This window comes from Tepidamorphus sp. 3E244, assembly GCF_046159835.1.
Classification (GTDB): domain Bacteria; phylum Pseudomonadota; class Alphaproteobacteria; order Rhizobiales; family Tepidamorphaceae; genus JACKJK01.
Window position 1 is genome coordinate 636,695 of record NZ_JBJXCY010000001.1, and the last position, 111,666, is coordinate 748,360.

Annotated in this window: 111 protein-coding genes (2 of these 111 only partly in view); 71 read left to right on the forward strand and 40 right to left on the reverse strand. The window is 64.8% G+C overall.

Annotated features, from left to right (window positions below; all coding sequences use genetic code 11):
* Positions 1–532, forward strand: the final stretch of a protein-coding gene (locus tag ACKTEK_RS02935; RefSeq protein ID WP_409163740.1) for an acetyl-CoA acetyltransferase. Its footprint begins 635 nt before the window's first position; 532 of the gene's 1,167 nt are visible here — the last part of the coding sequence; the start codon falls outside the window, past its left edge; its stop codon occupies positions 530–532.
* A 4-nt stretch (positions 533–536) separates the two neighbouring features.
* Here ACKTEK_RS02935 and ACKTEK_RS02940 read toward each other — a convergent pair whose 3' ends face one another.
* On the reverse strand, positions 537–1,907 hold the full coding sequence (locus ACKTEK_RS02940; RefSeq protein WP_409163741.1) for a TIGR03808 family TAT-translocated repetitive protein: 1,371 nt from the start codon (positions 1,905–1,907) through the stop codon (positions 537–539).
* Between the two features lie 392 nt (positions 1,908–2,299).
* Here ACKTEK_RS02940 and ACKTEK_RS02945 point away from each other — a divergent pair, with 392 nt between their 5' ends.
* The 3 genes from ACKTEK_RS02945 (at position 2,300) to ACKTEK_RS02955 (ending at position 4,166) form a co-directional block, all read left to right on the forward strand.
* The gene (locus tag ACKTEK_RS02945) at positions 2,300–2,902 is read left to right on the forward strand and encodes a superoxide dismutase (protein ID WP_409163742.1); all 603 of its coding nucleotides are present in this window, start codon (positions 2,300–2,302) and stop codon (positions 2,900–2,902) included.
* 165 nt (positions 2,903–3,067) lie between these two features.
* Entirely contained in the window at positions 3,068–3,277 is a 210-nt protein-coding gene (locus tag ACKTEK_RS02950; RefSeq protein WP_409163743.1) for a DUF2892 domain-containing protein, read from the forward strand.
* Between the two features lie 88 nt (positions 3,278–3,365).
* A complete protein-coding gene (locus tag ACKTEK_RS02955) occupies positions 3,366–4,166 on the forward strand; it encodes a pyrroline-5-carboxylate reductase family protein (protein WP_409163744.1) in 801 nt (266 codons plus the stop codon).
* Positions 4,167–4,176: 10 nt separating this feature from the next.
* Here the strand turns inward: ACKTEK_RS02955 and ACKTEK_RS02960 are convergent, their stop codons facing one another.
* Positions 4,177–4,470: a hypothetical protein gene (locus tag ACKTEK_RS02960; RefSeq protein ID WP_409163745.1), complete on the reverse strand. Its 294-nt coding sequence runs from the start codon at positions 4,468–4,470 to the stop codon at positions 4,177–4,179.
* A gap of 39 nt (positions 4,471–4,509) precedes the next feature.
* On the reverse strand, positions 4,510–5,364 hold the full coding sequence (locus ACKTEK_RS02965) for a branched-chain amino acid aminotransferase (protein WP_409163746.1): 855 nt from the start codon (positions 5,362–5,364) through the stop codon (positions 4,510–4,512).
* A 268-nt stretch (positions 5,365–5,632) separates the two neighbouring features.
* On the opposite strand from ACKTEK_RS02965, the gene ACKTEK_RS02970 reads away from it, so the two are divergent.
* Together ACKTEK_RS02970 and ACKTEK_RS02975 are read left to right on the forward strand one after the other, a co-directional pair.
* The gene (locus ACKTEK_RS02970) at positions 5,633–6,082 is read left to right on the forward strand and encodes a c-type cytochrome (RefSeq protein WP_409163747.1); all 450 of its coding nucleotides are present in this window, start codon (positions 5,633–5,635) and stop codon (positions 6,080–6,082) included.
* 44 nt (positions 6,083–6,126) lie between these two features.
* Positions 6,127–7,041, forward strand: a complete 915-nt coding sequence (locus ACKTEK_RS02975) for a cytochrome c (protein ID WP_409163748.1) — start codon at positions 6,127–6,129, stop codon at positions 7,039–7,041.
* Between the two features lie 267 nt (positions 7,042–7,308).
* On the opposite strand, the gene ACKTEK_RS02980 is transcribed toward ACKTEK_RS02975, so the two are convergent.
* Genes ACKTEK_RS02980 through ACKTEK_RS02990 form a run of 3 tightly spaced genes read right to left on the reverse strand, consistent with a single transcriptional unit; the run spans position 7,309 to position 10,621 of the window.
* On the reverse strand, positions 7,309–7,716 hold the full coding sequence (locus tag ACKTEK_RS02980; protein ID WP_409163749.1) for a DUF3429 domain-containing protein: 408 nt from the start codon (positions 7,714–7,716) through the stop codon (positions 7,309–7,311).
* Entirely contained in the window at positions 7,680–9,077 is a 1,398-nt protein-coding gene (locus ACKTEK_RS02985) for a M20/M25/M40 family metallo-hydrolase (RefSeq protein WP_409163750.1), read from the reverse strand. Before ACKTEK_RS02985 ends, ACKTEK_RS02980 begins: the two co-directional genes overlap by 37 nt.
* Before the next feature lie 29 nt (positions 9,078–9,106).
* Positions 9,107–10,621, reverse strand: a complete 1,515-nt coding sequence (locus ACKTEK_RS02990; RefSeq protein WP_409163751.1) for a helicase HerA-like domain-containing protein — start codon at positions 10,619–10,621, stop codon at positions 9,107–9,109.
* A gap of 246 nt (positions 10,622–10,867) precedes the next feature.
* Between ACKTEK_RS02990 and ACKTEK_RS02995 the strand changes: the two genes are divergently transcribed.
* From ACKTEK_RS02995 to ACKTEK_RS03010, 4 genes are read left to right on the forward strand one after another with little or no spacing between them, the layout of a single operon-like run.
* Positions 10,868–11,233, forward strand: a complete 366-nt coding sequence (locus ACKTEK_RS02995; protein WP_409163752.1) for a DUF2267 domain-containing protein — start codon at positions 10,868–10,870, stop codon at positions 11,231–11,233.
* 19 nt (positions 11,234–11,252) lie between these two features.
* Positions 11,253–13,070 carry a methylmalonyl-CoA mutase family protein gene (locus ACKTEK_RS03000; RefSeq protein WP_409163753.1) on the forward strand — a complete coding sequence of 606 codons (1,818 nt, stop codon included), beginning with the start codon at positions 11,253–11,255 and terminating at the stop codon, positions 13,068–13,070.
* A gap of 14 nt (positions 13,071–13,084) precedes the next feature.
* Positions 13,085–15,241, forward strand: coding sequence for a methylmalonyl-CoA mutase (gene scpA / locus ACKTEK_RS03005; protein WP_409163754.1), 2,157 nt, complete (start codon positions 13,085–13,087; stop codon positions 15,239–15,241).
* 11 nt (positions 15,242–15,252) lie between these two features.
* A complete protein-coding gene (locus tag ACKTEK_RS03010) occupies positions 15,253–15,789 on the forward strand; it encodes a hypothetical protein (RefSeq protein WP_409163755.1) in 537 nt (178 codons plus the stop codon).
* Between the two features lie 55 nt (positions 15,790–15,844).
* On the opposite strand, the gene ACKTEK_RS03015 is transcribed toward ACKTEK_RS03010, so the two are convergent.
* Both ACKTEK_RS03015 and ACKTEK_RS03020 read right to left on the reverse strand, forming a co-directional pair.
* On the reverse strand, positions 15,845–16,774 hold the full coding sequence (locus ACKTEK_RS03015; protein ID WP_409163756.1) for a DMT family transporter: 930 nt from the start codon (positions 16,772–16,774) through the stop codon (positions 15,845–15,847).
* A 129-nt stretch (positions 16,775–16,903) separates the two neighbouring features.
* A complete protein-coding gene (locus ACKTEK_RS03020) occupies positions 16,904–17,497 on the reverse strand; it encodes a hypothetical protein (protein WP_409163757.1) in 594 nt (197 codons plus the stop codon).
* A 226-nt stretch (positions 17,498–17,723) separates the two neighbouring features.
* Here ACKTEK_RS03020 and ACKTEK_RS03025 point away from each other — a divergent pair, with 226 nt between their 5' ends.
* From ACKTEK_RS03025 to ACKTEK_RS03040, 4 genes are all read left to right on the forward strand, one after another.
* Positions 17,724–18,200, forward strand: coding sequence for a DUF1131 family protein (locus ACKTEK_RS03025; RefSeq protein WP_409163758.1), 477 nt, complete (start codon positions 17,724–17,726; stop codon positions 18,198–18,200).
* A complete protein-coding gene (gene meaB, locus ACKTEK_RS03030) occupies positions 18,197–19,183 on the forward strand; it encodes a methylmalonyl Co-A mutase-associated GTPase MeaB (protein ID WP_409163759.1) in 987 nt (328 codons plus the stop codon). Before ACKTEK_RS03025 ends, meaB begins: the two co-directional genes overlap by 4 nt.
* A 3-nt stretch (positions 19,184–19,186) precedes the next feature.
* The gene (locus ACKTEK_RS03035; protein WP_409163760.1) at positions 19,187–19,789 is read left to right on the forward strand and encodes a pyroglutamyl-peptidase I; all 603 of its coding nucleotides are present in this window, start codon (positions 19,187–19,189) and stop codon (positions 19,787–19,789) included.
* 101 nt (positions 19,790–19,890) lie between these two features.
* Positions 19,891–21,039, forward strand: coding sequence for an HWE histidine kinase domain-containing protein (locus ACKTEK_RS03040; protein ID WP_409163761.1), 1,149 nt, complete (start codon positions 19,891–19,893; stop codon positions 21,037–21,039).
* A 6-nt stretch (positions 21,040–21,045) separates the two neighbouring features.
* Here ACKTEK_RS03040 and ACKTEK_RS03045 read toward each other — a convergent pair whose 3' ends face one another.
* Positions 21,046–21,450 (reverse strand): hypothetical protein, encoded by a 405-nt coding sequence (locus tag ACKTEK_RS03045; protein WP_409163762.1) that lies wholly within the window; start codon positions 21,448–21,450, stop codon positions 21,046–21,048.
* A gap of 23 nt (positions 21,451–21,473) precedes the next feature.
* Entirely contained in the window at positions 21,474–22,691 is a 1,218-nt protein-coding gene (locus tag ACKTEK_RS03050) for an acyl-CoA dehydrogenase (protein WP_409163763.1), read from the reverse strand.
* Positions 22,692–22,963: 272 nt separating this feature from the next.
* Between ACKTEK_RS03050 and ACKTEK_RS03055 the strand changes: the two genes are divergently transcribed.
* The gene (locus ACKTEK_RS03055; RefSeq protein ID WP_409163764.1) at positions 22,964–23,770 is read left to right on the forward strand and encodes a hypothetical protein; all 807 of its coding nucleotides are present in this window, start codon (positions 22,964–22,966) and stop codon (positions 23,768–23,770) included.
* Between the two features lie 100 nt (positions 23,771–23,870).
* Here the strand turns inward: ACKTEK_RS03055 and msrB are convergent, their stop codons facing one another.
* Positions 23,871–24,290 carry a peptide-methionine (R)-S-oxide reductase MsrB gene (gene msrB / locus ACKTEK_RS03060; RefSeq protein WP_409163765.1) on the reverse strand — a complete coding sequence of 140 codons (420 nt, stop codon included), beginning with the start codon at positions 24,288–24,290 and terminating at the stop codon, positions 23,871–23,873.
* A 247-nt stretch (positions 24,291–24,537) separates the two neighbouring features.
* Here msrB and ACKTEK_RS03065 point away from each other — a divergent pair, with 247 nt between their 5' ends.
* From ACKTEK_RS03065 to ACKTEK_RS03115, 11 genes are all read left to right on the forward strand, one after another.
* On the forward strand, positions 24,538–25,011 hold the full coding sequence (locus ACKTEK_RS03065; RefSeq protein ID WP_409163766.1) for a Na+/H+ antiporter subunit E: 474 nt from the start codon (positions 24,538–24,540) through the stop codon (positions 25,009–25,011).
* A complete protein-coding gene (locus tag ACKTEK_RS03070; RefSeq protein ID WP_409163767.1) occupies positions 25,011–25,292 on the forward strand; it encodes a monovalent cation/H+ antiporter complex subunit F in 282 nt (93 codons plus the stop codon). Before ACKTEK_RS03065 ends, ACKTEK_RS03070 begins: the two co-directional genes overlap by 1 nt.
* Before the next feature lie 5 nt (positions 25,293–25,297).
* The gene (gene mnhG / locus ACKTEK_RS03075; RefSeq protein ID WP_409163768.1) at positions 25,298–25,753 is read left to right on the forward strand and encodes a monovalent cation/H(+) antiporter subunit G; all 456 of its coding nucleotides are present in this window, start codon (positions 25,298–25,300) and stop codon (positions 25,751–25,753) included.
* A 7-nt stretch (positions 25,754–25,760) separates the two neighbouring features.
* A complete protein-coding gene (locus ACKTEK_RS03080; protein ID WP_409163769.1) occupies positions 25,761–26,330 on the forward strand; it encodes a DUF4040 domain-containing protein in 570 nt (189 codons plus the stop codon).
* A complete protein-coding gene (locus tag ACKTEK_RS03085; protein WP_409163770.1) occupies positions 26,327–26,746 on the forward strand; it encodes a Na(+)/H(+) antiporter subunit B in 420 nt (139 codons plus the stop codon). Before ACKTEK_RS03080 ends, ACKTEK_RS03085 begins: the two co-directional genes overlap by 4 nt.
* A 10-nt stretch (positions 26,747–26,756) precedes the next feature.
* Positions 26,757–27,137 carry a cation:proton antiporter subunit C gene (locus ACKTEK_RS03090; RefSeq protein WP_409163771.1) on the forward strand — a complete coding sequence of 127 codons (381 nt, stop codon included), beginning with the start codon at positions 26,757–26,759 and terminating at the stop codon, positions 27,135–27,137.
* Positions 27,134–28,612, forward strand: coding sequence for a monovalent cation/H+ antiporter subunit D family protein (locus ACKTEK_RS03095; protein WP_409163772.1), 1,479 nt, complete (start codon positions 27,134–27,136; stop codon positions 28,610–28,612). Before ACKTEK_RS03090 ends, ACKTEK_RS03095 begins: the two co-directional genes overlap by 4 nt.
* 2 nt (positions 28,613–28,614) lie before the next feature.
* Positions 28,615–30,099, forward strand: a complete 1,485-nt coding sequence (locus ACKTEK_RS03100) for a monovalent cation/H+ antiporter subunit D family protein (protein ID WP_409163773.1) — start codon at positions 28,615–28,617, stop codon at positions 30,097–30,099.
* 15 nt (positions 30,100–30,114) lie between these two features.
* The gene (locus ACKTEK_RS03105) at positions 30,115–30,393 is read left to right on the forward strand and encodes a hypothetical protein (RefSeq protein WP_409163774.1); all 279 of its coding nucleotides are present in this window, start codon (positions 30,115–30,117) and stop codon (positions 30,391–30,393) included.
* A complete protein-coding gene (locus tag ACKTEK_RS03110) occupies positions 30,386–32,071 on the forward strand; it encodes a Na(+)/H(+) antiporter subunit D (protein ID WP_409163775.1) in 1,686 nt (561 codons plus the stop codon). Before ACKTEK_RS03105 ends, ACKTEK_RS03110 begins: the two co-directional genes overlap by 8 nt.
* 357 nt (positions 32,072–32,428) lie before the next feature.
* Positions 32,429–32,851 (forward strand): MucR family transcriptional regulator, encoded by a 423-nt coding sequence (locus ACKTEK_RS03115; protein ID WP_409163776.1) that lies wholly within the window; start codon positions 32,429–32,431, stop codon positions 32,849–32,851.
* Positions 32,852–32,890: 39 nt separating this feature from the next.
* On the opposite strand, the gene ACKTEK_RS03120 is transcribed toward ACKTEK_RS03115, so the two are convergent.
* Positions 32,891–33,193 (reverse strand): hypothetical protein, encoded by a 303-nt coding sequence (locus tag ACKTEK_RS03120; protein ID WP_409163777.1) that lies wholly within the window; start codon positions 33,191–33,193, stop codon positions 32,891–32,893.
* A 388-nt stretch (positions 33,194–33,581) separates the two neighbouring features.
* Here ACKTEK_RS03120 and ACKTEK_RS03125 point away from each other — a divergent pair, with 388 nt between their 5' ends.
* Together ACKTEK_RS03125 and ACKTEK_RS03130 are read left to right on the forward strand one after the other, a co-directional pair.
* Entirely contained in the window at positions 33,582–33,968 is a 387-nt protein-coding gene (locus ACKTEK_RS03125; protein WP_409163778.1) for a helix-turn-helix domain-containing protein, read from the forward strand.
* A 305-nt stretch (positions 33,969–34,273) separates the two neighbouring features.
* Positions 34,274–34,783 (forward strand): DUF6456 domain-containing protein, encoded by a 510-nt coding sequence (locus tag ACKTEK_RS03130; protein ID WP_409163779.1) that lies wholly within the window; start codon positions 34,274–34,276, stop codon positions 34,781–34,783.
* Between the two features lie 4 nt (positions 34,784–34,787).
* Here the strand turns inward: ACKTEK_RS03130 and ACKTEK_RS03135 are convergent, their stop codons facing one another.
* Positions 34,788–35,207, reverse strand: a complete 420-nt coding sequence (locus ACKTEK_RS03135) for a SufE family protein (protein ID WP_409163780.1) — start codon at positions 35,205–35,207, stop codon at positions 34,788–34,790.
* 119 nt (positions 35,208–35,326) lie between these two features.
* On the reverse strand, positions 35,327–35,758 hold the full coding sequence (locus ACKTEK_RS03140) for a DUF5330 domain-containing protein (RefSeq protein WP_409163781.1): 432 nt from the start codon (positions 35,756–35,758) through the stop codon (positions 35,327–35,329).
* A gap of 363 nt (positions 35,759–36,121) precedes the next feature.
* Here ACKTEK_RS03140 and ACKTEK_RS03145 point away from each other — a divergent pair, with 363 nt between their 5' ends.
* Genes ACKTEK_RS03145 through ACKTEK_RS03155 form a run of 3 tightly spaced genes read left to right on the forward strand, consistent with a single transcriptional unit; the run spans position 36,122 to position 39,343 of the window.
* Positions 36,122–37,993 carry an ATP-binding protein gene (locus ACKTEK_RS03145; RefSeq protein ID WP_409163782.1) on the forward strand — a complete coding sequence of 624 codons (1,872 nt, stop codon included), beginning with the start codon at positions 36,122–36,124 and terminating at the stop codon, positions 37,991–37,993.
* Entirely contained in the window at positions 37,993–38,988 is a 996-nt protein-coding gene (locus tag ACKTEK_RS03150) for a peptidoglycan-binding domain-containing protein (RefSeq protein WP_409163783.1), read from the forward strand. The genes ACKTEK_RS03145 and ACKTEK_RS03150 overlap by 1 nt, the downstream gene beginning before the upstream one ends.
* Before the next feature lie 10 nt (positions 38,989–38,998).
* Positions 38,999–39,343 (forward strand): DUF1491 family protein, encoded by a 345-nt coding sequence (locus ACKTEK_RS03155; protein WP_409163784.1) that lies wholly within the window; start codon positions 38,999–39,001, stop codon positions 39,341–39,343.
* 3 nt (positions 39,344–39,346) lie between these two features.
* Here the strand turns inward: ACKTEK_RS03155 and ACKTEK_RS03160 are convergent, their stop codons facing one another.
* The gene (locus ACKTEK_RS03160) at positions 39,347–40,498 is read right to left on the reverse strand and encodes a DUF2336 domain-containing protein (RefSeq protein ID WP_409163785.1); all 1,152 of its coding nucleotides are present in this window, start codon (positions 40,496–40,498) and stop codon (positions 39,347–39,349) included.
* A 177-nt stretch (positions 40,499–40,675) separates the two neighbouring features.
* Between ACKTEK_RS03160 and ACKTEK_RS03165 the strand changes: the two genes are divergently transcribed.
* Entirely contained in the window at positions 40,676–40,867 is a 192-nt protein-coding gene (locus ACKTEK_RS03165; protein WP_409163786.1) for a hypothetical protein, read from the forward strand.
* 38 nt (positions 40,868–40,905) lie between these two features.
* Entirely contained in the window at positions 40,906–41,706 is an 801-nt protein-coding gene (locus ACKTEK_RS03170; RefSeq protein WP_409163787.1) for a hypothetical protein, read from the forward strand.
* Between the two features lie 19 nt (positions 41,707–41,725).
* On the opposite strand, the gene ACKTEK_RS03175 is transcribed toward ACKTEK_RS03170, so the two are convergent.
* The 3 genes from ACKTEK_RS03175 to ACKTEK_RS03185 all read right to left on the reverse strand — a co-directional run bounded on the left by ACKTEK_RS03175 (position 41,726) and on the right by ACKTEK_RS03185 (position 45,124).
* Positions 41,726–42,304 carry a hypothetical protein gene (locus ACKTEK_RS03175; protein WP_409163788.1) on the reverse strand — a complete coding sequence of 193 codons (579 nt, stop codon included), beginning with the start codon at positions 42,302–42,304 and terminating at the stop codon, positions 41,726–41,728.
* Entirely contained in the window at positions 42,301–42,879 is a 579-nt protein-coding gene (locus tag ACKTEK_RS03180; protein WP_409163789.1) for a DUF1214 domain-containing protein, read from the reverse strand. Before ACKTEK_RS03180 ends, ACKTEK_RS03175 begins: the two co-directional genes overlap by 4 nt.
* Before the next feature lie 94 nt (positions 42,880–42,973).
* Positions 42,974–45,124 (reverse strand): transglycosylase domain-containing protein, encoded by a 2,151-nt coding sequence (locus ACKTEK_RS03185; protein WP_409163790.1) that lies wholly within the window; start codon positions 45,122–45,124, stop codon positions 42,974–42,976.
* Positions 45,125–45,312: 188 nt separating this feature from the next.
* Between ACKTEK_RS03185 and ACKTEK_RS03190 the strand changes: the two genes are divergently transcribed.
* Positions 45,313–45,753 carry a YcgN family cysteine cluster protein gene (locus tag ACKTEK_RS03190; protein ID WP_409163791.1) on the forward strand — a complete coding sequence of 147 codons (441 nt, stop codon included), beginning with the start codon at positions 45,313–45,315 and terminating at the stop codon, positions 45,751–45,753.
* A gap of 17 nt (positions 45,754–45,770) precedes the next feature.
* On the opposite strand, the gene ACKTEK_RS03195 is transcribed toward ACKTEK_RS03190, so the two are convergent.
* Both ACKTEK_RS03195 and ACKTEK_RS03200 read right to left on the reverse strand, forming a co-directional pair.
* Positions 45,771–46,142 (reverse strand): hypothetical protein, encoded by a 372-nt coding sequence (locus ACKTEK_RS03195; protein WP_409163792.1) that lies wholly within the window; start codon positions 46,140–46,142, stop codon positions 45,771–45,773.
* 18 nt (positions 46,143–46,160) lie between these two features.
* The gene (locus tag ACKTEK_RS03200) at positions 46,161–46,928 is read right to left on the reverse strand and encodes a hypothetical protein (RefSeq protein ID WP_409163793.1); all 768 of its coding nucleotides are present in this window, start codon (positions 46,926–46,928) and stop codon (positions 46,161–46,163) included.
* A gap of 280 nt (positions 46,929–47,208) precedes the next feature.
* On the opposite strand from ACKTEK_RS03200, the gene ACKTEK_RS03205 reads away from it, so the two are divergent.
* The 17 genes from ACKTEK_RS03205 to ACKTEK_RS03285 all read left to right on the forward strand — a co-directional run bounded on the left by ACKTEK_RS03205 (position 47,209) and on the right by ACKTEK_RS03285 (position 66,603).
* Positions 47,209–47,442 carry a hypothetical protein gene (locus tag ACKTEK_RS03205; RefSeq protein ID WP_409163794.1) on the forward strand — a complete coding sequence of 78 codons (234 nt, stop codon included), beginning with the start codon at positions 47,209–47,211 and terminating at the stop codon, positions 47,440–47,442.
* Between the two features lie 645 nt (positions 47,443–48,087).
* Positions 48,088–48,480, forward strand: coding sequence for a hypothetical protein (locus tag ACKTEK_RS03210; RefSeq protein ID WP_409163795.1), 393 nt, complete (start codon positions 48,088–48,090; stop codon positions 48,478–48,480).
* Entirely contained in the window at positions 48,413–49,495 is a 1,083-nt protein-coding gene (locus ACKTEK_RS03215) for a DNA-packaging protein (protein ID WP_409163796.1), read from the forward strand. The genes ACKTEK_RS03210 and ACKTEK_RS03215 overlap by 68 nt, the downstream gene beginning before the upstream one ends.
* Before the next feature lie 115 nt (positions 49,496–49,610).
* A complete protein-coding gene (locus ACKTEK_RS03220) occupies positions 49,611–49,967 on the forward strand; it encodes a hypothetical protein (RefSeq protein ID WP_409163797.1) in 357 nt (118 codons plus the stop codon).
* 59 nt (positions 49,968–50,026) lie between these two features.
* Positions 50,027–50,689 carry a response regulator transcription factor gene (locus ACKTEK_RS03225; protein WP_409163798.1) on the forward strand — a complete coding sequence of 221 codons (663 nt, stop codon included), beginning with the start codon at positions 50,027–50,029 and terminating at the stop codon, positions 50,687–50,689.
* On the forward strand, positions 50,689–52,065 hold the full coding sequence (locus ACKTEK_RS03230) for an ATP-binding protein (RefSeq protein ID WP_409163799.1): 1,377 nt from the start codon (positions 50,689–50,691) through the stop codon (positions 52,063–52,065). Before ACKTEK_RS03225 ends, ACKTEK_RS03230 begins: the two co-directional genes overlap by 1 nt.
* Positions 52,066–52,241: 176 nt before the next feature.
* Complete coding sequence (locus ACKTEK_RS03235; protein WP_409163800.1) at positions 52,242–52,724, forward strand: RT0821/Lpp0805 family surface protein; 483 nt, start codon at positions 52,242–52,244, stop codon at positions 52,722–52,724.
* 139 nt (positions 52,725–52,863) lie between these two features.
* Positions 52,864–54,273, forward strand: a complete 1,410-nt coding sequence (locus tag ACKTEK_RS03240) for a hypothetical protein (RefSeq protein ID WP_409163801.1) — start codon at positions 52,864–52,866, stop codon at positions 54,271–54,273.
* A gap of 148 nt (positions 54,274–54,421) precedes the next feature.
* Complete coding sequence (gene ccmI, locus ACKTEK_RS03245) at positions 54,422–55,534, forward strand: c-type cytochrome biogenesis protein CcmI (RefSeq protein WP_409163802.1); 1,113 nt, start codon at positions 54,422–54,424, stop codon at positions 55,532–55,534.
* A gap of 46 nt (positions 55,535–55,580) precedes the next feature.
* A complete protein-coding gene (gene ccmE, locus ACKTEK_RS03250) occupies positions 55,581–56,027 on the forward strand; it encodes a cytochrome c maturation protein CcmE (RefSeq protein WP_409163803.1) in 447 nt (148 codons plus the stop codon).
* A 4-nt stretch (positions 56,028–56,031) separates the two neighbouring features.
* Entirely contained in the window at positions 56,032–58,014 is a 1,983-nt protein-coding gene (locus ACKTEK_RS03255; RefSeq protein ID WP_409163804.1) for a heme lyase CcmF/NrfE family subunit, read from the forward strand.
* On the forward strand, positions 58,011–58,517 hold the full coding sequence (locus tag ACKTEK_RS03260) for a cytochrome c-type biogenesis protein CcmH (RefSeq protein WP_409163805.1): 507 nt from the start codon (positions 58,011–58,013) through the stop codon (positions 58,515–58,517). Before ACKTEK_RS03255 ends, ACKTEK_RS03260 begins: the two co-directional genes overlap by 4 nt.
* A 50-nt stretch (positions 58,518–58,567) precedes the next feature.
* Positions 58,568–59,803: an alpha/beta fold hydrolase gene (locus tag ACKTEK_RS03265; protein ID WP_409163806.1), complete on the forward strand. Its 1,236-nt coding sequence runs from the start codon at positions 58,568–58,570 to the stop codon at positions 59,801–59,803.
* 144 nt (positions 59,804–59,947) lie between these two features.
* Positions 59,948–61,456: a Do family serine endopeptidase gene (locus ACKTEK_RS03270; RefSeq protein ID WP_409163807.1), complete on the forward strand. Its 1,509-nt coding sequence runs from the start codon at positions 59,948–59,950 to the stop codon at positions 61,454–61,456.
* 98 nt (positions 61,457–61,554) lie between these two features.
* The gene (locus tag ACKTEK_RS03275) at positions 61,555–62,232 is read left to right on the forward strand and encodes a winged helix-turn-helix domain-containing protein (RefSeq protein WP_409163808.1); all 678 of its coding nucleotides are present in this window, start codon (positions 61,555–61,557) and stop codon (positions 62,230–62,232) included.
* Complete coding sequence (locus ACKTEK_RS03280) at positions 62,229–63,650, forward strand: sensor histidine kinase (RefSeq protein WP_409163809.1); 1,422 nt, start codon at positions 62,229–62,231, stop codon at positions 63,648–63,650. Before ACKTEK_RS03275 ends, ACKTEK_RS03280 begins: the two co-directional genes overlap by 4 nt.
* Positions 63,631–66,603 (forward strand): bifunctional [glutamine synthetase] adenylyltransferase/[glutamine synthetase]-adenylyl-L-tyrosine phosphorylase, encoded by a 2,973-nt coding sequence (locus ACKTEK_RS03285; RefSeq protein WP_409163810.1) that lies wholly within the window; start codon positions 63,631–63,633, stop codon positions 66,601–66,603. Before ACKTEK_RS03280 ends, ACKTEK_RS03285 begins: the two co-directional genes overlap by 20 nt.
* A gap of 24 nt (positions 66,604–66,627) precedes the next feature.
* On the opposite strand, the gene ACKTEK_RS03290 is transcribed toward ACKTEK_RS03285, so the two are convergent.
* Together ACKTEK_RS03290 and pepN are read right to left on the reverse strand one after the other, a co-directional pair.
* The gene (locus tag ACKTEK_RS03290; protein WP_409163811.1) at positions 66,628–68,967 is read right to left on the reverse strand and encodes a PAS domain-containing sensor histidine kinase; all 2,340 of its coding nucleotides are present in this window, start codon (positions 68,965–68,967) and stop codon (positions 66,628–66,630) included.
* 218 nt (positions 68,968–69,185) lie between these two features.
* Entirely contained in the window at positions 69,186–71,840 is a 2,655-nt protein-coding gene (gene pepN / locus ACKTEK_RS03295; RefSeq protein ID WP_409163812.1) for an aminopeptidase N, read from the reverse strand.
* Between the two features lie 202 nt (positions 71,841–72,042).
* Here pepN and ACKTEK_RS03300 point away from each other — a divergent pair, with 202 nt between their 5' ends.
* Positions 72,043–73,029, forward strand: coding sequence for a dihydrodipicolinate synthase family protein (locus ACKTEK_RS03300; protein ID WP_409163813.1), 987 nt, complete (start codon positions 72,043–72,045; stop codon positions 73,027–73,029).
* 4 nt (positions 73,030–73,033) lie between these two features.
* Here the strand turns inward: ACKTEK_RS03300 and ACKTEK_RS03305 are convergent, their stop codons facing one another.
* The 3 genes from ACKTEK_RS03305 to ACKTEK_RS03315 form a co-directional block, all read right to left on the reverse strand.
* Positions 73,034–74,605, reverse strand: coding sequence for a TRAP transporter large permease subunit (locus ACKTEK_RS03305; RefSeq protein WP_409163814.1), 1,572 nt, complete (start codon positions 74,603–74,605; stop codon positions 73,034–73,036).
* Positions 74,602–75,117 (reverse strand): TRAP transporter small permease subunit, encoded by a 516-nt coding sequence (locus tag ACKTEK_RS03310; RefSeq protein WP_409163815.1) that lies wholly within the window; start codon positions 75,115–75,117, stop codon positions 74,602–74,604. The genes ACKTEK_RS03305 and ACKTEK_RS03310 overlap by 4 nt, the downstream gene beginning before the upstream one ends.
* Positions 75,118–75,199: 82 nt before the next feature.
* Positions 75,200–76,030 (reverse strand): alpha/beta hydrolase, encoded by an 831-nt coding sequence (locus ACKTEK_RS03315; RefSeq protein ID WP_409163816.1) that lies wholly within the window; start codon positions 76,028–76,030, stop codon positions 75,200–75,202.
* Between the two features lie 184 nt (positions 76,031–76,214).
* Here ACKTEK_RS03315 and ACKTEK_RS03320 point away from each other — a divergent pair, with 184 nt between their 5' ends.
* From ACKTEK_RS03320 to ACKTEK_RS03340, 5 genes are all read left to right on the forward strand, one after another.
* On the forward strand, positions 76,215–77,357 hold the full coding sequence (locus ACKTEK_RS03320) for an ABC transporter substrate-binding protein (protein ID WP_409163817.1): 1,143 nt from the start codon (positions 76,215–76,217) through the stop codon (positions 77,355–77,357).
* A gap of 79 nt (positions 77,358–77,436) precedes the next feature.
* On the forward strand, positions 77,437–78,357 hold the full coding sequence (locus ACKTEK_RS03325; RefSeq protein WP_409163818.1) for a branched-chain amino acid ABC transporter permease: 921 nt from the start codon (positions 77,437–77,439) through the stop codon (positions 78,355–78,357).
* A 4-nt stretch (positions 78,358–78,361) separates the two neighbouring features.
* Positions 78,362–79,345, forward strand: a complete 984-nt coding sequence (locus tag ACKTEK_RS03330) for a branched-chain amino acid ABC transporter permease (protein ID WP_409163819.1) — start codon at positions 78,362–78,364, stop codon at positions 79,343–79,345.
* Between the two features lie 4 nt (positions 79,346–79,349).
* Positions 79,350–80,102, forward strand: a complete 753-nt coding sequence (locus ACKTEK_RS03335) for an ABC transporter ATP-binding protein (RefSeq protein WP_409164879.1) — start codon at positions 79,350–79,352, stop codon at positions 80,100–80,102.
* Entirely contained in the window at positions 80,102–80,794 is a 693-nt protein-coding gene (locus ACKTEK_RS03340; protein ID WP_409163820.1) for an ABC transporter ATP-binding protein, read from the forward strand. Before ACKTEK_RS03335 ends, ACKTEK_RS03340 begins: the two co-directional genes overlap by 1 nt.
* A gap of 25 nt (positions 80,795–80,819) precedes the next feature.
* On the opposite strand, the gene ACKTEK_RS03345 is transcribed toward ACKTEK_RS03340, so the two are convergent.
* The 3 genes from ACKTEK_RS03345 to ACKTEK_RS03355 form a co-directional block, all read right to left on the reverse strand.
* Complete coding sequence (locus tag ACKTEK_RS03345) at positions 80,820–81,065, reverse strand: DUF1127 domain-containing protein (protein WP_409163821.1); 246 nt, start codon at positions 81,063–81,065, stop codon at positions 80,820–80,822.
* Positions 81,066–81,112: 47 nt separating this feature from the next.
* The gene (locus ACKTEK_RS03350) at positions 81,113–81,376 is read right to left on the reverse strand and encodes a hypothetical protein (RefSeq protein WP_409163822.1); all 264 of its coding nucleotides are present in this window, start codon (positions 81,374–81,376) and stop codon (positions 81,113–81,115) included.
* 71 nt (positions 81,377–81,447) lie between these two features.
* Entirely contained in the window at positions 81,448–81,924 is a 477-nt protein-coding gene (locus tag ACKTEK_RS03355; RefSeq protein ID WP_409163823.1) for an STAS domain-containing protein, read from the reverse strand.
* Positions 81,925–82,231: 307 nt separating this feature from the next.
* Between ACKTEK_RS03355 and ACKTEK_RS03360 the strand changes: the two genes are divergently transcribed.
* The gene (locus tag ACKTEK_RS03360) at positions 82,232–83,734 is read left to right on the forward strand and encodes an alpha/beta fold hydrolase (RefSeq protein WP_409163824.1); all 1,503 of its coding nucleotides are present in this window, start codon (positions 82,232–82,234) and stop codon (positions 83,732–83,734) included.
* Positions 83,735–83,755: 21 nt separating this feature from the next.
* Here ACKTEK_RS03360 and ACKTEK_RS03365 read toward each other — a convergent pair whose 3' ends face one another.
* The 5 genes from ACKTEK_RS03365 to ACKTEK_RS03385 form a co-directional block, all read right to left on the reverse strand.
* On the reverse strand, positions 83,756–85,258 hold the full coding sequence (locus ACKTEK_RS03365; RefSeq protein WP_409163825.1) for an inorganic phosphate transporter: 1,503 nt from the start codon (positions 85,256–85,258) through the stop codon (positions 83,756–83,758).
* 140 nt (positions 85,259–85,398) lie between these two features.
* Positions 85,399–85,893: an NUDIX hydrolase gene (locus ACKTEK_RS03370; protein ID WP_409163826.1), complete on the reverse strand. Its 495-nt coding sequence runs from the start codon at positions 85,891–85,893 to the stop codon at positions 85,399–85,401.
* Between the two features lie 142 nt (positions 85,894–86,035).
* Entirely contained in the window at positions 86,036–86,740 is a 705-nt protein-coding gene (locus ACKTEK_RS03375; protein ID WP_409163827.1) for a dimethylsulfonioproprionate lyase family protein, read from the reverse strand.
* Between the two features lie 15 nt (positions 86,741–86,755).
* A complete protein-coding gene (locus ACKTEK_RS03380; RefSeq protein ID WP_409163828.1) occupies positions 86,756–87,304 on the reverse strand; it encodes an amino acid synthesis family protein in 549 nt (182 codons plus the stop codon).
* A gap of 11 nt (positions 87,305–87,315) precedes the next feature.
* Positions 87,316–88,140, reverse strand: coding sequence for a LuxR C-terminal-related transcriptional regulator (locus ACKTEK_RS03385; protein ID WP_409163829.1), 825 nt, complete (start codon positions 88,138–88,140; stop codon positions 87,316–87,318).
* A gap of 186 nt (positions 88,141–88,326) precedes the next feature.
* Between ACKTEK_RS03385 and ACKTEK_RS03390 the strand changes: the two genes are divergently transcribed.
* Positions 88,327–89,487 carry a CynX/NimT family MFS transporter gene (locus ACKTEK_RS03390; RefSeq protein WP_409163830.1) on the forward strand — a complete coding sequence of 387 codons (1,161 nt, stop codon included), beginning with the start codon at positions 88,327–88,329 and terminating at the stop codon, positions 89,485–89,487.
* A gap of 12 nt (positions 89,488–89,499) precedes the next feature.
* On the opposite strand, the gene ACKTEK_RS03395 is transcribed toward ACKTEK_RS03390, so the two are convergent.
* The 4 genes from ACKTEK_RS03395 to ACKTEK_RS03410 all read right to left on the reverse strand — a co-directional run bounded on the left by ACKTEK_RS03395 (position 89,500) and on the right by ACKTEK_RS03410 (position 93,579).
* Positions 89,500–90,480, reverse strand: coding sequence for an NAD(P)H-quinone oxidoreductase (locus tag ACKTEK_RS03395; protein ID WP_409163831.1), 981 nt, complete (start codon positions 90,478–90,480; stop codon positions 89,500–89,502).
* Between the two features lie 289 nt (positions 90,481–90,769).
* Positions 90,770–91,642 (reverse strand): succinate--CoA ligase subunit alpha, encoded by an 873-nt coding sequence (sucD, locus tag ACKTEK_RS03400; protein WP_409163832.1) that lies wholly within the window; start codon positions 91,640–91,642, stop codon positions 90,770–90,772.
* On the reverse strand, positions 91,642–92,817 hold the full coding sequence (gene sucC / locus ACKTEK_RS03405) for an ADP-forming succinate--CoA ligase subunit beta (protein ID WP_409163833.1): 1,176 nt from the start codon (positions 92,815–92,817) through the stop codon (positions 91,642–91,644). Before sucC ends, sucD begins: the two co-directional genes overlap by 1 nt.
* Positions 92,818–93,039: 222 nt before the next feature.
* Positions 93,040–93,579, reverse strand: coding sequence for a hydrolase (locus ACKTEK_RS03410; protein WP_409163834.1), 540 nt, complete (start codon positions 93,577–93,579; stop codon positions 93,040–93,042).
* Between the two features lie 134 nt (positions 93,580–93,713).
* Here ACKTEK_RS03410 and ACKTEK_RS03415 point away from each other — a divergent pair, with 134 nt between their 5' ends.
* The 12 genes from ACKTEK_RS03415 (at position 93,714) to ACKTEK_RS03470 (ending at position 108,409) form a co-directional block, all read left to right on the forward strand.
* Entirely contained in the window at positions 93,714–94,667 is a 954-nt protein-coding gene (locus ACKTEK_RS03415; RefSeq protein ID WP_409163835.1) for a D-2-hydroxyacid dehydrogenase, read from the forward strand.
* 170 nt (positions 94,668–94,837) lie between these two features.
* Positions 94,838–95,557, forward strand: coding sequence for a GntR family transcriptional regulator (locus ACKTEK_RS03420; protein WP_409163836.1), 720 nt, complete (start codon positions 94,838–94,840; stop codon positions 95,555–95,557).
* Between the two features lie 41 nt (positions 95,558–95,598).
* The gene (gene oxc / locus ACKTEK_RS03425) at positions 95,599–97,359 is read left to right on the forward strand and encodes an oxalyl-CoA decarboxylase (protein ID WP_409163837.1); all 1,761 of its coding nucleotides are present in this window, start codon (positions 95,599–95,601) and stop codon (positions 97,357–97,359) included.
* Between the two features lie 23 nt (positions 97,360–97,382).
* Positions 97,383–98,657 carry a formyl-CoA transferase gene (gene frc, locus ACKTEK_RS03430; protein WP_409163838.1) on the forward strand — a complete coding sequence of 425 codons (1,275 nt, stop codon included), beginning with the start codon at positions 97,383–97,385 and terminating at the stop codon, positions 98,655–98,657.
* 57 nt (positions 98,658–98,714) lie between these two features.
* The gene (locus ACKTEK_RS03435; RefSeq protein WP_409163839.1) at positions 98,715–99,632 is read left to right on the forward strand and encodes a methionyl-tRNA formyltransferase; all 918 of its coding nucleotides are present in this window, start codon (positions 98,715–98,717) and stop codon (positions 99,630–99,632) included.
* Between the two features lie 43 nt (positions 99,633–99,675).
* Positions 99,676–101,343, forward strand: coding sequence for a formate--tetrahydrofolate ligase (locus ACKTEK_RS03440; protein ID WP_409163840.1), 1,668 nt, complete (start codon positions 99,676–99,678; stop codon positions 101,341–101,343).
* 21 nt (positions 101,344–101,364) lie between these two features.
* On the forward strand, positions 101,365–102,219 hold the full coding sequence (locus ACKTEK_RS03445; RefSeq protein ID WP_409163841.1) for a universal stress protein: 855 nt from the start codon (positions 101,365–101,367) through the stop codon (positions 102,217–102,219).
* A 162-nt stretch (positions 102,220–102,381) separates the two neighbouring features.
* Complete coding sequence (locus ACKTEK_RS03450) at positions 102,382–103,374, forward strand: Bug family tripartite tricarboxylate transporter substrate binding protein (protein WP_409163842.1); 993 nt, start codon at positions 102,382–102,384, stop codon at positions 103,372–103,374.
* A gap of 208 nt (positions 103,375–103,582) precedes the next feature.
* The gene (locus tag ACKTEK_RS03455) at positions 103,583–104,065 is read left to right on the forward strand and encodes a tripartite tricarboxylate transporter TctB family protein (RefSeq protein WP_409163843.1); all 483 of its coding nucleotides are present in this window, start codon (positions 103,583–103,585) and stop codon (positions 104,063–104,065) included.
* A gap of 46 nt (positions 104,066–104,111) precedes the next feature.
* The gene (locus ACKTEK_RS03460) at positions 104,112–105,635 is read left to right on the forward strand and encodes a tripartite tricarboxylate transporter permease (protein ID WP_409163844.1); all 1,524 of its coding nucleotides are present in this window, start codon (positions 104,112–104,114) and stop codon (positions 105,633–105,635) included.
* A gap of 183 nt (positions 105,636–105,818) precedes the next feature.
* The gene (locus tag ACKTEK_RS03465; RefSeq protein ID WP_409163845.1) at positions 105,819–106,997 is read left to right on the forward strand and encodes an aminotransferase class V-fold PLP-dependent enzyme; all 1,179 of its coding nucleotides are present in this window, start codon (positions 105,819–105,821) and stop codon (positions 106,995–106,997) included.
* Between the two features lie 197 nt (positions 106,998–107,194).
* Entirely contained in the window at positions 107,195–108,409 is a 1,215-nt protein-coding gene (locus ACKTEK_RS03470; protein WP_409163846.1) for an NAD(P)/FAD-dependent oxidoreductase, read from the forward strand.
* Between the two features lie 18 nt (positions 108,410–108,427).
* Here the strand turns inward: ACKTEK_RS03470 and ACKTEK_RS03475 are convergent, their stop codons facing one another.
* The 3 genes from ACKTEK_RS03475 to ACKTEK_RS03485 form a co-directional block, all read right to left on the reverse strand.
* Positions 108,428–109,189: an ABC transporter permease gene (locus ACKTEK_RS03475; protein WP_409163847.1), complete on the reverse strand. Its 762-nt coding sequence runs from the start codon at positions 109,187–109,189 to the stop codon at positions 108,428–108,430.
* Positions 109,186–110,112 carry an ABC transporter ATP-binding protein gene (locus tag ACKTEK_RS03480; protein ID WP_409163848.1) on the reverse strand — a complete coding sequence of 309 codons (927 nt, stop codon included), beginning with the start codon at positions 110,110–110,112 and terminating at the stop codon, positions 109,186–109,188. The genes ACKTEK_RS03475 and ACKTEK_RS03480 overlap by 4 nt, the downstream gene beginning before the upstream one ends.
* A gap of 154 nt (positions 110,113–110,266) precedes the next feature.
* Positions 110,267–111,666, reverse strand: the 3' portion of a protein-coding gene (locus ACKTEK_RS03485) for an ABC transporter substrate-binding protein (RefSeq protein WP_409163849.1). It continues 178 nt past the right edge of the window; 1,400 of the gene's 1,578 nt are visible here — the last part of the coding sequence; its start codon lies off the right edge, out of view; its stop codon occupies positions 110,267–110,269.

The window sequence follows — 111,666 nt, forward strand, 5'->3', positions numbered from 1 at the left end:
GCTGGTGTCCGATGGGGCCGCAGCGCTCGTGCTGACGGACGTGAACACGGCGCTGCGCATGAACCGCGCGGTCGCCTTCCGCGGCACCGAGCACGTGCAGGATTTCCTGCCCATGTCGAAGCGCGACATCCTGAAGTTCGACGGTTGTGCCAAGGCCTGGCAGGGCGCGCTGAAGAAGGCGGGCGTCACGCTCGACGACCTCTCCTTCGTCGAGACCCACGACTGCTTCACCATCGCCGAACTGATCGAGTACGAGGCCATGGGCCTCGCGCCGGAAGGGCGCGGTGCGGACGTGCTGAAGGAAGGCATCACCCGCAAGGACGGCAGGCTTCCGGTGAACCCTTCGGGCGGCCTCAAGGCCAAGGGTCACCCCATCGGTGCGACGGGCGTTTCCATGCACGTGCTGACGTCGATGCAGCTGACGGGCGAGGCCGGCGACATGCAGCTGAATGCACCGAAGCTCGGCGGCATCTTCAATATGGGCGGGGCAGCGGTCGCCAACTATTGTTCGATCCTGGAGCGCATCCGCTAGGGCGTCAGGAGGCGAGGTTCCCCGACATCGTCAGGTGCGGGTAGTCGTCGGTGCCGGAATCGATCAGGTCGCCGGTGATCGCCTCGTCGTGGTCGAACCCGGCGATTGCCGTCTTCGACTGGCCGCTCAGCACGTTGCCGCGCACCACGGTCGTGCCCGCACCGCGCACCACCGAAACAGCGATGCCGTATTCGCCCCCGCGCACCACGTTGTCGCTGGCGATGACGCCGCGCAGGTATCGCCCGTAGCCGAGCGAGATGCCGATCCACGGCGCGTTCTCCACCACGTTGGCGGAGACGATGGTGTCGGCCTCCACCGCGATGCCGATGCCGTGCGCCTGCGGTTCACCTTCCTTGCGCGCGGTGTCGCGGAAGAGGTCGCGCACCACGTTGCCGGTGACGGTCGCCATGCGCCCGCCCTCGTTGAAGTTGGTGACGGAAATGCCCGTCGACGCGCCTTCCACGATGTTGTCGGCAACCACCGCGCCGGTGAACCCGAATTCCACGAAGATGGCGGTCTCGCCGCTGCGGGTCGTCGCGTTGCCGACGATCTGGCAGTTGGAGCCGGCATTGTCGCGGATCGCCGACAGCGCGCAGTCGGTGATGCGGTTGTTGGCGATGATGACGTTGCCCGCGCGGTAGACGTTGATGCCGTTGCCGTACTGGCCGTTGCCGCCGGACCGGTTGCCGATGCGGGTGATGCGGTTGCCGGTGACGATGGTGCCGTCTTCGCCGGCTTCGCTGCGCCACACGAGGATGCCATTGTCGCCCATGTCGCGCACCTCGTTGCCGGTGATGCTTAGGCCCGCGCTGTCGGTTGCGAAGATCGCGCTGTCGAACCCTTTCTCGAACAGGTTGTCTTCGATCGTCCCGGCGCAGCCCGAAAGTTGCAGCAGGGCGCGTTCGCCCGCCGTGAAGCGGCACCCTGTTATGCGCAACCCGCTGGCCGAGCGAAACTGCACCGCGCCGCCGGGCTCGTCACCGCCCGCCAACTGCCCGTCGAAGGTGATGCCCGCAACGCTCACAGCCTGCGCGCCGGCCGTCGCGATGAGCGGAGCGGCACCGGTCCCCGTCAACACCGTCTGGCCGCGTGCGCCGGCGAGGCTGCTGCCGTTGGGCAGGTTCAGCGCGGAAACCGGATAGACACCCGGCGGCAGGAACAGGGTCGCGCCGGTCGCGGCGGTCTGGGTCAGCGCGGCTGCAATCGCGGGCGCCTGGTCGCGGCCATTGTCGGCAACGATGCCGTAGGACGTCCCGTCTGCCATAGGCCCGGCCAGCGCGCGGTTTCCACCGCCCGCGATGGCAAGCCCGGCACCTGTGAGCGCAGCCAGCGCGCGGCGCCTGGCCAGGTCGGTCTGTGGGGTGTTGCGGCTCATCATTCGCGTCCTTGCGATCTGCGCTGCGGCGCATTCGATTCAACCTATACACGATGGCGCTTTCGCAGGGGCTGTTTCGCGCAAGGGAAATGCTCGAAGCTGTTGCCTCGCGCCTCACCAAGCCTAATTGTCAGCGTGCGGTTGGCGCTCAAACAGCCGCAACCGTTGAGACAGTTTGCGCGTCGACGCGACGAATTGCGTTTTCAAGCCGATTGCAGTCGGTGCGCAGCGACAATAACCTTGTGGCGCGGTGGCAGAACGATCCACCAGGACGCATGGACCGGACCTGCGGCAGGCATTCAGCCCGTGCGCATGGCAACCGGCTGCGGCTGCCACCTTGGCGGCGGGGGCTTTCGCCGATCGCCCGGAACTAGACAGAGGACACTGAGGTCATGGCTTTTGAATTGCCCGATTTGCCGTATGCGTACGACGCGTTGTCGCCGTACATGTCGGCCGAAACACTCGAGTTTCATCACGACAAGCACCACAACACCTACGTGGAGACCGGCAACAAGCTGCTCGAGGAGTCTGACCTCAAGGGCAAGAGCCTCGAAGAGGTCGTGAAGGGCTCGCATGGCAAGAACCAGCCGCTCTTCAACAATGCCGCGCAGCACTACAACCACCTGCACTTCTGGAACTGGATGAAGCCGAATGGCGGCGGTGACTCGCTGCCCGGTTCGCTGGAAAAGGCCGTCACGTCCGATATCGGTTCGTTCGACGAGTTCCGCGGCCAGTTCATCGAGGCCGGCAAGGGTCAGTTCGGCTCCGGCTGGTGCTGGCTCGCCGTCAAGGGCGGCAAGCTCAAGATCATGAAGACGCCGAACGGCGAGAACCCGCTGGTCAACGGCGCGACGCCGATCCTGGGTTGCGACGTGTGGGAGCACTCCTACTACATCGATTACCGCAACCGCCGTCCGGACTACCTCGCGGCCTTCGTCGACCATCTGATCAACTGGGAATATGTCGAGGAACTGTACCGCAAGGCGACTGCCTGACGCGGTTCCCGCCAGATCGAGACATCAAGGCGTCCGGGTTTCCCGGGCGCCTTTTCTTTTCCAGCCCATGCGCGCGACATGATGCGCATCAATTCATATTCGGCTATAAGAATATTATATGTCGTTTGCGCGGAGAGAGCTTCGCGCCGGCCAAGGAGGCTCCACATGACGAACAACATGGGCAATCTGGACCGTCTGGCACGTGCCGCCGTCGGCATCGTGCTGATCGGTTTCGCGATCTTCGGACCCGCCGACATCACGTGGAAGTGGATCGGCTATATCGGAATCATTCCGCTTGTCACGTCGGTCATCGGCTTCTGCCCGGCCTACACGCTTCTTGGCATTTCCACCTGCGAGCAGCGCACCGAGTCGTAGGGGCCGCGCGTTCCGTCCCACCGGTGTCTTCATGTCGAACCGGCCCATGCTAGCCTTCGCAAAATCGGTCGCGAAGGGCAGGTGAGCAATGGCTGGCGAGCAGACAATCGGCATCATCGGTGGAACCGGGCAATTGGGCAGCGCCATTGCGCGCGGATGGCTTTCGTGCGGCGTGGTCGCGCCGGAACACTTGTGGATCGCCAACCGGTCCGGCGAGTCCGGCAGCCTTGCCGATCAGCCCGGCCTCCGGTTCACCTCGGACAATGCGGAACTCGTCGCGGCCTGCGACACGGTGCTGCTCAGCGTTCCTCCCGCGCAGTTTCACGATCTCTCAATAGAAGCGGCAGACACGCTCATCCTGTCGGTGATGGCCGGCGTCACGATTGCCGACATGAAAGAGCGGACAGGCGCACGGCGCGTCATTCGCGGCATGTCGAGCCCCGCTGCCTCCAGGCGGCTGGCCTATTCGCCCTGGTGTGCGGGGGAGGGCGCAACCGCGTCTGACCGGGAGACGGCCGCGATACTATACGGCGCGTGCGGCACCGCCGATGAAGTGAGGGACGAATCCCACATCGACATCTTCACCGCGATCACCGGGCCGGTTCCGGGCTTCGTCGCCTACTTTGCGCGCTGCGTCAGCGAATATGCGACGGCGCGAGGTATCGCGCCGCAGATCGCAGATCGGGCCGTGCGGCAACTGTTCCTGGCTGGCGGCACCATCCTCGCCGAGGACGAGGCAACGGCCGGCGAACACGTGCGCGAGATGATCGATTATGCCGGCACCACCGCTGCCGGCTTGCTTGCCATGGATGCCTCGCTGCTTTCCCAAGCGGTCGCGGACGGTCTCGATGCGGCTGTCGAGCGGACACGCTCCATCGGAAAGGAGTGAGATCGCAGCCTCAAGCCCGGCGGCAGTAGCTGTAGCGCGTCGAGTAGCTGTAGAGCCCTGTCATCGCGTTCAGCCAGGCTTCGCATTCCGCTTGGGAGCCGAAGCAGCGGGTTCCGGACCATGCGCGCGGGAAGCTTCCGCTGGGTGCCGTGCCGCTGTAGGTCCCGGCCCATCGCGCACCGGCCTGCTCGGATGCCGGCGTGCAGCGCACGCCCGCATGGCGCGGGTCGGACTGCGCCGGTGCAGCCAGCGTCGCGGCACCAAGCGCAATGGCTGCGAGCGGCAGGATCATGCGAATCGTCATGGACGGAAAGCTAGGGCCCGAAAGCCCGCGCGCAAAGGCTCAGCCGTGTGCCCAGTCCCAGTAGAGCTGGCGTGCGCGCTCGTAGACCGGGCCTGGCTGCATGTGGTGGTCGTCGATCCGGTTGATCGGGCTGACCTTGAGATAGTTTCCGGTCGAGAACAGTTCGTCCGCTTCCAGCAACTCGCCATAGCCTATGGACCGCTCGTGGACGGAGACGCCGTCCTTGCGCAGCAGCGAGATAACCCGCTGGCGGGTGATGCCGTTGAGAAACGTTCCATTGGGGTAGGGCGTGTGGACCGCGCCATCCTTCACCATCATCAGGTTCGCGGTGGCGAGTTCGGCAACGTTCGATAGCGAGTCCAGCACCACCGCGTTGTTGAAGCCTTTCGCCTGCACCTCGCGCAGCGCGCGGCCCGAATTGGGGTAGAGGCAGGCGGCTTTGGCGTTGACCGGCGCGGTCTCGATCGTCGGGCGGCGGAACGAGCATCTCGTGACCGCGATGGGCTGCGGCTCCGGCATCTCGGCTTCGTACATGCACAGGCAGAACTGGGTGGATTCCGCCAGCGGCGGGACGGAGACGTAGCCGCCTTCCTCGGCCCAGTACATCGGCTTGATGTAGAGCGCGGTTTCGCCGCCGAACTTCGACAGCCCTTCCTGCACAAGCTCGAGGATTTCGCCGGTCTGCATCGTGGCATTCAGCCCGAGCGCGCCAGCAGAATTCTGCACCCGCTCGCAATGGCGGTCGAGGTCCGGCGTCACGCCTTCGAATGCGCGCGCACCGTCGAAGACGCACGATCCGAGCCAAAGCGCATGGGTGCGCGGGCCGACGATGCCGGGATTGCCTTCCAGCCACTCGCCCTTGAACCACGTCCACGTCTTCGTGTGCTGCGCCATCGCGTCTTCTCCCGCACGCGTTTCCCTTGGCGCCTATCCAACGGCTGCACGCTGGCCCGGTCAACCGTCGAGCGCGCAGGGCAGCCGCGACACGCGCGCTTTGCTGCGCCTGCGAACGCGCCATACGAATTTGTGAGTTGCGCCCGCGCGCGAGGTGTCCACGATGGCAGAAGCGACGCAAGTCGCGGGTAGGCTGGCGTGCATGGCGCATGGCGGTCGCCTGCTCATGTGCCGCGCCAATTCGATCACGCAGAGGATAACCCCCACCATGATCCGCAACCTGACCCTTCTCGCCACGGCCGGCATCCTCGCCGGCGGAATTGCCGCCGCCGCTGCAAGCGATGACCCCATCGCCGACCGGCAGATGATGATGAAGAACACGGGCGCTGCCATCGGCACGCTGGCGAAGATGGCGAAGGGCGAGATGGAATTCGACGCGACCGCTGCCAACCTCGCCGTGCGCACCATGAACAACGCGGCCATTGGCTTCGTGCACCTCTTCCCCGAGGATTCCATGGAAGGCGGCGACACCGAGGCCGGACCGAAGATCTGGGAAGACATGGCAGGCTTCGTCGAAAAGGCGCGCGCCATGGAGACGGTCACGGCCGATGCCATCGCGTTCCCGGCGGAGTCGCTGGACGACGTGAAGGAACAGCTCGGCAAGATCGGCGGCACCTGCAAGGCCTGCCACGACGACTACCGCGTGAAGAAGAGCTGACCTGACAGCTTGACAGGCATGGCCGGCACCGGAAGGCTGGCGGAATGAAAACGCTGGTTCGCATGATCGTTCTGCTGGCCCTAATTGGCGCCGGCCTGTTCTGGTATCTCTCCGAGCCGACACGGCTCTCCGCGCTGCCAGCCGACCTCAACGGCTACACGGCGGACGTCGAAAACGGCGAACGCATCTTCTACGCGGGCGGGTGTTCCTCCTGTCACGCAGCGCCTGAGGCCGAGAACAAGACCGAACTGCCCGGCGGGGTCCGCCTCGCCAGCGATTTCGGAACGTTCATCGCGCCCAACATCTCGCCCCACCCGCAGGACGGCATCGGGTCGTGGAGCACGCTCGACTTCATCAATGCTATGCACTATGGCGCGTCGCCCGGCGGCAGCCACTACTACCCGGCCTTCCCCTACACCTCGTACCAGCGGATGCGCCTTGAGGATCTCGTCGACCTGAAGGTCTATCTCGACACGCTGCCGCAGGTCGCGGGCAAGGCCCCCGACCACGAAGTCGGATTCCCCTTCAACGTGCGGCGCGGACTTGGCCTGTGGAAGCTGCTCTACCTGGACGGCGAGCGGTTCGAGCCGGACCCGGATGCCAGCGACGAGATCAATCGCGGTGCCTATCTCGTGACCGGGCCGGGACACTGCGGCGAGTGCCACACCCCGCGTGACTTCATCGGGGGCTTGCGCCGTTCACAGTGGCTGGCCGGCGCGCCGAACCCGGAAGGCAAGGGCATCATCCCCAACATCACCCCGCACGAGCAGGGCATCGGCTCGTGGTTGGCGGAGGATATCGCCTACGCGCTGGAATCGGGCTTCACGCCCGACTACGACACGCTCGGCGGGTCCATGGGGGCCGTGGTCGGCAACACGGCGAAACTGCCGGCGGAAGACCGCGCGGCGATGGCGGCATACCTCAAGTCCATCCCGGCGCTGCCGAACGGATTTCAGTGATCAAAACTTATTTTTATGACGCAGTGATCTTGTGACCGACTTGGTCTGACCACACTGAGCGCAAACGTCCTTATTGCGAGCAAAATCAGTCGTTAGTGCCAACGCTCGCGCGATTGGATTTATTTGCTGCCGTGGGCTGACGTCTGCACCTTCCGACAAGCAATCATCGCAGATTGGATTGGGAGTTCTGCTGACAAGAAAATCATAAATTCTTTCGTGGTTATCCATTTTAGATTTGCCCTGCGGTTTCCATGGCCCTGCAATATCTTAAACCCGCAGGTAGGTCGCAGCCAGGCACAGCACCACGATGGCCGTCAGCAGGTGGCGCAGGTTCATCCACCATGGCGGCGTCAGGCCCCAGCGGCTGAACAGCCAGTCGAGGCCGAGCAGGCCGAGGAAACCGATGACGAGGTTGGCGGAGGCTGCATGTGCCCCGCCGCCGGTGGTGAAGAAGGCCCACAGGGCCGGCAGCACCGACAGGGCATAGGCAAGCGTCGCCCGCCGCCCGTCAGCCTTGGTGGCAAATCCCCAAAGCACGCCGGACATGAAGGCGAGGATCACCGCGCCGTAGAACAGCTGCACATACGGCCCGACGAACCGCCCGCCGCCGCGCGGCGAGTTGCGGATTGCCGGACCGCTCAGCCTTTGGCCAGTTCGTCGATGATCCGCACCCATGAGCGGATGCCCTTGTGGAAGCTCTTGAGGTTGTACTTCTCGTTGGGCGAGTGGATCGCGTCGTCCTCGAGCGCGAAGCCGACGAGAAGCGTGTCCATGCCGAGCGCGCGCTTGAAATCGCCGACGATGGGGATGGAGCCGCCCATGCCGATCAGCACTGCGTCCTTGTCCCACTCGGCTTTCAGTGCCTCGCGTGCTGCGGAAAGGTGCGGGCTGTCGAGCGGCAGCTCCAGCGCCGGCGAGCCGCCGCCGTCTGCGGAGAATTCGACCTTGCAGTCAGCCGGGATCAGCGCGCGCACATGGGCGCGGAAGGCCTCCAGCAGCTTAGCCGGGTCCTGCTCGCCAACGAGGCGGAACGTGAACTTGGCGCTGGCAAGGGACGGGATCACCGTCTTGGAGCCGACGCCGGTATAACCGCCATTGATGCCGTTGACCTCGATGGTCGGCTGCGCCCACAGCAGTTCCAGCGCGCTGCGGCCCTTCTCACCCGACGGGATCGACAGGCCCACGTCGCCGAGGAAGGCTTTCTCGTCGAAGCCGAGGCCGTCCCACTGCGCCCGGATTTCCGGCTCGAGATCCTTCACGCCCTCGTAGAAGCCCGGCACGGTTATACGCCCGTTCTCGTCGTGCAGCGAGGCGATGACCTTGGCCAGCACGCGGATGGGGTTCATGGCCGCGCCGCCATAGTGGCCGGAATGCAGGTCGCGGCTCGGCCCGGTGATGAAAACCTCGTCATGCACCAGCCCGCGCAGTCGGGTGGAGATGGCGGGCGTATCGGCATCCCACATGCCGGTATCGCACACGAGCGCGACATCGGCGTTCAGCTCATCCTTGTTCTCAGCAAAGAACGGGCCGACGCTCTTGGAACCGGACTCTTCCTCGCCTTCCAGCAGGATCGTGACGGGGATCGGCAACTCGCCGTGCACCGCCATGTAGGCGCGCGCCGCCTCGATGAAGGTCATCAGCTGGCCCTTGTCGTCGGACGAGCCGCGCGCGACGATCTGCTTGCCGTTCGCACCTTCCTTCACAACCGGCTCGAACGGTCCGCTCGTCCACTTCTCCAGCGGGTCCGGCGGCTGCACGTCGTAATGGCCGTAGAACAGGATGTGCGGGCCAGCGCCGGTGCCGGGCTTCGGCCCGCCGTGGGCGACCACCATCGGCAGGCCGATGGTCTTGCGGCGCGAGGCATCGAAGCCGATGGAGTTCAGGTCCGCGACGAGATGATCGGCGCAGGCGATGCAATCGTCCGCATAGGCCGGGTCGGTGGAAATCGACGGAATGCGCAGCAGCGAAAACAGCCGCTCCAGCGCGTTGTCGATATCGGCGTCGACTTGGTCGAGGACGGGTTTGGTGTCGGACATGAAGCTCTCCAGGGGGGAATGGATTGGCGCTAGCGCGCCAGCGAACCGAGGATGCCGCGCAACAGCGCCTTGCCGATCTGGCGGCCAACCGAGCTTGCGACAGACCGGCCGGCGGATTTTAGCACCGCTTCGGCAAGGGAATCGCTGCGGCTGGAGCGTGACGAGCGGCTCTTGGTCCGCTTGCTCGCTTCCTTCTCCAGCCGTGCCAGTTCCTTCTCGCGCTCCTCGCGTTCGGCCGCGAGGCGTTCCTCTTCGGCCCGCTTCTTGGCGCGCTCGGCGAGAACCTCGTAGGCGGATTCCCGGTCGACGGGCGTGTCGTACATGCCGCGCACGGGGCTGTCCGACATGATGGCCTCGCGTTCCTTGAAGTCGACCGGGCCGATGCGCGAGGCAGGCGGCCGGATGAGCGTGCGCTGCACGATGGTGGGCACGCCCTTGCCGCCAAGCGTGGAGACGAGCGCTTCACCCACACCAAGCTGGGTGATGGCGTCCGCGGTGTCGAATTCCGGGTTCTGGCGGAAGGTGCTGGCCGCGGTCTTCACGGCCTTCTGCTCGCGCGGAGTATAGGCGCGCAGCGCGTGCTGCACACGGTTGCCAAGCTGGGCCAGCACGCTTTCGGGAATGTCGAGCGGGTTCTGCGTCACGAAGTAGACGCCGACGCCCTTGGAGCGGATCAGCCGGACCACCTGCTCGATCTTGTCCATCAGGATCGGCGGCGCCTCGTCGAACAGCAGGTGCGCCTCGTCGAAGAAGAAGACCAGCTTCGGCTTTTCCGGATCGCCGACCTCGGGCAGTTCCTCGAACAGTTCCGACATCAGGAACAGCAGGAACATCGCGTAGAGGCGCGGACTCTGCATCAGCTTGTCGGCGGCCAGCACGTTGATGAAGCCACGCCCGTCGCGGTCGATGCGCATCAGGTCGCGGATATCGAGCGCCGGCTCGCCGAAGAAGTCTTCACCGCCCTGGTTCTCGAACACCAGCATCTTGCGCTGGATCGCGCCGATGGAGGCCTTGGACACGCTGCCGTACTCGGAGCGGATTTCCTCGGGCCGCTCGACGAGTTCCATCAGCAGCGCCTTAAGGTCCTTCAGGTCGACGAGCAGCAGCCCTTCGTCGTCGGCGATCTTGAAGGCGATGTTGAGCGCGCCTTCCTGCGCTTCCGACAGGTCCAGCATCCGCGACAGGAGCAGCGGCCCCATCTCGGTCACGGTGGTGCGGATCGGGTGGCCTTGCTGGCCGAACAGGTCCCAGAAGATGACCGGCGAGGGACCGTATTCCATCTCGCCAAGGCCGACCTCCTGCGCACGCTTGGTAATGAAGTCCTTCGGCTCGCCGGTTTCGGCAATGCCGGCGAGGTCGCCCTTGGCATCGGCGCAGAAAACCGGAACGCCCTGCGCGGCGAAGCCTTCAGCGAGGATCTGCAGGGTCACCGTTTTGCCGGTGCCGGTCGCACCCGTCACGAGGCCGTGCCGGTTCGCCAGTTTCAGGTCGAGGAACTGCTGTCCCTCCGGGCTTGCCCCGATCAGTACCGAATTGTCCTGCATGTTACCCCTCGTCTGTGCCGCGCCGGCTCGTGCTGCCTGTCCGTTTTCTTATAGGCGGTTCGCCCTACATCGCAATCGAATGGCTTCATACCATTGGCGCAACGCAAGTGCAGTTGCGCGTACTTTGATGTGCATGCGATATAGCCGCTGCATCCGGCGGCTATATTTCGTTCCGTGCATGCGCGAAATTCCTCAAGGCCATCTGTAGTTTAGCTGCGGATGAGGCCAGCCCGGGAGGCGAATTACATGATGCAGGACCTGGTGCAGCGCATCGTCTCGAATGTCGGCGTGACCGAGCAGCAGGCGGAGAAGTCGATCGAGATCATTCTCGGATTTCTCAAGCAGGCCGGACCCCGCGACAAGGTGAACGAGCTCTTCGAGAAACTGCCCGGCTCCGTCGAGGCAGCCGGCGAGGATGCCGGCGGCGGCATGTTCGGCGGCGGCATGATGGCGGCCATGGGTGCCATGGGCCAGATGCAGGCGGCGGGGCTCGGCATGGGCGAAGTGCAGAGCGTGACGCGCGAAGTCGTCGACTATGCGCGCGAACATGCAGGCGACGATCTGGTCAACGAAATCATCCGGTCGATCCCCGGCATCAGCCAGTTCGTGTGAGGACAGCATTGGGGGTGGCATGAGCGAACTCGGTCTCGATCCTGACGGTCTCAGCGAGGCCTTTCCGCAAGCGGGCGAGGACCAGTGGCGCGGACTGGTCGACAAGGCGCTGAAGGGGGCCGACTACGACCGCACGCTCGTCACGCGCACCCGTGACGGCTTCAATATCGCGCCGCTCTATCCCCAGACCGAAATATCGCCTGCGCGCCCGGCGCGCGTAGAAGCCGGCCCCTGGACGCTGGCCCAGCGCATGGACCTGGCAGACGCCAAGGCTGCAGCAGAACAGGGCCTTGCCGACCTCGAAGGCGGTGCCGACGGGCTGGTGCTCGTGGGTGAAGGCGGGCTCGGTGCGCGCGGCTTCGGCGCGGGCACGGACGATCTCGCAACACGCCTCAAAGACATCAACCTCGACATGATCCGTCTGCGCCTCGACGCAGGCATGCAGACCGTGCAACTGGCCCAGGCGCTGGCAAATGAACTCGCCGACCGCGACCTTGGCGGCGCGGTGGCGAATGTCGATGCGGGCCATGATCCGGTTGCGCTCCATGCCGCCACCGGCGCGGGCGCGCCGACGCTGGAGAGCCTTGGCAAGGACCTTGCCGCTCTCGCTGTGCACGGCTTCGGCGGCACCGTCATCACGGCGGATGCCCGCGTGATCCATGATGCCGGTGGCACGCCCGCGCAGGAGCTGGCCTTCGCGCTTGCCGTGCTGGTGGAAAACCTGCGGGCCGCAGAAACGGCGAAACTTTCGGTGCCGGATATGGCGGGCCGCGTCCTCGCGATCATGTCCGCCGACGCTGACATCTTCCTCACCATCGCCAAGCTGCGCGCCATGCGCATCCTGTGGGCACGGGTGAAGGAATCCTCCGGCCTGCCGCCGGTCGCCTTGCGGCTCGAGGCCGAAACCGCTTGGCGCATGATGAGCCGCCGCGACCCTTATGTGAACCTCCTGCGCGCCACCGCAGCCGTCACCGCCGCCGGTCTGGGCGGGGCGGACGGCATCACTGTGCTGCCGCACACGCTGGCGATCGGGCTGCCGGACCGGTTCGCGCGCCGCGTCGCACGCAACATCCAGAACGTGCTGATCGGCGAATCCAACCTCTACCGCGTCGCCGATCCTGCCGGTGGGTCCGGCTATGTCGAGACGCTGACGCTCGATCTCGCCAAGGCTGCTTGGGCCCAGTTCCAGGAAATCGAAGGCGAGGGCGGCATCATCGCGAGTCTCGCGTCCGGCAGGTTTGCAGGCGAGGTCGCGGAAGCCCGCGCCGCGCTGGAGAAGGATATCGCGCGCCGCAAGTTGCCGCTGACGGGAGTCTCCGAGTTCCCGAACCTCAACGAGACGCAGCCGGACGTGCTCAAGCCCGCGCCGAAGGCCGAAAACGCGGGCGCGCTGCCCGCGATGCGCATGTCGCAGCCCTTTGAGGCGCTGCGCGACTGTGCGGACGCGGCGGCATCGCGGCCAACGGCGTTTCTCGCCAATATCGGCACCGTGCCGCAGTTCAATCCGCGCGCCATGTTCACCGCCAATGCGCTGGCCTCCGGCGGTATCGCGGCTGAGGGGGGCGAGGGCGGCACCGATGTTTCCGCTATTGCTGACGCCGCCAAGACATCAGGCACAAAGCTCGCCGTGATCTGCTCCACCGATGCGCTCTATGCCGAACACGCCGCAGACCTTGCCAGGGCGCTGAAGGGTGCCGGTGTGGGCGAGGTATGGCTTGCGGGCCGCCCCGGCGACATGGAAGCCGCGCTGAGCGAAGCGGGCGTGACGCGGTACCTTTTCGCAGGATGTGATATTCTCGACGCGCTGGAAGCCGCGCACACCGCGGTTTCACGGTAGGGAGGGTCAACCAGATGAGCGGACTGCCCGATTTCACCAAGGTCGATTTCGCCGTTCCCGCGAGCGGCGCTGCCCCCGGTGCGGAACCCTGGGAGACCCCGGAAGGCATCGAGATCCCCGGGCGCTTCGACGCGACTGACCGTGACGACCTCGACTTTCTGAATTCCTGGCCCGGCATCGCGCCCTACCTGCGCGGCCCCTACCCGACGATGTATGTCCAGAAGCCATGGACGATTCGCCAGTATGCGGGCTTTTCAACGGCTGAGGACTCCAACGCCTTCTACCGCCGCAACCTCGCCGCCGGTCAGAAGGGCCTGTCCATCGCCTTCGATCTGGCGACACACCGCGGTTACGATTCCGACAATCCGCGCGTCATGGGCGATGTCGGCATGGCGGGCGTCGCCATCGATTCCATCTACGACATGCGCACCCTGTTCGACCGCATCCCGCTCGACGAGATGACGGTCTCCATGACGATGAACGGTGCCGTGCTGCCGGTCATGGCGCTCTACATCGTCGCGGCCGAGGAACAGGGCGTGAAGCCCGAACAGCTCGGCGGGACCATCCAGAACGACATCCTCAAGGAGTTCATGGTCCGCAACACCTACATTTATCCGCCCGAGCAATCGGTGCGGATCATCGCGGACATCTTCGCCTACACCGCGCAGAACATGCCGCGCTTCAACTCCATCTCGATTTCCGGCTACCACATGCAGGAAGCCGGTGCGACGGCGGACCTGGAGCTGGCCTACACGCTGGCCGACGGGCTGGAATACGCGCGAACCGGCGTGAAGGCGGGCCTCGACATCGACCGCTTCGCGCCGCGCCTCTCGTTCTTCTGGGCGATCGGGATGAACTACTTCATGGAAGTCGCCAAGATGCGGGCCGCCCGCATGATCTGGGCGAACCTGATGAAGACGTTCGACCCCAAGGATGCCCGCTCGCTGTCACTGCGCACCCACTGCCAGACATCCGGCTGGAGCTTGACGGCGCAGGATGTGTTCAACAACGTGACCCGCACAGGCATTGAGGCGATGGCCGCAACACACGGCCACACCCAGTCGCTGCACACCAACGCGCTGGACGAGGCGCTGGCCCTGCCGACGGATTTCTCCGCCCGCATTGCCCGCAACACCCAGCTGTTCCTGCAACAGGAATCCGGCACCTGCCGCGTCATCGACCCGTGGGGCGGCTCCTACTTTGTCGAAAAGCTGACCCGTGACCTCGCCGCCAAAGCGATTGCCCATATCGAGGAAGTCGAGGCGATGGGCGGCATGGCCAAGGCGATTGCCGCCGGCCTGCCGAAGCTGAAGATCGAGGAAGCCGCCGCCCGCACGCAGGCGCGCATCGATTCCGGCGAGCAGCCTGTCATCGGCGTGAACCAGTACCGCACTTCCGAGGATGCCGAGATCGAGATCCTCAAGGTCGACAACTCGTCCGTGCGCACACAGCAGGTCGAGAAGCTTGAGCGCCTGCGCGCCGAGCGCAACCAGTCCGAGGTCGACGCGAAGCTCGAGGCGCTGGCCAAGTCCGGCGAAACCGGCGAGGGCAACCTGCTGGCGCTCGCGGTCGAAGCCGCGCGCGCCAAGGCGACCGTCGGCGAGATTTCCGGCGCGCTGGAGCGCGTCTGGGGCCGCCACACCGCAGAGATCAAGGCCATTTCCGGGGTCTACCGCCGCGAGGGACATGCCATGGCAGACCAGATTGCCCGCGTTCAGGATCTTGTCGAACGCTTCGAGGAAGACGAGGGCCGCCGCCCGCGCATCCTCGTGGCCAAGGTCGGCCAGGACGGTCACGACCGGGGCCAGAAGGTGATCGCCTCGGCCTTTGCCGATCTCGGCTTCGACGTGGATATCGGTCCGCTCTTTGCAACGCCCGAGGAAGCCGCACGGCAGGCGATTGAAAACGACGTGCACATCGTCGGCGTCTCCTCGCTCGCCGCTGGCCACCTGACGCTGGTGCCCGCTCTGCGCGACGCGCTTGCCGCCGAGGGCCGCCCGGACATCATGATCGTTGCCGGCGGCGTCATCCCGCCGCAGGACTACGACGCGCTGAAGGAAGCCGGTGCCGCCGCGATCTTCCCGCCCGGCACGGTGATTGCCGAGGCCGCCGAAAATCTCGTCCACGACCTGAACCGGCGCCTGGGTCATTCGCGGGAAGCCGCGGAATAAGAGGGAAATCCATGCGCCCGCTCGTTCATCGCCTTCCGGTTCTGTTCGCTGCGGTTCTCGCGCTGTTTCTTTCGGGCTGCATCCTGTCCGAAGGCCCGCTGTTCGACACGGCAGATGCCGTGACGCCGCTTGAGCCGGGGCGTTACGAAGCCCGCGAACGCGCCGACGACGGCACGTTCAAGCCGACCGGCAAAGCGGTGACGCTGACACTGGCCGGAACCACCTACACCATGAGCGAAGAGGGGCAGGACCCTGTGCCCTTCACGCTGTACGAAGAGGCGGACGGCCTGTTCGTCGCCATGGCCCATGATCCGGACGAGCCGGAAGCGGGCTATGCGCCGCTGCGCATCGAGGGTGGCGAGATCGTCTTCTGGGCTGCGGTCTGCGAAGTCGCCGAGGACAACGGCGTTCTCGCCAACTATCCGCAGATCGAGAATGACGGATTGTCCTGCACCTTGCCGGACAAGGACACGCTGGTGGCTTTCCTGGGCGCGTATGCCGCCACGGCCCAGCCGGACTTCCGCTACGTGCTCGTCAATCGAACCTGACTCGAACGTCACTTGAGCCACTGACTCTGACGTCAGCGCGAGCCTGACTTGCGCGTCAGGGCGCCATCCCGTGCACGCGCGGCTTGCGGCGCACCACCAGCATCAAACCGCTGCCGACGATGATCGCCGCGCCTGCCAAAACCATCAGCCCCGGCACCTCGTTGAAGAAGGCGAAGCCGATGATGACGCTGCCGACCAGTTCCAGGTAGACGAGCGGCGAGAGCAGGGACGCTTCCGCGTTGCGCATCGCGGTGATCGACAGGATGTGCGAGCCGACCGAGATCAGGCCGATGGCGAGGAAGAACGGAAGCTGGTCGAGGTTCGGCCACGACCACGCGTAGATGGCCTGCGGGGTCAGCACCAGCGCGCCGAGAATGCACTGAAAATTGAGCGTGGCTAGCGGGCCGCTGCCGGAAACCGCCTTGCGGGTCGCCACCATGTAGCAGGCAAAGAGGATACCGGCCGCGATCGCCAGCAGCAGGCCGGGCTCGAAGCCGGACGTCGGGTTGACGATCAGCAGCACGCCGAGAAAACCCAGGACAAGCGCCGCGATCTTGCGTCCAGTCAACCGCTCGCCGAGCAGCGGGACGGAGAGCACGGCAGCCGCGATGGGTGCAATGAAGAACGCGCTGATGGCGGTCGCCAGCGGCACCGTCGCGATGGCGACGAAATAGAGCGACATCGCGGAGACGAGGAACACCGTGCGCATGACCTGCGGCAGGTAGCCGCCGCGCGGCAGGGCATCGCGACCCTTCAGGGCGAAGGCGACGGGTGCCAGCAGAAGGCTTGCCACGAGGTAGCGCGCCCAGCTGATGAACAGCGGTGAGAGGTCCGTGCTGAGATGCTTGGCGATGCCGTCCGCGCCGGGGATGAGCAACATCGCGATGGCCATCAGGACAATGGCGAACAACGGGCGCTCGGCGCGTGGTTCGATCACCTGCGCCGGTTCGGTATAGTCCGCATGATCTGGCTTGCGTCTGAACACGTCGCGTCTCGCTCCCGGCGGCAAGTGCCGCGTTGGGTGTCAGGGAGCGGGGATATGGTCACAGGCGCGCCGTTGCCGATACCCTTCGGCCCGCATGGCTCGCATGTGTGTTGCCGGCAATGCGCGGTATCAGAATGGCAGCTGAGGCTTGGGCATCATGCCGCTCATTGCGCTCGGCATGTCCATCACCTCGACGCCCTCGGGCAGTGCGAACTGTTCCGGGTCCTGCGGCGACCGGTCGAGCGATTTCAGCGTTGCCGTGACGCCGCGCCCTTCGGACTTCACCGGGATGCCGTCATCGGTGATGCAGATTTCCATCTTGTGGGACGTCCAGATTTCGCAACTTTCGCCGTTGACTTCGTCCGTGCGCCCGGTGCGCTCGCCTTCCAGCTTGAAGCCTTCGCCGGCATTCACCTTCATGCCCATGCCCGGCATCATGTCGGACCACATGACGGCCTCGCCGGATGTCATGTCGCGCACGATGGTCATGGACTGCGGGCCCATGTTCATGTCGATGCGCATCTTTTTCAGCTCGCTGGAATAGGTCATCCGCGTCGGCTTGCTGGAATCGACCGGCGTACCGGTGATCTCCCACTGCGCGGTGAAATCCGTCTCCGGCGTGGGGGCCGGTTCAGCAGCCGCGCTGAAGGCGGCAAGCGATGCGGCACCGGCAAATGCCAGCGGCGTGATGCGGTGGGTGAAGGCGGTTCGAATGGCGGACATGGGTCCTCGCTCGCTCCTTGCTCTCGTTGCCGCGTGGCGCGGCCTTGACCTTTGACATGGGCCGGGTTCATCACCCTTGCAAGCACCGGTGAGACTGCTATTGCATTGCGCCATGTCCGTTGCCTTCCGAATCCTGCTTCTCGCCTTGTCCGTTTCGCTCACTGCCTGCGCAGGCCAGCGAAACGCGTCCGGAAGCGGCGCGATTTCAACAGCGCCTGCTTCGTCAATGTACACGCTTAGCGCTGGTTCCGCCGGGCCAATCACCGCCTCGACCCCTTACGGCACCAACAGCCTCAAGCAGCTGTTCCCCGGCAGGCGCCAGCAGTCGGTCCAGATCGCCGACGACGAGCGCACGTTCTACGCGGTCGCCATCTTCGAGGACGGCCTCCAGACCATCGCCGTCGAGCCGAATTCCTCGAACTCGGCCATCGCCGCCGTGCATGGGCTTGGGCCGGATGTCGCCGGTCCCAACGGCGAGCGCATCGGCATGACCTTTTCCGAGGTTGGCATGAGTTCCTCGCGCTGCCGCGCCGGCAAGGGCCTGTGGGCCGGCATGCCGATCTGCAAGGCGCGCGGCACCGACAACGTGACCTTCGTCTTCGATCCCGGTCCGGGCAACACCGGCGCGCCGGGCAAGCTGCCCCCGCGCGGCGCCATCGGCCAGTCCAAGCTGACCCGGATCGTTTGGATGCCGGATCGATGAGCCCGCAGCCGCCCGATCCGCAGGAGTTGGCCGCACGGCTTTCCGGCGGTGACAGGTCGGCTCTGGCGCGCGCCATCACGCTCGTTGAATCAACGCGCACCGAACACCGCAAGCTTGCCGCTGAACTTCTGCAGGCCTGCCTGCCGCGTACCGGCAAGGCGATCCGTCTCGGCATCTCCGGTGTGCCGGGCGTCGGCAAGTCAACCACCATTGATCAGCTAGGTGTGGACCTGACGGCGGATGGCCGCAAGGTAGCGGTGCTGGCGGTCGACCCGTCATCGAGCCGCAGCGGCGGTTCGATCCTCGGCGACAAGACGCGCATGTCGCGGCTCTCGATGGACCCGCAGGCCTATGTCCGCCCGTCGCCGTCTGCCGGCACGCTCGGCGGTGTGGCCGCGCGCACCCGCGAAACCATGCTGCTGTGCGAGGCGGCGGGCTTTGACGTGGTGATCGTCGAGACGGTGGGAACCGGCCAATCGGAAACCTCGGTCGCCGACATGGTGGACACTTTCCTCGTGCTGATGCTGCCGGGCGCGGGCGATGAATTGCAGGGCATCAAGAAGGGCATCCTGGAACTCGCCGACATCATCGCCATCAACAAGGCGGAAGGCGAGAACCGCCAGCGCGCCCAGAACGCGGCAGCCGAATACATCGCCGCGCTGAAGATCCTCATGCCCCGCGTCAAGGAATGGCAGCCGCCTGTGCTGACGGTCTCCGGGCTTGCGGGCGAGGGACTCGACAAGCTGTGGTCGGAGGTGGAGCGCCACCGCGACGTGACCCAGGCCGCGGGCGCGTTTGAAAAGACCCGCGCCGACCAGCAGGTGAAATGGCTCTGGACCATGCTGGAGGACCGGATGCTGGGACGCCTGACCCGCGACCGGGACATGAAGGCGAAAATCCGCGAACTGGAAGCCCAGGTGCGCTCCGGCGAAACGGCCGCGACCATGGCGGTGGAATCCATCATGGCGCGGCTGGGCGACTGAGCGATGGCGGCCCACCCGCGCCTCCTCGTCACCGGCTTCGGCGCATTTCCCGGCGCGCCGACGAACCCGACCGAGGCGATGGTGGACGAACTGGACAGGCGTGCCTGGCCGAAGCTACGCGGGGTCGATCTCATCGCCCACGTCCTGCCGGTCGAATACGCGCTGCTCGAGCATTGGCATGAGGCACTCGACGTGGTGCGCCCCGACGCCATCCTGCATTACGGGCTGGCGGCGAGCGCGCAAACGGTGCGCATCGAAACCATCGCCCGCAACAACGCAGCACCCTACCGGCCTGATGCCGCCGGGCGCGGAACGCAACGCGCGATCATGCCCCGCGAACGGCAGGTCTTGCGCGCCTCCGTGCCGGTGGATCGCCTCGTGGAAGCGGTCCGTCCGACAGGGCTTTTCGTGCGCAAGTCGCAGGATGCGGGCGATTATTTATGCAACGCGATCCTGTTTTCCTCGTTGTCATGGTCTCTTCGCAACCGTGGGTCGGTTGCGGGATTTGTCCATGTGCCGTCTTTGCCGGCCGAAACGTTGCAGCCAGTTGCAGACGCTTGTGTGGCAGAGATGTGTGCGTGGTTGGCCCGCCGCACCACCAGGTAATTCTCACCCCCACACAGCAAATTTCATTGCGTGCCCCACGCTTTGACGACATTAGAGGCGGCGCGAGCCATCGAGGCATCGCGTCTCCACAAAGGAAAGTTATGGCGCCCCCCAAGTCGTTTCCCGAAACCGAGCCGCAATTTCACAAGGCCCGGCTGCAGTCGCCCGAACGCCTCGCCGCGCTGCGGGCCAGCGAGTTGATGGATACCGCGCCCAGCGAGATGTTCGACCGTGCCGTGCGCATAGCCACGCGCCTGACCGGCTCTCCGGTTGCGCTGCTTTCGCTGGTCGATGGTCAGCGCCAGTTCTTCAAGGCCCAGACGGGCCTGCCGGACGAGGTTGCCGAGGAACGCCAGACGCCGCTCTCCCACTCCTTCTGCCAGTATGTCGTCACCGCCGACGAGACGCTCGCCGTGGGCGATGCGAGCGAGCACCCGCTCCTGCGCGACAACAGCGCGGTGAAAGATCTCGGCGTGCGGTCCTACATGGGCGTGCCGATCCACAACCATACGGGCGAAACGCTCGGCTCGTTCTGCGCCATCGAGGACACCCCGCGCGAATGGTCCGAGGAAGACCGCGAGGCGCTTGAAGATCTCGCGGCCATCGTTGAGGCGGAAATCGCGCTTCGCCATACGGTCGCCGAGCGCCAGCTTCTGGTGGAAGAACTGAACCACCGCGTGAAGAACATGTTCGCGCTCGTCGCCGGCATGATCCGCATGACGGCGCGCAATTCCGATTCAGCCGAAGACCTGGCCGACGCGCTGAACTCGCGCGTGCGGGCGCTGGCCGACGCTCACGAACTGATCGTGCCGGTCGTCAATTTCGAAGGCCACACGGCCGTCGAGGTCTCGCTGCAGAAGCTGGTGGCGACGCTGATCGAGCCGCATCTGGGCGTCGAGGCCGACCGTGTCGTCATCGACGGACCGCCGATCATGCTCGGCGCGCGCGCCGCGACCAGCATGTCGCTTGCCATCAACGAGTTCGCCACCAACGCGGCCAAGTATGGTGCGCTTTCGGAAAACGCCGGCAAGCTGAAGATTTCCTGGTCGCACGACGGCGAGAATGCCGTTCTCAACTGGAGCGAGGATGGCGGCCCGCAAGTCTCGGAAGATCCCGGCAAGCCCGGCTTCGGCTCCAAGCTGATCGCCATCAGCATCCAGGACCAGCTGAAGGGCAAGCTGGAGACGGAACGCCGCCCGCAAGGCATCCGCCACGTCGTCACGCTGCCGATGGAAACGCTGGAGCGCTGAGGCGCGTCAGCCGAACCGTTCCATCGACCGGCTGAAGACCGGCGCCAGCGCCATGATCGCCAGACCGACGGGGAACAGGCTTCCAGCCGTCAGGTCGTAGGAGGCGAGATAGTCTTCCAGCAGGCGACCGAGGATCACCAGCGAGAACACGCTCTCTATCGCGACAAGCGTTGCGACGCCGAGAACGCCCAACCCGAGAAGCCATGCCGCCGAGCGCCTCTCGCCGAACCGTCGCGCCATCCAGCAACCGATGATCGCGACGGCGCCAGCCACCAGCGGAAATTCGACCTGCTGGCCGAACCTTTCGCCAAGATGCGGGATCAGCACCAGTTCGCGCAGCGCGCCGAACACGAAGCCCGCCGCAAAGCCCAGCACACCGTAGAGCAGGCCAAGTTGAACGAGTCGCGTCATGTCCCGTTCGCCGCGCTATCCGATCAGAAGAACGCCTGAAGGCCCGTCTGCGCGCGCCCGAGAATGAGCGCGTGGATGTCGTGGGTGCCCTCATAGGTGTTCACGGTCTCCAGGTTCGAGACGTGGCGCATCACGTGATAATCTTCCTGGATGCCGTTGCCGCCGTGCATGTCGCGGGCGGTGCGGGCGATATCCAGCGCCTTGCCGCAATTGTTGCGCTTCACGAGGCTGATCATCTCCGGCGCCATGCGGCCTTCGTCCATCAGCCGCCCGACGCGCAGCGAGCCCTGCAGGCCGAGCGTGATTTCCGTCTGCATGTCGGCGAGCTTCTTCTGGACGAGCTGTGTCGCCGCCAGCGGGCGATCGAACTGCTTGCGATCCAGCGTGTATTGCCGCGCGCGGTGCCAGCAGTCTTCCGCTGCACCCATCGCGCCCCACGAAATGCCGTAGCGCGCCCGGTTGAGGCAGCCGAACGGCCCCTTCAGGCCCGAGACATTGGGCAGCAGCGCGCTTTCCGGCACCTCGACATTGTCCATGACGATCTCGCCGGTGATCGAGGCGCGCAGCGAGAGCTTGCCGCCGATCTTCGGAGCGGACAGCCCCTTCATCCCCTTGTCGAGAACGAAGCCGCGAATTTCCCCGTCATGGGCCTCGGACTTCGCCCACACCACGAAAACGTCAGCGATGGGGGCGTTGGAAATCCACATCTTGGACCCGTTCAGCACGTAACCGCCGTCGCTGCGTTTGGCGCGCGTCTTCATGCCGGCAGGGTCGGAGCCGGCATCAGGCTCGGTCAACCCGAAGCAGCCGACGAATTCCCCGCTGGCGAGCTTCGGCAGGTAGGTCTTGCGCTGTGTTTCGTCGCCATAGGCGAAGATCGGATACATCACCAGCGAGGACTGCACGCTCATCATAGAGCGGTAGCCGCTGTCGACCCGCTCCACCTCGCGCGCGACAAGCCCGTAGGCCACGTAGCCCGCATCCGCGCAGCCATATTCTTCCGGAAGCGTCAGGCCGAGCAGGCCGAGCTCGCCCATCTCGTTGAAGATGGAGCGGTCGCTCTTTTCCTCGCGGTAAGCTTCGACGATGCGCGGCAGCAGCTTTTCCTGCGCGTAGTCGCGCGCGGTATCGCGGATGAGGCGTTCTTCCTCGCTCAATTGATCGTCCAGCAGGAACGGGTCTTCCCAGACGAAGCGCGCGGGCTTGTCGGATTTCGGGGCGGACTGTGCGGCGTTGCTCATGTCGGTCCTCACGGCTGGGGGAGGGGATCTGCATCTTTGAGAAGATCAATAGTCCCGCCGGCCGTGGCGGAGCAAGGCCGCGCATGTCCGCATGATAGCTGCGGCCATGGCACGGGCCGGATAGGCAGTCGGCAAACCATGTGTTGCGCGCACGCCACCATGCGTTGCTATATCGCAACGCGCGGGCGCAAGGCGGTTGCCGAAGGGGCAGGTGCCGCCTAAAGCTGACGGACTTGTTGTCTGTTGCGCGATTCCACGGGGGCTGACGCGTCATGAAAAAATTCATTACGGCACTGACCATTGCCGCAGCAGCGACGCTTTCCGTGCCGGCGCTGGCGGCCGATTATCTCGGCAAGAGCGATATCGACTTCTTCTACTTCGAGGTCGAGGGTGGCTACGCCGTCTTCGACGGTGCCGACGATACCGGCGGCGGCTTCACCCTGTCGCCCGATGGCGGTGCCTACGGCACGTTCACTCTCGGCCATGTCTCCATTGATGATGGCATCATCGGCGGCTTTGTCGATCGCGCCGAACTCTGGGTCACCTATGCCGACCAGGGCGACGACGCAAACAGCGGCTACACGACCGAGCGCAACTACTGGGAAATCGGAACTCGCTTCCAGCACTATTTCGACCAGAACGCGCACGACAAGACGATGTGGGGCTTTGAGCCGTTCGTTGGCTTCGTCGATGGTGATTTCGCAAGCCCCATGGCGCTGACGATTGGGTATGACGCCACGATCTATGGTGCGATGCTGTCCTTCGAACACGAGCGCCACATCGCGCCGATGACCATTGCGCATTTCCGCGCTGCGGTGGGTCTCTATGGCGGCTCTTCCGATGCGAATTCTTCGGGCGCGGCCGTGCCGGATGATGATTTCGGCGGTTTCCGCGGCCAGCTTGCAGCCGGCATCACGCAGAAGATTTCCGAGCGCGCCAGCATCGGTGCGGTTGCCCGCCTCGACTACTTCTCCGACATGCCGAAGCTCGATGCGCCGACGGTGCTGACCACGGACGATCAGCTGGGCGTCTATCTCGGCGTGAACGTGAACGTCATCATTGGCGGCACCTACAGGTAACGCCTGCCGACATGTAAAATGAAAAGGCCGGTCTCGCGACCGGCCTTTTTCTTTTGATTGGTCATGCTTCTTTTGATTGGTCCTGACAGGTGACGCAGCGCTAGTCCTTCGGATCGAATTCCAGCGCGTGCCCGTTGATACAGTAGCGCAGGCCCGTGGGCTGCGGCCCGTCGGGAAAGACGTGACCAAGATGCGCATCGCATGACGCGCAGCGCACTTCGGTGCGGCGCATGAACCAGCCGCTGTCATCATGCTCGTCGATGGCGGCCTCGTTGACCGGCTCGTAGTAGCTTGGCCAGCCAGTGCCGGAATCATACTTGGTGTTGGCGGCAAACAGCGGCTCGCCACAACACACACACGTATAGACCCCGTCGCGCTTCTCGTTGACATGGGGGCCGGTAAAGGCGCGCTCCGTGCCATGCTCGCGCGTAACATGGTACTGTTCCGGGGTCAGTTCGTCGCGCCATTCCGCGTCGGATTTTGTGACGCGTTTTGGCAAAGGATTTTTTTTACTGCTCATTGCCTAGGTACCTTGAAACTTGCATTCAATTCTGGTTGCTCTTGGCATGTGGTATCCCACGAGGTCCGTCTCAAGCGCGTTGACGTGCTCGTGATCCGACGTTGGATGCTGCGCCGGGCTATGAAAAAATAGCGAACGATTCGCACGCGACCAGATGTGCGGAAAGAATGGTCCGGTTCGGGGAACGTTTATGAGAAGGGGGGCAGGCATGCGCGGTGAGCGTTTTGCACTGTCGGATCTAGTCCGCATGGCCGCGTTGTTCGCGGTCCTCTACGGTTACTGGCTGCTTCTGTCAGGCCATTACACCCTGTGGCTCAATGTCTCGGGTGCCATTCTCGTTGCCTTGACCGTACTGTGGGCGTTCCGCATCGGCGTGGTCGATCGCGAGGGCGTGCCCGTTCACATGCTCGGGCGCGCGGTGATCTACTGGCCCTGGCTGGTCTGGGAGATCATCAAGGCGGCGCTCGACGTCAGCCTGCGCATCGTCAAGCCGAGCCTGCCGATTTCGCCGGATCTGCGCCGCTTCAAGGCCTCGCAGAAGACGCCGGAAGGCCTTACCACCTACGCCAACTCCATCACGCTGACGCCCGGCACCATCACCATCCTGGTGGACTGGCGCGGCCACGAAGTCGTCGTCCACGGTCTCTCGCAGGACGGGCTCGACGGCGTGGCGAGCGGAGAGATGGATGCAGCCGTCACCCGTTTCGAGGGGAAGGCCTGATGTTCACCGCCGCGACCTTCGCCGTTCTCATCTCGCTTGCGCTGCTGGTTGCCCGCGCGCTGGCCGGCCCCACGATCTTTGATCGTCTGGTGGCAGCCAACGCCATCGGTACCGCCGCCATCCTGCTCCTCGCGGTCTTCGGTTTCCTGACCGACCGCCCGGAATTCCTCGATATCGGCATTCTCTACGCGCTGCTGAACCTCGTCGGCACGCTGGCTGTGCTGAAGTATTTCCGCTTTGGCGATCTCGCCCATTCGGGCGGCGAAGAGCCGGAGAACTAGAGCCGATGGAACAGGTCATCGACATCCTGAGCTGGATCCTGCTGGTCGCGGGCGGCATCTTCCTGCTGATCAGCGCGGTCGGCATCAACCGGATGCCCGACGTCTACACCCGCCTGCACGCGGCCTCCGTCGGCGATACGCTGGGCGCGGGCCTGCTGATTGCCGGCATGATGCTCCAGGCCGGCATTTCGCTGGTCTCCGTGAAGCTCTTCATGATCCTGGGCATCCTGTTCTTCGCAAGCCCAGTCGCGGGTCACGCGCTGGCGCGCGCGGCGCTTGCTGCCGGTGTGCGCCCCCACGTGCGCAACCCGGAAGAGTCCGCCGATGCCTGCGAGCCGGATTACCACGTCGATATCGTGCCGCATGACTCGGTGCGCGAGGACGTGAAGCAGATCCGCACGCCGGACGCGCTGTCGCCTGTGCGCAAGCACACCCCCGCATCCGACGCAGCGAAGGAGTAGCGGTCCCGTGGAAGCTCTCATCAACATGGTCCTGCTGACTTTGCTGGCGATCATCACCTTCGGCGTGGTGCGCCTGCGCAACCTCTTCGCGGTTGTCATCCTCAGCGGCATCTACTCGTTCCTGATGGCCAGCGTGATGATCGTCCTGGACGGCGTCGACGTGGCCATGACGGAAGCCTCGGTGGGTGCCGGCATCTCCACGGTGCTGATGCTGACCGTGCTCTACCTGACGAAGGTGGAGGAGGCGAAGCCGACCCATACGCCGCTGCTGCCGCTCTTCGTGGCAGGCGGCGTGGGCGCGGTGCTGGTCTACGGCACGTGGGGCCTGCCGCCCTTCGGCGAGGCGATGACCCCGATGAACACCCATGTCGGCATGGACTACATGGACATGTCGATGCCCGACACCGGCATCCCCAACGTCGTCACCTCCGTGTTGGCCTCCTACCGCGGCTTCGACACGCTGGGTGAGACGGCGGTGGTCTTTGCTGCCGGCATCGGCGTGCTGCTGCTGCTGCGCCGTGGCGTGAGCCTGGCGCGCCTGCGCCGCCGCCAGATCGAAGAGGAGCAGCAGTCATGAAACTCGATGTCGTGCTTCGCGTCGTCACGAAGCTCATGCTGCCGTTCATGCTGATCTTCGCATTCTACGTGCAGTTCCATGGTGACTACGGCCCCGGCGGCGGCTTCCAGGCCGGCGTGATCGCGGCGGCCGCCGTCATCCTCTACGCCATCATGTTCGGGCTCGAGGCGGGCATGCGGATCGTTCCGCCGTGGCTGGTCGAGAAGATGATCCCTCTGGGCGTCATCATCTTTGCAGGCACCGGCGTCGTTTGCATGTTGCTCGGCGAGAATTTCCTGAACTACACGGCCCTCGATCACCACAGCCAGAAGCATGCCCAGGAATGGGGTGTTTTCATTGTCGAAGTCGGCGTCTTCGTGACGGTGTCCAGCACCATGGTCGCGATCTTCTACGCCTTCGGCGGCCGCGGACGCTGAGGAGGGAGCCATGCAGGAATTCGCTGAAGTTCTCCAGCCGATCATCGCACACTACAACCACTGGATCACGATCATCCTGATGGTATCCGGCCTCTACGTGGTCGTCGCGCGCGGCAACATGATCAAGAAGCTCGTCGGCCTGTCGTTGTTCCAGACGTCGGTCTACCTGCTCTACCTTTCGCCGGGGAAGATCCTGGGAGGCACGCCGCCGATCGTCGCGTCGGACCTCGAGGTCTATTCCAACCCCCTTCCGCACGTCCTCATCCTCACGGCCATCGTCGTCGGCGTCGCCACGCTGTCGTTGGGTCTCGGGCTGGTGGTTCGCATCAACGAGGTCTACGGCTCCATCGAGGAGGACGAGATCTTCTCACAGGGTGACGACGAAGAATGATCGCCGAACACCTTCCCGTCCTTGTCGTTCTGGTTCCGCTTTTCGGCGCGCTCATCACCGCGCTGACGCAGCGCGGTTCGCTGGCCTGGGGCCTGACGATGCTTTCGTCCCTGCTGCTGATGGCAGCCGCCATCGGCCTGCTCGGCCGCGTCATGACAGAGGGCGTCGTGTCCTATCAACTCGGTGGATGGCCGCCGCCGTGGGGCATCGAGTACCGCATCGACGCAGCCAACGCGCTCGTCGTGCTCATCGTCAGCTTCATTTCACTGGTGATTGTGCCCTATGCACGCGTCAGCGTGAACGAGGAGATCGCCTCCGACCAGCATGCCTGGTTCTACACCATGTATTCGCTGTGCGTGGCCGGCTTGAACGGTATCGCGGTCACCGGTGACGCCTTCAACGCCTTCGTTTTCCTCGAGGTGTCCTCGCTCGCCACCTACACCATGATCGCGCTGGGGCGCAGCCGCTCCTCGCTGCTGTCCGCCTATCAGTACCTGATCATGGGCACCATCGGCGCGACCTTCTACATCATCGGCGTCGGCCTGCTGCTGACCATCACCGGCTCGCTGAACTTCGTCGATATCGCCGCCCGCCTTCAGGAGACGCCTTACGACCGCGCGATGCTGACGGGCCTGGCCTTCATCACCACCGGCATCGGCCTCAAGCTGGCGCTGTTCCCGCTGCACGTGTGGCTGCCCAACGCCTATGCCCGCGCGCCGTCGGCTGCCACCGCGATGATCGCGGCGACCTCTACCAAGGTCGCGGTCTATCTGCTGCTGCGCATCTATTTCACCGTCTACGGCGTCGATGTACTGCGCACGGACATCCCGGTCCTCGACCTGCTGCTGATCCTCGCGATCGCGGCGATGTTCTTCGCCTCCTTCGTCGCGGTCTTCGAGATGAACGTGAAGCGCCTGCTGGCCTATTCGTCGGTCGCGCAGGTCGGCTACATGGTTCTCGGCATCGCGCTGGCGACGACGACGGCGCTGACGGGCACGCTCGTTCACCTGGCGAACCACGCCCTGATGAAGGGCGCGGCGTTCCTGGCAATCGGTGCCGTCGTCTACCGGATCGGCTCGTGCAATCTCAACCGGATGCAGGGCATCGGACGCGTCATGCCGGTGACCATGAGCGTCTTCGTGATCGCCGGCCTCAGCCTCATCGGCGTGCCGGGCACGGTCGGCTTCATCTCCAAGTACTATCTTGTCGTCGCGGCCTTCGAGAAGGACTGGTGGTGGCTTGCCTTCCTCATCCTCGCCAGCTCGCTCATCGCGGTCTTCTACATTGGCCGGGTCGTCGAGGTCGCGTGGTTCTCCGCGCCGACCCCGGAAACGGCCAACGTCAAGGAAGCCCCGCTGTCCCTGCTGATTCCCATGGTCGTGCTTGCGGCCTGCTGCGTGTTCTTCGGCGTTGACGCCTCGCTCACCGCGGGTCTTGCCGAAGCCGCCGCCGAAGCTCTGTTCGGAGGCTTGTGATCATGACCGGGCTCTTTGCCGATAGCGGCAACCTGCTTTGGATCGCGCTGGCGATTCCGATCATCGCCGCGTTCTTCATCCCGCTATTCGCGGGCCAGCCCAATGCGCGCGAGACGGTGACGCTGGTCGCCGCGGTTACGCTGTTGCTGGTGGTCGTCACGCTCGCGAGCCGCGTGCTCGGCGGTGCCGAGATCGCTCCGCCCGGACTGGAAGTCCTGCCGGGCATCGAGATCGCGTTCTCCATCGAACCGCTCGGCATGCTGTTCGCGCTGGTCGCCTCGACGCTGTGGATCGTCAACTCGATCTATTCGATCGGCTACATGCGCGGAAACAACGAGCCGCGCCAGACGCCCTTCTACATCTGCTTTGCGGTTGCGATCTTCGCAACGCTCGGCATTGCGTTCTCCGGCAACCTCGTCACGCTGTTCCTGTTCTACGAACTGCTGACCCTATCGACCTATCCGCTGGTCACCCACAAGGGCAACGAAGACGCCAAGAAGGCAGGCCGGGTCTACCTCGTGCTGCTGCTGACGACGTCGATCCTGTTCCTGCTGCCCGCCATCCTGTGGACCGGCGTGCTGGCCGGCACCTACGACTTCGTGCCCGGCGGCATTCTCGCCGGCAATGTCGACCCGGTCCTGATGGGCGTGCTGCTGGCGCTGTTCATCTACGGTATCGGCAAGGCCGCCGTGATGCCGGTGCACTTCTGGCTGCCGGCTGCCATGGTCGCGCCAACGCCTGTCTCGGCACTGCTGCACGCGGTCGCGGTCGTGAAGGCCGGCGTGTTCACCGTGGTCAAGGTGATCGTCTACATCTTCGGGGTGGAGACGCTGCGCGAGGCCGGCACCGGTGACTGGCTCGTCTACCTCGCGGGCTTCACGGTCATCGCCGCCTCGCTGGTGGCGCTGCGCCAGGACAACCTGAAGAAGCGGCTGGCCTTTTCCACCATCAGCCAGCTCTCCTACGTCGTGCTGGCAGCCGCCATCCTGACGCCGATCTCCATGGTCGGCGCGGCGATGCACATCGCGGCCCATGCCGTGTCCAAGATCACGCTCTTCTTCGCGGCCGGCTCGATCTACACGGCAGCCCACCTGACCGAGATCTCGCAGCTCAACGGAATTGGCCGGCGCATGCCGATCACCATGACCGCCTTCACCATCGGCGCGCTGTCGATGATCGGCATTCCGCCGACGGCCGGCTTCCTTGGCAAGTGGTTCATGTTGACCGGCGCGATGGAAAGCGAACAGTGGGTGCCCGTCGGCGTCATCATGCTGTCGACGATCCTCAACGCAACCTACTTCCTGCCCATCGTCTACAAGGCCTTCTTCCGCGCGCCGCCGGAGCCGGATGCCGAGCATCCCGCCCATGGCGAGGCGCCCTGGCCGATCGTGCTGGCCTTGAGCCTCACCGCGTTTGGCACCCTGCTGCTGTTCTTCATGCCGCAGGTTCCGTTCACGCTCGCCGAAATGATGATGGGCCTGCGCTAGGCTTGGGAACACGCAATGGCAAACGAAACCGAAGCGAAACGCACCGACCTTCCGCCCGACCATGACCATTGGCTCGTGCGGCCGGAGAACATCCGCAAGCTGTGGATCGCCTTCATCGTCATCCTGGCGCTGACGGTCCTGGCGGAGTTCGTCTGGCATCCGCACCCTTACTTCACGCTCGACGCGATCTTCGGCTTCGGCGCGTGGTTCGGCTTCCTCGCCTGCGTGGCGCTGGTCGCCTTCGCCAAGGTTCTCGGCGTGCTGCTGAAGCGCAAGGACACCTACTATGACTGATCTGGCATTTCCGCCCGGCATCATCCTGATCCTTGCCGGCCTGCTGATCCCCTTCATCCCGGCAGCCCTGCGCAAGGGGGTCATCCTCGTTGCGCCGATCATCACGCTGGCGCTGGTGTGGATGGTGCCGGACGGCGTATCCATGCGGATCGACTATCTCGGCTACACGCTGGAGCCGCTGGAAGCCGACGCACTGTCGCGCGTCTTCGCCACGGTCTTCTCGCTGATGGCCTTCGGCGGCGGTCTCTTCGCGCTCAACCAGGAGCGCGCGCTGGAGTTGGGCGCGGCGTTCATCTATGCCGGGTCCGCCGTTGGTGTGACGCTGGCGGGCGACCTCATCACCGTCTTCGTCTACTGGGAAATCATGGCCATCGGCTCGACGCTGGTGGTGTGGTCGGGCGGCACGGAAAACGCGCGCCGCGCAGGCCTGCGCTATGCCGCGATCCACTTCCTCGGCGGCGTCATCCTCATGGCCGGCATTGCAGGCTACATCGCCCAGACCGGCAGCGTCGACTTCGTCGCCATGCAGCCCGAAACCATTGCCACCTGGCTGATCCTCGCCGGCTTCCTCATCAATGCGGGTGCGCCGCCGCTGGCCGCCTGGCTGCCGGATGCCTACCCGGAAGCCTCGTGGAGCGGCACGGTCTTCCTGTCGGCCTTCACCACGAAGACGGCGGTCTATGTCCTGATCCGGGGCTTCCCCGGCGCCGAGATCCTGATCCCCATCGGGTTGTTCATGGTCTTCTACGGCATCATCTGGGCGATCCTTGAAAACGACATGCGCCGGATCCTGGCCTATTCCATCGTGAACCAGGTCGGCTTCATGGTGACGGGAATCGGCATCGGCTCGGAAATGGCGCTGAACGGCGCTGCCGCCCACGCCTTCGCTCACATCATATACAAGGCACTTCTGCTGATGTCGGCCGGCTCGGTCCTGTTCATGACCGGCAAGCGCAAGTGTACCGATCTCGGCGGCCTGTTCCGCACCATGCCGCTGACCTGCATCTGCGGCACCATCGGCGCGTTGGCGATTTCCGCCTTTCCGCTGACCTCCGGCTTCATTGCCAAGTCGCTTATCTCGGATGCGGCCGCCAAGGCGCACCTGGAAATCGTCTGGTACCTGCTTGCCGCAGCCTCGGCCGGCGTGTTCCTCCACGCAGGCATCAAGTTTCCGTGGTTCGTGTTTTTCCAGAAGGATTCCGGCATGCGTCCGCCAGATCCGCCCTGGAACATGCGGGTGTCCATGATCCTCTTCTCGGCCGCCTGCCTGTTCCTCGGCGTCTACCCGGACCCGCTCTACGCGATCCTGCCGTATCCGGTCGACTACGTGCCCTATACCGGCGCCCACGTCGTCTACCAGTTGCAGCTGCTGCTGTTCTCAGGCCTTGCCTTCTTCCTGCTGCTTGGCTGGCTGAAGCGCACCGAGACGATAACGCTGGACTTCGACTGGTTCTGGCGCGGCTTTGGCGGCCTGCTCGCCAAGGAATTCAACATCCGAACCGGCGACGCGTGGAACGGCATCGTTCGTGGCGTCAGCCACGGGACGGTGCGGGCAGTCCGCGGCATCTATCGCCATACCGGACCGGACGGCGTACTTGCCAAGACCTGGCCAACAGGCCTGATGGCCTTCTGGACCACAGTCGTGCTGGCCGCAACACTGGTGCTTGCACTGATCTAACCGATCCGGTTTATTGATTGGAATATTGCCAAGTCCGGCGCCGCGCATCCTGTGGCGCCGGATTTGGCCATTTTGAAGCGAATTGTTACTTTGCGATTTAGCTTTTGCGCAAATGTAATCATCCAATAATACATACAACCTGAGCGAGAAGCTTGTATCTGACGCTCGGTCAACATAAAAACTTCATTCATTTTCAAGTCAGTGAATTGTATTCTTTGCGGAAATCAGATAATCCGCCAATCAATAGATGCGGCAACCTGTTATTACTCCATTCGAAGAGTTCCAAGAACGATGCGAGGTTCATCGTTCGTTCCGGCTCTTTAGCTGGGCTAGAACCACGATCAAAGGAAAGTATTTATGGAAGACACCGCCCGTCACGATCAGCTCATTGAACTTACCGTTGATATCGTTGCTGCCTACGTTGGCAACAATCCGCTTCAGATGGGCGAACTCGCCGGTCTGATTTCACAGGTTCATACGGCGCTGAACGGGATCTCTGCTGGTGAAACGGAAGAAGAGGCCGAGCCGCTGAAGCCTGCGGTTTCCGTGCGCAAGTCCGTGACACCGGATTTCATCATCTGCCTGGAAGACGGAAAGAAGTTCAAGTCGCTGAAGCGCCACCTGCGCACGCACTATGACCTGACCCCCGAGCAGTACCGCGAAAAGTGGGGCCTGCCGTCCGACTACCCGATGGTTGCGCCGTCCTATGCCGAGGCCCGCTCCAAGCTCGCCAAGGAAATGGGATTGGGCCAAAAGCGCAAGCGCACGACCCGCAAGTAGTTTCTGCAAGCCGGAATAAATTGAAGACGCCGTTTCCGTTCAGGAGGCGGCGTTTTTCGTTGTGTCGCGCGTGACGTGTCCCGGCCTGGCCTCCAGAGCCGACATCAAAGCCGCCCGCAACCGCAAGTGCCGGCCTGCGTCGTAGCTCCAGTGCCCACGCAACGCCTTGGCGCGCTCAGCCCGCAAGGCCTTTTTCAACCACTTCACAATACGGCGGTCAGTCTCGCGACCAGGCTGGCCAGACCGCAGGCTGCGCGGGTCGATACGACCGGCCAACGTTTGTATGCGCGCATCGACTTGTCTGCGGGCTTCATCGGCGAGGCGCTGGTCGAGGGTGTTCATGGTGCGATCTCCGGTTGTGCAGAACATGTCCGAAGATGATTGCGCGGCTGGCAGTGCCGGGGATTACTTGTCAGCTGCCAGCAACGGCCCTGACAGGGGACAGCGCGTGCCAACCTGTCAGCGCCCATCATGGCAGCTGTCACTTGGCAATGCTGGCAGCTGGTATGACAGCGGGCGTTTCATGCCTGTTCTGACAGGCTGTCCGGTCCGATCCTTGCCAGCTGTCAACTGCCACGCTTGGCAGCGGCTCCTCACAGACCCGAGTTTCTCCCTGACAAGCCCTGACAGCTCAGATTGTGACACCGGGTAGAGTTATCCCCGGCATTGCAACCTATACGATTATGAAAGATAGGAATATAATCCTGTTATCGGAATCAGGGAGTTGTCGATGTATCAGGGGATTTCGAACGAAGAGCCCGCGTTTTCCTGGAATGCAGCACCGCTTGCCGGGGCCGTGCCGCTCCGCCAGTCTTCGGTGCGCCAGGACGCATTGCAGGTTGCATTGCTCGTGGCTGAAGTCACCGGCACGGATGTGTGTTCGCTCTATGCTGCACGCCGCGGACAGGCGCACGTGTCGCTTGCGCGTCAGATGGCCATGTATCTCACCCACGTCGTCCACGGCCACGCGCTGACCAGCGTTGGCGAAGCCTATGGCCGCGACCGCACCACCGTCGCCCATGCCTGCATGATCGTGGAAGAGCGCCGAGACGAGGCGGAGTTCGACCGCACCATTTCGCGTCTCGAAAATCTGGTTGAGAAAGGTGGTGTGCGATGAGCGTCCAGCAGAAAACCGAAGCCGCCCGCCAACTCCTGTCGAGCCTCGCGGACGCAGATGTCGGCCTGCAACGGCGGGCAGAGGGTTGGCGGCTCGTGCCTGTTTCATCGCCCCAAGCCGCCGGGCGAGAACTGGACGCGAGGTTGGTCGCGGATCTTCTTGCGCGCGGCATGCTTGATGCCACCGGTAACACCGCCACGCTCACCTCGCGCGGCCGGCGCTTTGCCGGGGGACCAACCGGTCCGACCGCAACCGTTCGAACGACCAGAGCCAACGCGCATGTCGGCAGGGCAGCAAAGCAGGCGATGCCGGCGAGAGCAAAAGCCCGCCCCGCGCAGGAAAGCCCGCTCGACTGGTTGCGCCGCCGCAAGGGGCCGGACGGTGCGCCGCTGATCGGGGAAGGCGAGTACGAGGCCGGTGAGCGCCTGCGCCTCGACTATGCACGTGCCGGGTTGATGCCGCGTTCGGGCGTCGATTTCGAAGCCGGGCCGCAATCGGGGTCGCGCCGTGGCGCGCGTGGACCCGTCGAGGTTCTCGATGCCGCACTCGATGCGCGAGACCGCGTCAACCGCGCGCTGGACCACGTGGGCAGCGACCTGTCGGGAATGCTGGTGGACGTGTGCTGCCACCTGAAAAGCCTCGGCGAGGTCGAGGCCGAGCGCGGCTGGCCGAAGCGCTCCGCCAAGGTCGTGCTGGATATCGGCCTGTCGCGCCTGTCCCGCCACTACGGATTGCAGTCGCAGGCCGTTGGTCCGCGACGTGCGGGAAAGACGCGCAGCTGGGGCGGGGAGGGCTACCGGCCGGACATCGCCTGATACTTCAGGCGGCCAGCGCTGCCTTCGCTTCCGCCTGCATCCGGTTCACCATCGCGCGCAACCCGTTGGAGCGTTGCTGCGAGAGATGCTCGACGAGTTGCAGCTTCTGCAGCACGTCGAGCGCATCCGTCTCCGCGATTTCGCGGGCGGGCCGTCCGGAATAAAGCGAGATGAGAATGGCGATCAGGCCCTTCACGATCAGGGCGTCACTGTCACCGAGGAACTTGAGGTGCGGCTCGCCGCCGTCCTCGTAGACGCTGGTGTCGAGCCAGACCTGGCTGACGCAGCCGGGCACCTTGTGGGCCTCGTCATGGGCTTCGTCCGGCAGCGTTTCGAGCCCCTTGCCGAGCTCGATCACGTAGCGATACCGGTCTTCCCAGTCGTCCAGAAATTCGAAGTCTTCAATGATCGAGTCGATCGACATGCGCGCCGCGTCCTGACTTGAGGTTCAGCGGCGTGTGATAACGCAGATCGAGGGTGCGGGGAAAGGGTGCGCGCGAAAAGGCGGCGCGGTGAAGACAGGGCGGCTGTCTGCCGCCCGCCTCAGTTGCCGTTGATCGTGCCGGTATAGGTGGCAACCGCGCTCGGCGCCGGGCCGCCATTGGCGGGCGCGGGATACTCGTAGGTCACCAGCGGTTCCTGCGTCTGGTGCGGCTGCACCTGCACGCGGGTCGTCGCCACGGTGCGGTGATCGCTGACCGAGCCTTCGCCGTCACCGGTGAACTCGCCGATATAGCTGTAGACGAGCTTGGCGCCGTACTGCGCCTTGGAGCCGAAGTTCTTCAGCGCGCTTTCGCCCGTCTCGCAGGCGGACGGGTTGCGTTCGCAGAAGCCGCCGACGTCTGAGACGAAGGCCCGGGCCACACCGAAGGCCTCGCCTGTCGAAACCTGGACAGACGTATTGCGTCCGTCATCGGCCGGCAGAAGCAGCACGACCAGCGACAGCCAGAATGCGCAACGAAGCAAGAAGAACATTGGAAAGCGCCCTTTCCCGTTTGAACTGATCCGAGCGTCCCCCGCCCGGTTTGACGATGAAAACGACCATACACAGCCGGTTTTTCAGCTGCGTTCAGCAGATAGGTACAATTTGATTGAAATCGCGGCGATTGTGCGGTCGCGGGTGCAACCTGCGGAGAAGAACCGCGGAATCGCGGGCTCTCCCGTCCGCATTAACGAAACGATCACCGTGATTTTCAAAAGGCGCGCCGGAACGGCCCTGATCCCGCCTTCACGCCGCCTTGGCCAGGCCCGCTTAGCCCTCCATTAAGTCGGCGCGTGAAACTTAGAGGGACAGTAGACGTGTTTGGGGCGGCACCGCGTATTGGTGTCGATGAGAGTGTGACGAGTATCGAAGTACAGACGGCGGGCAGCGCGCGATCCGGAATGGACGGATTGATGCATGTGCCGATCCATGCCGACCCGCAGCAGGCCATGGACCATCGCGCCTTTGTCGCGAGCCACCTCTCGGTCGGCCTCGTCGCGCTGGCAACGCTGCCGCTCTATCTCGCCTTCGCACACGAAGTCACCGGCCCCGGCGTCATCGCGGCCTTCATGCTGACCCTCCCGCTGGCGACAGCGCTCTATGCCATGCACATGGGCGTGGTCGAGCGCGCGCATCTCATTTCCGTTTCCTCCAGCGCCGTCCTGCTCGGCGCGCTGACGGCTGCCACCGGCGGCTTCGTGTCCGACGTGCTGCCGTCGCTGGCGCTCGTCCTCGGGCTGGGCTTCGCCATGGGCGACATGCGCACCCAGAAGGTCGCCGCCGGCCTCACCGTCGGCATCGTCATAGCCTTCACCGCCATTCACATGGGCGGGCTGATGGTGGGTTTCCCGATCGACGCGGCTCTGCCGCTTCCCGCCTGGCTGACGGGGGCGCTAATTGCATCGCCCGCCATGCTGCATGGCGCGGTCTGGATCCACGCCACGCGGCTCATCTCGCGTGACAGCGCGCGCCGGGCGCGCGCCCATCTCGACCGGCAGTCCTCGATGATGGACAACGCCGCCGACCTCATCACCCTGCACAACCGCGCCGGCAACCTCGTTCAGGCCTCGCAGGCCGCGACGCGCCTGCTGGGCGTCGACCCGTCGATGCTGGAGGATGCCGGCCTCTTCAACCGCATTCACGTTGCCGACCGTCCTGCCTTCCTGCGGCTTCTCGACCTGGCGCAGACAGGCCGCGAGACGGACCCTGCCGATATCCGCATCCGCATCGGCGATTCGGTTGACGGCGCACCGGTCCACGGCTGGTTCGAGATGCGTTGCCGCGCCGTGCCGGGTACCGAGGACATCATCGTGGTGCTGCGCGACAGCGGCCAGCGCAAGGCGCACGACGAGGCCGTTGACGCGGCCATCGAGACGGCCGAACGCGCCAATGCCATGAAGACGCGGTTCCTCGCCAGCGTCAGCCACGAGCTGCGCACCCCGCTCAATGCGATCATCGGTTTCTCGGAGGTGCTGGAGCAGGGCATCTTCGGCGAGTTCTCCAATTCCAAGCACAAGGAATACGCGGGTCTCATCCACCAGAGCGGCCGCCACCTGCTGGACGTCGTGAACGACATTCTCGACATGTCGAAGATCGAGGCCGGCAAGTTCGAGATCGTGCCGGAGCCTTTCGACGCCGAGCAGGTGCTCGTCAACTGCGCTGCCATCCTCGGCAACCGCGCGGACGAGAACGGCGTCACCGTGCGCCTCGCCATCGAGCCGCACCTGCCGGAACTGACGGCGGACCAGCGTGCGCTCAAGCAGATCGGCCTCAACCTGCTGTCCAACGCGATCAAGTTCACCCGCGAGAACACAGCCGAGGGCCGCAGCGAAGTCGTGATCGGCGCACGCCGCAAGGGTGACTGCCTGCACATCACCTTCAAGGACAATGGCATCGGCATCTCCACCGAGGATCTTGCTCACGTGGGCGAGCCGTTCTACCAGGCGCATTCGTCCTATGACCGCTCCTACGAGGGCACCGGTCTCGGCCTTTCGGTCGTGCGCGGCCTCGTGGACCTCCACGGCGGGCGCATGACCATCGACAGCACGCTGGGCAAGGGCACGACCGTGACCATCGTCTTGCCGCTGGCAGGCCCGTCCGACACAAAGGCTGTGGCCGAGAGTGTCATCGAGACGCTGCCGTCGCGGCCGCGCAATGCAGATGGCCCGCGGGCGACCGTTGCCGCCGATCTCGCCCTCGTCGAACCGCTCACCCGCAAGGCAGGCTGATGACGTCAATGACTGGAATGGAAACCGACACGATGACACTTCGCGCGCGCGACGAATGGGACGAGATGGACGATGAACCGCGCGGTCCGCGCGGCTTCCTGCCCGCGGTTCCGCTGCGCCGGCATGCCCGCCGTATCGCCATGTTCGGCGCCGTCGCCGTTTGGGGCGTGGTTGGCTACAACGCGCTGGTACTTCAGCCCGGCCCGCATCCCGCGCCGTTCTTCTCTGTCAACCGCACGCTGTCTTCGGGCCAGCAGGCACCCGAACAGGCCCAGCGCCTGCAGCCTGCCGACCCGGCTGGGCCGGTCGTGCGCCGCCAAGCTGCGCCCACTGCGCCGCAGGCCGAGCCGATCACTTTCGACCAGCCGATGATCCTGCGCATCCAGCATGCGCTCCTGCAGCGAGGCTATGACGTGGGCGAGCCGGACGGCCTCATGGGTCCGCGCACGCGAGCAGCCATTTCCGCGTTCGAAAGTGGTGTTGGCCTGACGCCGACAGGCGAACCGAGCGCAGCACTTGTCGAGCGTCTGGACGTGGATCGCGCCGCGCCGGCACCTGAGCCGGTCCAGACACGCTCGCAGGCCGCGCCGCAGCCTGCCGCGCAGCCGGCCCCGCAAGCCACCTCGCAGGGTGGCAGCGAAATGGAACGAGCGCTGTCCATGGCCGAGCGTGAGCCCGATACCGGCACCCGTGTTGTCCGCACGCAGGCCGTCCGCATCGATGACCTGATCGCCGGCGCACCTCCCGGCGGCAGCGACCCCTCGCTCGTCCCGGTTCCTGCCGCGCCTGTCGGTGACCCCGTCATCGCCCAGGTCCAGAACGTGCTGGCCTCCATCGGCTATGCGCCCGGCAAGATCGACGGCTTTGCTGGTGCCGATACCCAGAATGCCATCGCGCGCTTCCGCGCCGACCGTGGCCTTCCCGCTGGAACATCGGTGACCCAGGACCTGCTGAACGAGCTGACCCGCGTCAGCGGCGTGGCGATCCAGTACTGAGGCGAGACCTGTGCGCCTGCGCAGTGACCTCTGGGTCGCGGCCTATATCCGCAAGGTGAACGGGGACGGCGCGTTTGCGGTGCTTCAGCGCCGCGGCGCGGCGGAAGCCGGTGCCATCTGGATCGCGGTGGAAGACGGCGCGCGCCGGCATCATCTCTTTACACCGGCTCCGCAGACACTGACCGGCGACACGCTGGACCGCGTGTTCGAGCGCCGTTCGCCTGAGGAAGGGCTCGACGGCCTGCAACTCGCGGAAGCGATTGCCCGCGAGACAAGATTCGACTCGGACCTCTGGGTCGTGGCGGTGGACGACGGCGAGGGCCGTCATTTTCTTGAAAACGTGGTGGAAGCCTGAGCCTTACGAGGCGAGGCTCGCACCGGCCATCTCCGAGCGGCGGAACTGCGCGCCCCGGCGCGCGGCAACCGGCGACACACGCTGTGCCTGCGTGACTTCTGCCTCGCGGCGGGTGGCGTGGATCTGCTCGTCGCACGGCTTGTCGCACAGCGCCTGGAACAGCCGGCCCGAAGCGCCAGACTTGAGAAACTCGATATCATTCAGCAGCAGTGCACTGCGCGCCGCGGTGTGGGGCGCAAGCGCTGCAAGCAGGGATGTTGCTTGCTCGCGCGACACCTGCATGGCACCCAGCAGCATGGCCAGCGGCTCGCCGCTCTCGTCGGCAAGGATGCGGGCCGAGTTGGCACGCGAGATTGACGCGACCCGCGCCAGCCCCGCGATCAGGTCTTCCGCGCGGCCGGTTTCGGCGAGCTGGACCAACGCATCGCAGATGCGAGCGGCGAGCCCGCCGAAGCGCTCGTCCAGCGTCGCGATGCGCGCGGAGGGCTTGCGGGAGACGACGGTCATGACGGCTTCACGCGCGCTGCGGTCACCTGCCCAGAACAGCTTGGCGAGCGTGCGGTCGGGCAGCGTGGTCGCAACCATCGGTGCAGGCTTGCGAACGGTTTCGAGTTGCTCGGCGACCGCCACCGTTTCGGCAATGACCGCCGTCCCGGTGTCGTCGGCCCGCCGCCGGGCCAGCCACTGTGCCTGATCTGCCATGATTTTGGCTCCGTGGTTTGCATGAAGCGCTTCGTCGATACGCGGATGGCCCCGCGACAGCAGGGCATCGACGACGATGTCGCCAAGCGCTTCGCGGTCGCAGATCGCCAGCGAATGCTCGACGGAGTTGTTGCGGATGATTCGGATGAGATCGCCCTCCGACAGGATGTCGGATGTGCGCAGTATCGGGGCGGCGGCCTCGATGGCATCTTCGGCCAGGGCCTGCGCCAACCGGTGTGGAATGTCGGGATGGTCGGCCAGCAGCCGCGCGACGCCGGCACGCGTGGACAGGTCGACATAGGGCAGCATGGCCCCGGCAATGGCCGGATAATGGATGAGTTCCGGGCGGCGCGCCTGCGAATTGCCGCGCACGAAATCCTCGGTCAACCCGAGCAGCGTGTCCGCGCGCGCGTTACCGGTCTGTCCCAGCTTGTTCTGTGCGGTCCCTGACATGTGTCCCCCCGGCATCACTGCCGGCACGAATGGCGCTCCCAACCCGGAACCGAGGCTAGACCGAGCATCGTTAGCAAAGTGTTAACCCTACCGATTTCCTAATAAGCCAGCGCGAACCGCCATGGGGCGGGGGCGACCATACATGCGGAGGAGCGGGCTGAACGCCCGGGTACACCCATGGGTAATGTCATCGAGTTATCGCAGTTCGAGGTGCCTGCGGACAAACCGAAGCGGGAAAATCCCGCAGCATCAACGGCTGAAGTCATCATATTCCCCGGCGTGCGTATCGATTACGCAGCGGTTTCGATGGACGACGATCCACCAGGACCGGACCGCTCGCCGAGGCGCGCAAGGCGGCGCGACGCCTGAGACGGCAAGGGGCCGAAGAGCCCGGAACGGAGGCTGCCGTGAAAGCGGCTATCGCTATCAGCGTGGCGCTCGCCACGACCCTGACCTGGCCGGCCGAAGCAGGCCGGCTGGGCGACTTCGGCCGTCCGGAGCCGTCCGTCGTCACCGGTGCGATCCTGCCATGGATCGGCAACAAGCTGGCTGCCCGGCGCGGCGAGCCTGTCTCGCGCTTCCAGTTGACCGACTGGGAAATGGAATTGCGCGCACGCGCCTACAGCATGTTCATGCCCATGCACCGGCTGCATTTCTTCGCCCGCCACCGTGCCGAACTGGTTCGCACTCGCGTCTGGCCAGACGAGAAATACCGTATCCACGTCGCCAGCTATTACACCGCGCTGCGTGCGCAAGGCTTCATCTCGACGCCCGCCCGCTACAATGCGCTGGAGCAGGCGATCCGCGCCGACCTCGCCCTCATCGAACCGTTCATCGTCACCGCCGAGCGCGTCTACGCAGACGACCGCCGCCGCATGGACGCGCTGCGCGCCTCCGCCGCCGCGCATGAACTCGGCGTCGATGCCGAGGCGCGAATCTACGAAAACCGCCGCGTGACGGATTGGGCCGTGATCGCCATGCAGTGGCGCGTGGAAGCCTATATCTTCGCACTCGACACGACGCGCATCGAGATGCCGTCCGTTCGCGCAGTCGACGTGGAGATGGCCTTGCGGCGTCTGTCGGCTGCCGTCGACATCATGGCCGCCAGTATAGACCGCATGGAAGCTGACCTGCTGATCGAGGGACATCTTCCCCCCGATGTTCCGCCGGGGCCGATCGACCTGCAGGGACCCGTCTACAAGCGCTGACGCGTCCGCTTGTCCAAGCCTATTGCGCCGGGACCGGCTTGGTTTCGGCACCCGCGGGCAACGTCCCGCACGTCGTCTGCTTCAGGGCTTCGATGACGCCGACGCGCATGCTCGGCGTCTGTGCCAGCGCGCGGATGATGATGTAGCCGCGCGTGAACGGCAGAGACACCTGCACGACGTCGGACGGAGCCGCTTCCGGGTCCACGGTGAGTTCGCGGGTCTGGCCGGGGTCGCGCAGCTCGATGGAAAGTCTTCCCTCGATCGCGGCGGAATGCGTCAGCCCGTAGAAATAGGCCCCGTTCTCCCGGTGGATCGAGAACGCCCAATAGGGGCTCTGCAGATCAGCCGTGATGCGGTGCGGACCCTGTTCCAGGTTGATCCGGCAGATGCCGATGGGAAGGTAGGGATCGAGGAACGGCGGACGCCGCTCGCTCTCTTCCACGTCTTCCAGCAGCGCGACGCGCCCCTCCGGCGCGACATCGTAGAGAAGGCTCAGCGCGCTGGCCGGTGCAAGGCGCGGAATCCACAGGATGACCGTAATGTGGATGGCCGCACCCAGCAGGAGGATCGCGAGCAGCAAGGTCAGCAGGCGGCTCATGCACAGCCCTCGCGCACGATGCGGGGCAGTTCGGCGCCTTCGAACTTGCTGCCGAGCGCGACGGGCGTGTCGTAAAAGCGCAGGAACAGCCGCATCGGCCCGTCGCCCGTCATGGGGATCCAGTTGCCGGCCTGCGGCTGCGAGGAGAGGCGGATCTCGAAGGAGCCGTCGCGCTTGTAGATTGCCTCGGAACTGGAGAAGCCGGGACGTTCGGACGGGTTCTCGACTGCCAGCCGGCTGCGCGCGTCATAGGCCGTCAGCGTCCACCACTGGGCCGGCGGTGCCTTGCCGAAGACCCGGTAGGTGCATTCGCGCAGCAGCGGGTTGTCTTCATCGTCCGCGGCTGCCGAAAAGGTGATGGACTGACCGCCAACCAGCGGCAATTCGCCGGAGCGCGCGAAGGTTGCCCGCGTATAGGGGTCGGCATCGGGCATGCCCGCATGGGTCCATGCCACCCAGTTACCGCGTTTGATGGCCTCGAACCCTAGTCCCCGATCGACCGCATGGAACGCCGACCAGATGCCGAGCGCCAGCGCCAGCGCCGTCACGAATACCAGTTGAAGCAGGAACAACATCTACAGCCGTGCGAATCGTCGTCGTGCCTGCAGGCGCAGGCAGCCCCTCGTTACGGGGAATGAACGTTGCCGCGTGCGTGGTGTCAATGGCGGCTCAGCGGGTGGCCGAGGCGTTGTCGTCCTCGATAACCGAAACCTGGTCGGTCCGGGGACGCCCGACATTGAACCGGCGCGAGCGCGAAAGCTCGCCCGCGATCTCTTCCAGCACCTGCGCCGCGCCCTTCGAAAGCGTCGGGGCGCGAAGCGTCTGGCCGTCGTTCTCGCCTTCTTCCGCCGTGGGCAGGTTGCTGTCTGGTGCATAGCCGACACCCGGGATCGGCTTGATCTTCTGGCCCTCGTGGGCGGCGACCATGACCTGTTGCCAAGTCATGGCGGGGATGGAGCCGCCGGTGACGCGCCCGGTCGAGGTGAAGTCGTCGTTGCCGTACCACACCGCTGCGGCGTAGTTGCCGGTGAAACCGATGAACCACGCATCGCGGTAGGCCTGCGTGGTGCCGGTCTTGCCGCCCGCCAGGATGCCGGGAAGGATCGCGCGGCGGGCCGTGCCGTTGTTGACGACGTTGACGAGCATCTCGTTCATTTGCTCGGCCTTTTCGCGCGGAATGACCTGTTCGCGCGCCGGTGCGTCACGTTCGTGGTCGTAGATCAGGTCGCCGTGGCTGTTGCGCATTTCCTGGATCGCGAACACGCGGGTACGCTTGCCGCCGCTGGCCGTGGTCAGATAGCCCGAAAGCTGGTCGAGAACCGTGACTTCGGCCGGGCCCAGCGCCAGCGAGCGCGACACTCGGATCGGCGTTTCCACGCCCATCTTATTCGCAAGCTCGGCAATGTGGTCGCGCCCGATCTTCTGCGACAGGCGCACGGGGATCGTGTTGATCGACTTGGTCAGCGCGGTGATCATCGGCATGCGGCCACGGAACCCGCCGGAATAGTTGCGCGGACACCAGTTGCCGATGCAGATCGGCGCGTCGGTCACCAGCGAGTTCGGTTTGTAGCCATCCATCAGCGCGGCCATGTAGACGTAGAGCTTGAAGGACGAGCCCGGCTGGCGCAGCGCCCGCGTTGCGCGGTTGAACTGGCTGCTGCCGTAGTCGCGCCCGCCGACGATGGCGTGCACCGCGCCGTTGATGTCCGACAGCGCCATCGCCGCCTGCTTCACCCGGCGCGCCTTGGCGTATTGCCGCAACATGCTTTCGACCGCCGTGTCGGCAGCCTTCTGCAGATCGGCATCGAAGGTCGTCTTCACCGTCAGCACGAAGTCGTGGTTGTTGCCGAGGCGCTGCACCTCTTCGAAGGCGTAATCGAGGAAGTAGTCCGGCGCCTTCTTCTCGGTGCGGTCGATGGCCTCCGCCGGGCGGCGGCGCGCCAGCAGCACCTGGCCCTCGGTCATGAACCCGGCCTGCACCATGTTGGTGAGCACTTCCTGCGCACGCGAGCGCGCTGCGGGCAGGTCGATATGCGGGGCGTAGCGCGTCGGCGCCTTGAACAGGCCAGCCATCATCGCCGCTTCCGCCAGCGTCACGTCGCGCACCGACTTGTTGAAATAGAACTGCGCGGCCGCTTCCACGCCGAACGCGCCGCCGCCCATGTAGGCGCGGTCGAGATACAGCTTGAGGATTTCGGCCTTGGTGAGGTTGGCTTCCAGCCAGAAGGCGAGGAAGGCTTCCTTGATCTTGCGCTCCAGCGTGCGCTCGTTGGACAGGAACACGTTCTTGGCGAGCTGCTGGGTCAGCGTCGAGCCGCCTTCCACCACGCCGCCGGCGCGCATGTTGGAGATGATGGCGCGCGCGGTACCGAGGAAGTCGACACCAAAATGCAGGTAGAAGCGCCGGTCTTCCGTCGCCAGCACGGCCTTCACAAGGTGGTCCGGGATATCCGAAAGCGGCACGCCGTCATCGTGGCGGATGCCGCGCTGGCCGATTTCCGCGCCGTAGCGATCAAGGAAGGTGACGGAATATTGCTGGTAGTCGCGCCATTCCTTCGTCGTCGCCTTGAAGGCGGGAACCGCGAAGGCCAGCATGACGATGACACCGACCACGCCCAGCGTCGCGCCGTCGCCCACGAGTTCGAAGAACCCGCGCTTGAAGCCGCGATAGTTCATCCGCTCCAGGCGGGCGGAATAATTGGTGTAGGCGTTCTTGAATCCGGAATACAGCCGGTAGACCGCGCTGTTGACGAACGCGTCGATCTCCAGCAGACGCGTACCGAACTTGCCGCGCCGGGATGGTTCGAAAGGATCGCGCAACGTGCTGCTTGTCCCGTCTGTGTTATGGCCGCTTGACGAACGGCCATGCTGTTGCTTCGGGTTATCGGCCTTGCCCCGCTTGATTGCAAGCCGGGACCAGCCGTCCGGTTAACCTGCAAACGGTCTCGCGCGCGAAGGCGGCGGAATAACGGCGCTACGGCGCATCTTGGTTCAGGAGACGGGGGCAAATGCCCTTCTGGCGCGACAAGCAACTGGCCGACATGACCCAGCCCGAGTGGGAATCGCTGTGCGATGGGTGCGGGCTGTGCTGCCTGGTGAAGCTCGAGGACGAGGACACAGGCAAGGTCTACACCACCGATGTCGCCTGCGTGCTGATGGACGGCTCGACATGCCGCTGCAAGGACTACGAGCACCGCTTCCAGCGCGTGTCGGACTGCCTGAAGATCGACCTGGAGGCCGTCGAGAACCTCCAGTGGCTTCCCGCCACATGCGCCTACCGGCTGGTGGGCGAGGGGCGCGACCTCTACTGGTGGCATCATCTCGTGTCAGGCAGCACCGAGACCGTGCACGAGGCCGGCGTCTCCATCCGCCACAAGACCATCAGCGAAGACGAAATCGACGAGGACGACCTGCCCGATCGCATCACGGAGTGGGGCGAGCGCGGCTAGGCGTTGGATACTGTCGCTCAGGCACAAGCGTTTGAATAAGCGACGTCGAGCTGCTCGATCTTTCTGTCGCCGCTGACGACCCAGTTCACGCTCCAGAGCGCACCGCAAAGCCCATGAAGGTAGCCGGCCTGCATCCCCGTGGTGTCAGACCAGTACGGCTTGAAGCCCTGCGCCTGAAGCAGGTCGTGGAGGATGCTGACATCCGATCCGATGGGAACACGCTTCCGCAAGATTGCCGTCGCTTCCCGGCCGTATCGCTCTTCCCCCATTGGTCCGTCGATACCGGCGAAAATCTCGGGCGGAGGCCGAAACGAACCTGACACGTACAAGGCAACTGCAATCGCGGCGACGGCGGCACCCAGCGAGAACGCAGCAATGTGTGTCGTCATGCGGCGGAGCTTCAAGCCTCAGCGCGCCTTCACCGCGTCCAGCAGTTTGCGCATTTCGAGGACTTCGGAATCGGCCAAGTCTCCGTCTGCCACGATGAGGTGCGACATGGCCTTGGTCAGCCGCGCGATTTCCTCCGCATTGCCGGAAACATGCGCCACGTCGCGGGCAAGCTGCTCGGCGGTGGGGTTCAGCGCGTTGATCCAGCGCGACAGGTGATCGCGCGATACGCCTTGGATCACGGGTGCGCGGGCTGCGGCGTCCGCGATGAAGTCGAGGATCACGTCGCGCTCGGCATCGGCGAATTCGCCGTCCGCGTTGGCGCAGTGCACCAGCATCCGCACGCTGGCGCGGGTGCGCTCGATCAACTGCCCGAGCGGCGTTTCGCTTGTCCCTGCGCCGAAGGCGGCCAGCAGGCCAGCCGGGTCGCCCAGCGTCTCGCCCGTGCGGTAGTCGGTGATCGCCTCGATGCCCTCCAGCGGAAAGGCGAGGATCGCCTCGCGCAGGTGGCAATGGGCGAGGATGACGGTTCCGTCCGGTGAGTCCATCGCCCGCTCGCAGGTGATGGTGCGGCGGCTCTGTTCGCCCGCATGGTCGCGGTAGCTGATCCCGAACGTCATGCCCGACAGCGCGTCATGGTCGTCGCTGCTCGCCGACTTCTTCGCAGCGGCAGGCGCGGGCGCGACCGGCGTCAGCGTCTCTGAACCGCTTGCCTGCGGCTCGAAACCGGGCGGCGGCCGGAAATCGATGATCGGCCAGGCATCGAGCAGGTCGTTGAGTTCTTTCATGCGAACCGATCCCCCGTGGTTAAAGCGACTGTAGCGCTGAGGAGCAGTTGGGTAGAGAAAAATTTGTTGCGTTCAATCCAATTTGGCTGCGTCCGCCCTTTACCACCAATGATAGAAGGCCTGACGGAAATACAGCCGAGCAATGTGGTGCATTCGGTGGTTGGAAATCGGAACGGCAGATTTCCGAGTCCAGAACTGAAATCGAATCCAGTCGATCTTGCAATATCCATCAGCTAGGCATATTTAAGTTTAACAGAGAAACATTCAGTGGTTATTGCTTATGCCAAATAATGAATATCCAGAAAAAACAAACGAACAGCTCGTAGAGATTCTGAAGAAGGTGCGGATTGATAGTGCTGCTTATGTAGCTGTGATGGCGGAATTTCAGAGGAGGTCCGCCGTTGAGTCTATGAATACAGCTAAATCCGTTAAAAATACGGCTTGTTTTACAGGTCTGATTGCAGCTTTAGCATTTATCGCAATATTAGTAGATGTAATATTAAGATATTTATGAATATGAAAAATGGAGATATGCGTTGCCTAAGTTTTTATCCCTGAAGCCTGCGACCGGATTGAAGCGGAATCGGTTTTGGGGGAGCATTGCGAAATTTCTGGGTCGGCCAATTAGCGTAAGCGCATCTACAAAATAAGCTATATTCACAATGGCGAACGCATGACTGCCAAAGTGGGAAAAGAGCCGGATCTATATTACCAAGAAATCGGTACAGTTTTTGTGATACTAGATGGCAATCCGTTAATGATTTGTCTGCCCCATCGAGGTGTAGTCGATGGTGAGCCAACACACGTGGCTGACAATTCATTAATTGCTAAAGAATACTTTGAAGATGAGACGACACACTAAGGCCGCTGCTGTCGCGCGCCGTCTGCGCGTCCACCCTTAACGCGTAGTTTTGAAATTGGGTGTGCTAGGAAAAAATTCCTTGACAGCGTGACGCTGCTCGTGTAGGGTTCTTGCATGCTCACAAATTGCGTCTCGCGGCGGGGCTGACCGGATAAGTCGGCCGCAAGGCGGTTGCGGCTTCCCCGGCGGTTTCGCGCGGCGAACCTGCGGCGGGTCGCTTGCGTTCGCGGCCAACGGCGGCACACAGCGTCCCGCGCCGGCGCACACATTCTCTCGCGGGCAACACCCCGGAGTTTCATGACAACCGACAGTCTATCCGACGACGCTGCGGCGGGGAGTTCTCCGCCCGGCGGCGACAGCCTCGCTGCGCTCTGGCGGGCGCTGACGCACCAGGCCGCCCGGTTCGAGGCGCGCATGTCCGCCAAGCCCGGCGAGGACGACGCGCCCCCCGATGCGGCGACCGCCGAGAAGGACGCGCGCACCTTGAGCGTCCTGGTGCGGGCCTATGAATCCCTGCGCGACCTGACGGCTGAACAGGCAGGCGGCGAGGGCGGCAATTCCAAGGAGGCCGATGGCGGAGGACCCGATATCGAAGCACTTCGCCGCGAACTTGCTGAGCGACTTGGCCGACTATGCGCGAACCGGGCAGGTGGGGCCGACGCTGGCCCTGCTGAGTGCTCACGCCCTTGAAGACATCCTGCGCGACTGGGCCTTCTGGGGCCGGGCCGAGCAGAAACCCCCACCCGGCGACTGGACGAGTTGGCTGATCCTCGGCGGGCGCGGCGCGGGGAAGACGCGTTCCGGCGCGGAATTCGTGCGCGCCGCAGCCCTTGGCCTAAGCGAGGGGGCGCAGATGCCGGTCAGCCCCATTGCGCTGGTCGGCGAAACCTATGACGAGGCCCGCGCGGTGATGGTGGAAGGGTCCTCCGGCCTGCTCGCGATCCACAAGGCAAGCGAGCGCCCGGACTGGAAACCGGCGCGCCGCATGCTGGAATGGCCCAACGGCGCGCGCGCCTACGTGCATTCCGCCGAGAGCCACGAGGCCCTGCGCGGGCCGCAATTTGCCGCCGCCTGGCTGGACGAGGTCGCCAAGTGGCGGCTCGGCGAGGCGGCCTTCGACCAGTTGCAGTTCGGCCTGCGCGTCGGGCTTCGGCCCCGGCAGGTCATCACCACGACGCCGCGCCCGGTGCCGCTGCTGCGCGCGCTGCTGAAGCGCGAGGGCGCCGGCGTCGTGGTGACCCGGATGGCGACGACCGCCAATGCCAGCAACCTGGCGGACGGCTTCCTGCGCGATGTCGTGGGGCGCTATTCCGGCACCCGGCTGGGGCGGCAGGAACTCGACGGCGAGATGATCGACGACCGGCCCGACACCTTGTTTCCGCGAGGGCTGGTCGATGCCTCCCGCGTGGCGACGGCACCGGATGACTTGCGCCGCATCGTCGTGGCAGTGGACCCGCCCGCGTCATCGTCTGCCGGCGCGGACGCCTGCGGCATCGTGGCTGCCGGCGCGGATGGCTACGGCAATGCTTACGTGCTGGCGGATGCGAGCGTGCAGGGTGCAAGCCCCGCCGCATGGGCGCGCCGTGCAATCGGGCTTTACAGGCGGTTGAACGCCGACCGCATCGTCGCCGAGGTGAACCAGGGCGGCGAGATGGTCGAGGCCGTGCTGCGGCAGGTGGACCCGGACGTGCCAATGGCGCGCTAGGTTTCCGCCTGAAAGCAGCGAAAGCTCGGCAATTCAGGTCGCTGCTGGCAAATCTCGTGCGATCCTGCATGATCGTTCATCGACGGTTCAGGCGCGCCGGGGTATCACCGCTCCCATGATCAAGACACCTGTCATTTCCTTGGCGCTCGTCGCAGCGCTCCTGGTGCTCGCGCCCTTGGGCGCTGAGGCCCATTCCTTCGCACCGTTTGGTGGCGGCGTTCACACGCGCGCTGCCGAAAAGCAGGTCGAACGCGCCACGCGTGCGCCGTCCCTGCCGGGCCGCGCGGCCCGCGTCGAGCAGGCCAATGCCGGCTGCGGCGCGGCGATTGCCCGCGTCGAGGCGCAGACCGGCGGTCGCGTGATTTCGGCCAATCTCGTTGGTGGCAACCGCTGTCGGCTGGTGGTGCTCGTGCCGTCGCGAAACCGCAGCCGCCCACCTACGCCGCAGACGATTGTTGTTCCCGCAGGCTGAGTGACGCAAAGTCAGCTTTCGCGACATGCGATTCCTGACAAGAAGAAGAGAGAACGGCCGTGCGTGCCCTCGTTGTCGAAGACGATCCCGATCTCAACGACCAGATTGCATCGGCCCTTGCCGATGCCGGCTTCGCGGTCGATCGCGCCGAGGATGGCGAGGAAGGCCACTTCCTCGGCGACACCGAGCCTTATGACGTTGTCGTCCTCGATATCGGCCTGCCGAAGATGGATGGCATCCGTGTGCTGGAAGCCTGGCGCGCGGAAGGGCGCAAGATGCCGGTGCTGATCCTCACCGCCCGCGACAAGTGGAGCGAGAAGGTGACGGGCTTCGATGCCGGCGCCGACGACTATGTCGCCAAGCCTTTTCACATGGAAGAAGTGCTGGCCCGCGTCCGCGCGCTGGTGCGCCGTGCCGCCGGCCATGCCAGCGCCGAACTTGTCTGCGGACCGGTGCGGCTCGACACGCGCGCCTCGCGCCTCACCGTCGAGGGCAACGCCATCAAGCTGACCGCGCTCGAATTCCGCCTCATCGCCTATCTCATGCACCACGAGGGCAAGGTGGTGTCGCGCACCGAATTGATCGAGCATCTCTACGATCAGGACTTCGACCGCGATTCCAACACCATCGAGGTCTTCGTCGGCCGCCTGCGCAAGAAGCTCGGCGTCGACGTAATCCAGACGGTGCGCGGGCTGGGCTATTGCCTGCAAGCACCGGAGTGATGCAGCCCGCCATGTGGCGCCGGGCGCTGACGCTCCGCCTGCTGGCGCTGGCGATCCTGTGGAGCGTTCTCGTTCTCGTCATCGCCGGGCTGACGCTGACGGCGGCCTACCGCGAAACGGCGGAAGCCGACTTCGCCAAGCGCCTCCAATCCTCGCTTCTCAATCTCATTTCACAGGCCGATTTCCAGGGCGACACGATCTCGGTCGCGGAGCCTGCGCTGGCCGACCCGCAGTTCCGCTCGGCCCTGTCGGGCTGGTACTGGCAGATCGAGTACACCACCACCGGCGAGGTCATCGCGCGCTCGCCATCGCTGGCGGGCGAGACATTGCGGATGCCCGACACGAAAGACGTGCCGCTGAGCGATGAGTTCACGCGACGCGCCGTCATACCCGATCCGCGCGGCGAACTGGTCAGCGCGGTCGAGCAGCGCCTCGTCGTCGGCGAGCCGGGTACGGACGTCACCTTCATCCTTACCGGCTCGCGTACCGACCTGACAGCCGGCATCGACGATTTCCGCAGCCAGATCGTCCTCTACCTCTCGATCTTCGGCATCGGGCTGATCGCCATTACCATGATCCTCGGCGCGCTTGCCGTGCGCCCGCTGCGCCGCATGCGCGCCGCGCTGCAGGAGGTCGTTTCCGGCGACCGCGACCGGCTGGAGGGCGATTTCCCTGCCGAGGTGACACCACTCGTCAACGAGATCAACGGCCTCATCAGTGCCAACCGCCGCACTGTGGAGCGCGCCCGCACCCATGCCGGAAACCTTGCCCACGCGCTGAAGACGCCGCTGACGGTGCTGCGCAACGAGGCGGGCAAGCGCGACGATTCCCTTGCATCCCAGGTTCGCGAGCAGACAGCGACCATGGAGCAGCAGATTTCCTACCACCTCGACAGGGCGCGCATGGCGGCCAATTCCCGCGTCATCGGCGTGGCGACCCCGGTGCGCCCGGTGCTGGAATCCTTTGAACGCGCCATGCAGCGAATCCATGCCGACAAGGGCATCACATTCAAGGTGAAGTGCTCCAACACGGTGCGCTTTCGCGGCGAGAAGCAGGACCTTGAGGAGATCCTCGGCAACCTGATCGACAACGCCTTCAAGTGGGCGAAGAAGCGCGTCAACGTGAAGGTGACGGTGGAGCCCGGCGAGAATCATTTCGTTCTCGCGGTGGATGACGATGGCCCCGGCGTGCCGCCGGAAGAACGGGAGTTCGTGTTCCAGCGCGGCAACCGGCTGGACGAGGCGACGCCCGGTTCCGGCCTTGGTCTCGCCATCGTCGATGAACTCGTCACGCTCTACGGCGGCGCGCTCGTGCTGCTGGAAAGTCCGCGCGGCGGATTAAGGGTAAGGCTGCGTTTACCAAGAGCTGGCAATTGATAAGGCTGGCGCGGGATCGCCATGATCCGGCCTGATTCCTCTGGCCAATTCCGCGCCGGGTCAGTCGGGGCTGAACGATATTTTTTCTTGCCGGCACATCGGATGATGTTTCCGGCCGCGCGCCTGCCTCCCCGCGCACGGGCGTGGCGCAGTGTTGTTCGAAAGGCACTACCATCATGAAGAAGCCGGTTTCCCTGGCACTCGTTTCGGCGATGACCGTTTCCCTCGCCGCCTGCAGCGCAGACGGCACCGGGCCCGGCCCCAACCAGACGATCGGCACCGTTGCCGGCGCTGTGGCCGGTGGCGTCATCGGTAACCAGATCGGCAGTGGCCGTGGCCAGGCGGTTGCGACGGCACTCGGCGTCGTCGCCGGCGGCCTGATCGGCTCCAAGATCGGCCAGTCGCTCGATGAAGCCGACCGTCGCCGCGCGATGGAAGCCGAATACCGTGCGCTGGAATATTCCAAGTCCGGTTCGCCGGTCGTGTGGCGCAACCCGGACCGCAACGTGTATGGCGAGGTCGTTCCCGGCCAGACCTACCAGAATGCGGGCCGCAACTGCCGCGAATACACCCACACCATCTATATCGACGGCCGCCCGCAGACAGCCAAGGGCGTGGCCTGCCGCAACGCGGACGGCACCTGGGCTCCCGTCAACTGATGAAATGTCCGGTTCCCGCGCCCGAAGCCTAGGCTTTTGACGGTGCGGGAACCGTTCATTAACGCGATATTGCGACGATTGATGAGTTTTCTCATCACCCTCTCGCCGAGAGAGTGCAGATCTCGCGTCAAGGTCGCGTATGGCTGAACTAGCCGGTCAAAAAGGTATCAAGCTTTCAGCGTATCTCGAGACGCTGCCGGCCGGAGCCCTCGTGCGCCTTGTGCACGAGCTCGACCGCGTGACCATCGTCGACGACCTCGACGCCTCCAACTCCCTCATTCTCGAATCGGCCCGCCAGGCGCTGCGCAGCTCCGGGCGCTTCGGCAAGCTGGCAGCGCAGCCCGAGCGGGCAGCGTTTGCCGACGCCGAGCCGTTCCGCATCCATGTCGTGACGGATCGCAAGCATCGCGGTCGCATCAGCGCCGAGGCGCTGCGCAAGATCTGGCAGGTGCTGGCGCGTGGGGAGGGCGGTGACGAGATTGCAGCCGCCGCCTGCGAACACGCGGTGCAGCTCACCTGTTTTGACCGGCCCTCGCGCACCCCGCTGCAGGACCAGCGTGACGTGGTCTACAAGGCGTTGCTGGATCTGCGGAAGCTCGCTGCCTCGATGCCCGGCGAACTCGGTCGCAACCGCTCCCGCATCAATGCGCCCCATGCCCTTGAAGAACTCGCCGACCTGACCGCCATCGTGTCCATGGGCGGGCGGCTGGAGACATTTCGCGCCGCCTCGCGGTTCGCGATCTCCGAGGCGACACTTGCCGATGACGCACTGCGCGCCCGCCTGGTTCAGGCGCTTGCGCCGTTCTCGGACGAGGAACTGGTCTACCCCGTTGTGATGACTCTCGGCCGGCTGCCCAATCCCGGCTCGCTGGTGCACCTGCTGACGGCGACCGAAGGTTCGGACGATCCGGGCAAGCTCATGCGTTCGCGCTATGCCTGCGTCGCCAACGCGCTGCTGAACGAACTCGACATCCTCGTCGAACTCGTCGCTGCGCGCCTTGGGGAATGGAAGGTCACGGACGGCGTCATCCCGGCCGTGCGCCGTTTCCACGAAATCAGCACAAGCCTGACGGTCGCAATCGACCTCGACGGCCAGTCCGACTGGGCGACCCGCCTTGCTGCCAAGCGCCGGCGCATTGCTGACACGCTGCGCGACACGTTGGAGCGCACGCTTGCCGTGCTGCGGCTGGGTATTCAGCCCAACGTGCCGGGCCTCGGCATGCCGGACGCTATCGATACAGAACACGCGATCGCGTCCGCCGAACTACTGATGGCGATCCGCCCGCTGCGCTCGGAGCTCGCGCTCAACGAATGCGTCACCCGTGTTCACGCGGCCGTCGAGAACTTCTTCGACACCGCAGCCCGCGCATTGCCGCAGCAGGCGCGGCAGGCATCGCCCGCCGACAGGGCGGTGCTGGATGTCCGGTTCGATGCCCTGTACCGCACCTCGGTCCCGCTGTTCGGCGAGGAATATGCCGCGCTCCTGCGCCGCAGTTGCGAGGTTGCCGGCCTGCGCCTTCCCGAGCGCGAAGACTCCTGCGCAGCCTGAGCCGCTCCAGGCCTCGGTCAATATGCCGCCTTGACCGGCATTTGCGCTGCCGCAACATTGCCGCCCAAATCTTGTCCGGAATCTGTGTGCAACAAGAGGCAGGATGGACGGGCCGGAAAATCGGCCTGCGCGCGGGAGAGACGACACGTTGCTGCTCTGGATCGTATTTGCGGGATTGTCAGCACTGGCCGTCGCCCTCGTGGCGGCGCCGTTGGCTCGTGCGCGCACGGGTGAACAGGTTTCGGCAACGTCAGCCGACCTTGAAGTTTACAAGGCGCAACTGGGCGAACTGGAGCGCGACCAGTCGCGCGGTGTCATCGGCGTGGAAGAAGCCGCCAGCGCCCGCATCGAGATTTCCCGCCGCCTGCTCGCCGAAGAAGACCGCATCGCCAAACGCTCCCGCGCGGTGACAGGGGCCGCGCGGCCCGCGCTGCTCGCCACCGTCATCGCCGTCCCCGTCCTCGCGGTTGCCGGATATGTCGCGCTAGGTTCGCCCAACCTTCCGGGCCAGCCGATGAGCGCGCGCATTCAGGCCGCAGCAGAAAACCAAGACATGGAACTGCTGGTTGCGCGCGTTGAAAAGCACCTTTCAGACAACCCGCGCGACGGGCGCGGCTGGGAAGTGCTGGGCCCAGTCTACCGCCGCATGGGCCGGTTCGACGATGCCGCGCGCGCCTATGCCAACGCCCTGCGCCTGCAAGGCGAGACAGCCGAGATGCAGGCCGACTACGGCGAGATGCTCGTTGCCAGCAGCGACGGGCTCGTCGGAGCGGATGCACAGACAGCATTCGAGCGTGCCCTGGAACTCGATTCGGAAGCCATCAAGCCGCGCTTCTTCCTGGCAATTGCCAAGGAGCAGGACGGCAACCGCGATGCGGCCATCGCGGCTTGGAACAGCCTTCTCGCTCTGTCTCAGGACCCGGCGGGCGCATGGCGTGAGCGCGTTCGACAACGGCTTGCCTCGCTTGGCGCGGAGCCTGGGCCCGGTCCGACGTCAGAGCAGGTTGCCGCTGCACAGGAGATGTCGGCAGACGACCGTCAGCAGATGATCGAGGGCATGGTCTCCCAGCTCGCCGAACGGCTGGAGAGTGGCGAGGGCACCCTTGAGGAATGGCTGCGCCTTATTCGCGCCTATGGTGTGCTGGGCCGTGACGATGAGGCGCGTGAAACCGCAGACAAGGCCCGCGCGCAATTTGCCGGTGACGACGCGGCACTGGGCCGCATCGACGCCGAGAGCCCGCAAGCCGAGAATGAATCGTGATTTTCCCTAACACTGCCAGACATTTGAACGCGAGCATCGCCCGCCCATGACACGCAAACAGCGCCGCCTGACCCTGATCGCCGCCGCCGGAAGCGTTCTCGCGCTGGCGGTCGGCCTCGTGCTCTACGCGTTCCAGGACACCATCGTCTTCTTCGCAACGCCCACCGAAGTGCAGGCCAAGCCTGTCGACCCCGGCGTGCGGCTGCGGCTGGGCGGCCTTGTCGAGGAGCAGTCCGTGGTGCGCGGCCAGGGCACGACCGTTTCCTTCACGATCACCGACGTCACCGCGGCGGTTCCGGTCGTCTATGATGGTACGCTCCCGGACCTGTTCCGCGAGGGGCAGGGCGTGGTCGCCGAGGGGCGGTTCGATTCCGAAGGCGTGTTCGTGGCCGACTCGGTGCTCGCCAAGCACGACGAAAGTTACATGCCGCGCGAGGTTGCCGACGCACTGAAGAAGCAGGGCGTCTGGCAGGAACAGGGCAAGGGCGAATAGGGCGATGATCCCCGAGACAGGACATTTCGCACTCATCCTCGCCTTTGTGCTGGCGCTGGTGCAGGGCGTGCTGCCGCTCTACGGCGTGCGCCGTGGCGATGTTGCCATGATGCAGACGGCGCGCACCGCGGCGCTGGCGCAGTTCGTCTTCGTGGGCGCGGCGTTTGCCTGCCTCACGCTGGCCTATGTCCAGTCGGATTTCTCGGTCATCAACGTCTACCAGAACTCCCACACCGCCAAGCCGCTGATCTTCAAGATCTCCGGCGTGTGGGGGAATCACGAAGGCTCGATGGTCCTCTGGGTGCTGATCCTGACGATCTTCGGCGCGGCGGTCGCGCTGTTCGGCAGCAACATTCCAGAGGCCCTGCGCGCCACCGCGCTCGCGGTGCAGGGCTGGATTTCCGTCGCCTTCCTCGCCTTCATCCTTGTCACGTCGAACCCGTTCCTGCGCCTCAACCCGGCGCCGGGCGAGGGCCGTGACCTGAACCCCATCCTTCAGGATGTCGGCCTCGCGATCCATCCCCCGCTTCTCTACATGGGCTATGTCGGCTTCTCGATTGCCTTCTCCTTCGCCGTTGCCGCGCTGATACTTGGCCGGGTCGATGCTGCGTGGGCGCGCTGGGTGCGGCCATGGACGCTGGCCGCCTGGATGTTCCTCACGCTTGGCATCGCAGTCGGTTCCTACTGGGCCTACTACGAGCTCGGCTGGGGCGGCTGGTGGTTCTGGGACCCGGTGGAGAACGCATCCTTCATGCCGTGGCTTGCCGGTGGCGCGCTGCTGCACTCAGCCATCGTCATGGAAAAGCGCGAGGCGTTGAAGATCTGGACCATCCTGCTGGCGGTGCTGACCTTCTCGCTGAGCCTGCTCGGGACGTTCCTCGTGCGCTCCGGGGTGCTGACCTCGGTGCACTCGTTTGCTTCCGACCCGCAGCGCGGGCTTTTCATCCTGATGATCCTGATGTTCTTCACCGGCGGCGCACTGGCGCTGTTTGCCTGGCGTGCGCCCAAGCTGCGCCCGGGCGGACTGTTCGCGCCGATGAGCCGGGAAGGCGCGCTGGTTTTCAACAACCTGATGCTGACCGCCGCCTGCGGCGCGGTCTTCGTCGGCACGCTCTACCCGCTGGCGCTGGAAGCGGTGACCAATGGCGAGGTCAAGATTTCCGTCGGCCCGCCCTTCTTCAACAAGACCTTCGGCCCGCTGATGGTGCCGCTCCTGCTGGCCGTGCCCTTCGGCCCGATGCTGGCGTGGAAGCGGGCGGATGCGCTGGCTGCCGCGCAGCGTCTGGCGCTGGCCGCCGGTCTGGCGGTGGTCGGAGGGCTGGCGCTCGGCTGGTACGCGACCGGCACGGTGCCGGTGGCAGCGCTTGGTCTGATGCTCGGCGTCTGGCTGATCGCTGGCGCAGCATCCGAAATCGCCTTCCGTACAAAGCTTGGCCGCGTGGCGGCCTCTGAAACCTGGCGGCGCATGGTCAACCTGCCGGCATCCGCGTGGGGCACCGCGACGGCGCACGCTGGCGTTGGCGTGACGGTGATTGGCGTCGTCGCCGTGACGGCGTTTCAGGGCGAGGCCGTGAAGGTTCTCCAGCCCGGCGAATCTCTCGAGGTTTCCGGCTACAACGTCACCTTTGAGGGCGCTGTCCCGCGCGAGGGGCCGAACTACCGCGATATCGTTGGCCAGTTCACCGTGCGCTCTGGCGGCAGCGTGGTCGCGACGACCGAGCCTGCCAAGCGCGTCTACACGGCCAAGAACCAGCCGACGACAGAGGCCGGCATCATCACCTTCGGCTTCTCACAGCTCTACGTGACGCTGGGCGACCCGCAGGACGGCGGCGGATTTGCCGTGACGGTCCACTACAAGCCACTGGTGACGCTGATCTGGCTCGGCGCGCTCGTCATGTTCTTTGGCGGGGCCATGTCGCTCAGTGACAGGCGGCTTCGTGTCGGCGCGCCGCAGCGCGCGAAGATGCAAGCGGTGCCGGCGGAATGACCACGATCGCGACCCTGCGCGGATTCCTGCGGCACATTGCTGCCGCGCTTGTGATCGGCCTGGTCTCCGTGCCGGCTGCCGATCCGGCCTTCGCGGTCCAGCCCGATGAAATCCTTCAGGACGCCGAACTGGAAGCGCGCGCCCGCGAAATTTCCGCCGGCCTGCGCTGCCTTGTCTGCCAGAACCAGTCGATTGATGATTCCGACGCGCCGCTCGCCCGCGACCTGCGCATTCTCGTGCGTGAACGCCTTCAGGAGGGTGACAGCAACGAGGACGTGATCGATTTCGTTGTCGAGCGTTACGGCGAGTATGTTCTGCTCTCGCCGCGGCTGTCGCGGAACACCATTCTGCTGTGGCTTGCGCCTGCGGCACTCTTGCTGCTCGGCGCGTTGCTGTCGGTGGCGGTGTTTGCGCGCAATGCACGCCGCCGCCGCGAGGCACCCGTGCCGCTGAGCGCGGAAGAAGAAGCGCGCATCGAAGCGCTGCTCAACCAAGAGACCTGACGGCCCGCACTTCAGTCGCATGCGGTTCGCAACACCTTGAGAGGACCGCAATGGCCGAGACCCGCAAAGTGAGCTTCCCCGGTGCGCAGGGCGTTTCGCTCGACGCGCGGCTTCACCTGCCTGAGGGAACACCGCGCACGGCAGCGGTCTTCGCGCATTGCTTTACCTGCGGCAAGGACAGCCTCGCCGCCAGTCGCATCGCCCAAGGGCTGGCAGAGGCGGGCTACGCCGTGCTCCGGTTCGATTTCACCGGACTTGGCGGCTCCGATGGCGACTTCGCCAACACCGATTTCTCCACCAATGTCGATGACCTTGTCGCCGCTGCCGACTGGCTGCGCGAAAGCGTTGCCCCGCCGGCGCTGCTGGTCGGTCACTCGCTCGGCGGTGCTGCCGTGCTGGCCGCCGCCTCCCGAATTGATGATTGCCGCGCGGTCGCGACCATCGCCGCACCCGCCGACACCGCCCACGTGCTGGAGCATTTCGGTGGTGCGCTGGAAGAGATCGAGCGCGAGGGGGCCGCGAAGGTCAGCCTCGCTGGCCGCCCCTTTACCATTTCCCGCAAGTTCGTGGAGGAGGCCCGCGCGAGCGACCTGAAATCCGCCATCTCGAACCTTCGCAAGGCGCTGCTCGTCATGCATGCGCCCACCGACGAGACGGTCGGCATCGAAAATGCGACCGAGATTTTTGTCGCCGCCAGGCATCCCAAGAGCTTTGTCTCACTCGATGGCGCCGATCACCTGCTGACGGGGGAGGCCAATGCCACGTTTGCCGCCGGCATGATCGCCGCCTGGGCAAGGCGATACGTCGGCGCGGCGGCAACGCAGTCCGAACCGCTGGAAGCGGTCGACGGCGACGCCGTCATCGTCAGCGAGACCGGGCAGGGCAAGTTCCAGCAGCGCGTGCGCGTCGGCGCGCACGCGTTTTTGGCCGACGAGCCGGAAAGCTATGGCGGGCTGGACACCGGACCCACGCCCTACGACCTGCTGTCGGCATCGCTGGGGGCCTGCACCTCAATGACGCTGCGCATGTATGCCGGGCGAAAGGGACTGGACCTCGGCAAGGTTTCGGTCGCCGTCACCCATGGCAAGGTCCATGCGAAGGACTGCGGCGACTGCGCGAAAGAACTCATCGAGCGCGGCGGCAAGGTCGACCGCTTCGAGCGGGTGATCTCGGTCGAGGGCGGCGTCTCGGGTGACTTGCGCGGCAAGGTGCTGGAAATCGCGGACAAGTGCCCCGTCCATCGCTCGCTGGAAGGATCGGTCAACATCGTCACGCGTCTGGACTGATCCGTAGCTCTGCTGCCTGCCAACCTTACAATTATTTAATACGCCGGACAGGTGGCCGTAACGCGCGCCCCTTCATATCTCCTCGCCATCGACAGGTTTCCTGCCTCGCGTTCCAGAGGCCCCAATCGAGGAGATGATCCCCAAATGATCAAGTCCATCCGCAATCGCATTTCCGGCCGCACCTCGGCGCTGGCGCTGGCCGTTGCCGTCGCCGGTGGCGCAGCGTTCCTGCCAGTTCTGCAGAACGACTCGTCGTCCATCGTGACGCAGGCCTACGCGCAGGAGCCGCGTGCCGCGTCCCCGATCTTTTCCTTTGCCGACGTCGTGGAAGAGGTGGCCCCGGCCGTCGTCTCCGTCGTCGTGAAGGCGGAGAGCGAACAGACCTCCATGAACATGCCGGACTTTGGCGACCTGCCGGAGGACCACCCCTTCCGCCGCTTCTTCAAGGAATTCGAGGACCGCTTCGGCCAGCAGCAGGGCGAAAACAACCAGCAGCGCTCGCCGCGTCGCTTCGCGACGGCGCAGGGTTCGGGTTTCTTCATCACCGATGACGGCTACCTTGTCACCAACAACCACGTGGTCTCCAAGGCGAGCGAAGTCTCCGTGCGCATGAGCAACGGCGAGGAACTGGACGCAGAAGTCGTCGGCACCGATCCCAAGACCGACCTGGCACTGCTCAAGGTTGAAGGTCGCGAGAAGTTTCCCTTCGTGAAGTTCGCCCAGAACGACGTGCGCGTCGGCGACTGGGTGATCGCGGTCGGCAACCCGTTCGGCCTTGGTGGCTCAGTCACCGCCGGCATCATCTCGGCCCGTGGCCGTGACATCGGCGCCGGTCCCTACGACGACTTCATCCAGATCGACGCGCCCGTGAACCGTGGCAACTCCGGTGGCCCGGCCTTCAACCTGAAGGGCGAAGTCGTGGGCGTGAACACGGCGATCTTCTCGCCGTCCGGCGGCAATGTCGGCATCGCCTTTGCCATTCCGGCCTCCACCACGAAGGACATCATCCAGGACCTCCAGTCCAAGGGTGCGGTTGCGCGCGGCTGGCTCGGCGTGCAGATCCAGGGTGTGACCGACGAGATCGCTGAATCCGTCGGCCTAGAAGACGGCGACGGCGCCATCATCGCCCGCATTCTGGAAAACGGCCCGGCAGCCGATTCCGAGCTGCAGGTCGGTGACATCATCACCGAAGTCGACGGCACCGAGATCAAGGACAGCCGCGACCTGGTGCGCTTCATCGGTGCGCTCGACCCGGACCACGAAGCCAAGATGACCGTCTGGCGCAATGGCGAGGAACGCGTCGTCACCATCAAGCTTGGCAAGCAGCCCGGCGACGAGGCTCTGGCCTCCGTCGAGACCCCGAAGGGCAAGCCGGCCAAGGCCGAACTCGAAGAAAGCCTCGGCCTTGCCGTGCAGACTCCGGACGAAGGTCCCGGCGTCGTCATCACCGAGGTGAAGCCCGGTTCGGATGCGGCTGAAAAGGGCCTGTCCAACGGCGACATCATCCTGCAGATCAACGGTCAGGACGTGACCTCTGCCGATGACGTCAGCGCCGCGGTCGACGCTGCCACCAAGAGCGGCCGCAAGGCCGTGCTCGCCCTGGTGCAGACCGAAAACGGCCAGCGCTTCATTCCGCTCGGCATTGCCGGCTGACGCGTTGCCGACAGCGCGATGACGTGACACGTTCGGGCGCGGCCGAAACCCGGCTGCGCCCGAATTATCTTCAAACACCCTGAAGCCCACAGCGCCCGATGAAGATCCTGCTGGTAGAAGACGACGCCGAAGCCGCCCGCTACATCGTCAAGGGACTGGGCGAGGCTGGCCATGTCTGCGACCATGCGAGCGACGGCGAGACCGGGCTGGTGATGGCGCGCGACGAGCCATACGACGTTGCCATCGTCGACCGCATGTTGCCCAAGCTCTCCGGCCTCGAGCTGATCGCTTCCCTGCGCGAGGAAGGTAACGAGACACCGATGCTCATCCTCTCCGCGCTCGGCGAGGTGGATGACCGCGTGAAGGGCTTGCGCGCCGGCGGCGACGACTACCTCGCCAAGCCCTATGCCTTCACCGAACTGCTTGCCCGCGTCGAGACGCTGGCCCGCCGCAATGCCGGTGCCCAGTCCGACACGCGCCTGAGCGTCGCCGACCTGACGCTCGACAGGTTGTCGCGAAAGGTCAGCCGCGCAGGCCAGGCCATCAACCTTCAGCCGCGCGAATTCCGCCTGCTGGAATTCCTGATGCGCCACGCAGGGCAGGTCGTTACCCGCACCATGTTGCTGGAAGGCGTGTGGGACTACCACTTTGACCCCCAGACCAACGTCATTGATGTCCACGTCTCGCGCCTTCGCGGCAAGATCGACAAGGACTTCGAGACCCCGCTGCTGCACACCGTGCGCGGCGCCGGATACGTGCTGCGCGAGTCGGAATGAAGCCGCCCGCGACACGTATCTTCCGCTCTGCAGCGTTCCGGCTTTCGCTGTTCTACCTCGCCGTCTTCGCAGCCTTCGCCGCGGCGATGATCGCCTACATGACGTGGTCGACGCGGGTGATCCTCGCCAACGAGACGCGCGAGACGATCGCGGCGGAGACGCGCGGCCTCGCCGAGCAATACGCCGCCGACGGCGTCCAGCGGCTGGTGGAAGCCGTCGCGCAGCGCGTGAAGGGACCGGCGAACGCGCTCTATCTCGTGTCCACCTATGCCGGGAATTCCATCGAGGGGAACATCGCCGAGCTGCCGCTCCAGGCGCTGGCGGTCGAGGGCTACCAGCGCGTCCCCTACCGCCACAAGGGCGATGCGGGCGAGCGCGTGCGACAGGCCGAGATCCGTGCGTTCCGGCTTGCCGGCGGGTTCGTGCTCGTGGTCGGTCGCGACATCTCCGAACGCGTGGCGGTCGAACGCGTGCTGTGGAATGCCGGCATCGTGTCGGTGCTGCTCACGGTGCTGCTGGCGCTGCTCGGCGCAGCCTATGTGCGCCACCGCGTGCTGAAACCCATCGACGCCATGTCGGAGACCGCGCGCGCCATCATGGGCGGCGACCTGTCGAACCGCGTCCCGCGCACTGGCTCCGCCGACGAGTTCGACCGGCTTGGCCGCAACCTCAACGCCATGCTGGCGCGCATCGAGACGCTGGTGCGTGGCATGCGCGAGGTGACCGACAACGTCGCCCACGACCTCAAGACACCACTGACGCGGGTCAAGGCCCGCGCCGAGGATGCCCTGCGTGCGCTCGAATCGGGTCGCGGCCTGGACGACGAGACCCAGCGCACGGTGCTGGAAGACACCATCGCGGATGCAGACCATCTGATCTCGGTCTTCTCCGCGCTGCTGGCCATTGCGCGCGCCGAAGCAGGCGAGGGGGCGGGCGACGACGCGTTCGACCTCTCCGACATGGCGCGCGATGTCGCCGAGCTGTACGAGCCCGCCGCCGAGGATGCCGGCATGTCCCTCGAAGTCTCGGCGACGCAGGCGTTGCCCGTTCGCGCCAGTCGGGCCTTGATGGCGCGCGCGCTGGCCAATCTCGTGGAAAACGCCGTGGCCCACGCCGAAGGCGATGGCGCGAAGTTGAGTATCGCAACGCGGATCAGCGGCACGTTCGGCGAGGTCGAGGTTGCCGACAACGGCCCCGGCATCCCGCTCGCCGAGCGCGAACGCGTGCTGCAGCGCTTCGTGCGGCTGGAGCAGAGCCGCTCGCGACCCGGCTCCGGTCTGGGACTGTCCCTTGTCAACGCGGTCGCGCGACTGCACAACGGCGAACTCGAATTGAATGACAATTCGCCGGGCCTGCGCGCAATCCTCCGTCTGCCGCTCGCCGCGGCGGGAGAAGTAGATGACGCGCGCGACCGATGATGAATGCCTGAGCCACGAAACCCCGCTGAAGGCGCGGTTCAACCCCGTAGCCCTGCCGCCGCCGCAGGGCGGCGACCGCGACCACTTCGCGGACGTCGTGGCCGCTGCCGATGGCGAGGCGACCGAGACGCTGGAGGCCTTGCCGCAGGCAGTCCGCGACGGGCTGAAACCTGTCCTCGCCGGGTCTCCCTACATCTTCGGCCTGTGCCTGCGCGAGCCGACGTCGCTGGCCGAAACCATGGAAGCAGCCCCCGGCGCACGTCTCGATGCCTTGCAGGCGCGCGCCGAGGCCGAGATGCGCGAAGCAGCCGACATGGCCGCCGCCATGAAGGCGCTGCGTCGCTACAAGAACGACGCGGCACTCCTTATCGCACTGGCAGACATCGGCGGCGCATTCCCGCTGCTGGTCGTCACCTGTGAACTCACGCGCATTGCCGATGCGGCCTTGCAGCTGTCCATCGACTGGCTGCTGCGCCGCGCCGCGACGCAGGGCAAGTTCATCCCCGCCGACCCGGACCAGCCCTCCAAGGGCAGCGGCCTGATCGTGCTCGCTATGGGCAAGCACGGCGCGCGCGAACTGAACTTCTCGTCCGACATCGACATCATCGTCTTCTACGAGACGTTCCCGGAACGCCTGAAGGACCCCGCCGATGCGCCGGTCTTCTTCGTGCGGCTGACCCGTGACCTCGTGAAGCTGATGCAGGAGCGCACGGCGGACGGCTACGTCTTCCGCACCGACCTGCGGCTGCGGCCGGACCCCGGCGCGACGGCGGTCGCCATCTCCGTTCCCGGCGCGCTGAACTATTACGAGAGCCTCGGCCAGAACTGGGAGCGCGCGGCAATGATCAAGGCGCGCGCCTGCGCCGGCGACATTCCCGCCGGCGAGGGGTTCATCGGCGAAATCCGGCCCTTCGTTTGGCGCAAGTACATGGACTTCGCGGCCATCGCCGACACGCAGGCCATGAAGCGCCAAATCCACCGCCACAAGGGCCACGGCAAGATTGCGGTCGCAGGACACAACATCAAGCTTGGACGCGGCGGCATCCGCGAGATCGAGTTCTTCGCCCAGACCCAGCAGTTGATCGGCGGCGGGCGCGACCCGCACCTGCGCACGCGCGCGACGCTGGAGGCCCTCGATGCGCTGGTCGATGCCGGCTGGATCGACGCTTCCGTACGCGATGATCTCGAGGGGGCCTATGACACGCTGCGCACCATCGAGCACCGCTTGCAGCAAATCTCGGACGAGCAGACCCACACGCTGCCCTCCGAACCGGATGCATTGGCCCGCTTCGCCGCCTTCTGCGGCTTTGAGACCGTCGCTGCGCTGGAAGAGAAGGTGATCGCGACGCTGAAAATCGTCGAGTACCACTACGCCAACCTGTTTGAATCGGCTGAAAGCCTTTCGGATGCCGGTGGCAGCCTCGTCTTTACCGGCGACAGCGACGACCCCGAAACCGTCGACACGCTGCAGCGCATGAAGTTCGAGAAGGCCCCGGAAGTGATCGCCGCGATTCGCGGCTGGCACTTCGGTCGCTTCCCCGCGACCCGCTCCACCCGCTCGCGCGAGTTGCTGACCGAACTGACCCCGCGCCTGCTGGAAACCGTGGGTCACACCCAGAACCCGGATGCGACCTTCATCGCGCTCGACCGCTTCATCCGCCACCTGCCGGCTGGCGTGCAGATCTTCTCGCTGCTCAGGGCGAACCCGCAGCTTCTCGACATGCTGGTGGAAATTCTCGGCGCCGCACCGCGCCTGGCCGAAACGCTGTCGCGCCGCCCGAGGCTGATCGACGCGCTGATCGATCCGGCCTTCTCCGGAACGCTGCCGGACCGGGCAGCCTTCACGCAACATCTCGACCGGGTGTTGGGCGAAGCGGGCATCTACGAGGAAACGCTCGATCAGGCGCGTGCCTTCGGGCAAGAGCAGATGGCGCTGATCGGCGCGCGGATGCTGACTGGCTCGATCCCGCCGGAAGCCGCCGCCGAAGGGTACACGGCGCTCGCCGATGCGCTGCTGGAACGCCTGCACGTGGAGGCGGCACAAGCCTTCGTGGCCCAGCACGGGCGCGTGGCGGGTGGCAATTCCGCGCTGGTCGCCATGGGCCGTCTCGGCGGGCGCGAGATGACCGCGACATCCGACATCGACCTGATCCTGATCTATGATGCCGACGAGGACGCCAGGGAATCCGACGGCAAGCGTCCACTCGCGACAGCGCCTTACTATGTGCGGCTCGCACAGCGGCTGATCTCCGCGATCAGTGCCCAGACGGCATTCGGTTCGCTCTACGAGGTCGACATGCGGCTGCGGCCATCCGGTCAGGCCGGGATGCTGGCGACCCGCATTGATTCCTTCGAGCAGTACCAGGCGAAGGAAGCCTGGACGTGGGAACACATGGCGCTGACCAAGGCGCGCGTCCTCTCCGGCAAGCCGGATCTGAAGGCGCGGATCGAAAGCTGCATCCACGACGTCCTGTGCAGCCCGCGCGATACGACGAAGATCGCCCGCGACGTGCGCGACATGCGCGAGCGCATCCACCGCGAGAAGGGATCCGACGACATTTGGCATGTGAAGGCAGTGCGCGGGGGCATCACCGATGTGGAGTTCATCGCGCAGTACCTGGCGCTCGTCCACGCCGACGCGCATCCGCAGGTGCTGGCCGTCAACACGCAGGCCACGCTGGCAGCGCTCAAGGATGCCGGCGTGCTGTCGGGTGACGATGCCGAGGCGCTGATGAATGCCGGCGCGCTCTATGCGCGCATCCTGCAGGTGCTGCGTGTCTCGACGGGCGGTGCCTTCGATCCGGCAGCCGCCCCACGCGGCCTTCAGGGTTTGCTGGCCAAGGTCACGGACGAACCATCGTTCGACCGGCTGGCCCCGCGCCTTGAAAAGACGCAGGCCGAGGTCATTGGGATTTTCGATCGGTTGATTCCGCCATCGGCTGACGGGGACTAGGCCGGCTGGATCAGGCGATGTGGCTCAGGTCGTTTCGAGTTCGTCTGCATAGCCGGCCTCGGTCAGTTCGGCGGGCAGCCGAACGGCGACCACCGTGCCCTTGCCCTCGCGGCTACGGATGCGCAGCGCACCGCCATGCAACTCCACCAGCGAGCGCGAGATCGCAAGCCCGAGCCCTGAGCCCTGGTGGCTCTTGGTCAGCTGGTTGGCGACCTGCTCGAACGGCTGACCGAGACGGCCGATCGCCTGCGAGGGAATGCCGACGCCGTTGTCCTCGATCGAGATGAGGATGTTCTCGCCGACCTGCCTTGCGCGCAGGTTGATGGTACCTTCCTCGTCGGTGAACTTCACCGCGTTGGACAGCAGGTTGACCAGCACCTGCTTCACCGCGCGGGCATCGCCATTGAGGCGCATGTTTCGGGCGATGGAGACGTGGGTCTCGATGTTCTTCTCGTCGGCCTTCAGCGACATGATGCGCACGCATTCGCGCGCCAGCTGCGACAAGTCGACATCCTCGCAATCGAGAGCATAGCGGCCCGCCTCGATCTTCGACATGTCGAGAATGTCGGTGATGAGGTCGAACAGGTAGCGTCCGGCCGAATGGATGTCGTCGGCATATTCGCGGTATTCCGGCGTGCCGAGCGGCCCGAAGGTTTCCTGCGAGAGGATCTCCGAAAAGCCCATGATTGCGTTGAGCGGCGTGCGCAGCTCGTGGCTCATGTTGGCGAGGAATTCCGACTTCGACTTGCTGGCGAGTTCGGCGCGCACCTTCTCGGCGGCGAACCGGTCGGCCAGTTCCACCAGCTGCTGCGTCTGCACCTGCAGCGCCTGGCGCGAACGCTGGAGGTCGGCGACGGTCGCGATCAGCGTGCGCTCGCTGTCGACGAGGCGTTCCTCGTGGCGCTTGAGTTCGGTGATGTCGGTGCCGACCGAAACCCGGCCGCCCTCGCGCGTGCGGCGCTCGGAGATCGTCATCCAGCGCCCGTCTTCAAGCTGCTGGACGACAGGTTCGCCATCGGCCTCGCAGGCACCGTGCGCAGCAAGCAGGGTGGCGGGATTGGACTCGGCGATCTCCTCGCGGCGAAGTCCGGCGACACGGGCATCGCCGTTCATGCCGCACAGCTCCATGAAGCGCGAATTGCACATCACCAGCTTGCCGTCCTGGTCCCAGATGACGAAAGACGCGGACACGTTCTCGATGGCATCGCGCAACCGCATGTCGGCGCGGCGGCCCAGTTCCTCGATGCGCTTCTTCTCAGAAATGTCGAAGGCGATGCCGAACAGGTGCAGGCGCTCCCGGTCGCCGAAATCCGCCGTCACGTCGGCACGGGCGCGGAACCACACCCAGCTTCCGTCAGTGTGGCGCAGGCGGAAGGCGTGGTCGATCCAGCTGCGCTTGCCCGACAGGATCTCGTTGGCGATCTCGCGGAAGCTCGCGTCCTCGGGGTGCACCATGCAGACCAGTTCGGAGGTGGTGAAGCTTTCCTCGCGCGCCGGGCGCCCGATCAGTGTGCACATGGAATCGGAGAAGCGGATCTCGTCGCGCACGAGGTCCCATTCCCAAAGGCCGCAGCGCCCGCGTGACAGCGCGGTTGCAAGGCGAATGCGCTCGGCCGTCTTGTCCTCGTTCATCTGGCGCAGCTTGTTGGCCTGCCAGTTGAAGGCCATGCCGATCAGCAGCACCAGCAGGTCCATCGATAGCAGCACGGTGGCGCTGAAGCGCGCTTCGGAGTGCCAGCGCTCGCGAATGTCGCTGCGCAGCATCGTCATCACCAGATAGCCCGCACCGCGCGGGATGCGCCGTACCACCGCCAGCACTTCGCGGTCCTTGGTGTCGCGCAGCGTCAGGTAGCCGGCGAAGCGGCCCTCGGTGTAGCTGCCCGGCGAGCCGGTGAGCGCCACGTCGATATGCTTGCCGTTGGTGTCGGGCTTGAACGGGTTGGTGGAAACGATCTCGCCGTCCGGGTTTGTAATGTAGGCGTAGACGGGAATGTGGTTGACCGTTTCGGGCATCGCCTCGGCGAGGCGGGACTGCCCGGTCGGGATCGCGTCGCCGGCCTGCGGCAGCATTTCCATCTGGAAGAGCCGGGCGCGCGTCGCATCGGCCATCATGGCCAGCTCGGTCTCGGCGTCGGCGTTAACGTTGGAATAGACGCGGTGGACGTAGAGGGCGGTCGCCAGCGCAACCACGACGAACAGCAGCACGATGAGCGGCGCGATCCCGCGCATTGCGAGCTGGCTGGCAATTTCGCCCCAGCGGGTCGAATCCTTCGCCGTCGCGTCGTCAGCCCCAACGCTCTCCCGGAATCCCGGGTGAGCCCCCGTGCTGCCCGAATCGCGAGTCACCTCGTGCGTTCGTGCCATTTGTGCCTTCCGTCGGACGATTTCGCCGTCCCCCCGGCGAATGCGCATCGTTCCGAATCGCTCCCATGAGAATCAATCCGGGACTCGATGTCCACTGTCCGCTAGGGCAAAACATCGGGCAATTGAATCCCCCGATGACTCAATTCTGTGCAAAGTCTCGCGCCGTGAATCCGGCAGAAAACCGCCGCGGGAAAGAAAATCGGTAGCAGAGTGCGTAATCAGGCGAGTGAACGGGTGACGATGTCATTTACATCGCGGGAAAGCCCATCACTTGCGGCGATTTTTTCCAGTGCCGCACGCGCTTTTTCACGGCGGGCCGGTTCCAATGTTTTCCAACTTCGGAACGCCCCCAGTAGCCTTGCGGCCACCTGCGGGTTGAGCGCGTTCAGTTCCAGGACGCGTTCGGCGACGAAACCGTAGCTCTCGCCGTCCAGCCGGTTGAAGGCGACCGGGTTGGCTGCCGCGAAGGAACCGATCAGCGCGCGCACCCGGTTCGGGTTGCGCATCGAGAACGCCGGGCTCTCCATCAGGGCACGAACCGCGTCGAGCGTGTCGGCGTCGGGCACCGTCGCCTGCAGCATGAACCACTTGTCGATCACCAGCGGGTAGCGCTGGAAATCGTCGTAGAAGCGCTTCAGCGCCTGGCTACCGCGGTTCCCCCCGCGTTGCACCAGTACGCCAAGCGCCGCCAGCCGGTCGGTCATGTTGTCGGCGCTGTCGAATTGCGCCTGCGCCTTGTCGAGCGCTGCATCCGAACTGTCCGAGGCCAGCAGGGCAAGCGCTGCGTTCTTCAGCGCGCGCAGCCCCGCCTGCTCCGCGTCCGGGGAGTAGGGCGCGTCGATCTCGGCAGATGCACGGATCTCGTCGAGGACGGCACCTTGCGTTGCGGAGAAGGTCTGGCGCATCCGCTCCATGGCGGCGTGGATCGCGTCCGGGTCGACACCATTGACGATGCCCTGCGCCACGTCCGGGAAGGACGGCGGCTTGAGCAGCTCGGCGCGGTAGGCCGGGTCGAACGTCGTATCGCCGGCTGCAACCATGATGGCTGCGACGATGCTGTCGGGCGCGCCCATCTCCTGGTCTTCGCGGGCGTTTCGCTGCGCGCCCAGAAGCCAGTCAAGCATCATCGTCTGCGCCGCCTGCCAGCGGTTGAACGGGTCCGCGTCGTGGCGCAGCAGGAACAGCCGGTCTTCCTCGGAGAGGTCGTCCTTCAGTTTCACGGGCGCGGAGAAGTTGCGAAGCAGCGACGGCACCGGGCGCTGGCGAACTCCGGCGAAGGTCAAGGTCTGGCGCGTGTCGGAGAGTTCGATCAGCCCCGGCTCGCCGGAGAGGTTGCTGGCGTCGGTGCGCTGGGCGTCGATCTCGTTGCCATCTGGCCCGATCAGCGCAAACAGCACCGGGATCGTCTGCGGTTCCTTGGACGGCTGCCCCGGCGTCGGCGGACAGGTCTGCGTCAGCTCGATCGTGTAGGTGGCGGCATCGGGGTCGTGGAACGTCGCGACCGTCACCTCCGGCGTGCCGGCCTGGTTGTACCAGCGCATGAAGCGCGACATGTCGCGGCCGCTCGTCTGCGCGAAGCAGGCGATGAATTCCTCGATCGTCGCGGCATCGCCGTCATGGCGCTGGAAGTAGAGATCCATCCCTGCGGCAAAGGTTTCCGGCCCGATCAGCGTCTTCAGCATCCGGATGACTTCCGCACCCTTCTCGTAGACGGTCGCGGTGTAGAAGTTGTTGATCTCGCGGTAGCTCTGCGGGCGCACCGGGTGGGCCAGGGGGCCTGAATCCTCGCTGAATTGGTGGGTGCGCAGCAGGCGTACGTCCTGGATGCGCTTGACCGGGCGCGAACGCGTGTCGGAGGTGAACTCCTGGTCGCGGAAGACCGTCAGCCCCTCCTTCAGGCAAAGCTGGAACCAGTCGCGGCAGGTGATGCGGTTGCCGGTCCAGTTATGAAAGTACTCGTGCGCGATGACGGCTTCGACGCCCTCGTAGTCGGCATCGGTCGCGGTCGCCGGAGCGGCCAGCACGTACTTGTCGTTGAAGACGTTGAGGCCCTTGTTCTCCATCGCGCCCATGTTGAAGTGCGACACGGCGACAATGGAGAAGACGTCGAGATCGTACTCGCGACCGAAGGCATCCTCGTCCCACACCATCGAGCGCTTCAGCGCATCCATGGCGAAGTCGGCCTGCTCTTCGTTGCCCTTTTCCACGTAGACACGCAGGTCCACCGGGCGGCCGGAGCGCGTCGAGAAGTCTTCGCGCACCAGGGACAGATCTCCGCCGACGAGCGCGAACAGGTAGCTCGGCTTGGGGTGCGGATCATGCCACACCGCGAAATGCCGGTCGGTGCCCTCGATATCGCCGGCCTCGCCCGGATTGCCGTTGGACAGCAGGATCGGGGCATCGGACTTGCGCGCCTCGATCCGCGTCGTGAAGACGCTCAGCACGTCCGGCCGGTCGAGGAAGTAGGTGATGCGGCGGAAGCCTTCCGCCTCGCACTGCGTCGTGTAGATTCCGTTGGAGCGGTAGAGCCCCATTAGCTGCGTGTTGGCCGACGGGTCGATGGTGACGTAGGTGCGCAGCACGAAGGGTTCGCGCGGCGGGTCCAGCAGCGTCAGCCCCTTTTCGTCCAAGTTGTAGGCATCGTTGGCGAGGGGCAGCGAGTTCAGTTCCAGCCCTTCCAGTTTCAGCGATTCCCCGTCGAGGGACAGCGGGCCGTGATTGCCTTCCAGCGCCGGGTTCGGCCGAATCGAAAGCTGCGCTTCCACGCGCGTGCTGTCGGGCGCGAGGCGCACGTTCAACTCGATGGTGTCGATCAGGTAGGCCGGTGGCCGGTAGTCTTCCAGCCGGATGGTCTGGGGCGTGTCGGTCCGCATGCGCTTGTCCCGTTGGGAAAATGGAGATGACCGGGAGTACCAGCCGGACGCTGCACCGACAAGCAGTGCCGTTCACGTGTTCAGAATTTGCGCTGCGTCAAAATATTTCTGCATCTGTCGTTTGCACTGTGGAAGTTGAATGAAAATTGTGCTTTGCGCTTTCGAAACAGAACAACTGTTCAATTGGGGCGAGTTCGGGCGAGTGGCGGCGCTCGATTGGGACACCGGGACGGGAATGATGATGGACATGTCGGCTTCGGAACTGCACGCGCAGTCCCGGCTCAGCGGCATCTGGGCGTCGGTGCATACACCGATGACCGGCGACCTCGACATCGACGAGGCGGGTCTTGCCGCCAACGTCGAATATGCCATCGAAAAGCTTGGCATCGACGGCATCCAGGTCTGTTGCCGCCATGGCGAGGGCACCGCGCTGGACAAGGCGGAGCGCAAGCGCGTGGCCGAGATTGCAGCCGAGGTGTGCGACGGGCGCGCCGGGCTGACCGTGTGGTGCGCGGACCAGAACACCTCGACCGTTCTAGATCTGGCGCAGCATGCCCAGGGGGTTGGCGCGGACTACGTGTCGATCAGCTCGCCGCACCTGCCGCTGGTCGCCAATCGCTGCGACGCATTGAGCGCCTACTACCAGCACTTCGACAGCCAGCTCGATATTGGCATGATCGTGTGGAGCCACCCGGAGGCCGGCTACGTCATCAGCCCGGAACTGTGCCTGGAACTGGCCGAACTGAAGAACGTCGTCGCCTGCGAATACGCCGTGCACCGGCCTATGTATTCCGCCCTCACCAAGCTTTCGAACGGGCGCCTCACGGTGATGAATTCCTCCGAAGAGGACTGGCTCGACAACATCATCGAACTGGGCTGGGACTGCTACGGCTGCTCGCCGGAGCCGGTGTTGCTGCAAACGCCGCAGCACACACGCATGGCGGAGTACACGCAGCTGGCGCGGCAGGGCGCGGTCGAGGAGGCGCGCCGCGTCCGCGACAGCATGGAGCCGGCCCGGCGCGCCTTGTGGTCCTCGCGCCCGGCAGCCAAGCCGCTCGCCCAGCAGAAATACTGGCTGGAACTGATGGGTCTTGCCGGCGGGCCGGTGCGCCGCCCGATGCTGAACCTCGACGATGACGAGCGCTCGCGGATCCGAACAGCATTCGACGCGTCCGGGCTGGCGGCCTAGCCGTCTAGCCGCGCAGCAGCGAGGGCAGCCACGTCGCGATCTGCGGCACGAAGGCAACCAGCAGCAGCACAATCAACTGGATCACGATGAACGGAACCACGCCGCGATAGATGTCGGCGGTGCGCACCTGTTCGCCCGCGGCACCTCGGAAGTAGAACAGCGCGAAACCGAAGGGCGGCGTCAGGAACGACGTCTGCAGGTTCAGTGCCACCAGCACGCCGAACCAGACGGGATCGACGTCACCGGCCAGGATCGCGGGCGCGACCACCGGCAGCACGATGAAGACGATCTCGATGAAGTCGAGCACGAAGCCGAGCGCGAAGATGGCGAGGCTGACGAAGAACACCGCACCCATCGTGCCGCCGGGCAGGGCGTCCAGCAGGTCGCGCACCACGCCGTCGCCCCCGAAGCCGCGAAACACCAGCGTGAAGATCGTCGCGCCGATGAGGATCGTGAAGGCGAGCGCGCTGAACCGCGCTGCCGACGAGGCGATGGCAAACAGCAGCCCGGTTCTGTAGAGGGCGTGGAGCGCGATCAGCGCCGCGAGGGCGAGTGCGACAGCCGCGATGCAGGCCAGCGTGAAGAGAGCTATCTCGCCCCCCGTCGCCACGTTGCGCAGGTTGATCGCAGCGCCGATGACAACCAGCAGCGCCAGCGACACCAGCCCGGCATCGATCACCCGGCGCGCCAGCTGCGGGCCGCCTGACAACACCCGGCGCGCGGCGAGCAGCATCGCGCCGAATGCACCGACGCCGGCGGCCTCCGTCGGCGTGGCGATGCCTGCGACGATGGAGCCGAGCACGCTGGCCATCAGCGCCAGCGGCACCACCATGCTGCCGACGACGCGCCGCCAGCCCGGTGTCTCGCCGATGGTGGCCGGTGGCGCGAGGCCCGGCTTCAGCCGCGCGGCGATCACCTGGTAGAGGCCGTAGAGGATCGCCAGCAGCAGCCCCGGCACCAGCGCGCCGGCGAACAGGTCGCCGATGGAAATCGGCTCCGGCGCGAAGTGGCCGGCCGCGCGCTGCGCCTGCTGGTAGGCGGCAGACAACTGGTCGGCCAGAAACACCAGCACGATGGACGGCGGGATGATCTGACCCAACGTGCCCGCCGCGCAGATGGAGCCGGCCGAGAACGCCGGGTCGTAGCCGCGCTTGAGCATCACCGGCAGCGCGATCAGCGCCATGGCAACGACCGTCGCACCGACGATGCCGGTGGAGGCCGCGACCAGTGTGCCGACAATGGTGACGGCGACGCCAAGGCCAGCGGGAAGCCGCGAAAAGAGCGCCGCCATGATGGAGAGAAGATCCTCGGCCAGTCGGCTGCGCTCCAGCATCACCCCCATGAGGATGAATAGCGGCACCGCTGTCAGCACTTCGTTGAACATCGCAGTGCCGAAGATGCGCGAGGGGATCGCGTTCAGCAGGAACAGGTCGAATGTCCCGGTGAGAGAGCCGAGCAGCGCGCAGGCAAGCGCCGAGCCGGCCAACGCGAAGGCCACGGGTATGCCCGCCAGCAGGCTCGCAAACACGCAGGCGAGAAGCCCGACGACGGGAAGTGCGGCTTCCATTCCGCTCATGGCGCTTCGGCCGGGCGGGCAGGCGGCAGTCCGGGGATGATCTTCAGCGTCTGCGACAGACCCTGCAGGCCGACCGAGACGGCGAAGACGACGATGGCCCCTTTCAGCAAGAAGACACCGCCCAGGCCGCCGGGCTGGCGCGAACCTTCCAGGTTCGCGAAGCTGTGCGCCGCGTAGTCCCAGCCGTACCACGCTATGACGCCCGCAACCGGCAGCACGAACAAGACAAGCGCTGCAAGGTCGATGATCCGCCGCACGCCCGGTGCCGCGCGGTCGTAGAGGATGTCGACGCGGACATGCTCGTCGCGCTGCAACACCCACGCCGATGCCAGAAGGAAAACGAGCGCATGGCCGAAGACCACGGCCTCCTGCAGCGCCACCGTGCCGTAGCCGAAGACGTGGCGCGAAATCACGACGCCCATCTGCGCCAACATCATGGCGATGAGGCACCACGACACGGCGCGGCCGAGCAGCCGGTTCACTAGGTCGATTGTCTGGATGAAAGCGCGCAAACGAATTGGCCCGGCTGAAGGTTCGCGCGCACATTGCGGCAGCCGGGCCGTTTCTTGCAAGGCGGTCGGGTGGGAAGCTGCCTCAACCCCATCCATCGCTGCCGGTGATGGCGGCAACGAGTTGTGAATCGACCTTCTGCAGATCGTCCACGACAGAGAAATGATGGTGGCCTGCGGCATGGATGGCGCGGGTATGCGCCCCGAGCCCGGTCCACACATTCGCCAGCAGGTCGTTCTGGCGCACGAATTCCGGCAGCTCTGCAGCACCGACCCAGCAGGTGACCGGCGTCGTTTCCAGCGGCACCAGCAGGCACGGGCTTTCGGCGTCGGCCTCCTTGGGGTCGATATGCAGCGTGCGGTTGAGTTCGGTGCGCATCAGCGGGCGCAGGTCGTGCACGCCGGAGATGGAGACGATGCGTTCGATGCGGTCCTGCACCTCAAAGGGCAGGGGCGCATCGGTGCACACCATGCGGGACACGAGATGCCCGCCGGCGGAATGTCCGGTCAGGTTGATCGGGCCTTCCACCTCATCCGCGAGCGCCACGATGGACGCGCCGATTTCCCCGGTGATGTCGGCGACCCGTGCCAGCGGACAAAGCGTGTAGGAAGGGATGCCGACGGCCCAGCCCGCATCGATGCAGCCTTGCGCCAGGTGCGAGAAGACCGACTTGTCGAAGGCACGCCAGTAGCCGCCGTGCACGAAGACGACGAGGCCTTTCGGATCACCCTCCGGCAGGAACAGGTCGGCGACGTGCCGTGCGCCGTCCCCGTAGCGGATGTCGGCCCGGAACCGGTCCTTGCTCTCCATCTCTTCGCGGTAGGCTTCGGCCTTCGCCATCCATTTCGGCGGATAGCTCTGCGCATCGGCAACGTGGTCGAAGTTGGAGTAGGCGGCATCCCAGTCGGTGATCATCGTGTGGTGTTCGTCGCTTGTTTTTGTTGATGGAAGATCGGACCAGAGCCGTGCCTGTCCCGCAAGTTACACTATGGCAATGTGGGGGCTGGCGCGGGCCGCGCAGTTGCGCAAGTATTGCGCCCCGAGGCCAGACCAGTTCGCGCGCGGGACGAAAAGCGCGCCAGTTTTCCGGGAGGAACGTATGAAGAGTTTGACAGCAACGCTCGCCGCAGGCGCGCTCGCCGTGGCGCTTGCCGCCCCCGCCATCGCCGAGCCTGTGAAGGTCGGCATGATCACCACCCTGACCGGTGGCGGCGCGAGCCTCGGCATCGACGTGCGCGACGGGTTCATGCTCGCGCTCAAGCAGGCCGAGAACAGCGACATCGAGGTGATCGTGGAAGACGATCAGCGCAAGCCGGACGTCGCCGTCCAGCTCGCCGACAAGATGATCCAGGAAGAGAAAGTCGACATTCTCACCGGCATCATCTGGTCGAACCTCGCCATGGCCGTGGTTCCGGCCGCGACGGGTCAGGGCAAATTCTACCTGTCGCCGAACGCCGCCCCCTCCGCGCTGGCCGGCAAAGGCTGCAACGCGCGTTACTTCGCGGTGTCCTACCAGAACGACAACCTGCACGAGGCCGCTGGCGCCTACGCCAATGACGCGGGCTACAAGAAGATCTTCATCCTCGCCCCGAACTACCCGGCAGGCCAGGATTCGCTGACCGGCTTCAAGCGCTTCTACAAGGGCGAACTGGCCGGCGAGATCTACACCAAGCTCGGACAGGACGATTACGCCGCCGAGATTTCGCAGATCAAGGCATCCGGTGCCGACAGCGTATTCTTCTTCCTGCCGGGCGGCATGGGCATCGCCTTCATGAAGCAGTACGCGCAGTCCGACGCCGGCCTGCCGCTCGTTGGCCCGGCCTTCTCCTTCGACCAGAACATCCTTCAGGCCGTCGGTGATGCCGCGCTCGGCGTGAAGAACACCGCCAACTGGTCCAAGGACATCGACAACGCCGCCAACAAGGCTTTCGTGGAAGGCTTCCAGTCCGAGTATGGCCGCCTGCCGTCCATCTACGCGTCCTACGGCTACGACACCGCCAACTTGCTGATCTCGGCGCTGGCCAAGGCGCCGGTCTCCGATGCGGCCGGCTTCCAGGCGGCGCTCGAAGCGGCCGAGTTCGACTCGGTGCGCGGCAAGTTCTCCTTCGCCGCCAACCACCATCCCGTTCAGGACATCTACGTGCGCGAAGTGGTCAAGGAAGGTGACATCCTCACCAACAAGATCGTCGCCACCGCAATGTCCGACCGCGACAACGCCTACCTCGAAGAGTGCAAGATGTAGGCATTTGCGCTATCGCTGAGGGCGGGTCGCTGGCAGCAGCGGCCCGCCTTTTTCTTTGGGGTTGCATCGGGGGCCGGGCGTGTCGGGGGCACTTCTCGCCGAACAGATTCTGAACGGACTGCAGTTCGGCGTCATGCTCTTCGTCATGGCCGCAGGGCTGACGCTTGTCTTCGGCGTCATGGGCCTCATCAATCTCGCCCACGGCTCGCTCTACATGCTCGGCGCGTTCGCCTGCGCGTGGGTCGCCGCTGCCACCGGCTCCTTCGCGTTGGGGCTTGCCGCGAGCCTCGCGGCCGCGGCCGTCGCGGGCGTGCTGGTCGAGACGCTGATCCTGCGCCGCCTCTATGACCGCGACCATCTCGACCAGGTGATCGCGACCTTCGCGCTGATCCTCGTCTTCACGGAAGGCACGCGCTGGGTCTTCGGCTCCTTCCCGCTCTATCTCGACATTCCAGATGCGCTGTCCGGCACGGTGCATCTGCCGGGTGGCATCACCTATCCGCTGTTCCGGCTCGTCATCATCGCGGTCGGCCTGGCGATTGCCGCGGGGCTGTTCGCGCTGGTGAAGCGCACCCGGCTTGGCATGCGCATCCGCGCCGGTGAATCCGACCGCGAGATGATCGGCGCGCTCGGCGTCGACATCTCCAAGCTCTACACGGTGGTCTTCGCCCTAGGCGCGGCGCTGGCAGGGCTGGCCGGTTCGCTCGTCGGCTCGGTCCAGTCGGTGCAGATCGGCATGGGTGAACCGGTGCTGATCCTCGCCTTCGTGGTCATCGTGGTCGGCGGCATCGGCTCGATAGCCGGTGCCTTTGTCGGCGCGATCCTCGTCGGGCTGACGGACACCCTCGGCCGCGTGCTGCTGCCGCAGCTCTTCGGCCTGTTCCTCGATCCCTCCAGCGCGACTGCTATCGGCGCCTCGCTCGCATCCATGTCGATCTACGTGCTGATGGCGCTGGTGCTCGTCTTCCGCCCCACGGGGCTGTTCGGGGCGCGGGGCTGAGGCGATGCGGCGCGACGGGATCATCACGCTCGTTCTCATGGCGCTGCTGGCGGCGGCCGCCGTCTATGGCCGCACGGCGGACGAACCCTTCATCATCACGCTGGCGACCAAGGCCGCGATCTTCGCCGTGGCCGGTGTCGGCCTCAACCTCGCGCTTGGCTACGGCGGGCTGGTTTCCTTCGGTCACGCGGCGTTCTTCGGTCTCGGCGGTTATGCGGCGGGCATCCTCGCCTCCCACGCGCGCAACTACGAAGCACTGATGACGTGGCCGGTGGAAATTGCTGGCACCACCTCGATGCTCGTCATCTGGCCGGTGGCGATCCTCGCCGCGCTGGTTGCCGCCATCCCCATCGGGGCCATGAGCCTGCGCACCGGCGGCGTCTACTTCATCATGATCACGCTCGCTTTCGCGCAGATGCTCTTCTATTTCGCGATCTCGTGGCCGAGCTACGGCGGCGAGGACGGGCTGTCCTTCTATGTCCGCAATGAGTTGCCGGGCCTCAACATGATGGACCCGTGGACCTTCTTCGCCACCTGCTTTGCGGTGCTGGCGGTGGTTCTGGCGCTCACCGCCATGCTGGTGCGTTCGCGCTTCGGGCTGGCGCTGGAAATGGCTCGACAGCAGCCCCAGCGGCTGACGGCGTCGGGCATCCGTCTGTTCAACGTTCGCCTCACCGCCTTCGTCATTTCGGCGATGATGACGGGGCTCGCCGGCGCGCTCTATGCCGACCTCAACCGCTTCGTCAGCCCGACGATGCTGTCCTGGCACACATCCGGCGAGATCATGGTCTTCGTCATACTCGGCGGTGTCGCGCGGCTTGGCGGGCCGGTGGCGGGTGCTTGCGCGTTCATCCTGCTGGAAGAGGTGCTCGGCGACGTCACCGAGTATTGGCAGTTCCTGCTCGGCATCGTGCTGCTGCTGGTGGTGCTGTTCGCGCGCGGCGGACTTGTCGGTCTCGTCGCAGGGCGGAGGGCGGCCCATGACTGAGGAAATGACGAGCCCTGTGCTGGACGTCCGCAACCTGTCGAAAGCCTACGGCGCGCTGACGGCCAGCAAGGATGTGTCGCTCGACCTTCGGCCCGGCGAAATCCACGCGCTGATCGGCCCCAACGGTGCGGGCAAGACGACGCTGGTGAAGCAGATCGCGGGCGAGGTTGCCCACGACTCCGGCTCGATCATGTTCCTCGGTCGCGAGATCGGCGGCCTCGATGCAGCCGCCCGCGCCCGCGCCGGCCTTGCGCGCACCTTCCAGATTTCCAGCCTCGCCATGGAGATGTCCGTTCTCAAGAACGTCATGCTCGCGGTGATGGCAAAGTCCGGCGCGGTGTTCCGCTTCTTCGCGCCCGCGCGCTCCGACGCCGCACTCGTCGATCCGGCGATGGAAAACCTGCGCGCGGTGGGGCTTCAGGCCCGCGCGCAGACCCGCGTCTCCGACCTTTCGCACGGCGAACGCCGCCAGCTTGAAATTGCCATGGCGCTGGCGATGCAGCCCAGGGCCTTCCTGCTGGACGAGCCGATGGCGGGCATGGGGCCGGATGGACTGGCGCGGCTGTCCGGCCTGCTGGCCGGGCTGAAGGAAACCGCGCCCGTCCTCCTCATCGAGCACGACATGGACGTCGTGTTCTCGCTCGCCGACCGCATTTCCGTGCTGGTCTATGGTGAGGTCATCGCCACCGGTCCGGTCGAGGAAATCCGGGCCAATCCGGCGGTGCAGGAAGCCTATCTCGGGGAGGGCGCGTGCTGATGGCCGAAGCCTTCCTGACTGTCGAAAACGTCAACGCCAGCTACGGCGCGTCGCAGGCGCTGTTCGGCGTCGATCTGCAGGTCGGTGCGGGCGAGGTCGTCGCCCTCATGGGCCGCAACGGCATGGGCAAGACGACCACCATCCGCGTCATCTGCTCGCTGCTGCCGGCAACCGCCGGGCGCGTCGCAATCGCGGGACGCGACACGAAACGGCTGCCCGTTCACAGGACGGCGCGGCTCGGCATCGGGCTGGTGCCGGAAGGCCGCCGCTGCTTTCCAAATCTCAGCGTTGAGGAAAACCTGCTTGCCGCAGCGCGCCCCGGCCCGTGGACGCTGGAAACGCTTGCCGCGCTTTTCCCGCGGCTTGCGGAGCGCCGCACCCAGTCGGCCAGCACCTTGTCAGGCGGTGAACAGCAGATGCTGGCCATCGGCCGCGCGCTGATGACCAACCCGAAGCTGCTGATCCTCGACGAGGCGACCGAGGGTCTCGCCCCGGTCGTGCGTCAGGAAATCTGGGCGGCTATTCACGCGCTGAAGGACAGCGGTCTGTCGATCCTCGTCGTCGACAAGACGATCCGCGAACTGAAATCGGTCGCCGACCGCTGCGTGATCCTGGAACGCGGCGCGAGCGTGTGGACCGGCACGCCGCAGGACCTCAGCGACGAGGTCTGCGGGCGCTATCTCGGCGTGTGAAGTCCGGCGTGAGGTGGCCGCCGGTCTAGCGCCGGCGTGCCTCGGCCACGTCGGCACGGCTCAATCCAACATCCTCGAGCAGATAGTCGGGCAACTCGGACAGGTGCTGGTAGTCGCGCCGTGCGCGGCGGGCTTCCTTCATGTCGGTGAGGATGCTAGCGGTCAGAACCGTGTTCACCAGCTCCGCGATGGGAGCCGTGAGCCATACGAGGCTGGTGCCAAGGGGGCTGGCTTCGAAGGGGTGGCGGGCGGCGTTGAGGGTATGCGTCATGGGTTCGATCCTGTCGGTTTTGGGGGAAAGGGAGGCGTCGGGGGGCGTCAATCCGACGACGTGTTGTCTTGCGCGATCGGCGAGCCGTTGCAGCGCTCGATGCCGATATCCCGCAGGACATGTCGTGGAAGGGTCTGGAACTCGGCGTGGCTGCGCCGGGCGATGTTGTCGTTGTGCCAGCGGCGCAGCGCGTGCTGCCACCATGCGTGACGGGCCGCGCGTGCTTTCACGAAGGAAAAGGCAGCATTGTGGTCGTCCGCGTCATTGGTGATCGGCTCGTGTTCGGCCGGGATTGAAGGTTGGGCGTTCATGGTGGGGTCCGTCGATTGATGGGGGTTGCGGGCAGCGAGGCTGCTTGCGCTGTGGGTCCGTTCCTGCGTGCCTACCGGGATCGCTGTTGCCAGATCGGCATGTGGTCGGCATGGGCGCTGGCCGGGTAGGCCGGCATGTTGGTTGCCACCTGCGGCATCGGCACGCGGATCGACACGATCTGCGCCGCCATCAGGCCGGGCAGGCCGTCAACGGCACGCATGTTCTCGATGGCTTCATCGAGCGTCGCGTCGACCTTCAACAGGTGGCCGAGGCTCAGCCCTTCGAGAAAGTCGGCGAGCTGGCCGCTGGCACCGCAGATGCGCATGGCACCGCGGCCTGGCTGCACCAGCCGGGCCGCGACGATCAGGCCGCGAATGCCGGCCCGTGTCGCAAGCTGGACGCCGGACAGGTCGACAATCGTGCGCCCGAGCCCGTCGCCGATGCACTGGACGAGTGCATCGCTCAGCAGGCCCGCAGCATGGCTGTCGATCGCGCCGGAGATCTTTGCCACCGCGAATCCCTCGAGGGTTTCGACTGAAAGTCTCATCTCGTGTCCTTGTCCGTTCTGGTTCGGTTTGGCCCGGCAATGACGTGCAATCGCTCGCGGCCACCGGAATGGGTTTCCGGTGGCCGGTCGCGATGCGGAACCTGAAAAGGCCGGTTCAACGCGGCGGCTGCGGGGGACTGGGGTCGGTGTCAGCCATCTGCGTTGAGGCCGATATGGGGAGGGTGCGTTGTTGTCAGCGTTGTACCGGGAGTTGTATTGATGTTGACGTCCCGTTGTTTTCTCGCACCCGTGGAGCGTTGCTTTGCCTTCGCCGATCCATGTTATGCTACTGGGCGAGCCGCGAGTTGTGTCGCAGACGGGCGACATTCCGCTTCCTTCCTCGCGCAAGGCGAGGGCGCTGCTGGCGTTTCTCGCCGCGACCGCGCGCCCGCATCGCCGGGAGCGGCTGTGCGAGCTTTTCTGGGACTTGCCGGATGACCCGAAGGCAGCCTTGCGCTGGTCGCTGACCAAGCTGCGCAAGGTCGTCGATACCCCCGACAGCCAGCGGATCGTGGCGGACCGCGAACGCGTGCAGCTGGAAGTCAACGACCTGCACGTCGACATCCGCGAGATCCACGCCCGGTTGCGCAATGACGACGGTCACCTGCCGCTCGAAGACCTGGAAGACATGGCCCGGCAACTTGAGCCGGTGCTTATGGACGGGCTGGACGGCGCCGGCAGCGTCGATTTCGATGCATGGCTGATGTCGGAGCGCGAGGACGTGGCCGTCGCGCGCATCAACGTGCTGCGGCAGCTCGCGACGCACCCGCAGGCTGGCGCTACCGAACGGCGCAAGTGGCGCAGGCTGTGGCACGATGCGGACCCGGCCGGTGAGGAAGCAGCCGAGCCTGTATCTCACCATGCGATGGGAACACAGGCGGCGGACCGTGCACAGCCAGCCGGCCGAGCCGCTGCGCGCACGCCTTTCCGCCCGGCGCGCAAGACGTTTCGATCCCGTGCGCTGCAGACCCAGCGCATCGGCTTCTGCGAGGCGCGCGACGGTACCAAGATCGCCTATGCCAGCGTCGGGCAGGGGCCGCCGCTGCTGAAGGCCGCCAACTGGCTGAACCACCTGGAGTTCGACTGGGGCAGCCCGATCTGGGGCAAGAGCTTCGCCGCCATGGCGCGGTACCGCACCTTCATCCGCTACGACGAGCGCGGCTGCGGCCTGTCGGACTGGGACGTTGCGAACCTCAGCTTCGAGGCGTTCGTGGAGGATCTCGAAGCGGTGGCCGACAAGCTCGAACTGGAACGCTTTCCCTTGCTGGGCATCTCGCAGGGCTGCGCGGTGTCCATCGAATATGCCGTGCGCCACCCCGAGCGGGTCTCGGGCCTCGTTCTCATTAGCGGCTACGCGGCCGGATGGCGGCACCTGGCAAGCCCGGACGAACAGGCGCGGCGCGAGGCGGTGCTGAGCCTCACGGAAGTCGGCTGGGGCACGGACAACCCGGCCTACCGCCACATCTTCTCCCAGACCTTCATGCCCGATGCGAGCGCGCAGGACCTGGCCTGGTTCGACGAGTTCCAGCGCCAGACGACGTCACCGAAGAATGCCGCGCGCTTTCAGGACGCCTTCGGCCATATCGACGTGCGCGACCGGCTAGCGCAGGTCAGGGCGCCGACCATCGTGCTGCACTCCAAACACGATCAGCGCATCCCGCTGGAGATGGGCCGCGACGTGGCTTCGGGGATTCCCGACGCGCATTTCGTACCGCTCGACAGCAAGAACCACATTCTCGTCGACCACGAACCGGCCTGGCAGGTCTGCATCGAAGAGGTCGGGCGTTTCCTGCGCGAGAAGGGGATTTGAGGCGCGGCTTGGCCGAAGCCCTCAGAACATCGAGCGCAGCGCGAAAAACAACACCATGGATAGCACGGTCGCGGCGGGCACCGTGATGACCCACGCCGCGACGATGGACATGAAGTGCTGGCGGCGCACCAGCTTGCGGCGGCGGATTTCCGCGCTCTCGCGCGCTTGCGAGGCTTCGGCTGGTTCCGGCTGCGACACGGTGGGGGCAGGCGTCTCCGTGCCTTTGGAGTTGCCGTTCTGGCGGTTCAATTCCAGCTTGCGCGCAACGTAGTTGGCCCGGCGGCTGGAATTCGCTGTGTACCACTCGCGGAAGAACCCGACGCCGAACACCGCCCCGACCGCGATATGCGTGGAGGAGACCGGCAGGCCAAGCCACGAGGCGACGATCACCGTGATGGCTGCCGACAGCGCCACGCAGAAGGCGCGCATGGGATTCAGCTTGGTGATCTGCTTGCCAACCATGCGGATTAGCTTTGCACCGAAGAAGACCAGTCCGAACGAGATGCCCAGACCGCCGACGAGCATCACCCAGATCGGGATGTGGACCTTGGCATCCACGGTGCCGACCTCGGCCACGTGGACGATGGCAGCCAGCGGGCCGATGGCATTGGCGACGTCGTTGGCCCCGTGCGCGAACGAAAGCAGCGCGGCAGACGCGATCAGCGGAAGCTGGAACAGTTCGCGCAGCGACTGGTTGCGGTTCGGCATGTCGCGGGACTGGCGCGCGATCAGCGGCTTCGTGATGAGGTAGCCGCCGATGAGGCCGGCCAGCCCGACCGCGACGACGCCGATGCTCGGCAGGTGGATGATCTTCTTGAGGCCCTTCACCGCGAGATAGGCGGAGAAGGCCCCTGCCATCACCGCGATCAGGATCGGCACCCATTTGCGCGCGGCCGCGATCTTGTCTTCGCGGTAGATGATGAAGGTCTTGATGAATGCGAGAAAGGCGGCGGCGATGATGCCGCCCAGCAGCGGCGAGATGACCCAGCTTGCCACAATCCCGCTCAGCACCGGCCAGTTGACCGAGGTGAAGCCCGCAGCCGCGATGCCCGCACCCATCACGCCGCCGACGATGGAGTGCGTGGTGGAAACCGGCGCGCCGAGGAACGTCGCGAGGTTGATCCAGATCGCCGACGACATCAGCGCCGCCATCATGGCGAGGATGAAGACATTCGGGTCGGAAACCGCTGCCGGGTCGATGATGCCCTTGGAGATGGTGCCGACCACGTCGCCGCCCGCGATCAGCGCGCCGGCTGATTCAAAGATCGCGGCGATGATCAGCGCGGTGGTGATGGTCATGGCCCGCGAACCGACCGCCGGACCGACATTGTTGGCGACGTCGTTGGCGCCGATGTTCAGCGCCATGTAGGCGCCGATGGCGGTCGCCGCGACAATGATCGCCGCGCGCGGTTCACCGGTGACGGCGATGGCTGCAATCACGCCGGAGAACACGATGAAAATCAGCCCGAGGCCCGGCAGCATGCCGCTGCGCGCCAGGAAGCCAGCGGCTTCCTCGACGCGCACGAGCTTGTCGAGATCCTTGTCGAGAGTTTTCTTGCGAAGCTGTGGGTGGCGCGGTTCTATGGCCTTCCCCTCCCGGATGCGCTCGGTCTTGTGTCGGACGTCAATCCGCCGAACGTCTCTCGGGCCGGGGAACGTCTGCTTTATGCGTCGAGCGAAAGCACGCCTTCGCGCGCACAGTCAAGCAGCAGGGCGCTCAACTCCGGTTCGTCCACACGTTTCGCAGCCTTGCGCGGGTTGACCCACTCGCGCTTGCGCTGGCCGACTTCCGGAAAGTCATCGACGATCTGCGTCACATGCATCGGGTAGACGAAGACCCGGCACTCCACTTCGTGCCCCGCGTCGAGCTTCTTCATGTAGCCATAGTCGCCGATAGGTTCGGCGGCCAGTTCGCCCCGGATGCCGGCTTCCTCCCACGCTTCCTGGGCAGCGGTCTGGACGCCGTCACCGTTAGATGTGGGCCAGCCCTTCGGGATGATCCAGCGCCCGGTGTCGCGGCTGGTCAGCAGCATGTATTCCAGCCCCTTGTCGCTCTCGCGATAGGCAAGTGCTGCAAATTGGACGCGCTGCGGCAGCGCGAACGCACTGCGCACGGCGTCTGCCATGGAGCCAAGCAAGCTGTTGGAGCGGTTTGTCATGTATCGAGGGATCCGAATTCTGTTTCCGAATCATGCAGTTATAAGAGAGTTTGCGGCAGTTTTGCGAATTGTTGGTTAATCGCCCGCGCTTCCAGCATCCCAAAAAGAGACGAGAGCGCGGAGAAACCTTTCGACGACTTTGCTATGCGACGGGCTTCTTCGAGAAATCCATCCCCGGCTTGGCGAGCTTTTCCGCCGGGCCGGTCCAGGCATAGGCCAGCAGGCACGGATCGCGCTCGCCGGTGGTGATCCTGTGCTGGTCGCCGGAGCGGTTGAGGATCAGTGACCCCGGCGCGTAGACCGCCTGGTCGTTCTCCGACCAGTTGCCGGAAATCGAGATGTAGCTTTCCTCGATGTCCTTGTGATGATGCTGCGGGTAGGTGGTGTTGGGCGCGAACAGCACGTAGCCGAGGATGAGCCGGTCGGTGACGATCGGCCCCTGCGGCCCCAGCACCTCGCAATAGGCATACTTGCGCGCCAGCGCCTTTGGAATGCGCTGGTAGCCATATTCCCACGTCAGCAGGTGGGCGATGCGTTCGGTCGCGCGCGACAGGCCGAACAGCGCGTAGCGCGCGCCGACATCGAAAGCGCGCCCCAGATGCGCGACGACGGGCTTCGTCTCCGGCGGGCGGGCATGGATCGGCGGATTTGAATCGATGATCGCGGCCAGCGTCTCGCGCACCCGCTTGCGGTGGCTGCGGATGATCTTGCTGCCGCCGGCAAAGCCGGGACGGTAGAGCAGTTCGAACTCGCGCAGCAGGTAGTCCCAGTCCGGGCAGTCGCTGAGGCGGGTTAAGCTGTCGGCGGTTGCCGCGCCTTCGTCGCTGTGTGAATCGCTGTCAGTCATGGCGTGCGCGCTCCTTCACACGTTCACCGGCCCTCTGCCGCAGCGCGGGATCGGCCGTCCGGAATCGGCATAGCCGAGGAACATGGCGATCTCGTCGGGCGCCGGTCCGTCCGGCACGCCCAGCGTCATCGTGTCGAAATGGTCGAACGACCACGGATCGTCCTTGTGACCGAGCGGCATGTCGATCCACGTGCCGGGGCCGCCGATCTTCACGTTTGATGCGATGACGGACCGGCCACCCCCGGCGGCTTCACGCATCGGTTTGCCGAGTCTGGGATGTATAACGCCGCCGCCCTGCTCGAAATCTCCGTTGACGCCGACGATCGCCGCCTTGCCGTAGGAAACCGGAGGCTTGCCCAGCAGTGCAATGGCTTCCCCGGCCAGCCGCTCGCCGAGTTCCGCACCGATGTCGAATAGCGGCGTCAGATCGGCCTCGAAGCGCCCGACCAGCGGGTTGACGAAAACCGCCAGCGCGGCGACGCGGGTGACCGGCTCGCATGGCTCGCCATGGGAATCCGTCTCAATGATTTCGCGAAGGAACGCAATCTTGCGCGTCTGCACCATCAGCTGGTTCCTCAGTGCCCCTGCACGGCGGTATTGAGCCGAGCCACCAGGCGCGCATTCTGGATCGCGATGACGCTTTGGTCGGCAAACATGCTGGCGATGTCCAATGCCTTGCGGTCAAAAGGGCGCACGCTTTGGCGGTAGACGGTGAAAGCGCCGATCAGGTCTTCACCTGCCAGCATCGGGATCGCCGCGAAGGATCGCGCGCCGCCGAGGTCAGCGGTCGCATAGCGCAGCGGATCTTCGGACTTGTAGATTGCTTCGGCGCGCACGTCAGGGATGCTGACAACTGAATGGGACGTCTCGACGCGGCCCAGGCCGGTTTGCGGGCTGACCCGGAATGAACCCTGCTCCTCCAGCCAGTTCGCAAAGCTTCCCGAGATGTCTCTGGAATAGATGCAACGGTAGCCGGACGCACCGGCATATTCGAACAAGATCCCGAATGACGCGTCGCAGAGTTCCAGCGCGTGTTCCAGCACCGCGGCCATGACCTCTTGGAGTTGTCCGTTTGTCCGTCCGATGATCCGCAGCACCGCCGCGAGCGCCCGCTCCCGGCTGATCGCTTCTTCGAGGCTGAGAGCCAATTCGGAGATCAACGCGGCGCTTTCTTCAATGTCGGGAAAGGTGATCTGCGTCTCGCCGCTGAGTACACCGTGCAACGCGATCTTTGAGGACACGCCGAGCTTTCGATAGATCGTTGCAAGGTGCGTGCGCACCGTCGAGGGAGCGATGACCAGGCGTTTGGCGATCTGGTGGTAGGTGTCGCCACTGGCATAGGCCTGCGCGATCTCGCGTTCGCGCGCACTCAGCGTCCCTTCCTGATCGGCTCTGTCCATGGCGCGCGCTCGCTGACCGGCGGCAGCCCGTCCCGGCCTGCCCATGGGTCAAATGCTGTATCGCAAATGCTGCACTTGTAAATCCTGCATTTGCATCACGCAGAATACTGCAATGCGCCGATGCCCCTGGTCCGCCGCCCACCGTATATTGGCGCCATCTGTAATGCCTTTGGGGACGGGTGACTCATGAACAATCGGTGGCGGATTCTTGCTCTGCTCTTCTGCGTGCGCGTCTCGATGGCCTTCCAGTTTCAGGCGGTCGCTGCGCTGTCACCGCTGATGATGGATGCCTACAGTCTGGGACTTGCCGACATTGGCCTGATGATCGGCCTGTACCTGTCGCCCGGCATTGTTCTTTCCATTCCCGGCGGCGCGATCGGCAGACGATACGGCGAGAAATCGGTGGTGCTCGCAGGGCTGGCGCTGATGGCTGTCGGCGGTCTCTTGGCGGTCACATCCAGCACATGGGACATGCAGATCGCCGGACGCATCCTTGCCGGTATTGGAGGTGTTCTGCTCAACGTGCTGATGACCAAGATGGTCGCCGACTGGTTTGCCGGCCGCGAAGTGGCGACCGCGATGGGCATCTTCGTCAATTCATGGCCCGTCGGCATCGCACTGGCGCTGGTCGTGCTGCCTCCAATCGCACTAGCTGCGGGATTGATGGCGGCGATGTCTGTGGTGACCGGGCTTGTGGTCATCGGGTTTATTGCACTGGGAGCACTTTACCGTGCGCCGTCGAGTGCATCTGCGGCACCGGTCGCGGATATGCCACTGCGCGGTGTTCCGCTTTACGGCGTGCTGTGCGCCGGCGCCATATGGGGCCTCTTCAATTCCTCGCTCGGAATGATCTTCGGCTTCGGCCCGGCCATGCTTTCGGCGCGAGGATGGAGCGCGACGGCTGCCAGTTCGACCACCAGCATTGTGCTGTGGCTGGTCGCCATCTCGGTTCCATTCGGCGGGTTTCTCGCGGACCGGATCAAGCGCAATGACGCGGTCCTCGCGACAGGACTGCTGATGTTCACGGGCGCGCTGCTGCTGGCCGCACGCAGCGAAGCGGTGCTTGCCTGTTTCGTGCTGCTCGGTTTGGTAGCCGGGCTTGCCGCCGGGCCGATCATGAGCCTGCCGTCGCGCGTTCTGGTTCCCGGCAACAGGTCCGTAGGCATGGGCGTGTTCTATGCCGTCTACTACGGCCTGATCTTCATCGCACCGTATCTCGCCGGCCTGCTGTCGGAATGGCTCGGCAGACCCGAGGCCACATTCGACATGGGCGCGGCGCTGCTCGTCACCGGCATCGCGCTGCTGGCACTGTTTCGGAAACTGACGCGCCAAAGCGCGCGGACATAGCCCGCTCGCGGCTCAGGGCTTCAGCAAAATCTTGCCGCGATGCTTGGCCGATTCCATCATCTCGTGGGCCTCGGCAGCCTGCGACATGGGCAGCACGGCATGGGTCACGGTGACCAGCTTCTTGGGGAACAGCGGCCAGACGTTTTCCTGCAGCTCGGCGGCGATCTCGCTCTTGAACCCTTCCGGGCGCGAGCGCAGCGTCGAGCCGGTATAGGTCAACCGCTTCAGCATCACCGGCATCAGGTTGATCTCCATCTTGGAGCCCTTGTTGAAGGCAAGCTGGATGATCCGAGCGTCGTGGCGCGCGGCCTTGAAATTGCGCTCCACGTAGTCGCCCGCGACGATGTCGAGGATGATGTCGGCGCCGCCGGCCTCGCGCACGATCTCGACGAAATCCTCGTCGTTGTAGTTGATCGCGCGGCTCGCGCCGAGGCGCTCGCAATACGCGCAATCGTCAGCAGTCGCCGCCGTGGTGAAGACGTTCAGCCCCATCGCCGCGCCAAGCTGGATCGCGGTCGAGCCGATGCCGCCCGCGCCGCCATGAACGAGGAAGTTCATGCCTTCCTTCAGGTCGTGGCCGTGGAAGACGTTGCTCCACACCGTGAAGAAGGTCTCGCACAGGCCCGCGGCATCCGTGGTCGACACGCCCTCGGGAATGGTCAGGCAGTGGCTGGCGTCGATCGCGACATATTCCGCGTAGCCGCCGCCGTTGGTCAGCGCGCAGACGGTGTCGCCAACCTTCCACTTCGTGACGCCGCTGCCGACGGCAACCACCTCGCCGGAGACTTCCAGCCCCAGCAGGTCGGATGCGCCCTTGGGCGGCGGGTAATGGCCGCGCCGCTGCACCATGTCCGGTCCGTTGACGCCGCAGGCATCGACCTTCACCAGCACTTCGCCTTCGGCAGGCTGGGGCACCGGGCGGCGGCCCAGTTCAAGGACCTCCGGTCCTCCGGTGCCTGTGGGGACGACGGCATCCATCTCGGAAGGGATCATGTAAAAAACCTCTTTGTTTATCGCTCACGCACGGCTCACGGTGTTCGCGTGCTCCGCGTGGGTGCCGGAAAATCGGCGGCGCCCGGTCGGGCTTGCGAACCCTGCGGGTTCGTTAGGTACCGCATCCCTCCGGCATGGCAAGTTTCGTCCGAAATTTCGGCCACTCCAACGAGCGCAGCGAGGAATAGCCGTGAGATCGATCAATCCATTGAGCGCGACTGCGCGAGCGGCCGGTCAGGCCGCCCCTCTCGAGCGAAGCGGTCGAAAGACCGCGACAGCGTGAAGAGAACTATTCCAGAGCAGCCTGCATCGCAGGGGCCACGTCGTCGGCATGTTCGGCGATGATGACGCCGGCCGACTGCAACCGGTCGATCTTTTCGTCCGCGTTCTGGAGCCCGAACAATGAGAGCGTGCCCGCATGGCCCATGCGCCGTTCCTTGGGCGCATGCCGCCCGACGATCAGCGCCACCACCGGCTTGCCGTAGTTGACCGACTGCAGGTAGTCCGCCGCGTCCTCTTCCTCGGTGCCGCCAACTTCGCCGATGAGGATGACGCCCTCGGTGTCGGGGTCGTCCTTGAACAGTTCCAGGCAGCGCCGGAAGCCGACGCCGTGTACCGGGTCGCCGCCGACGCCCACCGTGGTCGACTGGCCAAGGCCGACGTCGCTGGTCTGGGCGAGGATCTCGCTGGTCAGCGAAGCGGAGCGCGACGCGATGCCGATGGAGCCGGGGGTCGCGTGGGCGGTCGACATGACGCCGAGCTTGCACACGTCCGGCGTCAGCACCCCTTGCGAGTTGGGGCCGACGAGGATCGTGTCGGACCCCTTCAGTGCCGCCTTCACGCGGGAAATGTCATGCACCGGCACGCGCTCGGTGACGCAGACCACCAGCGGCATCTCCGCTTCGATGGATTCGATGATTGCCGCACCGGCCTTCTGGGCCGGGACCATGAGCAGGCTGGCATTGGCCTGCGTCTCGGCCATCGCGTCCTTCACGGTGTTGAAGACGGGCAGGCCGATATGCTGGGTGCCGCCCTTGCCGGGGCGCACGCCGCCGACATAGGTCGAGCCGTAGCGCATCGCCAGATCGGTGTAGAACGTGCCGGAGCGCCCGGTGAGGCCCTGCACGATGACGCGGGTGTCGGGTCCAACGAGAATGGCCATCAGACCCTCCCTGTGCGGGCGATTTCGACGGCCCGCTCGACCGCTTCGCCCATCTCGTCGAAGGCCTCGAATTCCAGCCTCCGGTTCTTCAGCATTTCCAGCGCCCACACCGCGTTGGTTCCGGCGAGGCGGACCACCACCGGCGGCTTGCGCTTGGCGCGCGAGTAGGCGATGGCGAAACCTTCCGCCACCGTGTCGCAGGCGGTCATGCCGCCGCCGTGCACGTTCACCAGAACAACCCGCACGGAGTCGTCCTGCAGCAACATGCCGATGCCCTTGGCGATCTGCAGGCTGGTGGTCGTGGTGCGGATGTCCATGAAGTTGGCCGGGCTGCCGCCCGCGTCGACGATCATGTCGTTGGTGGCAAGCCCGAGGCCCGCACCGTTCACGACGACGCCGATATTGCCGCTCATGCGCACGAAGTTGATGTCGTTGTCCTGGGCGATGCGCTCCAGCTCGTCGAGCTGGCCGTCGCTGGCGAGATCCTCGTATTCCGGGTGGCGGAACAGCGCGTTGCCGTCGAGGCTGATCTTGGCGTCCACCGCAACCGCGCTGCCGTCCTTGCGCACCGCCAGCGGGTTGATCTCGACCAGCGTCGCGTCGTTGGCGAAAAAGGCCTTCGCCGCGCCCTTGGCGATGGCGATGACGCCGTCGCGCGAATTGGCCGGGATGCCGGACTTCTCCAGGAACGCGCCCACGGCCTCTTCGTCGAAGGTGCCGTCGGAGGGCAGGGTGAGATGGCTGACGATGTCCGGGTCCATCTGGGCGGCCTGCTCGAACTCCACGCCGCCCTTGGCCGAGCACAGAAGAACAGGCTGGCCGTCATGCTGGTCGAAGGCCAGCGACAGGTAGTAGCTGGCGGCGATCTCGATGGCTTCTTCCACGTAAACGGAATTGACCATCTCGCCGGCCGAGCCGGTCTGCTCGGTCACCAGCCGCTTGCCGATCATGCGGGCGGCCTCGGTGCGCACGGCGGACGGCGTCGCGGCGAATTTCACGCCGCCGGAGAGCCCGCGTCCACCGGCCCCGATCTGCGCCTTGACCACGTACTTGGTGGCCTCGATCTCGCGGCATCGCGCCTCGGCCTCTTCCGGGCTCGTGGCAAGCCGGCCGGTCGGGATCGCAACCCCGTACTGGGCGAGGATTTCCTTCGACAGGTGTTCTGAAAGGTTCATCGCTATTCCCTTCGCCGTGGCGCCCGTCTCGCTCGCGGGTTTGTTCCGCCGCGTTTCAGGTATCCCCGGCACAATGGCCGGTCAACACGCTGCGCCATGGTGGCGTGCCGCGCGGCGCGCCGAAACCCCCGGCAACCAAAAAAAATGGATGGTGCGGACGAGCCGCACCATCCTGTCAGTTTTGGCCAAGGGCCGGGAGGATATTCGGAAAGCGCATCCGCCTCACTTCACGAGGGGCAGGATGCGCTTAAAGTGGTCGGAGCCGGCCTGCCCGAGCCATTCGAAGACGACCATCTCGGTCGTCACGATGCCCGCGCCGATCGCGCTCAGCCGCTGGATGCACGCATGTTCGCTTTCCAGCGTTCGCGAGGCGGTCGCGTCGGAGACGACGAACACCTCGTAATCTTCTTCGATGAGGCTGGCGGCGGTCTGCACCACGCAGATGTGGGCCTCCATTCCGGAGATCACCGCCTGCTTGCGACCAAGGTCGCGGAACGCCTGGCCGAACGCCTCATCTTCCATGCAGGAGAAATGCATCTTTGAGAATACCGGCGCTTCCGTGATGGACGCGATCTCGGGTACGGTTCGCCCAAGGCCTTTCGGATACTGCTCGGTGAGCAGTATCGGCACGTCCATTTCGGTAGCGGCCGCGATCAGCGTCTTCGTGTTCCGGATCGTGCGCGCAGGCGCCTGCATCGCCGGAACGAGACGTTCCTGCATGTCTATAACAACCAGAACGGAGTCGGACGCGCGGATCAGCATCGCGAAATTCTCGTTTCCCCCACCGCCGGCTTGTTGTGATTGTCGCCGGCATCTGTGGTATGCCACATACCAGATGGGGAAGCTCGATTCAAGAGAAACCGACGCCCCGAGAACCCGCCAGCGAGGAAATTTTCATGAAAGTCGTTTGCCTGGACAAGGCCACCTATGCCCCGGACCTGGACCTGCATCGCCCCGACTTTGAACACGAGTGGGTGGAGTACGACCAGACCGCGCCCGAGGACATCGTGTCGCGCCTTGAGGGGGCGGACGTGTGCATCACCAACAAGGTGCCGATGCGCGACGAAACACTGAAGCAGCTGCCTGACCTGAAGATGATCTCGGTCTCCGCGACGGGCTACGACGTGATCGACGTCCCGGCCTGCCGCGAGCGCGGCATCGTCGTCTCCAACGTGCGCGGCTATGCCGAGAACACGGTTCCCGAACACACCTTCGCACTGATCCTGGCCCTGCGCCGCGGCATCGTCGGCTACCGGCAGGACGTCATCAACGGCGAGTGGGAGAAGTCGGGCCAGTTCTGCTTCCACACCCACATGATTCGCGATCTCGCCAATTCCACCCTCGGCATCATCGGCGAGGGCGTCATCGGGCAGGGCGTCGCGCGCATTGCCCGCGGCTTCGGCATGAAGATCCATTTTGCCGCCCACAAGGGCGTCGAGGGTCTCGGCCCCCTCTACACGCCCTTCGAGCAGGTGCTGGAAGAAGCCGACATCATCACCATGCACTGCCCGCTGAACGCCCACACCCGCGACACGCTGGGTGCGGCCGAGTTCGCGAAGATGAAGCGCAAGCCTCTTATCATTAATACCTCGCGTGGCGGGCTGGTGAACGAGGCCGATCTGGTGACAGCAATCGAGACCGGCCAGATCGCCGGTGCGGGCTTCGACGTTCTCACCAAAGAGCCGCCGGAACCCAACAATCCGCTGCTCAAGATCATCGACCGTCCAAACGTTATCCTGACCCCCCACGTGGCCTGGGCAAGCCGCGAGGCGCAGACGGAGTGCTGGCGTCAGACGATTGATAACATTGAGAATTTCGTCGCAAATAACCCGTCAAATACGGTGACTTGACGGCGGCGCACAACAGGATTGGTGCGCTGCAACGTAACAAATCGTTGCGACGAAAGTCGTGGTGTGCTTGGTATACCACACAACAAATGCCAGCCGGTTTGTGTGACAATTTCACGACCGGCCGGGCAAAAGGTCGCCGGACCTAACCGGCACCGGGGAAACGCACGGGGATGTCGATGGCGGGCGTCGCGCTCAAGCCAATTGGGACGAGCTTCATGCTGAAGGACCACATCTACGAGGTCCTTCTGGAAGCGATTCTGTCCGCCAACATCTACGAAGAAGACGCCGATCTGCGTCTCGACGAGCGCACGATGGCCGAACAGCTCGGCATCTCTCGCACGCCGGTTCGCGAGGCACTTGCAAGGCTGGAGCGTGACGGGTTCGTCGAGATCCAGCCGCGCAAGGGTGTCTTCATCTGCCGCAAGTCGCTGGACGAGGTTCTGGAGATGGTCGTCGCCTGGGCGGCGCTTGAATCCATGGCCGCGCGGCTTGCAACCCAGAACGCCACCGACGCGGAGCTGAAGAAGCTGCGCAAGATGGCGATGCGGGATTCGGAAAGCGCAGCCCGCGCAGACATCGAGGAATACTCGGAAGCCAACTTCCAGTTCCACCAGACGATCCTCGAAGTCTCGCATTGCGGTCTGCTGAAGAAGATGGCCGACGGGCTGTTCATGCATATGCACGCCATTCGCCGGCGTGCCATGGGCGAGGGCGACCGCGTCGGACGCTCGGTTATCGACCATATGGAAATCATCGAGGCTCTGGAGAGCCGCGATCCCGATCTGGCCGAACGGCTGGTGCGCGAGCACACCATGCGGCTGCACGATCATATCAGGCGGACCTGGAAGAAGATTGCAGTGATGTCGCGCACGCGACGCGCTGCAAGCTGAAAGCGCCCCAGGCACCGGACCAATTGGAGGTTTAGAAGACAATGTCAGCAGCAGTGCCCAGCACGGAAGCAACGCAGGACACCGAGAACCTTACGGACGGGTTCCATCTGCTTATCGACGCGTTGAAGCTCAACGGCGTCGAGACGATCTACAACGTTCCCGGTATCCCGATCACGGACCTTGGCCGCTACGCCCAGGCTCAGGGGCTGCGGGTCCTGTCGTTCCGTCACGAGCAGCACGCCGGCTATGCCGCTGCGGCCGCCGGCTTCCTGACCAAGAAGCCCGGCATCTGCATGACCGTGTCCGCGCCGGGCTTCCTGAACGGCCTGACCGCGCTGGCCCACGCCACCACCAACTGCTGGCCGATGATCCTGATCTCCGGCTCTTCCGAGCGTGAGATCGTCGACCTGCAGCGCGGCGACTACGAAGAGATGGACCAGCTGGCCATCGCCCGTCCGCACTGCAAGGCGGCCTACCGCATCCTGCACGCCGAAGACATCGGCCTGGGCGTTGCCCGCGCGATCCGCGCCGCGCTCACCGGCCGTCCCGGCGGCGTCTATCTCGACATCCCCGGCCAGCTTCTCGGCCAGGTCATGGATGCCGTGGAAGGCCAGAAGTCCCTCATCGAGGTCGTTGACCCGAACCCGGAAAGCGTGCCGTCCGACGAAGCCATCGAGCGCGCGCTCGACGTCCTGAAGTCGGCCAAGAAGCCGCTCATGATCATCGGCAAGGGCGCGGCCTACGCGCAGGCCGACGACAAGGTTCGCGAGCTGGTCGAGACCCTCGGCATCCCGTACCTGCCGATGTCAATGGCCAAGGGCCTGCTGCCGGACACGCACCCGCTGTGTGCATCCGCCGCCCGTTCGCTGGTCCTCAAGGAAAGCGATTGCGTCTTCCTCGTCGGCGCACGCCTGAACTGGCTGCTGTCGCATGGCCAGGGCAAGGCCTGGGGCGAGAAGGGTGCCAAGAAGTTCGTCCAGATCGATATCGAGCCGACCGAGATGGACTCCAACCAGAAGATCTCCGCGCCGCTCATCGGTGACATCGGTTCCACGGCCACCGCGCTGCTGGAGGCGATGGGCTCCAACTGGCAGAAGCCGTCCGAGGAATGGACCGGTGCGGTTCGCTCCAAAGTGCAGGGCAACATCGAGAAGATGGCGCCGCGCCTGCGCAACAACAACTCGCCGATGGATTACCAGGGCTCGCTGGGCGTGCTGAAGGAAATCATCGCCGAGAACCCGGACACGGTGCTGGTCAACGAAGGCGCCAACGCCCTCGACCAGGCCCGTTCCATCATCGACATCCACAAGCCGCGCAAGCGTCTGGACGTCGGCACCTGGGGCATCATGGGCATCGGCATGGGGTCCGCCATCGCGGCTGCGGTCGAGACCGGCAACCAGGTCCTGGCCATCGAGGGCGACAGCGCCTTCGGGTTCTGCGGCATGGAAGTCGAGACGATCTGCCGGTACAACCTGCCGGTCTGCATCGTCATCATGAACAACAACGGCATCTACCGCGGCGATGGCACCAACTGGTCCGGCGGCGAGGATCCCTCCACGACTGTCTTCGTCAAGGGTTCGCGCTACGACCTGATGATGCAGGCGTTCGGTGGTGAAGGTGTCACCGTCGACAGCCCCGATGACCTGCGCCAGGCCGTGAACAAGGCCTTCGAGACGCGCAAGCCGACGCTCATCAATGCCGTGATCGCTGAAGATGCCGGCAAGGAAAGCGGCAACATCGGCAACCTCAACCCGTCTTCGGTCGTGGCGCAGGCGCGCTACCCGCAGGCGAAAAAAATCTAATTCGGTTTTTCGGAGAAACAGCAATGAAAGCTCTCGAAGGCGTCAAGGTCCTGGACTTCACGCACGTTCAGTCCGGTCCGACCTGCACCCAGCTTCTGGCCTGGTTCGGTGCCGACGTGATCAAGGTGGAACGTCCCGGTGTCGGCGATGCGACGCGCAAGCAGCTCATCGACGTGCCCGGCGCGGACAGCCTCTACTTCACGATGCTGAACCACAACAAGCGGTCCATCGAGATCAACTCGAAGGACCCGGCCGGCAAGGAAGTCCTGACCAAGCTCATCGAAACCTGCGATGTCATGGTCGAGAACTTCGCCCCCGGCGCGCTGGACCGCATGGGCTTCTCCTGGGAGAACATCCAGAAGATCAACCCGCGCATCATCCTGGCTTCGGTCAAGGGCTTCGGCCCCGGCAAGTACGAAGACTGCAAGGTCTACGAGAACGTCGCGCAGTGCGCCGGCGGCTCGGCCTCGACCACCGGCTTCCTCGACGGCCCGCCCCTCGTGACCGGCGCGCAGATCGGCGACTCCGGCACCGGCCTGCACCTGGCGCTTGGCATCGTGACCGCGCTGTTCCAGCGCGAGAAGTCCGGCCGCGGCCAGAAGGTGCTCGCACCGATGCAGGACGGCGTCATCAACCTTTGCCGCGTCAAGCTTCGCGACCAGCAGCGTCTCGAAGCCGGCCCGCTCAAGGAATACTCGCAGTTCGGCGAAGGCATCCCCTTCGGTGAGGCGACCCCGCGCGCGGGCAACGACTCCGGGGGTGGCCAGCCGGGCCGCATCCTGAAGTGCAAGGGCTGGGAAAAGGATCCCAACGCCTACACCTACTTCATCATCCAGGCCGCGGTCTGGGAGAAGGTCTGCGACGTCATCGGCGAACCCGACTGGAAGACCGCCGAAGGCTACGCCAAGCCGAATGACCGTCTCGACAAGCTCAACAAGATCTTCGAGCGCATCGAGGAGTGGACCAAGACCAAGACGAAGTTCGAGGTCATGGACACCTGCAACCCGCTCGACATCCCGGTCGGCCCGATCCTGTCGATGAAGGAAATCGCCGAGGACCCCGGTCTTCGCGAATCCGGCACCATCGTCGAGGTCGATCACCCCGAGCGCGGCAAGTACCTGACCGTCGGTTGCCCGATCAAGCTCTCCGACAGTGAAGTCAACGTCACGCGCTCCCCGCTTCTGGGCGAGCACACCGGCGAGATCCTTTCCGAAGTGCTTGGCTATTCCGGCGACGAACTGAAGCGCCTGACCGAATCCGGCGCCTTTGGCAACGTCACCAAGGAAGCCGCCGAGTAATCGAACCGAACACCGGGCGTGCCCGCCGCAGAGCGGGCCGCCGACAGGGAGAATAGTATGCGACTGATCGTTATGGGCCAGCAGGCCTTCGGCAAAGACGTGCTTGCAAAGCTTCTGGACACCGGCACCGATGAGGTGGTGGCCGTCTATTGCGAGCCGGACAAGGAAGGCAAGCCCGTCGACCCGATCAAGGAGTTCGCGCTCGAAAAGGGTCTTCCCGTCGAGCAGCCGGCGAACTTCAACGACCAGGAGACGCTGGACACGCTGAAGGGCTTCAATGCCGACCTGATGGTCATGGCATTCGTCAACGTGTTCGTGCCGGAAGCTGCCCGCGACACGCCGACCCACGGCTCCATCTGCTTCCACCCCTCGCTGCTGCCGCTGCACCGTGGTCCGTCCGCGGTCAACTGGCCGATCATCATGGGGTCAACGAAGTCCGGCTACAGCTGGTTCTACCCCTCCGACGGTCTCGACGAGGGCGACAGCCTGATGCAGTGGGAATGCCCCATCGAGGAAGACGACACGGTCATCGATCTCTACTTCAAGAAGATCTACCCGTCCGCCGTCGACAGCGTCCTGGAAGTGGTCGACCACTACCGCAACGGCAACCCGCCGCGCATCGTCGCCAACGAAGACGAGGCGACCTACGAGCGCCGCTGCACCGCCAAGCACGCGAAGATCGACTGGAACAAGCCGGTGAAGCAGGTCTACGACCTCATCCGCGGCACCAATCCGGCGCCCGGCGCCTGGACGACCTTCAATGACGCCAAGCTCGGCATCTTCGACTGCAAGCGCGTTCCCGGTGATGGCATTTCCGGCCGCATCCGCGACGTGACCGACGAAGGTTTCGCCGTGCAGTGCATCGGTGGCCGCATCCTGGTCCAGCGCGTGCGTCCCGACGGCGAAGGCAAGGCTGCCGCCTCGGAGTGGGCCGCCAATGTCGGCCTGAAGGCCGGCGACACCATCGGCGAGTAATCGCGAAAGCAACCGACACGACGACCCGGAGACAACAGGTTCCATGTCTGACATCGAAATCGCCCGCGCAGCAAAGAAGAAGCCGATCCAGGAGGTCGGTGCAAAGCTCGACATCCCGTCCGAGCATCTGCTGCCGTACGGTCACGACAAGGCGAAGGTCTCCGCGGACTTCATCCGCTCGGTTGCCGGCAACAAGAGCGGTCACCTGGTTCTGGTGACCGCCATCAACCCGACGCCGGCGGGCGAGGGCAAGACGACGACGACCGTCGGTCTGGGCGATGGCCTGAACCGCATCGGCAAGAAGGCCGCGATCTGCATTCGCGAAGCCTCGCTCGGCCCCTGCTTCGGCATGAAGGGTGGCGCGGCCGGCGGCGGTTACGCCCAGGTCGTCCCGATGGAGGACATGAACCTCCACTTCACCGGTGACTTCCACGCCATCACCTCGGCGCACAACCTGCTCGCCGCGATGCTGGACAACCACATCTACTGGGGCAACGAGCAGGAGATCGACCTGCGCCGCGTGGCCTTCCGCCGCGTGATGGACATGAACGACCGCGCGCTGCGCGAGATCGTCTGCTCGCTGGGCGGTGTCGCCAACGGCTTCCCGCGTGAAGCCGGGTTCGACATCACGGTGGCCTCCGAAGTCATGGCCATCCTGTGCCTGGCGACCGGTCTCGACGACCTGGAGCGCCGCCTCGGCGACATCATCGTCGGCTACCGCCGCGACAAGACCGCCGTCTACTGCCGCGACATCAAGGCCGATGGCGCCATGACGGTCCTGTTGCAGCAGGCGATGCAGCCCAACCTCGTGCAGACGCTGGAAAACAACCCGGCCTTCGTGCACGGCGGCCCGTTCGCCAACATCGCGCATGGCTGCAACTCGGTCATCGCCACCACAACGGCGCTCAAGCTTGCCGACTACGTGGTGACCGAAGCCGGCTTCGGTGCGGACCTCGGCGCCGAGAAGTTCTTCGACATCAAGTGCCGCAAGGCGGGTCTCAAGCCGGAAGCGGCCGTGATCGTCGCCACCGTGCGCGCCATGAAGATGAACGGCGGTGTCAAGAAGGACGATCTCGGCAACGAGAACGTCGAGGCCGTCAAGAAGGGTTGCGCCAACCTCGGCCGTCACATCGAGAACGTGAAGCAGTTCGGTGTGCCCGCGGTTGTCGCCATCAACCATTTCGTGACCGACACCGATGCCGAAGTGCAGGCGGTGAAGGATTACGTGAAGTCGCAAGGGTCCGAGGCGATCCTGTGCCAGCACTGGGCCAAGGGCTCGGAAGGCATTGAGGACCTCGCCAAGAAGGTCGTGGAGATCGTGGAGGGCAAGTCTGCCCAATTCTCACCGCTCTATGACGAGAACATGCCCTTGTTCGAGAAGATCGAGACGATTGCCAAGCGCATCTACCGCGCGGACGAGGTGGTCGCGGACAAGAAGATCCGTGACCAGCTGAAGCAGTGGGAAGCCGACGGTTACGGCAACCTGCCGGTCTGCATGGCCAAGACGCAGTACTCGTTCACGACCGACCCGAGCGTACGCGGTGCCCCGACGGGTCACTCGCTGCCGATCCGCGAAGTCCGCCTGTCTGCTGGCGCCGGCTTTGTCGTGGTCGTCTGCGGCGAGATCATGACGATGCCGGGCCTGCCAAGAAAACCATCTGCGGAGGAAATCCGCATTAACGACGACGGCCTCATTGACGGGCTGTTCTAAGTTCTAGGGAGCGAACGCGAAATGAAGACGATTATGGTGCCAGTGCGTGGCGACGGCCGGGGCGACAATGTCCTTGCGCATGCTGCAGTGCTCGCAAAGCGTTTCGATGCTCACATCGAAGTGACACACTGCCGCGCGCGCCCCGAAGACCTCGTGACCTACACGATGGCCATTCCCTCTTTCCTGCGCGAGCAGATCGAGCAGTCGGCCCAGAAACTCGCCGAGAGCGAGGAAACCGGCCTGATCGCCGAGCTCAAGACCCTGGCCGACAACCTCGGCCTGACCTTCTCGGAAGACCCGACCACCGCCGGTGGCACGGTGTCTTGGACCGAGGAGCAGGGCAAGCAGTCCGACGTCATCAAGCATCACGGCCGCCTCGCGGACCTGATCTGCGTCGCCCAGCCTGACCGTTCGCAGAACATCGGCTTCAATTCGCTGAAGTCCGCCCTGTTCCTGACCGGACGCCCGGTGCTGATGTGCCCGCAGACCGATGCCGTGAACCCCACGCTCGGCGACAGTGTCGCCCTCGCCTGGAACGGTTCGCTAGAAGCGTCCCGCGCGGTGATGGCGTCGATGGAAATCATCGAGAAGGCCTCGAAGGTCACGATCCTGCGCACCGGCAAGGGCGAGCCCCACGGTGCGACGGCGGAAGACCTCGTCGCCTATCTCGCAGCACGCGGTGTGACCGCGGTGATCGATAAGTTCGATCCCGAAAGCAGCGTCGGCGAGTCGCTGCTGTCACACGCGAAATCGAACGGTGCCGACCTTCTCATCATGGGCGCTTACGGCGACAGCCACGAGCGCGAGGTGATGTTCGGCGGAAATACGCAAACCGTGGTGGATTCGGCAAAAATGCCAGTCATTATGGTGCATTGATCGGGTGGCCATGCGAGTTTAGGCCTGTATGATCAAGAAATCGCAGGGATTGTCCCGAAAACCAAAAACCCGGGACAGGCGATAAACAACAAGAAGAGCCGCATCGAAAGCGGGCAAAGCCGACGCATAGTGCGTCAACACGAAAGTGGAGGAATAAATTAAATGAAGAAGCTTGCAACGATTCTGGCCGGTGTCGGCGCCCTGTCGCTTTCCGCGACGATGGCGGTCGACAGCGCAAAGGCCGAATGGACCCCCAAGAAGCCGGTCGAACTGATCATCATGGCCGGCAAGGGCGGCGGTGCTGACCAGATGGCCCGCCTCTGGCAGGGCATCATCCAGCAGAACGACCTTTCGCCGCGTCCGTTCATTCCGGTCAACAAGCCGGGCGGTTCGGGTGCCGAGGCTCTGCAGTACCTGGACAGCAAGGCCGGTGACAACCACGTCGTCATGGTCACGCTGAACAGCTACTACACCACGCCGATCATGCAGTCCGAGCTGAACATCGACATCACGAAGTTCACGCCGATCGCTCGTATGGCGCTCGACACGTTCCTCCTGTGGGTGCGTTCCGACAGCGGCATCGAAGACCTCGACAGCTATGTCGCGAAGGTCAAGGAGTCCGGCAAGGACTGGAAAGTCGGTGGCACGGGTTCGGGCCAGGAAGACTCCATCCTGACCGCGATGATGGAAGCCGAGTTCGGCTACGACGTCACCTACATCCCGTTCCCGGGTGGTGGCACGGTCGCCAAGAACCTGATCGGTGGTCACATCGACTCCACCGTCAACAACCCGTCTGAGCAGAGCGAATTCTACCGCGCTGGTCAGTCCAAGCCCCTCGTTCAGTTCAACGACGAGCGTTCCTCGGCATACCCGGATACCCCGACTGCCAAGGAACTGGGTCACGACATCGTCTACTACATGCAGCGTTCCATCAATGGTCCGGCTGACATGGACCCGGAAGCTGTCGCCTTCTACCGCGACCTCTTCAAGAAGGTCTTCGACTCGGAAGAGTGGCAGAAGTTCTGCAACGAGGACGGCATCGACTGCAACGAGTGGCTCGACGCTGACGGTCTGACCGAATTCCACAAGAACGGTCTGCAGCGTCACAAGAACCTGATCGAGCAGGTTGGCGCTTCCGCGATCACGGGCGAGTAATTTACTAGCCTGATATCGACAAAAACTTTGTCTGCGCGGGCGTTGTGCCCGCGCAGACTAAATAGAAACAAAAACAATCCATCGAAATTTCCGGCGGCCAGGGCCCCGCGCGGGTCAACGGGGAAGTTGCATCCGCCGCTTGCCCTGACGAGCCGCCAGACCTGCGAGCTGAGGTGACGTTATGACGACTAGAACAGCAGAGCTTGCGATGGCGATTTTCCTGCTTCTCGCCTCGATCGCTATTGCAATCAAATCCACCGAACTCAACATCGGCTGGATCCCGGGGCGTGGTCCCGGAGCGGGCATGTGGCCCTTCTATCTCGCCCTCGGCATGGCCCTGTCCTGCCTGTGGACCCTGTGGCGCTGGTATCGCCGCACCACACCGGAATCGCGCAGCGAAGAGCCGTTCCTGTCCAAAGAGACCATGCCCATCGTGGCGATCACCGTCGGCGCCCTGTTTGGGCTGCTGGTCGGCATCCACATCATCGGCATGTACCTGTCGATCGCCCTCTTCATGGTCTTCTATATCGGCTTTGTCGGCCGCCATTCCTGGCTGGTCACGGCAGCCTTCGCGATCGGCACGCCGATCTTCATGTTCTGCCTGTTCGAGTGGGCGCTGACGACGACTCTCCCCAAGGGGTTGGAGATGTTCGAGCCGTTCTACTACCCGCTCTACGACCTCATGTACTAGGTCGGGTGAACGAGCACACAGACAATCGAATTCGGGGTAGACAACTATGTTTAGTGAAATCCTAGTCCACCTGGCGGACGGTCTTGTGACCGCCTTCGAGCCACTCAACCTGATGATGATTTTCCTCGGGTGTCTGGCCGGCCTGTTCGTGGGCGCACTCCCGGGATTGGGCTCGGTCAACGGCGTCGCGATCCTGCTGCCTGTGACCTTCCTGGTTCCGCCGAACTCGGCGATCATCTTCCTCGCCGCGCTTTACTATGGCGCCATGTATGGCGGCGCCATCAGCTCGATCACCCTCGGCATTCCCGGCGCGTCAACCGCCGTTGCCACGGTGTTCGACGGCCGTCCGATGGCCCAGAAGGGTATGGCTGACCAGGCACTGATGGCAGCGGCCGTTGCGTCGTTCATCGGCGGCTCGGTCTCGATCATCCTGTTCACGCTCTTCGCGCCGCCGCTGGCCGAGTTCGCGCTGGCCTTCGGTCCGCCGGAAGAGTTCTCGCTGATGATCCTGGCCTTCGCGACCTTCGTCGGTCTGGGTGGTGACGACATTCCGAAGACGATCTTCTCGATCTTCATCGGCCTGCTGCTTGCCACCATCGGTCTCGACATCATTTCCGGTCGTCCGCGCCTGATCTTCTTCGATATCCCGGGCTTCCTGCACGGCATCAACTTCCTCGTGCTGGCCATCGGTATCTACGGCATCGGCGAGATGCTCTGGACGCTGGAAACCACGCAGGGCAAGGTCACCATCCATTCGGTGAAGACCTCGTGGAGCCGGTTCTGGGCCAACCTGAAGCTGCTGCCGACATATATCGGTGGCTCGATGCTGGGCTCGTTCCTCGGCTTCTTCGTCGGCACCCTGCCGGCAGCTGGTGCAACGCCTGCCTCGCTGATGTCCTACGGCCTGACGAAGACCTTCTCGAAAGACCCGTCTGCCTTCGGCAAGGGCCACCCGGCCGGCGTCGCGGCTCCGGAAGCGGCCAACAACTCCGCCTCCACCGGCTCAATGCTTCCGATGATCACGCTCGGCATTCCCGGCTCGCCCACCACGGCGGTCCTGCTTGGCGGCATGATCATCTGGGGTCTGCGCCCCGGCCCGCTGCTCTTCACCGAGCATCCGGACTTCGTGTGGGGCCTGATCGGCTCGATGTACATCGCCAACTTCGCGACCGTCGTGCTCAACCTCGCGCTGATCCCGGTCTTCGTGAAGGTTCTGGCCACGCCGTTCACCGTGCTGGCGCCTATCATCTTCGCGCTCTGCGTCGTCGGCGGTTTCGCCCCGACCCAGGACATGCACGATGTGTGGCTGATGTTCATCTTCGGTATATTCGGCTACCTGCTGCGCAAGCTGAACTACCCGGTGGCGCCGGCGGTGCTCGCCATCGTGCTCGGACCGCTTGCGGAATCGTCGCTGCGCCAGACGCTGATTGGCGGACAGGGCAGTCCGACCATCTTCCTGGAGCGTCCGATTGCACTGACCTGCTTCTTCTTCGCCTTCCTTCTGGTGATGTACCCTGTCTTCCAGGCCTTCACCCGCAAGAAGAAGCCGGCCGAGGAAGCCGCCTCCTAAGCCAGGACGGCCACCCAACAGACATGGCGCGCGCGGGGTTTGCCTCGCGCGCGCCAATCGCGTTTTGGCAACGCAAGACCTTTTCCCTTTGTGGAATATATCAAGCGACCTCTTTCGGTTTATGTAGAAGATAACGCCGGCGCCGACGCGCCGGTTCTTTTACATTTGCGACAGGTGGCAGCCATGAAGACAGGATACACGGGGCTTTTCATTCCCGGCCCGACCAACATTCCCGAGCGCGTCATGCAGGCAATGACCCTGCATCTGGAAGACATGCGGGCCCCGGATTTCGGCCAGTTCACCCTTGGTCTGCTGAATGACCTCAAGAAGGTGTTCAAGACCAAGACCGGCCAGCCGATGATCTTCCCGTCTTCGGGCACCGGTGGCTGGGAATCGGCTCTCACCAACACGCTCAATCCCGGTGACAAGGTGCTGTGCTCGGCCTTCGGCCAGTTCTCGCACCTGTGGGCCGACATGTGCGCCCGTCTCGGCTTCGAGGTTGTTCGCCTCGAGGTGGAATGGGGCAAGGGCGTCCCGGTCGAGGAATACGCGCGCGTCCTGTCGGAAGACAAGGATCACTCCATCAAGGCCGTGCTCGCCTGCCAGAACGAGACCGCAACGGGCGTGACCAGCGACATCGCCGGCGTCCGCAAGGCGCTCAATGATGCAGGCCACCCGGCTCTGCTCTTCGTCGATGGCGTATCTTCTGTCGGCTCCATCGACTTCCGCATGGACGAATGGGGCGTCGACGTCATCGTCTCCGGCTCCCAGAAGGGCTTCATGCTGCCCACGGGCCTCGGCATCATCTGTGCCAGCGAGAAGGCCTTCGAAGCGCACAAGAACTCCAAGTTCCCGCGCTGCTTCTTCTCGTGGGAGGACATGAAGAACTCCTACACCAACGGCTTCTTCCCCTACACGCCGGCCACCACGATCCTGCGCGGCCTGCGCGAGTCCCTCGACATGATCGAGGAAGAGGGCCTCGAGAACGTCTTCAAGCGCCACACGCACCTCGCCACCGGCGTGCGCAAGGCCGTGATCGACGGTTGGGGCCTGAAGCTCTGCGCACAGGGCCCGGAATGGTACTCCGACACGGTGTCGGCCATCGTCGTTCCCGAAGAGAATGACGCCGCCAAGGTCATCACCCGTGCCTACGAGCGCTACAACACCTCGCTCGGTTCCGGCCTCTCCAAGGTTGCCGGCAAGGTCTTCCGCATCGGCCACCTCGGCTGGCTGAACGAGATCATGGTGCTGCAGGCCGTTGCCGCTGCCGAAATGGCAATGAAGGACACCGGCATCAACATCGAGCTCGGCTCGGGCGTTGCCGCTGCACAGGCGCACTTCATCGGCTCGAACCAGGGCTGATTGCGCTGCTGCGAATTTCGCAGCAAACGAACCAGATCAGGAAGGCCGGGCCGCGCGAGCGATCCGGCCTTTCGCCTTTGCGAAGGAGCGCGTTTGCAACCTCGACATGTCGCACCGGGTGCAGACAGGACGGCTCGAACTTCCTATAACGCGGCCCCGCGGGCATGGCCCGCGAACCGGGTTTGAGGGGTTGTGCGATGGCCGACAGTATCCTGATCGTCGGAGCCGGGCAGGGCGGCAGCCAGCTTGCCGCGAGCCTGCGCCAGCTTGGCCACACCGGCGAGATCACCCTCATTGGGGACGAGCCGGGCCTGCCGTATCAGCGTCCGCCGCTGTCCAAGGCGTACCTCAAGGAGGGACGCGAGGACAGGCTGATGCTGAAGCCCGCCGCCTTCTACGAGACCGAGGCGATCGCGGTTCGCACCCCCCACCACGTGGCCAGCGTGGACGCAGCCGAACAGACCGCCACCCTCAAGGACGGTGAAACACTCGCCTACGACCACCTCGTGCTGGCGACAGGCGCGCGCAACCGCAAGCTTCCCATCGAAGGCATTGAGCTCGACGGCGTGGTCGAATTGCGCACCAAGGCCGATGCCGACGCCATCCGCGCGCGCATTGGCGATGTGCGTAAGGCGGTCGTCATTGGTGGCGGCTTCATCGGCCTGGAATTTGCAGCTGTTGCGACCGCCATGGGCGTCGACGTGACGGTGCTGGAGGCTGCGAGCCGGGTGATGTCGCGTGTGTGTTCGCCGCCTACCTCCGACTACTTCCACGACTTCCACGCGGGCACCGGCACGAAGATCGTCTTCGGCGCCACGGCGACCCGTATTCTGGGCGATGACCATGTAACCGGCGTGGAGACGGCGGACGGCTCAACGCTCGATTGCGACCTCGTGCTGGTCGCCGCGGGCGTGCAGCCGAACGTGGAACTTGCAGCAGAGGTGGGGCTGGATGTCGACAATGGTATCAGCGTCGATGCGCAACTGCTGACCTCGAACCCGGCCTTCTCGGCGCTGGGTGATTGCGCCAGCTTCGTGCACCCGCTGGCCGGTCGCCGCGTGCGGCTTGAATCGGTCCAGAATGCCATTGACCAGGCCAAGTGCATTGCCGCCCGCCTGACCGGAAACCCGCACGACTACGCTGACCTGCCGTGGTTCTGGTCGGACCAGGGCGACCGCAAGCTGCAGATCGCGGGTCTCGCGGACAAGGCCGATGACCACGTCGCGCTGCCGGGCGAAGACGGCAGCCTCGTTGTCCATTGCTTCGAGAACGACCGGCTCGTCGGCGTGGAGACGGTGAATGCGCCCGCAGCCCACATGATGGCGCGCAAGCTGCTTGGCAGCGGCACGGAGTTGTCGCGATCCGATCTCGCGGCCGTGGAGTTCAACCTGCGCGCCCTGCGCGGGCGCTGAGCGGCGGCCTGTGGCCGCTCAGGCCTTGAGCTTGTAGCCGGTGTGGAACATCCACCACACGATCGACAGGCAGACCAGCAGGAACACCGAGATCATCGCGATGGAGAGCGAGATCGGCACGTCGGAGATCTCATAGAAGCTCCAGCGGAACCCGCTGATGAGATAGAGCACCGGGTTGAGCAGCGTCACCTTCTGCCAGAACTCCGGCAGCATCTCGATGGAGTAGAAACTCCCGCCGAGGAACACCAGCGGCGTGATGACCAGCAGCGGCACGATCTGCAGCTTCTCGAATCCGTCCGCCCAGATGCCGATGATGAAGCCCAGCAGGCTGAACGTGACCGCCGTCAGCACGAGGAACAGCACCATGGCGGCCGGATGCGCGATGCGCAGGTCCACGAAGAAGGCGGCCGTGATGAGGATGACCGTGCCGATGATGACCGACTTCGTCGCCGCCGCGCCGACATAGGCGATGACGACTTCCAGATACGAGATCGGCGCGGAGAGGATCTCGTAGATCGTGCCCGTAAACTTCGGGAAGTAGATGCCGAAGGACGCGTTGGAGACGCTCTGCGTCAGCAGCGACAGCATGAGCAGCCCGGGCACGAGGAACGCGCCGTAGGAGACGCCTCCGACGTCTGAAATGCGCGACCCGATGGCCGAGCCGAAGACCACGAAATAGAGCACCGTGGAAATGACGGGCGAGACGAGGCTCTGGAACAGGGTGCGGCCCCAGCGCGCCATCTCGAAGCGGTAGATTGCCCAGACGCCGTAGATGTTCATGCCGCGTCCTCCACGAGCGAAACGAAGATGTCTTCAAGCGAGCTCTGCGAGGTATCGAGGTCGCGGAACGAGATGCCCTCAGCCGCCAGCGTGCTCAGCAGCTTGGTGACGCCGGTGCGCTTGGCGGTCGTGTTGTAGGTGTAGATCAGCCGCTCCCCGTCTTCCGACAATTCGATGGCGTCCGATTGCAGTGCTTTCGGCAGCGCCGTCAACGGCTCGCTCAGGTGCAGGATCACCTGCTTCTTGCCGAGCTTGCTCATCAGGTCGGCCTTCTTCTCCACCACGATGATCTGGCCGTCATTGATGACGCCGACCCGGTCGGCCATCTCCTCGGCTTCCTCGATGTAGTGGGTGGTCAGGATGACGGTGACGCCGCTCTGGCGCAATTCATGGACGGTCTGCCACATGTCCTTGCGCAGCGACACGTCGACGCCGGCGGTCGGCTCGTCGAGAAACAGGATCTCCGGCTCGTGCGCCAGCGCCTTGCCGATCAGCACCCGCCGCTTCATGCCGCCGGAAAGCTGCATGATCTTGCTGTCCTTCTTGTCCCACAGCGACAGCGTCCTCAGCACCTTCTCGATGTGGGCAGGGTTCGGCGGCAGCCCGAACAGCCCGCGCGAGAAGGAGAGAGTCGCCCACACGGTCTCGAAGGCGTCGGTTGTCAGTTCCTGCGGCACAAGCCCGATCATCGAGCGCGTCTTGCGGTAGTCCTTCACCGTGTCGTGGCCGGCCACCGTGACGGTGCCGGACGTGGCATTGACGATCCCGCAGATGAGCGAGATGAGCGTCGTCTTGCCGGCGCCGTTGGGGCCAAGCAGGGCGAGGATTTCGCCTTTTTCGATCTCGAGATTGATGCCCTTCAGGGCCTCGAACCCGTTGTCGTAGACCTTGGTGACGTTGTCGATCTTTATGAGGGACGGCATGGAAGGAATTCGCTTTCAACTTGCAAGTGACACCCACATATGTCGGGCGCGGGTGAAAGGGAAGCCCGTCGAGGTAAGCAATTTGCGGTTGCAGACAAAAAAACCGCGCCGGTGTGACCCGGCGCGGCTCGTTCGTTTCAGGCGGGAATGGCCGTCAGGCCATCGACCACCGCTCCATCCAGCGCTCGCCGTCCATGTCCCAGTTCGACGCGAGGTTGTCGCCCGTGTTGACCTCGGGGCTTGTCGCGAAGACGTAGTTGGCGAACATCGGGATGATCGCGCCGCCGTCCTGGTTCAGCAGCACCTGCATCTCGTAGTACATCTCGCGGCGCTTCGCCTCGTCGAGCTCGGCACGCGCTGCGATCAGCAGTTCGTTGAAGCGCCCGTTGTTCCAGTTGGTGTCGTTCCAGGCAGCGCCCTGCGCGTAGGCAGTGGTGAACATGGCGTCTTCCACCGGACGGCCGCCCCAGTACACCGCGCAGAACGGGTGCTTGAGCCAGACGTCAGACCAGTAGCCGTCGTTCGGCATGCGCTTCACCTGCACGTCGATGCCGGTCGGTGCGGCCGATGCCTGGTAGAGCACGGCGGCGTCGACTGCGCCCGGGTAGGCGGCGTCGGCGGCTGCGAGTTCGACGGTCAGTTCGTCCATGCCGGCCTGCTTCAGGTAGTAGCGGGCCTTGTCCGGATCGTAGGAGGTCTGCTCCATCTCGGAGTTGTAGTAGCGCTGGCCGCGACCGATCGGGTGGTCGTTGCCCACCGAGCCGTAGCCGAACAGGATCTTCTCGACGAGCTCTTCGCGGTTGATTGCGTGCTTCAGCGCCAGGCGCACATTCTTGTCGCTGAATGGAGCGGCATTGGTGTGCATCGCGAAGGTGTAGTGCTGGTTTCCGGCGACCGAGGCGATCTTCAGATTCGGGTTGCGCGCCAGCAGCCCGATGGTCTTCAAGTCCAGCTTGTCGATGGCGTGCACGTCACCGGAGATGAGTGCCGTGGTGCGGGCGTTCAGGTCGACGACCGAGAGCATCTCGATGGTGTCGAACCAGCCGCGCTGCTGGTTCCAGTCGGCTTCGTTGCGCTCGAAGATGGCGCTGACGCCCGGCTCGAAATTGGTCATGCGGTACGGGCCGCAACCATCCATCGAGCGGAAATCGACGTCACCGTCCTTCGTCGGGAGAATGGCGATGTGATAGTCGGTGAAGGTGAACGGGAAGTCGGCATTGCCCGCTTCCAGCTCGAACACCACCGTGTCGCCTTCACCCTTGATGTTGGTGATCGCGGCAACCAGAGGCTTGGCCGCCGAGGTGGAGCCTTCGCCGCGGTGGTAGTTGATCGAGTTGATGACGTCTTCCGCGGTGACCGTCTTGCCGGAATGGAAGGTGACGCCGTTGCGCAGCTTGAAGCGCCACGTCTTGGCATCGTCCGAGGCTTCCCAGCTTTCCGCGACCTGCGGCTCGACGGAGCCGTCGGCGGCAACGCCGGTCAGGTAGCCGTGATAGCCGTAGGCCATCGCGATGGTGAAGCCGTTTTCATACGTGCCCGGATCGAGCGTGTCGG

Excerpts from the sequence above, each read along its gene's own strand:
- ACKTEK_RS03460 (WP_409163844.1), top strand. The coding sequence starts at position 104,112 with ATGTTTAGTGAAATCCTAGTCCACCTGGCGGACGGTCTTGTGACCGCC.
- ACKTEK_RS03475 (WP_409163847.1), bottom strand. The coding sequence starts at position 109,189 with ATGAACATCTACGGCGTCTGGGCAATCTACCGCTTCGAGATGGCGCGC.
- ACKTEK_RS02945 (WP_409163742.1), top strand. The coding sequence starts at position 2,300 with ATGGCTTTTGAATTGCCCGATTTGCCGTATGCGTACGACGCGTTGTCG.
- ACKTEK_RS02950 (WP_409163743.1), top strand. The coding sequence starts at position 3,068 with ATGACGAACAACATGGGCAATCTGGACCGTCTGGCACGTGCCGCCGTC.
- ACKTEK_RS03285 (WP_409163810.1), top strand. The coding sequence starts at position 63,631 with ATGACGCGCGCGACCGATGATGAATGCCTGAGCCACGAAACCCCGCTG.
- ACKTEK_RS03040 (WP_409163761.1), top strand. The coding sequence starts at position 19,891 with ATGGCGCCCCCCAAGTCGTTTCCCGAAACCGAGCCGCAATTTCACAAG.
- ACKTEK_RS03395 (WP_409163831.1), bottom strand. The coding sequence starts at position 90,480 with ATGATCCCTTCCGAGATGGATGCCGTCGTCCCCACAGGCACCGGAGGA.
- ACKTEK_RS03350 (WP_409163822.1), bottom strand. The coding sequence starts at position 81,376 with ATGAACGCCCAACCTTCAATCCCGGCCGAACACGAGCCGATCACCAAT.
- ACKTEK_RS03150 (WP_409163783.1), top strand. The coding sequence starts at position 37,993 with ATGACGTCAATGACTGGAATGGAAACCGACACGATGACACTTCGCGCG.
- ACKTEK_RS02970 (WP_409163747.1), top strand. The coding sequence starts at position 5,633 with ATGATCCGCAACCTGACCCTTCTCGCCACGGCCGGCATCCTCGCCGGC.
- ACKTEK_RS03455 (WP_409163843.1), top strand. The coding sequence starts at position 103,583 with ATGGCGATTTTCCTGCTTCTCGCCTCGATCGCTATTGCAATCAAATCC.
- ACKTEK_RS03435 (WP_409163839.1), top strand. The coding sequence starts at position 98,715 with ATGCGACTGATCGTTATGGGCCAGCAGGCCTTCGGCAAAGACGTGCTT.
- ACKTEK_RS03440 (WP_409163840.1), top strand. The coding sequence starts at position 99,676 with ATGTCTGACATCGAAATCGCCCGCGCAGCAAAGAAGAAGCCGATCCAG.
- ACKTEK_RS03470 (WP_409163846.1), top strand. The coding sequence starts at position 107,195 with ATGGCCGACAGTATCCTGATCGTCGGAGCCGGGCAGGGCGGCAGCCAG.
- sucD (WP_409163832.1), bottom strand. The coding sequence starts at position 91,642 with ATGGCCATTCTCGTTGGACCCGACACCCGCGTCATCGTGCAGGGCCTC.
- ACKTEK_RS03260 (WP_409163805.1), top strand. The coding sequence starts at position 58,011 with ATGACCACGATCGCGACCCTGCGCGGATTCCTGCGGCACATTGCTGCC.
- ACKTEK_RS03210 (WP_409163795.1), top strand. The coding sequence starts at position 48,088 with ATGACAACCGACAGTCTATCCGACGACGCTGCGGCGGGGAGTTCTCCG.
- ACKTEK_RS03315 (WP_409163816.1), bottom strand. The coding sequence starts at position 76,030 with ATGATCACCGACTGGGATGCCGCCTACTCCAACTTCGACCACGTTGCC.
- ACKTEK_RS03380 (WP_409163828.1), bottom strand. The coding sequence starts at position 87,304 with ATGGTGCAGACGCGCAAGATTGCGTTCCTTCGCGAAATCATTGAGACG.
- msrB (WP_409163765.1), bottom strand. The coding sequence starts at position 24,290 with ATGAGCAGTAAAAAAAATCCTTTGCCAAAACGCGTCACAAAATCCGAC.
- ACKTEK_RS03200 (WP_409163793.1), bottom strand. The coding sequence starts at position 46,928 with ATGAAAGAACTCAACGACCTGCTCGATGCCTGGCCGATCATCGATTTC.
- ACKTEK_RS03125 (WP_409163778.1), top strand. The coding sequence starts at position 33,582 with ATGTATCAGGGGATTTCGAACGAAGAGCCCGCGTTTTCCTGGAATGCA.
- ACKTEK_RS03165 (WP_409163786.1), top strand. The coding sequence starts at position 40,676 with ATGGGTAATGTCATCGAGTTATCGCAGTTCGAGGTGCCTGCGGACAAA.
- ACKTEK_RS03135 (WP_409163780.1), bottom strand. The coding sequence starts at position 35,207 with ATGTCGATCGACTCGATCATTGAAGACTTCGAATTTCTGGACGACTGG.
- ACKTEK_RS03090 (WP_409163771.1), top strand. The coding sequence starts at position 26,757 with ATGCAGGAATTCGCTGAAGTTCTCCAGCCGATCATCGCACACTACAAC.
- ACKTEK_RS03010 (WP_409163755.1), top strand. The coding sequence starts at position 15,253 with ATGCGCCCGCTCGTTCATCGCCTTCCGGTTCTGTTCGCTGCGGTTCTC.
- ACKTEK_RS03095 (WP_409163772.1), top strand. The coding sequence starts at position 27,134 with ATGATCGCCGAACACCTTCCCGTCCTTGTCGTTCTGGTTCCGCTTTTC.
- ACKTEK_RS03280 (WP_409163809.1), top strand. The coding sequence starts at position 62,229 with ATGAAGCCGCCCGCGACACGTATCTTCCGCTCTGCAGCGTTCCGGCTT.
- ACKTEK_RS02995 (WP_409163752.1), top strand. The coding sequence starts at position 10,868 with ATGATGCAGGACCTGGTGCAGCGCATCGTCTCGAATGTCGGCGTGACC.
- ACKTEK_RS03305 (WP_409163814.1), bottom strand. The coding sequence starts at position 74,605 with ATGAGCGGAATGGAAGCCGCACTTCCCGTCGTCGGGCTTCTCGCCTGC.
- ACKTEK_RS03410 (WP_409163834.1), bottom strand. The coding sequence starts at position 93,579 with ATGCTGATCCGCGCGTCCGACTCCGTTCTGGTTGTTATAGACATGCAG.
- ACKTEK_RS03205 (WP_409163794.1), top strand. The coding sequence starts at position 47,209 with ATGCCAAATAATGAATATCCAGAAAAAACAAACGAACAGCTCGTAGAG.
- ACKTEK_RS03160 (WP_409163785.1), bottom strand. The coding sequence starts at position 40,498 with ATGTCAGGGACCGCACAGAACAAGCTGGGACAGACCGGTAACGCGCGC.
- oxc (WP_409163837.1), top strand. The coding sequence starts at position 95,599 with ATGTCAGCAGCAGTGCCCAGCACGGAAGCAACGCAGGACACCGAGAAC.
- ACKTEK_RS03175 (WP_409163788.1), bottom strand. The coding sequence starts at position 42,304 with ATGAGCCGCCTGCTGACCTTGCTGCTCGCGATCCTCCTGCTGGGTGCG.
- ACKTEK_RS03385 (WP_409163829.1), bottom strand. The coding sequence starts at position 88,140 with ATGGACAGAGCCGATCAGGAAGGGACGCTGAGTGCGCGCGAACGCGAG.
- meaB (WP_409163759.1), top strand. The coding sequence starts at position 18,197 with ATGAGCCCGCAGCCGCCCGATCCGCAGGAGTTGGCCGCACGGCTTTCC.
- ACKTEK_RS03120 (WP_409163777.1), bottom strand. The coding sequence starts at position 33,193 with ATGAACACCCTCGACCAGCGCCTCGCCGATGAAGCCCGCAGACAAGTC.
- sucC (WP_409163833.1), bottom strand. The coding sequence starts at position 92,817 with ATGAACCTTTCAGAACACCTGTCGAAGGAAATCCTCGCCCAGTACGGG.
- ACKTEK_RS03190 (WP_409163791.1), top strand. The coding sequence starts at position 45,313 with ATGCCCTTCTGGCGCGACAAGCAACTGGCCGACATGACCCAGCCCGAG.
- ccmE (WP_409163803.1), top strand. The coding sequence starts at position 55,581 with ATGACACGCAAACAGCGCCGCCTGACCCTGATCGCCGCCGCCGGAAGC.
- ACKTEK_RS02985 (WP_409163750.1), bottom strand. The coding sequence starts at position 9,077 with ATGTCCGACACCAAACCCGTCCTCGACCAAGTCGACGCCGATATCGAC.
- ACKTEK_RS03235 (WP_409163800.1), top strand. The coding sequence starts at position 52,242 with ATGAAGAAGCCGGTTTCCCTGGCACTCGTTTCGGCGATGACCGTTTCC.
- ACKTEK_RS03180 (WP_409163789.1), bottom strand. The coding sequence starts at position 42,879 with ATGTTGTTCCTGCTTCAACTGGTATTCGTGACGGCGCTGGCGCTGGCG.
- ACKTEK_RS03025 (WP_409163758.1), top strand. The coding sequence starts at position 17,724 with ATGTACACGCTTAGCGCTGGTTCCGCCGGGCCAATCACCGCCTCGACC.
- ACKTEK_RS03445 (WP_409163841.1), top strand. The coding sequence starts at position 101,365 with ATGAAGACGATTATGGTGCCAGTGCGTGGCGACGGCCGGGGCGACAAT.
- ACKTEK_RS03370 (WP_409163826.1), bottom strand. The coding sequence starts at position 85,893 with ATGACAAACCGCTCCAACAGCTTGCTTGGCTCCATGGCAGACGCCGTG.
- ACKTEK_RS03195 (WP_409163792.1), bottom strand. The coding sequence starts at position 46,142 with ATGACGACACACATTGCTGCGTTCTCGCTGGGTGCCGCCGTCGCCGCG.
- ACKTEK_RS03355 (WP_409163823.1), bottom strand. The coding sequence starts at position 81,924 with ATGAGACTTTCAGTCGAAACCCTCGAGGGATTCGCGGTGGCAAAGATC.
- ACKTEK_RS03240 (WP_409163801.1), top strand. The coding sequence starts at position 52,864 with ATGGCTGAACTAGCCGGTCAAAAAGGTATCAAGCTTTCAGCGTATCTC.
- ACKTEK_RS03265 (WP_409163806.1), top strand. The coding sequence starts at position 58,568 with ATGGCCGAGACCCGCAAAGTGAGCTTCCCCGGTGCGCAGGGCGTTTCG.
- ACKTEK_RS03255 (WP_409163804.1), top strand. The coding sequence starts at position 56,032 with ATGATCCCCGAGACAGGACATTTCGCACTCATCCTCGCCTTTGTGCTG.
- ACKTEK_RS03000 (WP_409163753.1), top strand. The coding sequence starts at position 11,253 with ATGAGCGAACTCGGTCTCGATCCTGACGGTCTCAGCGAGGCCTTTCCG.
- ACKTEK_RS03335 (WP_409164879.1), top strand. The coding sequence starts at position 79,350 with ATGACGAGCCCTGTGCTGGACGTCCGCAACCTGTCGAAAGCCTACGGC.
- ACKTEK_RS02955 (WP_409163744.1), top strand. The coding sequence starts at position 3,366 with ATGGCTGGCGAGCAGACAATCGGCATCATCGGTGGAACCGGGCAATTG.
- ACKTEK_RS03375 (WP_409163827.1), bottom strand. The coding sequence starts at position 86,740 with ATGACTGACAGCGATTCACACAGCGACGAAGGCGCGGCAACCGCCGAC.
- ACKTEK_RS03345 (WP_409163821.1), bottom strand. The coding sequence starts at position 81,065 with ATGACGCATACCCTCAACGCCGCCCGCCACCCCTTCGAAGCCAGCCCC.
- mnhG (WP_409163768.1), top strand. The coding sequence starts at position 25,298 with ATGGAACAGGTCATCGACATCCTGAGCTGGATCCTGCTGGTCGCGGGC.
- ACKTEK_RS03055 (WP_409163764.1), top strand. The coding sequence starts at position 22,964 with ATGAAAAAATTCATTACGGCACTGACCATTGCCGCAGCAGCGACGCTT.
- ACKTEK_RS03110 (WP_409163775.1), top strand. The coding sequence starts at position 30,386 with ATGACTGATCTGGCATTTCCGCCCGGCATCATCCTGATCCTTGCCGGC.
- scpA (WP_409163754.1), top strand. The coding sequence starts at position 13,085 with ATGAGCGGACTGCCCGATTTCACCAAGGTCGATTTCGCCGTTCCCGCG.
- ACKTEK_RS03320 (WP_409163817.1), top strand. The coding sequence starts at position 76,215 with ATGAAGAGTTTGACAGCAACGCTCGCCGCAGGCGCGCTCGCCGTGGCG.
- ACKTEK_RS03480 (WP_409163848.1), bottom strand. The coding sequence starts at position 110,112 with ATGCCGTCCCTCATAAAGATCGACAACGTCACCAAGGTCTACGACAAC.
- ACKTEK_RS03140 (WP_409163781.1), bottom strand. The coding sequence starts at position 35,758 with ATGTTCTTCTTGCTTCGTTGCGCATTCTGGCTGTCGCTGGTCGTGCTG.
- ACKTEK_RS03220 (WP_409163797.1), top strand. The coding sequence starts at position 49,611 with ATGATCAAGACACCTGTCATTTCCTTGGCGCTCGTCGCAGCGCTCCTG.
- ACKTEK_RS03390 (WP_409163830.1), top strand. The coding sequence starts at position 88,327 with ATGAACAATCGGTGGCGGATTCTTGCTCTGCTCTTCTGCGTGCGCGTC.
- ACKTEK_RS03070 (WP_409163767.1), top strand. The coding sequence starts at position 25,011 with ATGTTCACCGCCGCGACCTTCGCCGTTCTCATCTCGCTTGCGCTGCTG.
- ACKTEK_RS02965 (WP_409163746.1), bottom strand. The coding sequence starts at position 5,364 with ATGGCGCAGCACACGAAGACGTGGACGTGGTTCAAGGGCGAGTGGCTG.
- ACKTEK_RS03450 (WP_409163842.1), top strand. The coding sequence starts at position 102,382 with ATGAAGAAGCTTGCAACGATTCTGGCCGGTGTCGGCGCCCTGTCGCTT.
- ACKTEK_RS02960 (WP_409163745.1), bottom strand. The coding sequence starts at position 4,470 with ATGACGATTCGCATGATCCTGCCGCTCGCAGCCATTGCGCTTGGTGCC.
- pepN (WP_409163812.1), bottom strand. The coding sequence starts at position 71,840 with ATGCGGACCGACACGCCCCAGACCATCCGGCTGGAAGACTACCGGCCA.
- ACKTEK_RS02940 (WP_409163741.1), bottom strand. The coding sequence starts at position 1,907 with ATGAGCCGCAACACCCCACAGACCGACCTGGCCAGGCGCCGCGCGCTG.
- ACKTEK_RS03100 (WP_409163773.1), top strand. The coding sequence starts at position 28,615 with ATGACCGGGCTCTTTGCCGATAGCGGCAACCTGCTTTGGATCGCGCTG.
- ACKTEK_RS03270 (WP_409163807.1), top strand. The coding sequence starts at position 59,948 with ATGATCAAGTCCATCCGCAATCGCATTTCCGGCCGCACCTCGGCGCTG.
- ACKTEK_RS03420 (WP_409163836.1), top strand. The coding sequence starts at position 94,838 with ATGTCGATGGCGGGCGTCGCGCTCAAGCCAATTGGGACGAGCTTCATG.
- ACKTEK_RS02980 (WP_409163749.1), bottom strand. The coding sequence starts at position 7,716 with ATGGGTGCGGATCATCGACGAACTGGCCAAAGGCTGAGCGGTCCGGCA.
- ACKTEK_RS03045 (WP_409163762.1), bottom strand. The coding sequence starts at position 21,450 with ATGACGCGACTCGTTCAACTTGGCCTGCTCTACGGTGTGCTGGGCTTT.
- ACKTEK_RS03020 (WP_409163757.1), bottom strand. The coding sequence starts at position 17,497 with ATGTCCGCCATTCGAACCGCCTTCACCCACCGCATCACGCCGCTGGCA.
- ACKTEK_RS03130 (WP_409163779.1), top strand. The coding sequence starts at position 34,274 with ATGCCGGCGAGAGCAAAAGCCCGCCCCGCGCAGGAAAGCCCGCTCGAC.
- ACKTEK_RS03275 (WP_409163808.1), top strand. The coding sequence starts at position 61,555 with ATGAAGATCCTGCTGGTAGAAGACGACGCCGAAGCCGCCCGCTACATC.
- ACKTEK_RS03105 (WP_409163774.1), top strand. The coding sequence starts at position 30,115 with ATGGCAAACGAAACCGAAGCGAAACGCACCGACCTTCCGCCCGACCAT.
- ACKTEK_RS03290 (WP_409163811.1), bottom strand. The coding sequence starts at position 68,967 with ATGGCACGAACGCACGAGGTGACTCGCGATTCGGGCAGCACGGGGGCT.
- ACKTEK_RS02975 (WP_409163748.1), top strand. The coding sequence starts at position 6,127 with ATGAAAACGCTGGTTCGCATGATCGTTCTGCTGGCCCTAATTGGCGCC.
- ACKTEK_RS03230 (WP_409163799.1), top strand. The coding sequence starts at position 50,689 with ATGCAGCCCGCCATGTGGCGCCGGGCGCTGACGCTCCGCCTGCTGGCG.
- ACKTEK_RS02990 (WP_409163751.1), bottom strand. The coding sequence starts at position 10,621 with ATGCAGGACAATTCGGTACTGATCGGGGCAAGCCCGGAGGGACAGCAG.
- ACKTEK_RS03415 (WP_409163835.1), top strand. The coding sequence starts at position 93,714 with ATGAAAGTCGTTTGCCTGGACAAGGCCACCTATGCCCCGGACCTGGAC.
- ACKTEK_RS03085 (WP_409163770.1), top strand. The coding sequence starts at position 26,327 with ATGAAACTCGATGTCGTGCTTCGCGTCGTCACGAAGCTCATGCTGCCG.
- ACKTEK_RS03115 (WP_409163776.1), top strand. The coding sequence starts at position 32,429 with ATGGAAGACACCGCCCGTCACGATCAGCTCATTGAACTTACCGTTGAT.
- ACKTEK_RS03065 (WP_409163766.1), top strand. The coding sequence starts at position 24,538 with ATGGCCGCGTTGTTCGCGGTCCTCTACGGTTACTGGCTGCTTCTGTCA.
- frc (WP_409163838.1), top strand. The coding sequence starts at position 97,383 with ATGAAAGCTCTCGAAGGCGTCAAGGTCCTGGACTTCACGCACGTTCAG.
- ACKTEK_RS03330 (WP_409163819.1), top strand. The coding sequence starts at position 78,362 with ATGCGGCGCGACGGGATCATCACGCTCGTTCTCATGGCGCTGCTGGCG.
- ACKTEK_RS03050 (WP_409163763.1), bottom strand. The coding sequence starts at position 22,691 with ATGAGCAACGCCGCACAGTCCGCCCCGAAATCCGACAAGCCCGCGCGC.
- ACKTEK_RS03340 (WP_409163820.1), top strand. The coding sequence starts at position 80,102 with ATGGCCGAAGCCTTCCTGACTGTCGAAAACGTCAACGCCAGCTACGGC.
- ACKTEK_RS03465 (WP_409163845.1), top strand. The coding sequence starts at position 105,819 with ATGAAGACAGGATACACGGGGCTTTTCATTCCCGGCCCGACCAACATT.
- ACKTEK_RS03035 (WP_409163760.1), top strand. The coding sequence starts at position 19,187 with ATGGCGGCCCACCCGCGCCTCCTCGTCACCGGCTTCGGCGCATTTCCC.